Annotated in this window: 40 protein-coding genes, 1 other RNA gene and 2 pseudogenes (2 of these 43 running past the window's edge); 9 read left to right on the forward strand and 34 right to left on the reverse strand. The window is 51.8% G+C overall.

All coding sequences use genetic code 11. From position 1 onward, the window contains the following. From ACQ5DJ_RS00915 to ACQ5DJ_RS01010, 20 genes and pseudogenes are all read right to left on the reverse strand, one after another. Positions 1-2,116 carry the beginning of an SDR family NAD(P)-dependent oxidoreductase gene (locus tag ACQ5DJ_RS00915; protein WP_429840835.1) on the reverse strand. It extends 7,892 nt beyond the left edge of the window, so only the first 2,116 of its 10,008 coding nucleotides appear in the window; it begins with the start codon at positions 2,114-2,116; the stop codon falls past the left edge of the window. Continuing rightward, entirely contained in the window at positions 2,113-6,405 is a 4,293-nt protein-coding gene (locus ACQ5DJ_RS00920) for a beta-ketoacyl synthase N-terminal-like domain-containing protein (RefSeq protein WP_429840792.1), read from the reverse strand. Before ACQ5DJ_RS00920 ends, ACQ5DJ_RS00915 begins: the two co-directional genes overlap by 4 nt. A gap of 43 nt (positions 6,406-6,448) precedes the next feature. Further along, positions 6,449-16,252 (reverse strand): annotated as a pseudogene (locus ACQ5DJ_RS00925) (SDR family NAD(P)-dependent oxidoreductase); the annotation flags it as partial. A gap of 578 nt (positions 16,253-16,830) precedes the next feature. Further along, positions 16,831-22,656, reverse strand: coding sequence for an SDR family NAD(P)-dependent oxidoreductase (locus tag ACQ5DJ_RS00930; protein ID WP_429840793.1), 5,826 nt, complete (start codon positions 22,654-22,656; stop codon positions 16,831-16,833). A gap of 22 nt (positions 22,657-22,678) precedes the next feature. Further along, positions 22,679-23,425 (reverse strand): polyketide synthase, encoded by a 747-nt coding sequence (locus ACQ5DJ_RS00935; protein WP_429840794.1) that lies wholly within the window; start codon positions 23,423-23,425, stop codon positions 22,679-22,681. 6 nt (positions 23,426-23,431) lie between these two features. After that, positions 23,432-24,196: an enoyl-CoA hydratase/isomerase gene (locus tag ACQ5DJ_RS00940; protein ID WP_429840795.1), complete on the reverse strand. Its 765-nt coding sequence runs from the start codon at positions 24,194-24,196 to the stop codon at positions 23,432-23,434. Continuing rightward, the gene (locus ACQ5DJ_RS00945) at positions 24,196-25,446 is read right to left on the reverse strand and encodes a hydroxymethylglutaryl-CoA synthase family protein (protein WP_429840796.1); all 1,251 of its coding nucleotides are present in this window, start codon (positions 25,444-25,446) and stop codon (positions 24,196-24,198) included. The genes ACQ5DJ_RS00940 and ACQ5DJ_RS00945 overlap by 1 nt, the downstream gene beginning before the upstream one ends. Before the next feature lie 24 nt (positions 25,447-25,470). After that, positions 25,471-26,709, reverse strand: a complete 1,239-nt coding sequence (locus tag ACQ5DJ_RS00950; protein ID WP_429840797.1) for a beta-ketoacyl synthase N-terminal-like domain-containing protein — start codon at positions 26,707-26,709, stop codon at positions 25,471-25,473. Beyond that, positions 26,687-26,929 (reverse strand): acyl carrier protein, encoded by a 243-nt coding sequence (locus ACQ5DJ_RS00955; RefSeq protein ID WP_429840798.1) that lies wholly within the window; start codon positions 26,927-26,929, stop codon positions 26,687-26,689. The genes ACQ5DJ_RS00950 and ACQ5DJ_RS00955 overlap by 23 nt, the downstream gene beginning before the upstream one ends. After that, positions 26,926-40,251 carry an SDR family NAD(P)-dependent oxidoreductase gene (locus tag ACQ5DJ_RS00960; protein ID WP_429840799.1) on the reverse strand — a complete coding sequence of 4,442 codons (13,326 nt, stop codon included), beginning with the start codon at positions 40,249-40,251 and terminating at the stop codon, positions 26,926-26,928. Before ACQ5DJ_RS00960 ends, ACQ5DJ_RS00955 begins: the two co-directional genes overlap by 4 nt. Positions 40,252-40,269: 18 nt before the next feature. Next, positions 40,270-45,795, reverse strand: a complete 5,526-nt coding sequence (locus ACQ5DJ_RS00965) for an SDR family NAD(P)-dependent oxidoreductase (protein WP_429840800.1) — start codon at positions 45,793-45,795, stop codon at positions 40,270-40,272. Positions 45,796-45,819: 24 nt separating this feature from the next. Next, positions 45,820-61,557 (reverse strand): SDR family NAD(P)-dependent oxidoreductase, encoded by a 15,738-nt coding sequence (locus ACQ5DJ_RS00970; protein WP_429840801.1) that lies wholly within the window; start codon positions 61,555-61,557, stop codon positions 45,820-45,822. 8 nt (positions 61,558-61,565) lie between these two features. Further along, complete coding sequence (locus tag ACQ5DJ_RS00975; RefSeq protein ID WP_429840836.1) at positions 61,566-64,025, reverse strand: beta-ketoacyl synthase N-terminal-like domain-containing protein; 2,460 nt, start codon at positions 64,023-64,025, stop codon at positions 61,566-61,568. Between the two features lie 26 nt (positions 64,026-64,051). Beyond that, positions 64,052-69,487: pseudogene (locus ACQ5DJ_RS00980) on the reverse strand (SDR family oxidoreductase); the annotation flags it as partial. A 40-nt stretch (positions 69,488-69,527) separates the two neighbouring features. After that, positions 69,528-70,883 (reverse strand): beta-ketoacyl reductase, encoded by a 1,356-nt coding sequence (locus tag ACQ5DJ_RS00985; RefSeq protein ID WP_429840802.1) that lies wholly within the window; start codon positions 70,881-70,883, stop codon positions 69,528-69,530. After that, entirely contained in the window at positions 70,802-79,255 is an 8,454-nt protein-coding gene (locus ACQ5DJ_RS00990) for an SDR family NAD(P)-dependent oxidoreductase (protein ID WP_429840803.1), read from the reverse strand. The genes ACQ5DJ_RS00985 and ACQ5DJ_RS00990 overlap by 82 nt, the downstream gene beginning before the upstream one ends. A 49-nt stretch (positions 79,256-79,304) precedes the next feature. After that, positions 79,305-83,864: an SDR family NAD(P)-dependent oxidoreductase gene (locus ACQ5DJ_RS00995; RefSeq protein ID WP_429840804.1), complete on the reverse strand. Its 4,560-nt coding sequence runs from the start codon at positions 83,862-83,864 to the stop codon at positions 79,305-79,307. Positions 83,865-83,881: 17 nt separating this feature from the next. Next, positions 83,882-87,175: an ACP S-malonyltransferase gene (fabD, locus tag ACQ5DJ_RS01000; RefSeq protein ID WP_429840805.1), complete on the reverse strand. Its 3,294-nt coding sequence runs from the start codon at positions 87,173-87,175 to the stop codon at positions 83,882-83,884. A gap of 13 nt (positions 87,176-87,188) precedes the next feature. After that, a complete protein-coding gene (locus ACQ5DJ_RS01005; RefSeq protein ID WP_429840806.1) occupies positions 87,189-87,881 on the reverse strand; it encodes an MBL fold metallo-hydrolase in 693 nt (230 codons plus the stop codon). Between the two features lie 99 nt (positions 87,882-87,980). Continuing rightward, the gene (locus tag ACQ5DJ_RS01010) at positions 87,981-88,760 is read right to left on the reverse strand and encodes a 4'-phosphopantetheinyl transferase family protein (RefSeq protein WP_429840807.1); all 780 of its coding nucleotides are present in this window, start codon (positions 88,758-88,760) and stop codon (positions 87,981-87,983) included. Positions 88,761-89,036: 276 nt separating this feature from the next. Between ACQ5DJ_RS01010 and loaP the strand changes: the two genes are divergently transcribed. Next, the gene (gene loaP / locus ACQ5DJ_RS01015; protein ID WP_173616943.1) at positions 89,037-89,567 is read left to right on the forward strand and encodes an antiterminator LoaP; all 531 of its coding nucleotides are present in this window, start codon (positions 89,037-89,039) and stop codon (positions 89,565-89,567) included. Between the two features lie 302 nt (positions 89,568-89,869). Here loaP and ACQ5DJ_RS01020 read toward each other — a convergent pair whose 3' ends face one another. From ACQ5DJ_RS01020 to secG, 8 genes are all read right to left on the reverse strand, one after another. Then, the gene (locus ACQ5DJ_RS01020) at positions 89,870-91,666 is read right to left on the reverse strand and encodes an ATP-binding protein (protein WP_429840808.1); all 1,797 of its coding nucleotides are present in this window, start codon (positions 91,664-91,666) and stop codon (positions 89,870-89,872) included. Continuing rightward, complete coding sequence (locus ACQ5DJ_RS01025; protein WP_429840809.1) at positions 91,666-92,352, reverse strand: response regulator transcription factor; 687 nt, start codon at positions 92,350-92,352, stop codon at positions 91,666-91,668. The genes ACQ5DJ_RS01020 and ACQ5DJ_RS01025 overlap by 1 nt, the downstream gene beginning before the upstream one ends. 85 nt (positions 92,353-92,437) lie before the next feature. Next, positions 92,438-93,979, reverse strand: a complete 1,542-nt coding sequence (locus ACQ5DJ_RS01030) for a hypothetical protein (RefSeq protein ID WP_429840810.1) — start codon at positions 93,977-93,979, stop codon at positions 92,438-92,440. 24 nt (positions 93,980-94,003) lie between these two features. Beyond that, complete coding sequence (locus tag ACQ5DJ_RS01035; protein ID WP_429840811.1) at positions 94,004-95,941, reverse strand: ATP-binding cassette domain-containing protein; 1,938 nt, start codon at positions 95,939-95,941, stop codon at positions 94,004-94,006. Positions 95,942-96,511: 570 nt separating this feature from the next. Then, positions 96,512-96,867: a transfer-messenger RNA gene (ssrA, locus tag ACQ5DJ_RS01040) on the reverse strand. A gap of 158 nt (positions 96,868-97,025) precedes the next feature. Next, positions 97,026-97,499 carry an SsrA-binding protein SmpB gene (gene smpB / locus ACQ5DJ_RS01045; protein WP_429840812.1) on the reverse strand — a complete coding sequence of 158 codons (474 nt, stop codon included), beginning with the start codon at positions 97,497-97,499 and terminating at the stop codon, positions 97,026-97,028. Between the two features lie 148 nt (positions 97,500-97,647). Next, a complete protein-coding gene (rnr, locus tag ACQ5DJ_RS01050; protein ID WP_429840813.1) occupies positions 97,648-100,179 on the reverse strand; it encodes a ribonuclease R in 2,532 nt (843 codons plus the stop codon). A 142-nt stretch (positions 100,180-100,321) separates the two neighbouring features. Further along, the gene (gene secG, locus ACQ5DJ_RS01055; RefSeq protein WP_007728789.1) at positions 100,322-100,564 is read right to left on the reverse strand and encodes a preprotein translocase subunit SecG; all 243 of its coding nucleotides are present in this window, start codon (positions 100,562-100,564) and stop codon (positions 100,322-100,324) included. 280 nt (positions 100,565-100,844) lie between these two features. On the opposite strand from secG, the gene ACQ5DJ_RS01060 reads away from it, so the two are divergent. The 5 genes from ACQ5DJ_RS01060 to ACQ5DJ_RS01080 all read left to right on the forward strand — a co-directional run bounded on the left by ACQ5DJ_RS01060 (position 100,845) and on the right by ACQ5DJ_RS01080 (position 104,696). After that, positions 100,845-101,240: a YqzM family protein gene (locus ACQ5DJ_RS01060; RefSeq protein ID WP_007728788.1), complete on the forward strand. Its 396-nt coding sequence runs from the start codon at positions 100,845-100,847 to the stop codon at positions 101,238-101,240. An 80-nt stretch (positions 101,241-101,320) separates the two neighbouring features. Beyond that, positions 101,321-102,073 carry an ABC transporter ATP-binding protein gene (locus tag ACQ5DJ_RS01065; RefSeq protein WP_429840814.1) on the forward strand — a complete coding sequence of 251 codons (753 nt, stop codon included), beginning with the start codon at positions 101,321-101,323 and terminating at the stop codon, positions 102,071-102,073. Next, positions 102,070-102,834, forward strand: coding sequence for an ABC transporter permease (locus ACQ5DJ_RS01070; protein WP_429840815.1), 765 nt, complete (start codon positions 102,070-102,072; stop codon positions 102,832-102,834). The genes ACQ5DJ_RS01065 and ACQ5DJ_RS01070 overlap by 4 nt, the downstream gene beginning before the upstream one ends. Before the next feature lie 109 nt (positions 102,835-102,943). Continuing rightward, complete coding sequence (locus ACQ5DJ_RS01075) at positions 102,944-103,468, forward strand: RNA polymerase sigma factor (RefSeq protein WP_429840816.1); 525 nt, start codon at positions 102,944-102,946, stop codon at positions 103,466-103,468. Then, complete coding sequence (locus tag ACQ5DJ_RS01080; RefSeq protein ID WP_429840817.1) at positions 103,458-104,696, forward strand: YjgB family protein; 1,239 nt, start codon at positions 103,458-103,460, stop codon at positions 104,694-104,696. The genes ACQ5DJ_RS01075 and ACQ5DJ_RS01080 overlap by 11 nt, the downstream gene beginning before the upstream one ends. A gap of 41 nt (positions 104,697-104,737) precedes the next feature. Here the strand turns inward: ACQ5DJ_RS01080 and ACQ5DJ_RS01085 are convergent, their stop codons facing one another. Continuing rightward, on the reverse strand, positions 104,738-105,748 hold the full coding sequence (locus ACQ5DJ_RS01085) for an ABC transporter substrate-binding protein (RefSeq protein ID WP_429840818.1): 1,011 nt from the start codon (positions 105,746-105,748) through the stop codon (positions 104,738-104,740). A 183-nt stretch (positions 105,749-105,931) separates the two neighbouring features. Between ACQ5DJ_RS01085 and ACQ5DJ_RS01090 the strand changes: the two genes are divergently transcribed. The 3 genes from ACQ5DJ_RS01090 (at position 105,932) to ACQ5DJ_RS01100 (ending at position 109,371) form a co-directional block, all read left to right on the forward strand. After that, positions 105,932-106,939 (forward strand): FecCD family ABC transporter permease, encoded by a 1,008-nt coding sequence (locus tag ACQ5DJ_RS01090; protein ID WP_429840819.1) that lies wholly within the window; start codon positions 105,932-105,934, stop codon positions 106,937-106,939. Then, complete coding sequence (locus ACQ5DJ_RS01095; RefSeq protein WP_414853719.1) at positions 106,939-107,976, forward strand: FecCD family ABC transporter permease; 1,038 nt, start codon at positions 106,939-106,941, stop codon at positions 107,974-107,976. Before ACQ5DJ_RS01090 ends, ACQ5DJ_RS01095 begins: the two co-directional genes overlap by 1 nt. Positions 107,977-108,543: 567 nt before the next feature. Continuing rightward, entirely contained in the window at positions 108,544-109,371 is an 828-nt protein-coding gene (locus tag ACQ5DJ_RS01100; RefSeq protein WP_429840820.1) for an ABC transporter ATP-binding protein, read from the forward strand. Positions 109,372-109,563: 192 nt separating this feature from the next. On the opposite strand, the gene eno is transcribed toward ACQ5DJ_RS01100, so the two are convergent. The 5 genes from eno to gap form a co-directional block, all read right to left on the reverse strand. After that, positions 109,564-110,850, reverse strand: a complete 1,287-nt coding sequence (gene eno, locus ACQ5DJ_RS01105) for a phosphopyruvate hydratase (protein ID WP_409175952.1) — start codon at positions 110,848-110,850, stop codon at positions 109,564-109,566. An 85-nt stretch (positions 110,851-110,935) separates the two neighbouring features. Beyond that, positions 110,936-112,477 carry a 2,3-bisphosphoglycerate-independent phosphoglycerate mutase gene (gene gpmI, locus ACQ5DJ_RS01110; RefSeq protein WP_429840821.1) on the reverse strand — a complete coding sequence of 514 codons (1,542 nt, stop codon included), beginning with the start codon at positions 112,475-112,477 and terminating at the stop codon, positions 110,936-110,938. A gap of 12 nt (positions 112,478-112,489) precedes the next feature. Then, positions 112,490-113,248 carry a triose-phosphate isomerase gene (gene tpiA, locus ACQ5DJ_RS01115; RefSeq protein WP_429840822.1) on the reverse strand — a complete coding sequence of 253 codons (759 nt, stop codon included), beginning with the start codon at positions 113,246-113,248 and terminating at the stop codon, positions 112,490-112,492. 21 nt (positions 113,249-113,269) lie between these two features. Next, positions 113,270-114,454: a phosphoglycerate kinase gene (locus tag ACQ5DJ_RS01120; RefSeq protein WP_392429609.1), complete on the reverse strand. Its 1,185-nt coding sequence runs from the start codon at positions 114,452-114,454 to the stop codon at positions 113,270-113,272. A gap of 98 nt (positions 114,455-114,552) precedes the next feature. Next, positions 114,553-115,343, reverse strand: the 3' portion of a protein-coding gene (gap, locus tag ACQ5DJ_RS01125) for a type I glyceraldehyde-3-phosphate dehydrogenase (protein WP_007720484.1). It continues 214 nt past the right edge of the window; 791 of the gene's 1,005 nt are visible here — the last part of the coding sequence; its start codon lies off the right edge, out of view — the gene reads right to left on this strand; its stop codon occupies positions 114,553-114,555.

Here is a 115,343-nt window from a genome sequence, read left to right on the forward strand (position 1 = left end):
GCACGCCGGAAATGGAATCAAGCCCGTAGTCTGCAAAAGAGTCATCCATATCGAGCGATGACGCATCCAGCTTCAGCGTTTCCGCCAGCTGGGAGGCGATCAACGATTTGATTTCATCCTGGAGCATCTGCTCATTCAAGGCAAATATGCTGTCTTCTCTTTCACTTCTGGAATCCGCTTGTGCTGCATCATTCCGCTCTTTCGTCAATGTTGAAACGGATTGGGTTGCAGACTGCTGAGCGCTTATTCCTTTCCGTTGTTCCCCTCTAGACTGCCTGATGATTCCATCGCTTTGCGCCGCAACGATTTGCTGTCCCAGGTCGTGATGATCCCGGGCCAGGAAGCCGATCGCACCGAAGCCCTCCCTATCAAGCAGCTGCTGCCAGCTTTCGGGCGAGAGCGCCGGGCTGCCCGGGATCCGAATGCCGGGATCGTCATACAGCCACCAGCCTTCCAGCAGTCCGAACGTAAGATGGGTAAATAGGGCGCTGCTGCTAATTTCATTTAAAAGCAACCATCCTCCAGGCTTTAATGCCGCTTTGGCGTTGCGAACCGTCGTCCGCATGTTACGCGTAGCATGAAGGACGTTCGCGGCTATGACAAGATCATACTGACCGGCATCAACGCCTTGCTGCGCAAGAGCTTGCTCTACGTTGAACGTGCGGTACGTCAGGAAAGGATAGCTAGGGCCGTATTCCTTCTTCGCATGGAGCAGGAACATTTTGGATAGATCGGTATAGCAGTATTCCGCAATATGGGTCTTATAGAGAGCAAGCTTGGCAAGCACGCCTGCAGACGTACCGCCTGTGCCCGCACCGATTTCCAGAATACGAATTTGCGCCTGCGGATTTTCCTGGACACGCTGTCTGACAACATGCAGGGCTGCCTCGGCCACTACATCGTTGAAATAATCAGCTACCGGATTACTCTTGTAAATCCCCTCTACAAGTTCCATTGACGAGTTCGGAAAGAGCACGTCGGTCGCTGCGGTTTTCCCTGTAAGGACGGCCGGCAAGGACTTCAGCGTTGTTTCCACCAATACGATTTGCGCTCTTGTTTTCTCGTCCTCCCGCCATTTAGCAGTATGCTGCCTCCACTGCTCCCATACCGTCCCGTGATCGGTGCTTGCCGTGACCGCCGTAACCGATAGAAGATGACCGCTGCGGGACAGCAGCCCGAGCTCTACGAGAACAGTAACGCTCTGACTCAGCCATTCGGCATACAGTTCTTCGGCGATTCCTGCAACAGCCATTGCCTGTTTCAGATCGAACGTTCCAGAAGAGAATAACCCCGTTTGCCGAAGCTGCACGAACAACAGCCTGCCAAGAAGTCCGTTCATCTCATTCGTCTTCTCCGCGTTCTCACGCTTCAGCTGTCCGATATCGAGTCGCTCAGAAGCGGCCGGCAGGCTTCGGCCTGCTTCAGCTGACCGCTGCCCTGTAGCAAGAGCCGCAATTTCTTCTTTGGGATTCATGCTTTCGACGGGGATCGGCTTCGTCGTTTTCATGACGGCCAGCTGCAATTGCGGCTGGGCAAGCACTCTCTCGATCGCCTGCATCGCTTCCTCCGGCTCGATCAGCCCGATTCCAAGCTCCTGCAGCATCCGGTATTGTTCCGTATCCTCGACCTTGTCGCTTGACCAGAATCCCCAGTTCAGCACTTTAACACTGCAAGACCACTGCTGTGCCAGCAAGTGCGCGAGAGCATCCTTAAAGACACAACCGGCCGCATAATGAGCCTGCTGCGGATTCTTAATGAGGCTGATGAGCGATGAGAAGAAAAGTACGAAATCCAGCCGTTCCTCGCGAAATACCTGCGCCATCCTGACACTCACGTCAACTTTAGCGGAGAGCGCAGCTTGAAGAGCAACTTCATCCATTTCAGCCAAGCTGTACTCGTTTAATACCATTGCCGAATGGACGACGCCGTTTACTGAGCCAAAACGCTGCTTAATCTCGGCATAAGCCTGCGAGAGCGAATGGATGTCCGATGCGTCTGCACTCCAATACCGAATCTCGGGACCACGATCTGAAAGACTGTGAATTTTGGTTCGAATGGCGTCATTCATCGGGCTGCGGCCAATCCATACGATTTGCGCTTGATAGGTACGAATCATATACTCCGACCAAACGCTGCCGATCCCGCCGCGCCGCCGATGACGACATATACGCCTCCATTCTGGTACACCGGCGCCTTCGGAGCGGGAAGAACAGTTGGAATCAGCTGCATACGGTGCCACTCAAGCCCTCTGTATACCGCTGCCCCGCCTTTCCGGTCTGCAGGGATCCGGAACATCTCGGTCACCGGCCATGTCGAATCCGACTCCAAGTCGATGAGACGAATCATCCAGTTTGGATATTCTTTAGCAAGCGAGCCGATCAGTCCGTGAACGCCAGCCTGTGCCGGTTTTATGATGTCTTTCTTGTCTACCGCTTGGGCCTGGGTCGTGATGACCGTGAGGCCGACCGACCTTGAACCGTAGCCGGATTGCAACAGCGCTTGTATAAACCTGAAGCAGCTGAGCGTAGTCTGATTGTGAGCGGTAATCAGCGCATCATTCAAGCCACCGTCTATAGCAACAGGATCACGAACTGCCCATATAAAATGTCCGATATCCTCAAAGCCGGAAATCTTCCGCTTGATATCGGCCACGGATGCGTCTTCGTCATTACCCAAATTTACGGAACCCGGATATAGGGCTAGGATTTGCGCGAAACGTTCGTTGCAGAGACCAAATACAGCGATCCGTTCCGTTACGGCAGGGAAATAGTCGCCTTCCGACTCAACGGCGAACGTATCCCACACCGGAGTAAACTGCCGCAGCATATCCTGCGAACCGGCACCTGCGTCAGTTTCCACGATACGTTGGTTAGCGTCATTCTCCGCGTTCCGGTTCGAAGCCGGAATTACTCCCTGAAGCGAGATCGGACTTGCCGCTTCGGTTGTGCTTCTTGTTTGCTGTACAGCTGTTGGCAGGCTGTCCTGCGGTTTCGCCGCAACCGGCAGCCAGTATCGGTTTTTCGCAAAAGGATAGGCCGGAAGATGTATTTTACTCGGTTTATCGGCACGGTAAAGCCGTCCCCATTCGATATCGCTGCCCTGAGCCCAAGACTGTGCGATTTCAGCCATGTTTCCTTCTGTGAACCAACGGTCGTCAGCTTTCGCCACTTCCGCCAACACGCCGGACTTCTTCTTCAGCTGACCTCTCCAGCAATTGGCAATGGAAGGGTTACCATCCGCATATGCTTTCAATTTCTCGACAAGTTCCCGGATGCTGCTGACTAGAAAGACAACCCGCTCTTCCATTGCTTCGCGTCCGGTCTGAAGCGTATACGCAATGGACGACAAGCTCATCTCCTGAGATGCCCCGCCTTCCGCATGACGATTGCGATTCAGGATCAGATGTAGCGATTCGGCGGCATCAGAGATCGATCGAAGCTCGTACCAATCGATGCTGTCGCTCTCGATTTCATATTCTCGTTGCAGCTGATCCCGGATAGCAGACAGGTGAGCCGTCTCCATGCCGTATTCCGACCAGTCTTGATCGAAATCGATGTCTTGTTCTTCCACCTTCAGAACAGTTGAAACCATTCGCAGAATATTGGCTGCCAGTCCGCTCTGTGATTCCATTTCCTTAACGCTAGCCACGTATCCAGCCTCATCCGCAAGGAACCGCGCTAACCGATCCGCATACGCTTTCAAGCGATCTTCTTTTTTGGCCGATAACGGCACAATGACGGCAGACGGCTCGCCGCTCGCGGAAGAAGCCTGCTGCGGCACCCATTCCTCCATAATGACATGCGCATTTGAGCCGTAGGCGCCAAAGGAGCTGATTCCTGCCCTTCTCGGGTATACCGTTTCCTTTCCTGCTTCGATCAGCCGAGGCTGCTCCCATTGCTCTACCTGTCGCTGGATATAGAATGGCGATTGCTCAAAATCGATATATGGATTCGTTTCGCCGGAATGCAGCGACGGCACTAACGTTTTATGATGCATCTGCAGCGCAACCTTAATCAACCCGCAAACCCCGGCGGCGGACTCACCGTGACCGACGTTGGATTTGACCGAACCGATGGCGCAATATTGACGGTCATCCGTGTAGCGGGAATATGCTTTAACCAGTCCTTGGATTTCGATAGGATCGCCGAGCGACGTGCCTGTGCCGTGCGCTTCCATATAGCTGATCGTTCTCGGATGAATATTAGTCTTATTCAGGCAGTCTTCAATCAATTCAGCTTGTGCAACCGGACTGGGCACCGTAATGCCGCTAACCGTACCCACATGGTTGATTGAACTGCCCTTGATAACCGCATATATCTGATCGCCATCCTTGACGGCCGCACTGAGTGGTTTTAGTACGACCGCGCCAATCCCTTCCCCGGATGTAAACCCGTCGCCGTCTTTACCGAACGTACGGCAATAACCGTCGCTCGAATGCATGTTGGCCATGCCGAACGTTTTATATTTGCCAGGGTGAAGCGACAAGTTGACACCGCCCGCAATTGCAGCTTCACATTCTCCGCGTCGGATGCTCTCTACCGCCATGTGGACAGCTGTCAGCGATGCGGAGCACAGCGTATCGACTGCCAGACTAGGGCCATGGAAATTAAGCGAATAGGAAACCCGGTTCGCCACATACGAGTGGCTCAAAGAAAGCGGGAATAGCAAGCCTTGCGCCATAAGCTCCGACCCGAGTAGCGCATAATCCTTATGCATAATACCGGCGAACACGCCGACAAGGTTCCGTTTGTTCGGTCCTCTTGGCGTTACGAGGCTGGACGGACGGTATCCAGCATCTTCAATGGCTTCCCAGCAGGTTTCAAGAAAAATCCGCTCCTGCGGGTCTATGAATTCCGCTTCGCGAGGCGATATGCGAAAGAACGGCGCATCAAAGCAATCCGGGTCGTCAATGAAGCCGCCCCATCTGGAAACCCCTTTGCCCGAAGGAGACTTTAAGTCTTCAAACTGTTTCCAATCCCATCGTGAAGGGGGAATTTCGCTGATGCAATCTTTACCGTCCTTCAGATTTTGCCAAAACTCGCGGAGATCGCTTGCTCCTGGAAAACGGCCTGACATTCCGATGATTGCAATATCCTCTTCTTGCGATGTTGATGCCTCTGCGCTGCTGCTGGAATCCGCAGGTGTCATCCTGTTGTCCGGATGTTCATCAAGCTGCAATTGGGAGCCATTGATTCCATCGCCCGGTGCCGGTGCGAAGCTTTCATCCGCGAATACCGAAGCGTAGTGTTCGGCCAAGTAAACGGATAAATCTGCAATCGTCGTATATTCAAAAAGCAGCGTAGGCGGAAGCACTGCGCCTACCTTCGCTTCAATTCTCTTAACCATCTCCAGCAAGCCTGAGGAATCCAATCCCATCTCATAATAGCCCGCGTTCCAATCGAGATCCGCTTCAGTTATATCCAAGCGCTCAGCCAAGATGCCGGCCAGAAAAACGGCCGCCTGAACGGCGGGAGTGCTCTCCCCGCTGAGAGCATACCCCGTTTTGACTGGAGCTGGAGCCGGCGCCGGTTCTGTGACGGACGGTTCATCTCCACCTCTGGAGACGGCAGATGAACCGATCCCGGATGCCGCCCTCACCAGCTTCATCGTGTAGTTTTTCATTTCTGCTACTTTGCGGCCCTTGCTGTCGAATAGCTCCAGCGTCATGCTGAGCAATTCGTTCTTTCGTTGAACACTGGGAGCGAGAACCTGTGTATAGCAGCGCTCTTGAATGAGCTGCTCCGCACGAAAGGACTCAAAATATAAGGGCAGAAACAATTGCTGCTCTTCCCCGACATGCATTCGCAGCAATATCGAGGCACCTACACAACTAGCATCTAACAAGGTGGGATGAAACAGCACGTCTTCGGCGCTGTCGCGCGAATTGCGATCCAATGCAAGCTCGATGAGCACGCCTGTTGAGGTTTGGAAGGTATGCCCTTCCGCTTTCATCATGCCGGTATGGATGAGGCCCAGCGCACGAAACTGCGCATAGGCCTCATCCAGATTGACGGAAGCCTCCGCCTGATTCATGGCTTGCCCGAGATTGATCGTCTTATCAAACGAAACGGGTTGAATCTTCCGCATTTGGGCATCGGCATATCGTTTCGCCTCCGGGCTGACTGCTCCATCCCGCGATTCGCGGCCTTCTACAACGACGCTCCAGCATCCCGCTTCCTTCTCTTCCACAACAATATCGATCAGCACCTCGTAATCGTGACCCACCGTCAAGGGATGATAGATCGATACATGGCAAAGCTCCAGCTCTCTCCAATCGTACCCGTTATCCCGAAATGCTTGGTAGATCAGGTCTACATAAGCCGGACCGGGCAGCAGTTCCTGACCAAAGACTTTATGGTTGCTCAGGATCGGATGATCACTGCTTAATAAAAATTGTTCTTTCATGAAATAATCCCCCTTGAATACGCTACCCCTAAGCCCTATGGGGTTATTTGGGTTTAGTTCCGCCCCAGAATGATTTCGGACTGCTGACCTTCCGCTCTTCCGCTTTCATTTTCCATATATTCGTTCGGCTCTTAACCATCTGCGAATCAGACGATGATACGCTGACTGGTTTTCCGCACTCCTGCCATTCTTCCGGCCAAGGCAGCGGCTTCCGTATGGCATCGTCTGAGCGCTCTTCCTGCCAAGATTCTATAACCGCATGAACATTGGTGCCTCCGTCGCCAAAACAGTTTATCGCCGCTGTTCGAACCGATTCACTCCAGTTCTTCGTTTCTCGGTGAAAGAAAAACGGGGACGCTTCCAAATCAAAATGCTGCATCGGCAGCTCGCCCGATAAAAACGGTACAAACTGGTCATGATCGAGCATCAGCACAACCTTAATGAAGCTCGCAATCCCTTCTGCGCTTAGCGGGTGGCCGATATTGGGCTTGATGGAGCCCAAGGCGATAGCGGCAGTTCCACCGTTGCCATAAACCTGCTGAATCGTCTTGAGCTCCAACAGATCGGTTACTTCCGAGCCTGAGCCGTTCGTTTCGATATAAGAGACGTCAGACGGATTTCTGCCGCTCTTCTTTAAGGCAGCGAGCATGACGTCCTTCTGCGCCTGCATATTTGGAGCCGCCGGCCCCGCGGTTCTCCCATCGTTATTTACGGCGATTCCCTTGATAACGGCGTAGATGCGGTCTCCGTCAGCCAGCGCCTGCTTCACTGTTTTTAACAGGACAACGCCGGCGCCTTCACTGAGTACAACGCCATCAGCCCTGCCGTCAAAGACGTGAAATGTCGAGCTTTTGCTCAGAATGCCGCGCTGACCGAATAGTTTGTGCGAGAAGTCGCTGTTCAGCAGGCTGACCCCTCCCACCAATGCGGACACCGTATCCCCGCTCCGAAGGCTTTGAATGGCCATGCTCATCCCGGTCAAGGCAGAGGAACAGGCCGTATCGATCACCATGCTAGGACCCCTTAGGTCAAAGAAACGGGATATATTGGCAGCCAAGTAATTTTGGCCGACCGCGACGATCGGATTTCTCGTTTGAAGGAGCAGTTCCTCGCCCGGCCAATACTGGGTTCTGGCACCGATATAAACGCCAACGGCCTTTCCTTTTACGTCCGCACGGTTATACCCTGCGTGATGAAGCGCTTTCACACTTTCCTCCAAGATGAGTAGTGCCTGCGGGTCCATCGCTCTGGCATCCTCGTCTGGAATATGAAAAAACGACGGATCGGCATGGCGAAGCGCATCCAGCAGCCCTGCATAATAAAGCTGGTCGCTCCCCCATCGTTCCTTCGGAACCGGCCGTATCGCGCTTCGGCCTTCCGTGAGCAGCGACCAATAATGGGTCAAGTCCTTCGCTCCCGGAAATCGGCAGGACATCCCGACGACCGCTATACCCTCCTCGCCGATTCGTTCCTGCTGAATCGACTGACGGGAGATCTCCACTTCAGGCATGGAAGGAGCATCGCTAAAATCATGAATTGGCACTGACTGTTCATGCTCCTGGCACTCCTGGCCCCCCGACAGCAATTCCTGGGTCAGCGGCTCGCCGTATGAGGCCGTCAACCAATCTGCAAGCGACTGAATGGTCGTATGCTCGTAAAGCACCGATGGGTCGATATCCTTGCCTACGGTGCGGCTTATTGTCCGAATTAATTGCGCCAATATGATCGAGTCTGCACCATAATCTTGAATCGGTATGTGAAGCTCCAGCTTGGATCGCTCAAGCTTCAATTCCGCTGCAAATAAATCCAACAGCCATGAACGTACGGCTCCCGACAGCGATGCTTGTGACTCCAAGCGCACTTCCGATGGGCCGGAAGCGGGATTCCGCGTGGTGAGGCTGCTTTCAAGCCGTCGCATAAGCAGACGCTCCGGCTGCCACTTGTCAGGTTGAACGACAGCAGGCAAAACGACCGCTCCCGGCGGCTTTGCAATTATATGATCGAGCAATCTCAGCCCTTCCCGGTCGGTCAGGCTGTGCATACCGGTGGCAAGGAAGGCGCCGCTTTGCACCTCGCCCATGCCCGATTCTTTCCAGCTCGGCCACTGAATGCTGATAATGGGCCTTTGATTCGCATGAGCCTGCGCGAAATAATCCATAAACGAATTGGCCATCGCATAATCGCTTTGTCCCGCAGCCAGCGATGGAACAGCCGCCGATACGGACGAGAATAGAGCAAAAAAGGCAAGCGGCTCATCCTTGAAACATTCCCATACGGACATTAAACCTTCCACTTTCGGCTCCAATACCTGCCGTATAACAGAGGTTGGCTTGTGAACAAAAGCCGGATACTCCCGATCGCCGACGCCCGCGCAGTGGATCACGCCCCCTGCCGGTCCCCATTCATCTCGAATATCAAGAAGCGCCTGCTCTAGTGCACCGGTATCCGTTAGCGGGATGGCGAGCGTCCGCACGTCAGCCCCTATCTTCTCCAATTCCTTGACCAAACGGATCTTATTCGCCATTGGTGAAGTCTGGACAGCCTCGTATTCCCATGTTTCCCGGGGAGGCAGCGCTTCTCTTCCGAGCAGGACAAGCCTTTTCACGCCCATGGTTTCAACGTAATGGCGTGCACACAATGCACCTAGTCCCCGCGTTCCGCCGGTAATCCACAGCACATGCCCCTCCGGCCACGAAAACGGCTTGGCATTCTGTACCGTCTCTTGCTCCCGTAGGTCTGCGCGGTAACGCACGGATTTGCGGTAACAAATTTCCGGCCACTCGCTGTTACAATGCAGTTCAGCAATCAATTGTTCTACCCAGGCTTTACCATTATCCATAGCATCCAGATCGACATGTCTGGAATGAATATTGGCGTATTCGCTTTGCAGCATGCGGTATAGTCCGGCTCTGCAAGCTCCAGATAATCGCACAGTATCGCTGCGGAATCGCTCAAGACCTTTCGTTACGCCGATCACTTTGATCCCTTTGCTTCGTCTTACATCTATTAGCCGCTGGAGCCAAGGCAATCCTTCCAGGTTCCGATCCGCTTCGCTGCTGCAGCCTAAAAGGTCAATGCAAGCATCGAAATCCATCTCCTCGGCCTCTCCCGCTGTCATCTCATCGAGTTGGTGAGGATGAAGGACGACAGCGCTGGGAAGCCGGGATTTAAGCTCCATCGCAAGCTCACGGGTTCCATCCTCAGTAACAATAGCGACTTTACCTGGCGGTTCACCGTCGGCCGATGCCTTTTCTTCTATCCATTCTTTGCAGAGCAAACGTGTCGTATCGGGCTTAAGGGAGTCTGCGGAAGCACCGCTTGAGACCTCAAGCGGTTCTCCTGGCACCCAATAGTGGTCCCGAGAGAACGGATATACTGGCAAATGGATACGACTTTGCATCTCGTCCCCGAATAATAAATCCCCGTCCAGGCTATAGCCTTGGCAGTATAACTCAGCCAGCGCGATCAATGCTCCCCGGTATTCACTCGAAGCCTTGTCCATAGACTGGATTTTATGAAGCCATTCGACCCTTTCCTGCTCCTTCGCCTTGTCGGCTTTAAACATCCGTTCTACTTGTCCGAACAAAATGGGCGGGCTAGACCGCTTCTCAGCCGCAGCCAACCAGGCTTCTACCGCTTCCTCCTTGCTGGAGGCAACGATTACGCAGCGATAAGCAAACGGCTGTCTGCCTTCGAGAAGCGTAAGGGAAATTTGTGATAATTCCACCGATGCAGGCTGGCTCGCCATGTAATGGCGCATATCGTCTATTTTCCGCAAAAGCGCATCCTCGCTCTTTGCTGAAAGGGGAAGCATATAATACGCTTTTTGACCGGAATAGCTGCTGTGCCGCTTCTCGTTGTAGCTCTGAAGGACGAAATGGGCGTTCGTACCACTCATACCGAACGCACTTACGGCACCAGTTAACGGCGCGCCTGAACTGGAACGCCATGGCCTCGGCTCGCGGTTCACATAGAACGGGCTCCCTTCAAATCGTATATAATCGTTTTCCTTATCCATATGAAGACTTGCAGGTATCGTCTCATGACGGAACGCCTGGACGAGATTAACGAGGCTGACTAGGCCTGAAGCTGCGAAGCTATGACCAAAATTAGTTTTGGGAGAGGTTAACGCGCATGTACTTTCGTTCAACGCTGCCCCTTTAAACGCTTCCTGAAGCGCGTGGATTTCGACAGGATCCCCCAGCTTTGTACCCGTTCCATGCGTAACGATATACTCGACCTGCTCCGGATTCACGCCGGCCTGCTCGTACACCGAACGGATGAGGCGGGCCTGTGCTGCTGCATTCGGCGCCGTAATTCCGTTCGTTTTGCCATCATAATTGATGCCGCTGCCGCGGATGACAGCATAAATCGGATCGCCATCTTTCTCCGCCAAAGACAATCTTTTCATCACGACGGCCACGACCGCCTCGCCCGGTACCATACCGTTCGCCCGGTTGTCAAAGGCATAGCATTTGCCGTCCGGCGAGAGCATACCCGCTTCCCTCATCCCGTTCAAATACAACGGTGTCAGCATAAGGTTAACACCCGCGGCGATAGCCGTATCGCATTCGCGGTTGCGAAGGCTGACACATGCTTGATGGGCGGCGACCAGCCCGGAGGAACATGCGGTATTGATCGACATAACAGGTCCGCTCAGGTTAAGGAAGTACGAAAGGCGAGATGCCAGAATCGCATTGTTCGTGGATGTCACGCTGCCTGCCCCTTTAGCGATAAACTGGTAGTCGCCATCCTCAGCTCCGACAAATACGCCGATATTTCCTTCCCGCAGCTGCTTGCTCCCGTATCCTGCATCCTCCAGCGCTCGCATCGACTCCTGCAATAACAGCCGCTGCCTTGGGTCCATCAGCTCCGCCTCGCGCGGAGAGATTTCGAAGAAGGCAGGATCGAACTCGCTGACGCCCGGCACCCATCCGCACGTCCAGTTTTCATCGTTCATGAGATTGCTTCGTACTTCCGGCATCGGCTGAACCGCATCGCGGCCATCCCGCAGAATACGCCACATGTCTTCAACCGAGCGGGCCTCAGGAAACCGTCCGCTCATGCCGATAATCGCAATGGGCTCCGGAAATGGATGGCTTTGTGTTTCAACCGCAGCAGCGTGTTCTTCAATCGGTTTAGATGGCTCCGTATGAACGGATTCCAGAGCAGCCGCTTCCTGATGAAAATCCAGTCCATCATCAGGACGAAGCTCATATCTGTCCTTGTAAAACCCGATCAGGTCGTCACGATGTTCCCGCAAGTAAAAATGGATGAGCTTCTCCACGGTCGGATAGGAGAAGAAGACGGCTGGCGTAAGATCAATGCGGTAATGCTTGGTCAACGATGAAGCCAGCTCGGCAAAGCTGATAGAATTGAAGCCGAAATCGGAAAAATACTGTTCCTTGTCGATCCGGTCAATCGGGATCGCTACTATTCGACTGATGTGTGCCTTCAGGTCTTCCTCCAGCAGCTGCTCTACATTCGACTCAGCATGTTCTGCCCGCTTCGCGATTGATGTCAACGGCGCCGCCTTCACCGGCTTTACCGCTTCCTGTCCAGTTGCCGGCTCCAGACCTAGAGAGCGGCGGACGCTCTCCCGATTCCCAGCCATCACAAGATGATTGGGCTCGTCCTGTGTTAATAGCAGCTCAAGCAGCGCGATCCCCTGCTCGGCTTCCAAGGCACGCTGGCCGCTTGCTTGAAGATACATTTTCGTCATAACCGGATCCCCGACACTCATGCCGCCATCCTTCCACAGCGGCCACTGAATGGAAACAATCGACCCGCCATGTCGTCGATCTCCCATGCGAACACGGGAAGCCCGCTCCGCGTAGGCAGTCATGAACCGGTTACCGACAGCGTAATCGCACGATCCGAAATCGCCCAGTACAGCGGATATAGAAGAGAAGTAAGCGACAAAATCAAGCTCGCGTTCTTCTTGAAGCAGCTCATCAAGCAGGAGCGTACCGGTAATCTTCGGTTGTATGACTTCGTGAAATTGCTCCGTTTTCTTCTCTAGAATGCTACGGCCGCTTTCCGTACCGGCTGCATGGATAACGCCGTTTATGCTTCCCGATAAGGCAGCCCGAGCTTCAACAAGTCCTTGCTTCATGGCGGCATAGTCACACACGTCCGCTTCGATCGCGAATACGGTGGCGCCTGCCGCTTCAAGCTTTTTCATCATCGATCTTTTGCGAGCATCAATGGATGACCGACCCGTCAGGATAAGCTTGGCCTGATACGTTTTGGCCAAATGCTCCGCAACGACCATGCCGATTCCGCCGAAGCCGCCTGTAATGAGATAAATGCCGCCCCGGCGGAATTTGGTCGCTTTCGGCTGAAGCCGGGTTTCTCGCACGGAACAAACATGCCGTTCTCCCCCTGCATATAAAGAGCTTCGCACCTTGTCCTGTCCAAGCTCCATCCACAACGACTCCCAAAGATTGCGACCCGAACTGCGTTCCGCCTGAAAATCGTCCGTAAAGAGATGAACAGACATCCGCACATCCTTCATAAGCGGGCCGATCGAACGCTCAAAGCCGATCCAAGACTCCGCATGGCAGCGTTCGATATCCGTGGAGCACACCGCCGCGGCCAGCAGCCTGATTGATGTAAGGCCAGAGGCATACATCCCTTGGATGAGAGCGGTTAGTTCATCCGTCATTTGCGCTGAAGGCGCTGTCTCCAAAGGCCATAAAAACAGAATGGCTTCTACCGCCTCTGTCCGGTTGACGTCCGCCAGCACACGTTCGAATCCGGATGAATCCCACTTATCTATGGAATGCGGCCATGTATTCAACGCTTCGCCCTCGTAACGTGACACAAAAACCAGCTTCGTCTTCGGACTTAAGTGGTTAACGGCTTCCGTCAGCTCTAGTTGACGGTGTGAATCCGAAAGGAAGCAAACGACCGTCCGCGGCTGTTCGCGCAGCACTTCCTTCCATTCAGCCGGCTGCCACGTTTCTTGAAACGTCATCACTTCAAAAGGGACCTTAACCGCATCTGGTTCAGAAGCAGCGAGCCAATAGCGTTCCTTAGCAAACGGATAAGTCGGCAGGCTCACCCTGCGCGGAGGTTTGCCGCCGTAGAGCTTCTGCCAATCGATTTCAAGCCCTTTCGTCCAAAGATCAAGCAGCTTGCCGTACTTTCCCTTGGCAAACCAGGCATCAATCGCCGTCTGCATATCATCGTCCGCAGCCAGTGCTTGAAACGAATTTCTTCCCCGCTTAACCTGTCCACGATAAATGCCCGGGCCGGCGCCATACATCCTGTACTGTTCCAGCTTTTCCTTTAGCTCCGCAATTGACGCTGCGGTGAAGGCTAAACGTTCCTCCATCGCCTGACGGCCAATCTGAAGCGTAAACGCAATATTTGCAAGCTCCTCATTCCGCCATGTCCTTGCCCCGATGGCTTCGGCGAACTGGCGAACGTTCGCTTCCAGACGCTCCTCGTTCATCGCGGATAAAACGATGATTGAAGCGTGCTGTGCCAAGTCCGGACGGTCTTCGGCCTTCTCTATGAACTCTTGGACGACAAGATGGGCATTCGCTCCTCCAGCACCGAAGGAGGATAGGCCGGCGATACGAGGATACGTGATTGTTTCCCCGTTCAAGACGACGACGGGCTGTTTCCATTCCGTCAGCCGCTGCTGCACCGCAAAAGGCGTCCGCTCGAAGGCGATATTCGGGTTTACTTCGTCCGCGTGCAAAGTCGGCGCAAGCTGTCCATGCTTCATTTGCATTAGCACCTTGGTCAGTCCCGCTATGCCGGCCGCGCTCTCACAGTGGCCGATATTCGATTTAACAGATCCGATCGCACAATAGCCATGTTCTCCGGCCAGCGGCGAGAATGCTCGCGTCAGCCCCTCGACTTCAATCGGGTCACCGAGCTCCGTTCCAGTACCATGAGCTTCGATATAGCTGACGGCACCCGGATGTATGCCAGACCGCTTTAATGCGTCTTGGATCAGCTGCGCTTGAGCGGAAGCGCTGGGTACCGTATAGCCGTTCGTCCGGCCGCCGGCATTCAGCATGCTTCCTTTTATGATGCCGTAAATATGATCGCCGTCCGCAATCGCCGCATGCAACGGCTTGAGGACAACCGCGCCTACACCCTCTCCATCGACGAATCCGTCGGCTTGTGCACCGAAGGATTTGCATTGATCGCCGGCGGAGAGCATGTTCATCGAAGTTAGCCTCTTGTAGTGGACGGGATCTACGATCAAATTAACGCCGCCCGCAATCGCGCATTCGCTGGTACCGGAATAGATACTCTCAAGCGCAAGGTGGATCGCAGTGAGCGAGGAGGAGCATGCCGTATCGACAGCCAGGCTCGGCCCCTGGAAATTCATTAAATAAGATAGTCGGTTTGCAATGGACCAGAAATTCGCCCCAGTCGAATAATTGCCGTTCATCACCCCGACAAAAACACCAACCTTCCCGGAACGGCTTAGTCGTTCCGGGGTATAACCGGCATCCTCTATACTCGCATAAGCCGTTTCCAAAAAAATCCGCTCTTGCGGATCCATTCGTTCGGCTTCCTTGGGCGCAATCTGAAAGAATAGTGGGTCGAATTTGTCGATATCGTCCAGGAATCCGCCCCATTTGCTATAGACAGCGCCCTCCTTGCCCCGCTCTTCGTCGTAGTAGAGTCTCCAATCCCACCGGTCGGATGGGATTTCGGTAATGCAATTTGTTCCGTGTTTAAGGTTTTCCCAGAACTGTTCTACATTCCTTGCCCCCGGATAACGTCCGGACAAGCCGATGATCGCCACATCCTGTTTGCCTGCCGCTTCGCTCTCCGACATTTCGATAACCGCTTGCTGTTCGTTGATCGGCTCAACAGCTCCCGGTTCCATATGACGATCTGGCGCTAGATTGCTATCGGGCACTTCTTGCGTATCGAAATTTGAGCTGCCTACTGCTTGTCTCTCCATTCCCGTGAAGCGAAGCATCTCCTCCGGATGGGCTTGCAGCAAATAGTCGGCTAGCGCATTAATCGTTGAGTGCTCGAAAAATAGCGTACTGTTTATTTTGGCGAAATGAGGCCGGAGTGCTTCCGTAAGCTGCACGACTAGAATCGAATCGATTCCATATGTCTCTAGCGTCACGTATGTTTCCATGCGCTGGTATGGAATTTTCAGCGTTTCGCAGATGAGCGCCTTCAGTCGTTCTCTGCCCTTCTCGCGGAGCACCTCCTGGCTTTGTTCATCCTTTTTGGCGGGCAGCGTTGTTCGAGCAATCGGCTTCCCCTGGGGTTGTTCTTCTTCAGTGTTATCCGACGCATCCGCTTGACTTCGTATCCGGATTACACCGTCGCTTTCGGCTGCTATAATCTGCTGTCCAAGACCGTGAGAATGCTCAGCAGGGAAAAACACATCGAGGAAGCCCTCCTCCTCCAACAGCAAACGCCACGAATCGGGTGTCAAGCCCGGTGATCCCGGCATCCGAAGCTCTTGATCCTCATATAGCCACCAGCCTTCAAGCAGACCGAACGTCAGGTGGATGAACAGATTGCTGCTGCTCATTTCATTGAGGAGCAGCAGACCGCTGCGCTTCAGGACCGTCTTGACGCTTCGGATCGTTGTCTTCATATTTCGGGTTGCATGCAGCACATTGGTTGCAATCGCAAGATCGAATGCGCCTTCCTCAAAGCCCTGCACCGCCGCTGGCTTTTGAGCATCATATAGACGATAGGTCAAAAACGGGTAATGCGGTCCGTACTCGTGCTGGGCATGAAGCAAAAACGCTTGAGAAATATCCGTATAGCAGTATTCTGCAATATGTTCTTGCAGCGGTTTAAGTCCGGCAAGCACCCGTGCGCTTGTTCCGCCCGTTCCTGCGCCGATTTCCAAAATGCGCAAGCGGACGGTAGGATCTTCTTGAACCCGTTCCCTAATAAGCGCAAGCGTAAGATCCGATACGATCTTGTTGAAGTAATCCGCGATATGATTGTTTTTGTAGACACCCTCGACAAGCGTCATCGATCCGTTCGGGAATATAATATCCGTAGCGGCCGTATTTCCGCACAGCACCTGCGGAAGTGCTCGGAGTGTAGCGTCGACAAGGATCATTTGCGCGCCGGAATCCGGGTGATGCCTCCACTGATCCAAATGCCGATCCCATTGGGTCCAGACGGCTGTATGGTCTTCTTTCCGATTCGGATCGACGACGTATTCGCCGACACCCTCCGATATATAGTCATAGCGAAGCAAATAATCGATGCTAGTCTCCAACCATCTGTCGTACAGCCGAGATTGGCCCAGCAATCCGGCCAGCTCCTCCTTGGATTGCCGCTCCCGGTTAAAGAAGCCGGCAGCTTGCAGCTGCACCCAAAGAAGCTTGACCAGAAGCTCTTCTTCCAGGCGTTTCACATCCCGTATGCTCTCCTCCATACCGTTCACCTGACCGCTCCTTTCGTCCATTACGATACACCCAGCTTCCCTCTTATATCTGCGATCCTATCCGCCAGCTCCCTGAAGCTCCGGTGCCGGTTGACCAACTCCGGCGTTACATCTATTCCGAGCCGTTGATTGAGCATTTCCGTGAGTAAACTCATCTTGACCGGATCAAGGCCGTATTCCGCTAATTCCGCGTCGGGCTCTATGTCCTGTTCGTCGACCTTCAAGAATATTGCTGCCGCTTCCCTCACGAGAGACAGCACCTCTGCCCGCTGCTTCGCATCCGGGATGCTTCCCGTCTCTTCCTCTATAGGTCGTGCTGCAGATGAGAGGGCTTGAAAGGGAGCCGGAGCGAAGTCGCTTCTGATCCTGCTGATGACTGATCCGAAGCGTTCTGGTAGAACCGTTATATGCTGGGCTGCAGCGGTTTCCTCCATATGCAGCGGCTTGGTCGTTTTGACGAAGCACAGTTGATTCACCTTCCCGGCAAGCAGTCTTTCCACGATGTCCATGGCTTCGTCCGGCTCGATAGACCCCATTCCGATCCGGGCCATTTTCTCGCGGAGAGCCTCGGTTGAAACCGTCCCCACACTTCCCCAATACCCCCAATTGATCATCTTGACGGCACAAGACCATTCAGAGGCGAGCTTCGCCGCGAAAGCGTCGCTAAATGTACACCCGGCAGTGTAATTGCTCTGTCCAGGCGATTTCAGAAACGAATTAAAGGATGAAAAGAACAAAACAAAATCCAACTGCTCACGATCAAATACTTGAGCTGTTCTTACAGCTGTGCCGTTTTTGGCTGCATACCCCGCTTCAAACCGCTGCTCGTCCATTTTTGCCAAACTTTGATCGAGCAGGACGATCGTGGAGTGAACAATGCCATGAATACGCGTATACCGCGACTTTATCGTCTCGTAGGCCTGCTGGAGCGATGCCAAATTTGCCGCATCCGCCCGGATATAGGATGGCGCAGGTCCAAGATCCCCTAACCGTGCGATCTTAGCCCGAATAGTTTCATCCATCTCTCTGCGGCCAATCCAAACGATTTGTGCTTGATAGGTACGAATCATATACTCGGTCCATACCTCGCCAATGCCTCCGGCTCCCCCGATGACGACATAAACGCCACCGTGCCGGTAAGCGGTACGCTCCATCGGTAAGTCTTTGACAGGAACCAGCATCTGCTTGTACCAACCGCCATTTCGGTAGCCCCATGCATTTCCCTTGGCATCCCTTGGCAGCGATGGCACAACGTCCAACGGCAGTTCGTCCTTCAGGCCTATGTCTAACAGACGCACGCTCCAGCTCGGATATTCCTTCGCCATCGACCCGACCAAACCATGGACACCGGCATGTGCAAAGCCAGATGTTTCGCCTGTACGAATCGGCTGAGCCTCCACGGTGATGATGGACCAGTGCAAGGGCCTCGATCCGAAGCCGATTTCGAGCAGTGACTTTATGAGCCTAAAAAGCTGGAATACCCCATTCTTTTGTTCGCTGATAATACCTTCGTCCCGCACGGTTTGAATCGGATGAACCGGCGAAATCCATATAATATGCTTCAGATCGTTATAGTTGCTCAGCTTCTGAGCCATATCCTCAATCGAAGCTTCGTTTTCAAACGACAGCGGCTGAGCCGCGGGATACCTGTGGTTGATTTGGTTTATTTGCTCTGGCGTTCCGCCGATCACGATGTCGGCATCCGGAACATGCTGCAGGGCTGGCGTTTCGTTGAATGCGGTAGGTTCCCAGGTAGGAAGCAGCAGCAATCCATCAGGTAATCGGTGAGAACCATCAGACTCGGCTTGATGGGGGTTAAAGCTCCAGGTCCCTGATTTCCCTGCACTCTTGGTTGCCATTCCCCGCATCGCCGCACAAACATAGCCTTCCTCGTCACACAAATCGATATCGAAGACGCGCAGCGAATCTCCTGAAGTTCCTGCTTTCCTTATACGGGTGACCGCCCACATCACTGAAGGACAAGGACGGTAGACCGTAAGCTCCTGAATCGCAAATGGCACATAGGGCCCGTTTGCACAAGCGTCGATTTGGCGTCCATGACTGTGCAGGGCGAAGCCGATCGTGGACTGAGCGGCAGCGTCGAGCAATACCGGATTGCATCCAATCCACTGCGTCTCGTCACTCATGGCCGCCGGCAAATGAATCTTAGCGATCGCACAATCTTCGCCGATTTCAATCGTCTTTACTGCTCTATAACTTGGACCATATGCAATTCCCATATTTTCGAAAGCGCCGTAGCACGTTTCCGTATCCAGCTTTGCGACCGAGCATTGGGCGCGAATGGCCTGCACGTCCAGCTGTGGAGGGGCAGAAGCCGCATGAATAACAGCTGTCCCTTTGCTATAAATCGGACCTTCATCCGCATCAGCCTTCGAAGGTTCTGCCAGAATACAAAATGAAACCTGGTTGTCACCCTCCTGCGTTAAGGAAACATGAATGTGTCCGGCCGTTGTTTTCGCAATAAAAGGCCGCAGCCATACCACATTTTCCAGCGTAATGGCCTGTCCCTTATCCACGTAATCGGTCGCAAGCTCGACTGCAGCGCGGGCCATCTCAAGGTAGGCCATTCCCGGCATGATAGCCTGTCCGGAGACAACATGGTCTCGCAGCAGCGTGTCCTCATTTGTAAAAGAAGCGCTGAACCGGGTCTTCCCTAGCACCGACGTATTTCTGTGCACAAGCGGATGAAGACGCTCAGTCAAAATTTTCGTATGGAGCGCTTCCTGATCCGAAGCCTTTGCTTCAAGCCAGTACCGCTCCTTCGCAAACGGATAGGTCGGCATGTGGATGCGCTTCCCCCCGTTCACCAAAGGCAGCGCTTGTAAGCCCTGCACCCACTTCTTTGCTGCATCGGCAAGCTTTACCTCTTGAGAGGAACCGGTCTCATGCTCCGATAGCAGTTCTTCGCTTGATGCGATCGCATTCCTTATCTGCCGTCTGTTTACTTTCCCAGAGAATACAAAAGAAGAAGGCCTCCGCAGCAAATGGTCCTCCATTGCCTGCAGTAGGTCCTCCCTCGTGTTTGCCGTGAACGCCGCACGGACATCCATCTCTTCCCTCCCCGCTTGCAGCGTCAACGCCACATCTGACAAACAGATGTCTGTTTCCCGCAAAAGGAAGGCTTTAAGGGATGCGACAGCGTCGTCCAGTTGATCTTCGGTCTTGGCCGATACCGGAAATAATAGCGGTTGATCCATAGGTGGGGCCGAATGTCCGGGCGATTCCGGATTGTATTCCTCAATGACCATATAGGCGTTCGTTCCGCTAAACCCGAAGGAGCTGACGGAGGCCCGTCGAATACCGGATTCGATCTCCCACTTCTTCAAGGACGTGTTTACAAAGAAGGGGCTTCCATCAAGTCGGATATGCTCATTCAAGGAATCGAAATGAATGGTTGGCGGCAGCATACGGTGCTTCAGCGACTGTACAACCTTGATGACGCCCGATACGCCGGATGCCGCGAGCAAATGACCGATATTGCTCTTAATGGAACCGAGTGCACAGTAGCCCTTCTTGTCCGTATATGCGGCGAACGATGCCGTAAGAGCTTCGACCTCGATCGGATCGCCGAGCTTTGTTCCTGTACCATGTGCTTCGACAAGCGAAATGGTCTCCGGGTTAATGCCGAATTTATCAAAGACGGATTTCTCCAGCTCTTCTTGTGAAGCGGCGCTGGGCGCTGTAATTCCGTTGGTCTTCCCGTCCTGATTAATACCCCAGCCGCGTATGACGGCATAAATCGGGTCTTTGTCGCGGACCGCGTCGGACAGCCGCTTAAGCAGCAGCACGCCCGTACCTTCCCCCGGAACGAATCCGTTCGCCCTGTTATCGAACGTATAGCAGCGCCCATCCTTGGACAGCATCCCGGATTTGCTCGTCATAATATGCATAGCCGGTCCGCTCATGACATTAACGCCGCCGGCCAACGCCATGTCGCAATTGTCCAGGAGCAAGCTACTGCAAGCCTCTGAAATCGCGACAAGCGAGGAGGAGCAAGCGGTGTCGATCGCCATGCAGGGACCCTTCAAATTCAGCAGGTAGGAGATGCGTGCGCTTAAAATGGAAACCGAGGTCCCCATCAGATTTTGCGCATGGAGCTCTTCTCCACTCTCCATACGTCCGTAATCGCCGGTGCCACATCCGGCAAAGACCCCGCAGCGGCTGCCAGACAAGTCGGACGGACGCAGTCCGGCATTCTCGATGCATGCCCAGCTGTTCGCTAGGAATAGCCGCTGCTGCGGATCCATGTATTCCGCTTCCACGGGCGATATTTGGAAAAATAACGGATCAAATTTGTCCGCATCCTCCAAGACGCCCATCCATTTCGAATATGTTTTGCCCGGCTTCTTCGGATCGGGATCGTAGTATCGCTCGAGAGACCAGCGTTCTGCAGGAATCTCGGATACGCAATCTTCCCCTTTGCAAATGTTGTCCCATAATTCGTCAATATTAGCGCCCTTGGGGAATTGGCCTGACATCCCGATGATGGCAATGCCATCCAGATCGGGCGATTTCCGGCTTTTTTCCTTGGGCATGTCTTCCCGGGTACGGACGGCCGCTTGCGCACTGTGCAATCCAAAGGATTCCTGTCTCTGACTTTTCTGCCTTCGCATCCGCTCGATCAGCTCGTCAGTCCGGTCCATCATGTCCTCCGCCGTACGGCTTATGACGACTTTGCCGATATGCTGTCCGCGGCTGACATATTCAAGCGCCTCTTGAATTCGCTGAAAGGGGTAAACCCTGGATACAATGGGTACGATTTTCTCCGTTTGAAGCAGGTCAACCATCACATGGAGCAATTCCTTGTTAAATCCCTTTTGGGCACTTAACCGCCGTAAATCAATGCTATGAATCGTTTGGTTATGTACAAGTCCGGAAAGATCTAGATTTCCGCTCGTCTTCAGCGCATGCACGGCCAGCTCCAGGTAGCGGCCTGAAGGGGCCAAACAATTCAAGCCCTTCTGAATCGCGTCCCCGGCCAGCATATTAAGCACAACATCAACCCCGCGGCCATTGGTTAAGGAGGCGATTTCCTGATCAAAGGGCGAGGCGCTGTAATGGATCGCCGCAGCAACGCCAAGCCTATCAAGCAGGGCGAGCTTATCGGCTTTGCTGCTCGTGCCGTAAATCTTGCAGCCTTTCAAATTCGCCAGCTGCAGGGCGATAAGGCCGCAGCCGCCTGTCGCCGTCTGAATGAGCACCTGCTCGCCGGGCGCAAGCTTCCCTGTCTCGAAAGCATGATAGACTGTGGAGAAAACAACAGGCAGGCTGCACCCTTCTTCAAACGTTATATTGGCAGGCTTTCGGACGGCATTAGCAGCGGCAACGTTCACTTCGCTGGCATGACCGCCCAACTGCCTGCCTGTAAGAGCGATGACCTCATCGCCGATCCGGAACTCCTCTACGCCTTTGCCGATGCGTGTGACGATTCCGGCTACTTCAAACCCCGGCACGAATGGATAGTCGGGCATTGTCGGGTATAGCCCGTTTACGCACATGATATCCGGAAAATTAACCGCCGACGCCATAACTTGTATCGTCATTTCACCAAAGTCGGGCTCCGATACAGACCATGGCCGCAAAGAAACCTCGCTGATGTGATGAACGTTCGACACGACCAGGCCGGCAGAATCCGATTTCGCTGACTGCTGGCTATCGACTTTCAATCCCGCTTTCTCCGGTTCCGGACTGCGGGAATCAGCATGGTCTGCTGGAGACTGGATTTCCCTCCCGTCGGAAGCCTTCAGCGCCATGATTCGACGCTTGGCATCTTCAGAACTAACCTCTCCCGCTTTCAAAGCGCGAAGTATCTCTTGAATATTCACCCTCACACCCCCTGCCTGTTCGCTATTTACCAAATAAGGACAGAATCTTGTCCCGAACTTCTGTCTGATGGAAGGTTAGCTCATGCATCGCGACTTCTTTCGCAATATAATTCGGGAGCTCAGCTCGCACCGTCTCAACCAGATGGTCCTTCAAAGTAACCAACGAAAGGCGCGGCTTTTCTGCGAGCTGCCGCGCCAGATCCAGAGCATGGCTCATCACTTGATCTCGGGGAAGGACCGTGAAAGGCACGCCTCTCTTCTCCAGATCCGCCCCGCGGTAATTGCTACCGCTTAGTAGCATTTCATTGCCCAGGCTCAATCCCAGCTTTCGCGGCAAGATGTACGTTGCGCCCATTCCCGGTGTGAAGCCGTATTTCATGAAATTAGCCGTATAGACACTCTCACGGCTCATGACGACAAAATCGGCAAACAATCCGATCACAAACCCGCCTCCGATCGCATGGCCCTGCATAGCGGATATGACGGGAACCGGGCATTCCAACGCTAGGCTGTAAATGTTGCTGTCCGTAAATTTCAATTGCCCTTCGAAAATGGCAAGCAAAGCTTCTTGCGTCCCGCCGGAAGCAAAATAAGTATCATACCCGGTCAAAATAACGGCTTTATACCGCTCTGTTTCCTTTACAGTTAGGAAAGCATGCGCCAAACCCTTTACCAGGTCGTCGGAGAACGTGTTTTTGTATACGCGGTCCTGCATGGTGATCAGTGCGATACCCGGCTCGATTTCACGCAGCTCTACAACCGGTTGCATTACACATCAACCTTCCCATGGAAATTGGCCTTTATTGACAAAATTATAGATAGCTGCGAGCGTATCCGGGTCGGCAAACATGGTTTGATTCGCAGTTATTGCCAGTCCCCTGCCTTCCCGGATTAAGGGCTGCAGCTCAATCATATAGCGTTTGTACTTCGCAATCCCTGCCTTCGGCAGACGCTTCAATCGAAGCAGATGACGGCGCAGCAGCGACTCGCTTTCCGGCTCCCAGGCATCGATCAACCCCCAGCGGAGTGCGGTTTCCGCATCGAAGGCCTGTGTCATTAGCGTCATATAATGCGCGCGCTGCATGCCCGTTTTTTGAATAAGAAACGGCATCACACAAGCCGGATACAGGCCGAACAGCAGCTCGGACAGGCTGAATTGGGCCGTCCCGTCCGCCAGAACGATATCGCTTGCGGCGATAAAGCCAAGCCCCCCGGCATTTGCCTTACCCTTGACGTGAGAAAGAACGATGTACGGTCCGGTCCGCATTCTCATCCATAACGCATACAGAGGTTCAGGATTGCTTCGCATGGATCGGCCTTCTGCCATATGAGTGTGAATCTCCTGGAAATCTGCGCCCGTGCAGAATACATGAGGCAGACCTTCCAGCACGACAACCGTCACTTCTTCCTCGCATTGGTCCAGCACGCAGCCCAGTTCCTCGACAAGCTGGTCATTGATTGCGTTGTCCGCTTCGGGCCGGTGCAGTCTGATAAAGCATACGGTTCCCTGATATCGAACATGCAGCGTCTTAAACTCCATTACAGCCACCTGTAAATCCGATGGAAGTCCCGGATCTCTTCCAGGTAGAGCCGCTGCTCGCCCCGCACAGATGCGGGAATCCCTTGCAAGTCGAGCTTCGCATTACGAGTTCCAAACCGGATGCCGTGACCGCTTCTCAGCATCGCTTCATATTCGTCAAAGCCGAGCAGACGTCGCTCCTGCAGACGTTCGCTCAGCTTGAATTTACGCAGTGCCGCCTGACTTTGACTTGTGGCGACACCGCTGTAAAATTCCGAGCAGCAGCCGGAGCCGTACGAATAACAGCCGATCCGCTTGGGCGTATCAAATGTCCCATGCTCGATTAGGCCTGCCAGTGACAGGAAAACGGTGCCGCCCATGATATTGCCGACACGCTGGCAAAATCGAATGCCGGGAAGTACACGCTGATTAAAGTCCGCGTCAATCTCCGGCGCTTTGGCCTTCGCGATTCTTCGCATCATCGTGCGATGCGCGCCCTTCACCATACCGCCGAAGGGAGTATGAAACGCTAAATATTGAAACGTATCTTTATAGTCGGCTTCAGGCACCCGCGATTTGTAGGCCATAAAGGTTTGTTCGCAGCAATCCAAATACGTGGACAGCGACAAATCGGAATTGCCTGCTTCGCTGTCCGGCATCGGGCGGCACGTATCCATCACTTCATAACCGTAATAACCGCTCGCGCCCGTATCGATTTGGAAGACATACGGCGTATCGCTGACCAGAAGGGCAACAGCCCCGGCTCCCGCGCTTAGCTCTGCATAGGACCAGTCTTCAGTCAGCGAGCTCCCGCCCTCTGCCACGAAAAAACGGGATATGTCCGTAGCGATCACCAGCGCCTTGGCCCCCGGAGATGTGCCGGAGAGAATAAAATTGACCGCGGCATGCAGGCCTGCTGTTCCCGAATAGCAGGCCTGCTTGATTTCGTACATCCGGCAGCGGCGGTTTAAGCCGAGATAATGATGGATATACGTGCTCATCGATTTGCCGAAATCGATACCAGATTCCGTGCAGGTAATCACCAGTTCGATCCGGTTCCGCTCTTCTTCAGACAGCGAATCCACGATCGGCTTCGCGGCATTGACACCGAACGTAATTGGGTCCTCGTAAGGCAAGGCAACGGTTTTCTCGAGCATCATCAGATTCTCGAACCGGGCATTATCCAACTGACGCCTAGCTGCAAGTTCCGGGACATCCAGAAAAGCAGTGCCGCCAAAAACATTCATCGCTTCTATTCCAACTTGAGTCAAGGCCATTCTCCTTCTCCGTTCGATTTAAATCTTTTGCAGTGTGACCGCTGTATTCATGCCGCCAAAGCCCATGCTGAGGCATAAAGCACGAGAAATGGAGTGCGGGACGAACTGTTCCTTCACCCAATTGAACGACTCGTCAACCGGAAGCTCCAGATTACGTGTCGGATGAAGGCGGGAGTTGCGCATCTGAAGCAATACCGCAATAATTTCCACGGCTCCTGCCGCACTGAGGCCATGGCCTGTTATCGATTTGGTCGCATTGATGTAGGCATGCGACAATCCGCTGTCTTTAAGCGCGCGCAGCTCCGTTTCATCACCGACCGGGGAGCCCGTCCCATGCGGATTGACGTAGTCGATGTCGGCGGCTGCAATGCCGGCCCGGCGAAGAACTTCACGGATCACGCGCATTTCTCCCTCGTAGGACGGATTCGGATTTCGGTTGCCGTCCATCGCGATCGCCGTAGCGGTAATGGCCGCATAAGGACGAACCCCTCTCTTACCGGCACAAGATGCGCGCTCAATGACGACGGCAGCGCAGTTTTCCCCGTAGATGAAGCCGTCCCGACCGCGGTCGAATGGCCGGCAGGCCAGATCCGGTCTGTCGGCATATTGATCGGAGCCCATTGCGCCCAGGCTGTGAAAGGCCGCAAGCTCCATATAGGAAAGGTCGGCCAATCCCCCGATTGCGATGCAAGCATCGACTTCCCCGGAGTTAACAGCTTGAACGGCTTGAGCGATAATAGCCTGACCGCTTGCGGATGCGCCTCCCAATGTAAACGCAAATCCGCGAATCCCAAACTGCTCCGTGCAAAGTCCGCATAAATCACTGTCCATGTACGTCATCGCATAAGTGGGCCTCAGAAACGAAGGACGTTCCGAATACGTGGCATAGGCTTGGAGAGCCTCCCGCTGTTGTAAGTTGGAACCGCCGATAATGAGGCCAATACGCTCTGGCTCAACCTGATCCAGAACTGCATCCTCCCAAGCCTCATGCATCGTTGCCATCGCTGCCTGCCCGGAGAAGGAAGCCGTTCGCAATAGCCGTTTGGAAAGACGTTCCGGCATAACCAGCGATTCGATCTCCGCCCCCAGGAAAGAAGAGCTTCCTTTTTGGCGACCTGGACGGTTCAGCACAGAAAAGGCGTGCCGGCCGTCAAGGAGGGCAGCCGCGAAGGCCGCCTGTCCTTGACCAATGGCCGATGTGATGCCGATGCCTGAGATGACGATATCGTCCGGCCTACAGCTTGCCCAAGAACCCATCAGCCAGTTCCCCTATGCTTGACATTCCAATAAACTGCGATCTTTGATTCTGCAAAAGCGACAAATCCTCCATCACCATCGAAATTAGATCCGCGCGGTCGATGGAGTTCAATCCGAGATCTGACAGCCGGTCCTCCGGCCTCAGTTCCCGTCCCTCTAATTCGGGGACGATCTCATACAAATTTTTTATGATAAGCGCTGTTATTTCTTGTCTGTTCAATTCCGTTCCTCCTCAAGGATAAGACGACTGACGTAGTTGTTAGCCTCATGAATGTCCAGCCTACCGCTTTCTACTTGCTGTAAAATGTCATCCAGCAGAAGTGGAGAACGTACGCTTTCCTGTTCCGGGGAAGCGCCTTGACCCCGGCTCAGCTCGGAACTCAGGTACGCCGCGAACTGTCTGATCGTCGAATAGTCATATATTTTCGTCGCCGTGATGCTCGTGCCGTATTGCTTATTAACCGCCTTGATCCATTCGACGCCGACAATCGAATCAACCCCGATGTCCACGAATTTGATTTCAGGATCAATCTCGTCAGGCTGCATAAACATAGCCTCTGCCATGCTCTGGACCAATTGTTCTTCCAGTACCTCCAAGGAAACACCGTTGTTTGGAGGGGTTGTCCTTTCTTCGGCAGGGTCCTCATGTTTGGCCGCCGTAAGTGCCGCCGTTTGTTTCGGCAAGCTGCTTACGTGATCGTAATCGTGTTCTGCTTCTGCTTCCGCTTCGTTCCCAATCGGAGCGGCCTTCTCAGCGATTACGCCGTGCAAATAGGTGGCAAATTCGCTTAAAGTCGAGTAATCGTATATTTTGGTCGCCGTAATGGATACGTCATACTTCTTATTTACTGCTTTGATCCATTCCACGCCGATAATCGAGTCCACGCCGATTTCGACAAACTTTCTTTCTGGGTCCAATTCGGCCCGTTCCATAAACATCGAATCGGCCAAACTCTCGGCCAGCTGCTCTGTCAACACGTCGAGCGATATGCGCTGCTTCGATACCCCATCGATCTTCTTCAATTTAATCGGCGGGAGCCGGAACGAGTGTCCACTTCCGTGATCGATTTGATCGGGAATGTTCGATAGCGGCCTTAACGTAATTGTCTCCACCGCTTCCCGGTCCATCGTTCCAGCCTCATGAATATGGACTTTTGGAGCTGGAGCAGGTTCGCTTCCATATGTTCCTGCGGATTGCTGTCCATTGCCGCTAATGTTATACCAGCATTTTTCCTCAGCGAACGGATAGGAGGGCAGGCTAATGCGTCTCTGTGCCGTTTTGCCGTGGACAAGCCGCCAATCGAAATCAATGCCGCTTACCCATAAAGACAGAAGCGGCTCAAACTTCTCAGAAGCAAACCATCCCAGCCAGGTCGATTCATCCGGTGCTCCGGCCTGCAGCTCGGACAGTGCCGCGCCTGACTTCACCCTGCCGAGGTGCAGGTTCTCCATTCCGCCATTCTCGGCAATCGCCTGCAACCCGCGTTTCAGCTCCAGAACCGAAGAAACGGCCATAGCCGCTCGTTCCTCCATCGCCTCACGACCCACCTGAAGGGTATAAGCCGCATCAGACAAGTTATCATCCGTAATCTGCCGCATCGCTATTGCATCCAGATAGCGAGAAGCCAATCGTTTCAGTCCCTCTTTGTTCGGTGCGGACAAAACAATCGGAACGATCCTCCCGTCTCGATCGACTGAATGTACCGCTGCGGGCGGATTATATTCTTCCACGATTAAGTGAGCATTGGATCCTCCCGCGCCGAACGAAGAAATGCCCGCTATGCGCAGCATTTCCCGCTTTTCTTCGCCTGCATTGACGACGGGCCGCTTCCATTCCTCCAGCTTCTGCTGCACCCTAAACGGTGTATCCGGGAAGACGATATTCGGGTTCAGCTTCTCGGAATGAAGCGATGGCCCCAGCTCCCCGTATTTCAACTGCATCAGAACCTTCGTTAAGCTCGCAATTCCCGCTGCACTCTCGCAGTGACCAATGTTGGATTTTACGGAACCGATCGCACAAACGGATGTCGGAAGGGCACTCGTTTTCCATGCATCACTTAAACCTTTTATTTCGATGGGATCGCCAAGCGCCGTACCGGTCCCATGCGCTTCGATATAGCTGATCGCGCCCGGATCAATACCCGACTTCCGGATCGCCCGCTCGATCACACTTGCCTGCGCTTTCGGATTCGGAACCGAGTAGCCGTTCGTCTTACCGCCATGGTTGACGGCTGAGCCTTTAATGACGCCGTAGATGCGGTCTTTGTCGGCAATGGCCCGTGACAACGGCTTTAACAGAACGGCGCCGACGCCTTCGCCCGGCACGTAACCGTCGCCTCCCTCGCCGAAGCTCTCGCACCGGCCTTTGCTCGACGCGAATTTTCCTTGCGCAAGTGCCAAGTACTTATTCGGATGAATGGAAAGGTTTACACCCCCTGCTATAGCTGCATCGCATTCTCCATCCCGCAGACTTTGGCAAGCCAAATGTATCGCGGTGAGTGAAGATGAGCACATCGTATCGATAGCTAGGCTCGGTCCATGGAAATTGCAAAAATACGATACGCGGTTCGCAATCGACGAAGCGCTACCTGACAGCGCCATCGGCCGGCCCAGAACCGTTTCTTCCGCACCATAAAGCTGATATTCCTCGTACATGACACCGACGTAAACGCCTACATTACCGCCAAGACCAGACGAATCGAGCTCCTGCAGGTCATGCCTCGTGTATCCGGCATCCTGCAGCAGCTCGTACGTGCACTGTAGAAACAATCGCTCCTGAGGATCCATAAACGCCGCTTCTTTGCGCGAAATGTGAAAGAACAACGGATCGAAACGATCCACCCCTTCCAGGAAACCTCCCCATTTGGAATAGGTTTTCCCCTGTTTATCAGGCTCTGCATCAAAGATCGCCTCATGATTCCAACGGTCTGCCGGGATTTCGGTGATGCTGTCGACACCGTTCCGAATATTGTGCCAAAACGCCTCCACGTCTCTTGCTCCCGGATAGCGTCCGGCCACCCCGATAATCGCGATATCCTCCGGCCGCCATTCGGTTGTAGCTCCTACCGATTCAACATCGTTATTGCCGGCAGGAGGTTCTGCTTTCTCTACAGCATGGCTGTCATGACGCGAAAGCCCGACTCGTTCAGGGATGGACGCTGCCGATCCGAGCGAAGAACCGTCCTCTAAGCCCAAGACAGCAGGCAGACGGCCGAGGTGAGCACGCATCAAATAGCCGGCCAGCTCCCTGATCGTCATATATTCAAAGAATAGCGATTTGGACAACGTTCCGAATGATTGCTCCAGACTCGCTGTCAACTGCATGATGGTCACTGAATCGACACCATATTTCTCGAACGGCGTATCCTCATGCATCCGCTGAATGGGCAGCTTAATTACCGCCGATACAAGCGATTTTAAGTACGCGATGGTCCTCTGCTCCAGCTCATCCTGCGGAAAGGCAGGAATGCCATCGTCCTTTACAGGCTGCTGCACGACAGCTGCCGGCTGAGCTTGAGCCTGCGGCGGAGACTGGCTCCCGGCCGTCAAGGCAGCGCGCATGCGGGAAGGATCTCCCGCTATCGTCAGGACATGGGCCGCTGCAGATGCTGCTGCGGCATATAAAGCGTGCAACCCGCCAGTGGTTTCGAGAACAGACATCCCGGTCAGCCTGTTCATCATGGAGAGCGTTTCCTCATCGATCTGCATGCCGCCCTGCTCCCAGAGCGGCCAGGCGATCGAGCAGGTTTTGCCCTTGCGATGTCCTGAAGCCGTAAGATCGTTCCGATGTGCTGCGAACGCGTCCATAAACCCATTGGCGGCTGCATAGTCGGCTTGACCGAAATTGCCCAGTGTTCCGGCAAGAGAGGAATAAAGCAGCATAAAGTCGAGCTCCATATGCCTCGTTGAACGGTCCAAATGAATAAGACCGGCCACTTTAGCAGCGAATACCCGATCGATGTCCATTTCCGTTTTTTTCAAGATGAAGCTGTCCGCTCGAATGCCTGCGCAATGAATGATGCCGGACAAACCGCCATAGCGAGCTTCTATCTGTTCGATTGTTTCTTGGATGGCGGAAGCGTCGCTGATGTCCAAGCTGCGGTACTCTGCATGGGCTCCCACCGCTTTCAACTCGTCAAGATGCTTCTGTATTCCTTCATCATAAGCGGAGCGCCCCGTTAGGATCAGGTTCGCACCCCTAGTTCGCGCGGCGGCATCTCGCGCAGCGATCATCCCTAGCTTGCCGCAGCCGCCTGTGATCAGATATGTGCCGTTATGTTTCCAAGGTATCGGAACCCCGTTTTTGAGTCCCATTTCCACAAGCCTTTGAACATAACGATTACCGGCTTCATAACGAATGACATCGTCCTCCGGTTCAGACCCATTCTCGTCGATAAGCCCGGCAATGACAGGTCCCGCTGAGTCCTTATCCAGTAAAATCGTCTGCCCGACGACACCGGGATGTTCAAGAGCAGCCGTCTTCAGCATTCCGCTTAATCCAACCATGACACGCTGATTGTCGTTATACGGGAGCACCAATTGAATCAGCATCCTGCCTTCCGTACCTTGAAGTGCGGATTGAAGCTGTTTCAGCATCCGTTTGGCATAAGTCGTATAACACGACGCCAACGTCATACTTTCCAGGCCGTCGCCCAATAGATGAACCTCTGCCCCGCCCCCTTGTTGCATGAGTTGATCCGCAAGCGAGCTGTCCGATCCACCCAACAAGACGATACGCTTGGTATAAGTCACCGTGTTCTTGCCCGTATGGCAAGGCTTCCGTTCCCATATCGGCTGGAACAGAAGCGTTTCCTTAGGGGTCGCAACAGGTTGATCACGAACCTCTTCACGGTCAATCTGTCTGGACGTCAATCCTCTCATCCGTACACAAACGATTCCGCTGCTGTCGATAAGCTCGATATCCAGCTTGCGGATCGGGCTCTCCGGTAGAAGATCGTTGCTGAACCGGATCCATGCCCACATCTCTCCTGAACATGGGCCAAGAATGTCCAATTCCTCCAGCGCAAAAGGAACGATTGGGCTCACGGATTGTGGCTGCCCCTCCATTGCTTCCAGAACTTGACGGGGAAACAAGCCGATTGTTGCCTGGAAAACGGAATCAATCAAACTCGGATGAAGCACATAATCATGCGGCGTGCCAGCTGCTTCCGCCGGAACAAAAACGTTCGCCAATGCTTGAGCGTTGCCACTATAGATACTTCTGATCCCTCTGTTGCCGGGTCCATACAAAAGTCCGGCTGATTCAAATGCCCGATAGCACTGCTCGCCTGACAGCTTCGGCCCGCTGCATTGTGCTCTTATGACTTCAATATCCATAATCGAGCTCTCTTCGGGCTCCTGAAGCGATACCGTTGCCGTACAATACAAGGTCTCATTCTCGTCTTCGCCCTGATTGGTAAAGACCTCGCATGCCAATTCTTCGTCTTCCTTACGGAGCCGAATATGCACCTCGGAGGAGGAGTCGTTCATGACAAGCGGTTTTCTCCATACGATCTGATGAAGACGAATGCCTGCCGAACTTAACAGCTTGCCGGCTGCAGCCTCAGCGGCTGCGCGAATCATTTCGAGGTAAGCGGCGCCCGGCATGATCTTATTCCCATGAACAACATGATCGCTCAGGAAATGCTCCTTACCAGTAAACAGCGAACTGAAACGCAGCTGCGACACTTCCGAAGTATTCCGGTGCAGCAGCGGATGAAGAGGCTTCCCGCCCTCTTCTTCCCGAGCAAATATGCTGTCGATTTCCGGTATCCAGTATCTCTCCTCCGCAAACGGATACGTTGGCAGGCTCATCCGGCGTGGAACCGTATCTTCGTAAAGCAGACGCCAATCGATGTTCAGTCCTTTGACCCACAGACCGAGGATCTTCCCGAATTTCCCTTTTCTCATCCATGCCTTGAATGTCTCCGATAAATCCTCGTCTGTCCGCCACATTTGCATCAGTTCATTGGTCTGGATGTGACCGCGGAAAACGTTGTCCCTTTCTTCGCGATCCGCTAAATAAGCAAGCAGCTTATTCTCCAGCTCTTCGATCGAACCGACGAGCATCGCCAGCCGTTCCTCCATCGGTTCCCGGCCCACTTGGAGGGTGTAAGCCAGATTCTCCAGGTTTGTGTGATCACAGCCTTGATCGCGTATGAAGGACAAGAGACGCTGCGCAACCAGCTGTAGACGCTCTTCGTCGCGCGCTGAAAGTACAATGATAGCCGGATCGTGCCTATGGTAAGTCTGCTTTTCGCCTGTCACATGTTCTTCTGAAATATATTCTTCGATGACGAGATGCCCGTTGGAGCCTCCCGCGCCAAAGGAAGAGAGTCCGGCGATTCTCGGAAGTTCCCTTGCGATCCCGTCTATGGTCAGTGCAGGTCGGTTCCAGGCCTCCAGCGTCCGCTGTACCACAAAAGGTGATTGCTCGAAATCGATGTTCGGATTGAGCTCCTCCGCATGCAGAGAAGGCGCCAGTTGACCGTATTTCATCTGAAGCAATACCTTCGTCAAACCGGCAATGCCTGCTGCGCTTTCGCAATGGCCGATGTTCGATTTGGCCGAGCCGATCGCACAAAAGCGAACATCGGCTGTATGGGCGCGGAAGGATTGGCTCAAGCCCGCGATTTCAATCGGATCGCCAAGCGAGGTGCCCGTGCCGTGCGCTTCAATATAGCTAATGGTTCGCGGATCAATACCGGCATCCTTGATTGCCTCGCCAATGACATCGGCCTGCGCAGCCGGACTGGGTACCGAATAGCCGTTTGTTTTGCCACCGTGGTTGATGGCCGTTCCCTTGATAATGCCATAAATGTGATCGCCATCCGCAATAGCATCTTCGAGCGGTTTCAGCACAGCTGCACCTACCCCTTCGCCGGGTACGTAACCGTCGCCGTCTTTCCCGAAGCTTTCGCATCGTCCTTTGCTGGAAGCGAATTTGCCTTGGGAAAGGAAAATGTATTTATTCGGATGGACGGATACGTTGACGCCGCCGGCTACTGCAACACGGCTTTCCCCTTGCCGCAAGCTTTGACAAGCCAGATGAATGGCTGTCAGCGACGAGGAACACATCGTGTCCACCGCCATGCTTGGTCCTTTGAAATCGCAGAAGTAAGAGACCCGGTTTGCGACAGACGAGGGATTACCGGATAGTGCGATTGGCTTCCCTCGAGCAGTCAACTCCGCGCCATATAGCTGATATTCCTCGTTCATGACGCCAACGAATACGCCAACCCGCTTCGTCTTCCCTTGCCCCTCGGAAGCGAGCGTTTCCCGTGTATATCCAGCGTCTTCGATCGCTTCATAGACGCTTTGCAGAAACAATCTTTCCTGCGGGTCCATGATCTCGGCTTCACGCGGCGATATATGAAAGAACAACGGATCGAAGCGGTCGACGCCCTCCATAAATCCGCCCCACTTCGTATACACTTTGCCCGGCTTGCTCTTATCCGGGTCATAGTAGACGCTGTGATCCCAGCGGTCGGGCGGAATTTCGCTGATGCAGTCCTGACCGTCACGAAGCTTCTCCCAAAATTGTTCAACATTTTTAGCGCCCGGATAACGGCCGGCTATGCCGATGATCGCAATATCGTGTACACGACTTCCGTCCCGTGCTTCTGGCGGCCACTTGGACATCGGGCGTGCAGCTTTGCGGCCTGGTTTCTTTGGCTTCGGTAATACGGTAATAGGACTTATGGAATCTTCCGCCGCCATTTTAGCGCCAACTAGCTCGGCCAAACGGAACCGATGATGTTCGATGAAAAAAGCCGCCAGTCGACCGATGTTCGGGTATTCGAAAAACAATGTTTTCGACAGGGAGCCGAAGGCTGTTTCCAGCCGGCTGGTGATTTGCATCACCATGACGGAATCGAGGCCGTACGTTTCCATCGGAGCGTCCGGGTCCATCCGGCTGGCGGGCGTGCCGGCCACGGATGATATCAAATTCGTCAAGTACGCGACCGCTTTCTCCTGAAGCGCATCACTTTGATCCCAAGCCGACGGCTCTTTCATGCCGCTTTCGAAAGCCTGCGCCTTCCCTTCGTTCTGTGCCATCCGCATAAAGGCGCGTAACGTTTCTTTCTCACCGTCGATAACGGTGATTTGCGATTTTCCGGTAGCCAAAGCCATGTAAAACGCTTGAATGCCCGTGCTGCTTGCCATTGCCCGCATGCCGCTCTTCTGCTTCAACAGCTTCGCCGTCTCAGCATGAACCTGCATGCCGCCTTCTTGCCACAGCGGCCAACAAATCGACAATGTGCGGCCATGCCGTTGTCCGGCTCCCACTAACTCGTTACGGTAGGCAGCAAAACGATTCAGAAAAGCGTTGGCGGCCGCATAATCAGCCTGAGCGGGATTACCTATAACACCTGCTAAAGCCGAGAAAAGTAGGAAGAAATCCAACGGAATGTGGCGAGTCGCATCATCCAGATGGACCGTTCCGGATACTTTTGGCCGAAGGACCTGCTGAAGTTCAACAGCGGACTTCTTCTTCAAATACGCATCTTGAATAACACCGGCGCCGTGCAGGATCCCGTTCAATGTACCGTATTTGCGGCAAATCTCTTGGATCAGCGTTTCCACCGCCTCCAGGCTACCAACATCCGTTTGCCTGTATTCCACCGTCAGCCCTCGATTGGTTAATTGCTCTATTCGTTCACGTTTGTATTGGTCCAGCGCTGATCGTCCCGCTAGGATCACAGCAGCGCCATGGGTCCTTCGCGCAATTTCTTCCGCAAACAGCACGCCAAGCCCGCCTGTCCCCCCGGTTATGAGGTAAACGCCGCCATCCTTCCAAGGAACAACTGCAGACGACTCGGGAACCGTACGCATCTCGCGCCAGCGCAGAGTGCTCTGCTGCTCCCTATTCAATCGGATGTGCTGCCATTCTGGGTGCTTTGCGTACGCCGCTAGTAATTGGGCGAGGTGCTGCTCACTCGACAGAGCTTCAAGCTCGATCAGCTGACCGGCTATTCTCGGATCTTCCATGGCCGCTGTTTTGAGCATTCCCGACAACCCCGCAGCCAATTGCTGTTGATCGGTATGGCCGATAAGCAGCTGTATCATAGTGGAGCGGTTATCCTGCAGCACTTCCTGTACGATACTGAGCAGCTGTTCTGCATAAGCATGGTAACGCAGGTCGATCTTATCCTGATGTTCGGTCTGCAGGGCGATGCACCGGACGTCATCCTCCTGTCCTTCGATTTCTTCCAGAGCGAAGGCACAGTCTACAGTAGCGACGACAATTCGGCGCTCATATCGGTGCACAGTTTCGTTTGTACCTATAGAATCCTCCGTCGTTTCCCATATCGGCTCGAACAACAACACGCCCTCGTCCGAGTGTGCGTTTGCTTGTACCGGGCGGGCAGCATACCCTTTGATCCGTACGCATAAACGGCCCTGATCGTCAACCAAATCGATATCAATCTTTTTAATGCCGCCACGCATCCCCGAGTCGTGGCTGAATCGCAAATACGCCCACATCTCGGCATCCATGGCATGTACGATATCGAGCGTTTCAATAGCAAAAGGCAGAAGCGGGCTTAAACGAAGACTGCCATCCGATGGGCTTACGTTATTTTCTCCGATTACAAGACCAGCCATCGATTGGAGTGCGGCATCCAGCAGACCGGGATGCATCGTAAAAGGCTCCACGCTTCCTCGATCAGCAGGCATCGACAGCTTCGCCAGCGCAGCTTGTTCTCCAATATGAAGCTGCTCGATGCCCTTGTGGGTGATGCCGTAATGAAAGCCGATCTGTGCAAACGCCTCGTAGCATGCTTCCGACGAAACCGTATGGCGGCATGCCAATTGCGCCTCCCGCACATTCAGTCGCTCCTCCGGCGTGGCGACAATCCACCTTCCTGAACCTTGAAAATGAACAACCGCTTCTTCCCTGTCTTTATCCCCCGACAAGCTGTATACCTCGAACGTAATTTCCTCATTCTCTCCGGAAGCGAGCGCGATGTGAAGGACAACCGGTTCATCCCGTGCAATGAGGGGTTGTACCCATCCAACATGCTTCAACTGCAGGATTCGTCCGTCGTTAGCAGCCGATTCAGTAGCAAGCCGTACAGCTGCATGAGCCATTTCCAAGTAAGCGGAGCCGGGAAAAATCTGCTGGCCGTTTAGCACATGGTCCGTGAAGAAGGGCTCATCGCCCGTGAATACGGAGCTGTACCGCTGCTCCATAAGCGTCGACGTATTGCGGTGCACCAGCGGATGAAGAACCGACTCACTTACTCCGCTAAGTGGCACCCAAAATCTCTCGCGTGCAAAGGGATACACCGGCAATGAAATCCGTCTGTATTGACTGGCTGTAAACAGCTTGTCATACGCCAGTTCATAGCCTTGTTGATACAAGCGGGCAATCTTTTCTAACATCTCCGGTTTATCGAGCTTCGAATTACGCCATTCCATGATGCACGCCAGACCCTCGTTCTTCTTGATCGCATCCTCCTGCCGTTCCCAATCGTGCACGACCGAAGCAAAGAGGCCCGGCGCGCTTCCCTCAAGTAGCCAGCGGTTCAGCACAGCGACAAGGGCAGTCACATCCTCGATGATACAGGCCAGCCGATGCGGCAAATGCTTACGTCCAATCAGCAGCGTATAGCTCATATCCCCGATATCCGCTTCTGGATGCTTGCCGCAGTAAGCGATAAGCTGCTCCGCCTGCTGACGCAGTTGCGCGTCGGACTGCGCCGAGAGCACCAGTAGATGACTGCGCGTTGGCCTTGGCTGACGCTCTATCGTCGGCGCTTCCTGAAGGACCATGTGCACATTCGTCCCGCTGAAGCCGAATGAACTGATCGCCGCGAACCGGCTTTCACCCGGCTCAGCTGGCCATTCCTTGAGGTGGGTGTTGACGTAGAAGGGACTTCCTTCCATTCGGATATTCGCATTGCCCTTCTGATAATGAAGGGATGGCGGAAGCTTTTTATATTTCAATGACAACATCAGCTTAAACAACCCCGCGATGCCCGCTGCAGCGATCGTATGGCCGATCGTTGTCTTAATAGAGCCGATCGCACAGTATTCCGTTTTGGCTGTGTAATGTCTAAATGCACGCGTTAACGCCTCATGCTCGATGGGGTCGCCAAGCTTAGTACCGGTGCCGTGTGCTTCTACCAGTTGAATGCGCCCAGGATCGATGCCGAATTGTTCATACACTTCGCGCTCGAGTTCTTCCTGTGCAGTACCGCTCGGAGCCGTAATGCCGTTGGTCGTGCCGTCCTGGTTCATTCCCGATCCAGCAATGACACCGTAGATATGGTCTCCGTCGGCAACCGCATCGCTTAACCGTTTGAGAACAACCGCACCGACGCCCTCGCCCGGCACAAAACCGTCCGCCCGTTCATCAAACGTATAACAGCGCCCGGAAGCAGACAGCATGCCTGCCCGCTGTGCGCTGTCGTGGAAAGCCGGGGTAGACTGAATGAATACACCCCCGGCCAAGCTCATATCTGTCTCCCGCGCCCACAGTCCCTGACATGCAAGATGAACAGATACGAGTGAGCTGGAGCAGGCGGTATCGACTGCTATCGCCGGGCCTCTCAGGTTCAAATAATACGAAATTCGAGCAGCTACGATAGAACCGGCATTTCCCCACATCGCCTGCGCTGGGGGATTGTCGCCGATCAGATGCATATAATCGCCGATATTGTACCCGACATAAACGCCGCACCGGCGGCCTTCCATTGCCGATCCGGCATAGCCGGCGTCCTCCAGCGCTTTCCAGGACTCCTCTAGAAACAACCGCTGCTGAGGGTCCATGTAAACTGCTTCTGTTCCCGAAATATGAAAAAAGTACGGGTCGAACTGGTCATAATCGTCAAGTAAGCTGCCATAGCGAACGATATTGGAGTCCGACTGTTTCCATCGCGTGATTTCCCCGACCAAATCCGTTCCACTGGCCAAATGCTCCCATAATTCTTCCATGCTACGGGATTTGGCAAACCTTCCGCTTATGCCGATGATGGCAATCGGCTCCTTAGGAGCCGGGCCTTGGGCTCGTGCATCCGCTTTCTGGGACACAGGGGGCGATTCGACTTCGTTCGGCCTAACAGCCGCCTGCGGCGCTATGCGGTCCGCAGCTCCGAGGACCCGGGAAACGGCTTCGCCGTGCTCAGCCAGCAAATAGCCTGTAAACTGATTAATCGAGCTGTATGTAAACAGAACGGTCGTCGGCAGCTCCAGTCCAAGCTCCCCATTAACCAATTGGATTAAGTGAACGCCCGTAATGGAATCCAATCCGTAATCGGCAAAAGCATGGTTCGGAGCGATCTGATCAAGGTCAACCTTAAGCGCTGTCGAGATGTGCTTTCTAAGCATGTGCTTGACAGCTTGCACGTATCTGTCATTGTCCTGAGGAGTCCAATCCGCTTTCGGTTCCACTTTTCCGGTATCATCTACTGTTGTGGAGACAATCGTCTCCGTAGCGGTATCCGTATTCGACCCGGTTCGTTTTGCTGATGATGTGTCGGATTTTCGGACAACGCCATCGCTCTGGCAAGCGATAATCTGCTGTCCCAAGCTCCTAGCTGCCTGCGCCGGGAAATAAACCGACTGGAACCCCTCCTGCTCCAAAACTTTCGTCCATGTCTCCGAAGTTAAGGCGGGCGAACCCGGAATGCGCAGCCAGTCGTCCTCATAGAGCCACCAGCCATCCAGAAGACCGAATGTCAAGTGAGCGAAGAGTGTGTTGTGGCTCATCTCATTTAGCAGCAATAAACCATTTTTTTTCAGTGCAGATTTAACAGTGCGCAGCGTAAGCCGAATATTTTTTGTCGCATGCAACACGTTTGACGCGATGACCATATCGAACGTGCCGGACGAAATCCCCTGTTCCGCCAAGGGCTCTTCAACGTTCACGATCCGGCAGCTTAAATAGGGAACTGTCGGTCCGTATTGTTCTTGTGCATGGATAAGAAATGCTTTCGATAAGTCGCTATAAACGTACTCCTCCATCTGTTCCCGATAAGGCTCCAGCTTGCGGAAGACCATCTCGCTCGTACCGCCCGTTCCCGCTCCCAGCTCAAGAATGCGGATCCGTTGCCCTTGACCCAGACTTTTTGCATATGCAGCCGCTGTATTGGCCAACACCTCGTTAAAATAATCCGATACCGGATTATGTTTATAGATGCCTTCGACAAGCTTCATCGAGCCGTTTGGAAACAGAACGTCAGTGGCGGCGGTCCGGCCGGTCAATATCGCCGGAAGCGCTCGAAGCGCTGTTTCCAACAGGTTGACTTGGGCATGTAAATTAGGATTGTGCAGCCATTCCTTCTTGGCGGCCGCCCACTCTTCCCACACCTCTTTCAGATGAACAGGAGGGGCTGCTTTCGCAAGGTCCTGTCCTTGTGGCAGCCTGATATACCCCTGTTCGGTCAGCTGTGTCAGGCTCTCTTCAAGCCAGCTTCCGTAGCGCGAATGCACCTTGGCCTTCAGAGCGTCCAGGTCAAACGAATGCTGTGTAAACTGTCCGAGTTCCCACAGCTGCCCCCACAGCAATTTATAGGTTAACGCGTTTAATTGATCCAAGACGAACAGGCCCCTTTCTTATGACGTGATTTCCGATCGTCCGACAAAACGGGACACAGCTTGTGCCATCTGGTTCAACGTCGTCCAATCTGTGAAAGCCTGCATTTCTGCTTCCACCATGAAGCGTCTGTTAAGCTTGCTTAAAAGCTCGGCCAGCTGGACCGTATCCAATCCGTATTCCGCAAACTCAGCGTTCGGGTCGATTTCGTCGGGATGGACATCCAGCAAACGGGACGCTTCCCCGATCAAATCATGCAAAATCAGTTCGGCTTGACCGGACGGCCCAACCGGTTGGCCTCGTTCTATGTTCATACCAGCAATGAGATCAGGAAGTGCCGGTAGCTCCACCATTGACCTGTAATCGCCGCTGAAGCCCGGAGTGTCGAACATGATGTCTATTAGCCTCTCCGAAGCAAAGCCTGCTTCCAAGACACTCTTTGAGGCTTTAATAAATGCCATCTGCTCGATCGGACTTGCAAGCAGCGTCTCCAACGCCTCCATCGCATCGGAAGGCGTTATCGAACCGATTCCGTCAAGCGCCATCCTTGCCTGGTATTCGTCCGAAGCGACAATGCCCGCACTTCCCCAGTAGCCCCAATTCATTATCTTCACCGCACACGGCCAGTCACGGGCCAAACGGATCGCGAAGGCATCTTTAAACGTGCAGCCTGCTGCATAATTGCTTTGACCCGCCCTTCTGGCGAAGGACATCATGCCTGAGAAAAACAAAACAAAATCAAGCGGCTCTCTGCGGAATATTTGCGCGAGCCGTACACTGACGTCAATCTTGGCTCCAAGCCCTGCCCGGAAGTCGTCCTCCTGCATATTAGCCAGGCTTTGGTCGCGCAGGACGATAGCAGCATGAACGACACCATGAATGGCGCCGAAACGTGCTTTGATGACCTGATAAGCATGATCCAGCGCTTGGGCATCCGCTGCGTCCGCCTCTATATAGAATGGCTTTGGCCCCGTAGTGGACACCCGTTCGATTGACGCGCTGATCGACTCATCCTGCCTGCGGCGTCCAAGCCAGACTATCTGGGCCTGATAGCGGCGGATCATGTACGCCGTCCAGACTTCACCAATACCTCCGGCCCCGCCAATAACGACATAGACGCCGCCTTTCCGGTAACCGTTGTGCTGCATGCCGGAGGCGATATTCACGGGAGCTAGCCTTTGACACAGCCATTCCCGTCCCCTTAAGCACCACGTGTTTCCTTCCGTATCGGGAGGAAGCGTCAACAACGTTTCCATTGAAGTCTCCCAGCCGGGCTCCAAATCCAGTAAACGAATCTGCCAATTGGAATATTCTTTTGCAAGCGCACCTATCAGTCCATGCACACTCGCATGAACGGGATTTATCCTGTCTCCCGTGTATGCCCGCTGGGTTTGGAAGGTGAGGACATCGACACTCAGCCTTTTCCCGCCATATCCGGCGTGCATCAGCGCCTTGATCAAGCGGAATAGCGACAGGACACCAACCTTTTGCTTAGCAAGGAGTGAATCGTCATGAAGCAAAAATTCGGAAGGCGGCGCAAGCCAAAATAAATGATCGATGACGCCGAATCGTGCCAGCACCATAGCGATTTGCTCGATATCATCCTCTTCGTCCACGTTGACTGTAATGGCGTTCGGATAATGAACCAAGAGAGCATCCTGGCTTTCAGCCGTTCCTCCAATGATCACAACGCTTCGGCTGTTCGCTCCGGGGTACGCAGGCCTGGATTCGACAGGCACAGGCTCCCAAACAGGTGTAAGCAAAACATGTTCAAACGCTTCCGAATGGTTCTGTGGTTCGCGGATAAAGCGTTGCTTCTCAGCTGCCAAGTCTGGACTAGCTTCAGCTTCTTTCCGCTTGCCGCTGCCCGGCAGCCAGTACGTTTTGCGTTCAAAAGGATAACCCGGCAAACTCACTCGCCTAACTGGCTTGTTCTCATACATCCGGCTCCAGTCTACCTTCAGACCCTTCACCCATAATGCCCCAAGCCTGTCAACATTCCGGAGCTCGATCCACCGGTTTACACGGCTTGCAAGATCGTCATCCGCTCCGATCGAGGCCAACTGATCCTTATCCGATTTCGCATGGCCGCGGTATATCGATCCGTCATCCGACGTCTTATTCAAAAAACTTCGTAAGCGAAGGGATAACTCTTCCATCGAAGCCGCGGTAAAAGCAAGCCTTTCATCCATCGCCTCGCGGCCGATCTGAAGCGTATAAGCGATTTCCGCCAATTCCGAATCCACCAATGATCCGCTGTCCAAAGCCGAAAGCAGTCTCTCCGCCTGAATACACAGCCGCTGCTCGTTGGAGGCCGACAGCAGAATAAGCACATCTTCACTAGCGGATGTTTCTTTTCTGGCTTCACTCGCAGGCGGAATATACTCCTCGAGCACAATATGCGCATTGGCGCCGCCTGCGCCAAAGGAAGAAATGCCCGCAATTCTCGGATACTCTTCCTCTCTGCCGTTCAGGCGAACCACTGGTTTATTCCAATCCGCCAGCTCCTGCTGGACCATAAAAGGCGTGTTTTTCATCGGAATATTCGGGTTTAGCGTACACGCATGCAAGCTCGGTACGAGCTTCCGATGCTTCATTTGCAGCACGATTTTCGTTACGCCGGCCACACCTGCCGCCGCCTCAAGATGACCGATATTCGATTTGACCGAACCGATCGCGCAATATTGGTTATCCTGTGTATCTTGGCGGAACGCTTGCGTCAGCCCGGTAATTTCGATCGGATCGCCCAGCTTGGTGCCCGTACCGTGCGCTTCGATATAGCTTACGGTTCTGCTGTGAATGCCAGCTTTGTCGAGCGCTTGCCGGATCAGCTGTCCCTGGGCATTCGGATTTGGAACGGTGTAGCCATTTGTTTTGCCGCCATGATTCACGCTTGTGGCTCTAATCACGGCATGAATCCGGTCACCGTCGGCAATGGCTTGCGACAGCCGTTTCAGCAGTAAAACACCTACCCCTTCTCCCGGAACGAAGCCGCTGCCGCCGCTGCCGAAGCTTCTGCATTTACCGTCGGTGGACAGCATTCCATGAGCGCTAAGCTCGATATAATTAGACGGATGAAGATATAAGTTGACGCCTCCGGCGATTGCCAATTCGCATTCCCCGCGCAAAATATGCTCGCAAGCTTCATGAATCGCGGTTAACGAAGAGGAGCACATCGTATCGATCGGCATGCTCGGACCATTGAAGTTAAACAAGTACGAAACACGATTGGCCACGGAGCTAAAAGACGTAAAGGGAAGCATGCGCTCCCCCTGTTTTTTGAACTCAGGCCCGTATAGATTAAACCCTGTTTTCGTTATTCCGGCGAAAACGCCGACTCGGCCGCCGTACTGCGAAGCCAGATGCTCTCTCGTGCAGCCAGCATCCTCAAGCGCATGCCAGCAGCTTTCGAGAAAGAGCCGTTCCTGAGGGTCCATGCAGGACGCCTCCAGCGGCGATATTTTAAAGAAGAGCGGATCAAAGCTTGTCGCATGCTCCAGAAATCCGCCCCACTTGCTATAGCTTTTCCCCTCGGCGACCGCAATCTCCGAATTGGGCTCATAGAAACCTTCGACCGGCCAACGACCCCCGGGAATTTCGGTTATGCAGTCCATGCCTGCGGCAAGATTTCGCCAGAACGCGTCCAAATCTTCGGCCTGCGGATATCTGCCGCTCATCCCGATAATCGCGATCGGTTCTTTCTCTGCCGGCTGACCGCTCTTGCCGGCAATGCCGACCGATCTGCTGACCGTTTGATCACTTTCACCGATCGGTGACAAACGGGGCGTCACACCGGAGGACGTAGCTGCCGCCGCGCTATTTTTCTCCTGTGCATCTTTCTCTACCAGTCCAATCCAATTGAGACATTGATGCGGATACGTTGCGCTCAAATAATCGGCTACGCCTCTTAGTGTCCTGAATTCGTAAAACAACGTTTTGGAAAGCTCACCGAAGTCATTCGCGAGATTGCGGTTCAACTCGGTAATCATAATCGAATCGATGCCATACGTTTCCAACGGTTCATCCGGATCAATGCTGTCTGGATTGAGCCTCGTATAGCCCGAGAACAAATGAATCAGCCTTTTCAGGGTCCGCTTGTCCAAGTTTGGATCCAGCCTGACGCCTTCGACAAGATCGGCCGAAGAGCGACTTCGGTCATTTTCTACAAAACGGGTTAGCTTAGCACCAGCACCGTAGAGTACCATGGCCCGGCTTCCTCCGCTTGCAAGCGCAGCGTAGAATGCACGGATGCCGATCGTTCCCGGCATCGCCGCCATCCCGGTCTCACGTTCCAATGCTTCCTCGGCTCCGGATTCGAGCTGCATCCCGTTCGATCTCCAGAGCGGCCAGTTGATTGCGATCATTCCTGACCTGTTGCGGTCCGTCTGTTGTCTCCATGCGGTATAAGCATCCATAAAGCCATTCGCCGCCGCATAGTCTGCTTGGCCGGCATTGCCATATACACCTGCTACGGATGAGAAGACGGCAAACACGTCCAGCTTGATATCCTTGCTAGACCGGTCCAAATGAACGAGTCCCTTCACCTTTGGACCGAGCACCTCGATAACCTGATCTCTCGTTTTGCGGTACAAATATTCATCGCGGATGATACCTGCCGCATGTAGAATCCCATTCAAGCCGCCATATTGATTCCGAATTGCATCGATCAATGCAGCAACTTGACGTTCTTCGCTTAGATTAACCTGCCTATATTCAACCTTAGCGCCAAGAGCCGCCATCCGTTCGATTCGGCCGGATGCTTCGTCATTCAGCGTTGCCGATCTTCCGATTAGTATAAGAACAGGCAGGCTCACCTGCCTTGCGATTTCCTCAGCAAATAACAGGCCGAGTGCGCCCGCTCCGCCTGTTATTAAATAGATGCCGCGGTCTTTCCATGGCATTCGCACCTGCTCCTGCAGGACCGTCTCCTTCTTCCACGCGGAACGGTAGCAGCGACCGTGCCGGGATTGGACAGCACTTGTGCTGCCGCCCCCCCAAGCACCTGCCTCGAGCGCACCGGCAATATCTCTCTTATCATTTTCCGACCATTCGAGACATTCTACCGTGAGCTTCGGATTTTCTGCACGTGCGGTTAACAGTAAGCTGTATAATCCGACAAGCCATGGCGACTCCTCTTTATTTGCGATGAAAAGCTGCACAAGCGTTTCCCGGCCAGTGTGATTATGCAGAAGGCGCTGGAGGCGGTCGACGATTTGGAGTGTATAAGCCTCATACCGCTGCTCGATTGGCTGCTCTGAGAATTCGAGAACAAGCCATTCGGCTTTGCCTATCATGCATTCTAATTTATCTGCGCGGACCTCGATCGACTCGCCAAATATGATCAATCGGTCCTGATTGAGCCCAGGGGGGTCCGATGGAAGCTTTGCCGTTTCCTCTTCGGACGGCCGAAAAAGCAGCACGCCGTAATCATCATTTGCCTCGGATGGGGCGCTCTGCTTATACTTGTTCAACATTCGAAGGGCCTCCGGCTTGGACAGACGCCCCTCTTGGACTCCACTCAACACATCTTGCAAAAAATCTCTCATATTGACCTCCCGGTTAGAAGCCTGCTAAGACAAAGATGATAGGATTCGTTCCGCTTTCTGGACGGCGGTTTCCAACGTTATGGTTTCGTCGAGAAACTGATCTAGAAGATCACTGAAGCCGTCTTCATCCGTCTTCGCCTCTTTCCGTTGCTCCGCTTTCTTTACCCAATGGCTTTCTTTGGCAAAGGGGTATGTCGGCAATGGAATCCGCTGTTGCTCCCCTTCCAGGAACAGCTTGCGTAAATTCAGCGGATAACCGTGAACAAACAGCTCGGCACAAGCAAGCAGATGTTTTCGTGCCAGGCCGTCGACATTGTCTCGGTATGCCTGGATGCTTTGATTTCCTTCGTCGATTCGCCGCTCTTCTTCATCCCGCACCCCGGCAGGCTGCAGCTCTGCTTGGACAACGTCTTGCGCATGGCCGTTATCCAACCATTCGCCAAGCCGTTCGAGTAGCTCATGCCGGGAGCCAGCGACGCATGCAAACCGGTGCTTCAAGTGCTTACGTCCTGCCAGCAGCGTAAAGCTGACCGCGGCGCAATCCAACTGCGGGGAGTGTCTGTAGTGCGCAGCCAGCCTTTCAACCTGTTGGCGCAGTTGTACCGCGGTCCGTCCCGACAGCACGAACAAGTATGCGGATCTCGCCTCCCGTCTGCGAACCGGCTGAAGAGCTTCCTCAAGAACAAGATGCGCATTCGTTCCACTGAATCCGAATGAGCTGATGGCCGCCATTCGTTTCGTTCCCTCGCCAAGTGTCCAATCCCTAAGCTCCGTATTGACGTAAAAGGGACTATTTTCGAAAGCAATGCTTTTGTTGCCCTTTTCAAAATGGAGGGAAGGCGGCAGTTTTTTGTGACGCAATGACAGAATTACTTTCAAAAAGCCCGCAATGCCTGCGGCAGCAGCCGGATGGCCGAGATTCGATTTAATCGAACCGACCGCGCAATAGCGGTTATCGTCCGTGTAATGTCGGAACGCCCGAGTCAGCGCCTGAAACTCGATCGGATCTCCCAGCTTCGTTCCCGTTCCATGCGCCTCTACCAGCTGAATATGGCGCGGATTGATGCTGAAGGTATCATACACATGCCGCAGCAGGCGCTCCTGTGAATTCGCACTTGGTGCCGTAATGCCGTTTGTCGTGCCGTCCTGATTGATGCCGCTGCCGCGGATCACACCATAAATATGATCGCCGTCTGCAAGCGCATCCTTCAAACGTTTGAGGACAACCGCACCGGCGCCTTCTCCAGGCACGAAGCCGTCGGCCCTTTCGTCAAAAGCATGGCATCGGCCGGTGGGAGAAAGCATACTGGCACGATTGGAGACGGTATAAAATTCAGGCGTTGATTGGATGAATACGCCGCCCGCGAGCGCCATGTCCGTTTCCCTTGTCCACAGGCTTTGACAGGCAAGATGAATCGCAACCAGCGAACTGGAGCAGGCTGTATCCACCGTTACCGCAGGCCCCTGCAGGTTCAGGTAATAAGCGATCCGTGCAGGTATGACGGATCCTGCATTGCCCCAGAACGCCTGAGCCGGCGCTTCGTCTCCAAACAATCTCGCGTAATCGCTACCACAGCTTCCGACATAGACGCCGCATCGCTGCGTATGCTCTCCCGGTCCCGCATATCCAGCATCCTCCAGCGCTTTCCACGATTCCTCGAGAAAGATTCGCTGTTGAGGATCCATGTAATCGGCTTCCACGCCGGTGATGTTAAAGAAAAGCGGATCGAAGCAATCAATTGAGCTTAGAAAGCTTCCATGGCGGCAGCTTTTGACCCCTTCCGGATCCGAGCCGCTCCCACGGAGTTCCCAGCGTGTCACTTCTTCTACCAGATCGGTCCCTGCCTCAAGATGTGACCATAGCTCCTTCGCCGAATCCGAACGAGCAAAACGGCCGCTTATCCCGACAATGGCCACCGGTTCTAAAGGCGTTGGAGCCTGCGGCATGCTTGCATCCTCCATAGCAGAAGAACTGGCTTCGGGTTCAGACAGGTAATCGCCTCCGGGTATACGCACCACAATCTTGCCGATATTTTTCCGATTCTCCAACTGACGATAGGCTTCTTTAAAATCAGAGAGCGCGTAAACGCCGCCGATTGTCGGCCGTATGACCCCTTGCCTAATCAGAGCTGTCAACTCGTCCCAATAAGCTTGTATCGTAGCCGGTTGTTCGGCTGACAACGCTCTTAAGTCAACGGAATAGAACGCCCTGTTCTCGTTCAACAGCGACAAGTCGATGCTCCGCGCGGACTTCAGCGCGGTTAAGGCGAGCTCAATATACCGGCCTCCCGGCGCCAAACACCGGAATCCTTTCGACATCGCGTCCCCGGACAGTGTGTTCACAACGATCTGTACCCCTTGTCCGTCCGTAAGCCTCTTGAGCTCCTGCTCGAAATCGTCTTCCCTGTAATTGATGAGCTTCGGAACACCAATACCTGCAAGATAGTCCAATTTTTCCTTGGAGCCTGCGGTAGCGTATATTTCTGCGCCGTAATGGCGGGCTAGCTGTACGGCCATCAAGCCGATTCCTCCCGCCGCCGTCTGAACAAGCACCTTGTCGCCGGGTTTGACTGCCGCTTTGCGAAAAGCGTCCATCATCGTAAGGCCGACTGCCGGCAGCGAACAAGCTTCTTCAAAGGACAAAAAGTCAGGCTTTGGAAGAAGCGACTGCTCCGAGCACACGATGTAGGTCGATTGCGCGCCTATATTCCCGCCTCCGGTCACAACCACTGGATCACCACGCCGGACGGAGGTCACCGCTTTACCGGTATCGATGACAACACCACTTGCCTCAAAGCCGGGCGTAAAAGGAAAAGGCGGCATCACTGGATACAGACCTTTGGCGCAAAGCAGATCGCCGAAATTCAATGAAAAGGCACGTACCTCAACCAGCACATCATGCTCCGTCAGCGGCGGCACTGCCGACTGTTTCAATTGAAGGTCGTCGATACCGCCGGAGCGTTCAACAACTATATGATGACGTACCCGCGGATTCTGACTCTTTTCCGCCAGCTCGAAGGTAGTTGCATCTTCTGCGGCTCGATACCCGTCCTCCGATGCCCCAGGTGCCGGGGCCCGTTCTTCAGCCATGACCTGCGGCGGGGATTGGGCTGCGTTTTTATCTGGCTGCCGGTACTTGCTCAGCAGTTCTTGCCGATGCTCGCGAAGCAGCCAATCGGATAGCCGCTCGACGCTGTTATAGTCAAAAATGATCGTCGTCTGCAGCTGCGTCTCACAGCGCTCATTAATGATGTTAATGAGGTTGACCGCAATGATGGAATCGACGCCGTAATCCGAGAAGCTCCGATCGTCCTGAATTCGGCCTGCATCGATTTGCAGTGCATCCGCCACCGCTGTTCGAATAACGGTTTGGATAAACGAGCCGAGCGCCCGGTCCGAAACGTCACCAGCACCGTTAGTGCCTTTTGTGCCGCTTGTGGACGGGCTGATCGGGAGCGGCTCCTGCCCATGGAAATCCGACGGGACGCTCGCACAACCGCTTGGGTACTTCCGATACACGCCGTCGCTCTCCGCAGCAATGACAGCGGCGCCGAGAAAATGACCTTTCCGTGCCGGATAGAAGATGCTCCGGAAACCTTCCTCCGCCAAAAGCCGCTGCCACATTTCCGTAGTTAGCACCGGACTGCCGGGAATGCGTACTTCGGCATCCTCTTGCAGCCACCAGCCTTCTAATAACCCGAAAGTCACGTGCATGAACAGGCGGTTTGCATGGATCTCGTTGATCAGCAATAACCCGCCCGAACGCAGGGCTGCCTTTGCATGACGCAACGTACGTCTTATCCGTGCAGTGGCATGGAGCACATTCGTTGCTATGACAAGATCGAAGCTTCCTTCTTCAATCCCTTGCTCGGAAAGTGAACGTTCAATATCGACTATTTTGCAGGACAAGTAAGGAGCCTGCGCCCCATACGCCTGCTTTCCGTGAATCAGAAACGCCTTTGATAAATCCGTGTAAAGATAGTCGGCCATGTGGGATTGATACGGTTCTAGCCGCTTGAGTACAACGGCACTCGTCCCTCCCGTACCCGCTCCGATCTCCAGAATCCGTATCTTGGCCGACTTGTCCAGCGCCAAGCGTTCCTGCACATAAGCCGCCACCGTATCCGCAAGCGCTTCATTGAAAAAATCAGCCATCAGATTGTTTTTGTAAACAGACTCCACCAATCCGAAGGAACCGTTCGGGAAAATAACATCCGTTGCCGGTAATTCCCCGACCAAAATGCGCTGGAGGGCGTGCAGCGTTTTTTCTGCCAACTCGGCTTGTGTATTCATATTGCCGTTGCTCTTCCATTCGCTTCTCGTCTGGTACCATTGCCGCCACTCTCCATCCAGATCCAGAGGGCGTGTGTCCAATATGCGCACCGCGCCGTCCTCGCGCCGAACATAACCGGCCCGTTCGAAGGCGGCTATGGTTTCTTGATGCCATCTGTAGTAGGCCGGCAGCATCCCGGACGCACCGTCTTCAACACCGCTAAGCCAGCCGCTTTCTCTGTAGATCGCCCACATCAATCTGCAAATGGCAGCGTCCAGCAACGCCATGGGGTGCCCCATATCGGATTGTATACGGCCAAGCCGCGAGTCATCTGCTTCCTGCATACGGTTTTGAATTCCTGAAAGCAGTGAGCTGCGGTCAGCCTGCATGACTAGACGTTCATCATGCAGCAATCCTGCAAGCGGCACCGGCTTTGTCATCTTCAGCATCACTAGTTGGTCCAATGGTGCTACAAGTAGCAATTCCAACGCGGCCATTGCCTCATCCGGTTCAATGGAAGCTACGCCAAGCGAGGCCATTTTCTTCCGGTACTCCTCCGAGGCAACGACGCCTACGCTTCCCCAATAACCCCAATTCATCACCTTGACTGGGAAGGGCAGCTCCTTGCCAAGCTGGTGGGCATAAGCATCCTTGAAGGTGCAGCCGGAAGCATAATTACTTTGACCGGCCGGTTTGGTATACGAATTAATGGAAGAAAAGAACAGCATAAAATCAAGCTGCTCAGCCGCGAATACTTGCGCCATCCGAGCACTGATATCTACTTTCGCCGACAGCGCCGCGCGGAAGCGTGCTTCATCCATGTTTGCCAAGCTTTGATCCAGCAGGACGATAGCGGAATGGATGACGCCATTGATCGCGCCATAGCGTGACTTCACTTCGTCGACAGACCGCTGCAAAGACTGTTTGTCTTTGGCATCGGCCGAAATATACCACGGCTCTATCCCATAAGCCGCACTCAGTCGATCAATCTTAAGCTGAATGGTTTCATCCAGCGATTTTCGGCCAATCCAAACAACTCGTCCTCTGTATTGGCGGATCATATATTCGGTCCACGCCTCGCCGATCCCGCCTGCACCGCCGATGACGACATAAACGCCGCCTTGACGATAAAGGCTTTGTTTCGGTACGGCTGCGGCCACCGGAAGTATTCGTTGACGATACCACCGGTTATCACGACGGGCCCACACCTGGCCATCCGGGTCGGCAGGCAGACGGAACAATTGATCAAACGAAAGGCTGCCGCCTGCTTCCAAATCGACAACCCGTATCGCCCATAGCGGATATTCCTTGGCGATCGCGCCGGCCAATCCGTGTACGCTGGCAGCGGAAGAATGCTCGGCGTCATCGCGTTGGACCGAAACGGCTTGCTGGGTGATAAAGCTCAAGGCGATACGCTTGCTCCCATAGCCCAGCGCCAACAAGGCCTTTACGAGTCGAAACAGATGAAGGACGCCCTTTTCCTGTTCTTCGATGGGAGCATCCGAAGCGGCAGCTCCGACCGGTTCCCGTGCCGCAATCCACAACAGATGCTCGAAATCGCCGCACGCCTTTAACTTGTGAGCCATCTCCTCGATCGTATCTGAAGCCTTCAGGATGATGCTCGGCGTTACCGGCCACTCATGCTGATTTTCACGAACGGCCGCGCTTTCTTCTTCCGCAATGATTACGGTTCGGTTAGGCGGCTGGACGTCGTTTGTTTCTACTTCCGCCTCGTCCCAGACGTAAGTCAGCAAATCCGACATGGTCTGGTCAGACTTCCCGGAAGCATAATCCGTGTTCGACGACATCGCGTTATCTGTCGTGTTCCGATCCGTCAAACGGGACGAAAATCCCTTTATTGCCACGCATACGTTCCCTTGTTCATCACACAGATCGATATCAAGCCTATGAATGTGGCCGTCTGTAGCCTCGCCGCGTGTTGGCCGCAGCCAAGCCCACATAACCGTTGCGCAGCGGTCAAACAGTTCAAGCTCATCGATTGCAAACGGGAGCTTCATCTTGTTCTCTTCCGTCCTGTCCATAAAGACAACCGCCGCTTGCAGGGCGGAGTCCATCATGCTTGGGTGCATCGTGTAGCGATCCTTCGTGCTCTGGACGCTCGCGGGCAACAAGAGCTTGGCGAGTACGCCCTCTGGCCCTGTATAAACCTCGTCCAATCCTCTTTGCCCGGAACCGTATTGAATACCCATTCGTTCAAATGCCTCGTAGCAGCTCTGAACGGACCGCTTCTGCGTCAGCGAAGTTTTCAACTCTTCAAGCAACACCACAGGTCGTTCCCGCATCTCGAAAAATTCTCCTGCCCCTTGACAATGGAGAACACTCTCTTTCTCGATTTGGCTCGTAACCCGGTAGCTGACGTCTCCGTTTTGTTCCCGCTTCACCCCGATCCGAACGTCCAGAGGCTTGGCAGCCACAGTCATGGGCCGTGCCCAAACGACTCGTTTCAGACGAATCCCGAGACTGCTCTCCCGCTCGCCTCCCGCCATCATCCGAATCGCGGCTTGAGCCATCTCCAAATAAGCGACACCGGGCATAACCGGTTCGCCGTTCACGACGTGATCCCTGATGAAGAATTCCTCGCCTGTAAAGGTCGAGCTGTATTTCATATCCTGGAAATCCGATGTATTTCTTTGTACCAATGGGTGGAGTACGGCTTGCTTTGTCGCATCACTTTCCGTCTGCGCATCCGCATGCAGTTTGACTTCCGGCACCCAATACCTTTCATCGGCAAAAGGATAGGTAGGCAGCGGAATTTTGAAATTCCTTCCCTTCGCGAACAGCTCGTGATAATCAAGCTCATAACCTTGTACGTAAAGCTCGGCGATCGATGACAAACGCTCTATATAGTCTGCGGCTCCGTCCGCATGCTGCAGCTCGCGAATGCACTGGTTTCCATACCGTTTCAAAGCAAGCTGCTGCCGCGCTCCATTGGCGTCTAGCTCGGACTGGAATATCCGAGGCGTGGCCTCACTGCCAATCCACGAAGACAGCAAGGACGTTAATTCACGGGTATCACGTACGACAAACGCCAGTCTGTGATGGAAGTGTTTCCGCCCTGTAAGCAGCGTAAAGCTTATGCTGCCGCAATCAGCGCCAGCGTTGGCTAAACCGTAATCTAGGAGCTGTTCCGCTTGTCGTCGCAGCTGCTCCTGCGTACAAGCCGACAAGACGATCAGGAAGCCCTGCCGTTTGACGGACTTACGCTCGATTGCAGGGGCTTCTTCGACAACAAGATGCGCGTTCGTCCCACTGAACCCGAACGAGCTGACGGCTGCGCGGCGCCTGCTTCCTGCTTCGGCCTCCCAGCTCCTTAGCTCGGTATTGACATAAAACGGACTTTCTTGAAAATCAATGCCGGGGTTGCCGTTACTAAAATGCAAGGACGGCGGCAACTGCTTATATTTGAGCGCCAGCATTACCTTGAGCAAGCCGGCAATACCCGCAGCGGCTGCGGCATGGCCCATATTGGTCTTGACGGAGCCGATGGCGCAGTACTCCCGCCGCTCCGTATAATGGCGAAACGCATTCGTCAGAGCTTGATATTCGATCGGATCACCCAATCGCGTGCCGGTTCCGTGTGCTTCGACCAGCTGTATACTTTCTGGATCAATGTCGAATGAATCGTAAACATCCCGTTCGAGACGCTCCTGGGATAACGCGCTTGGAGCCGTAAGACCATTCGTCGTACCGTCCTGGTTTATGCCTGAGCCTATGATGACGCCATAGATGTAATCACCGTCGGCCTGGGCGTCACGGAGCCGCTTCAGAACGACAGTCCCCACGCCTTCACCGGGTACAAAGCCATCTGCCCGTTCATCGAAAGTGTAGCACCGTCCCGACGCGGACAGCATGCCCGCTTGATTGGCGCTCTCATAAAAGCTTGGTGTCGACTGAATGAAAACACCGCCGGCCAGCGCCAATTCCGTTTCCCCGGACCTTAAGCTCTGGCAGGCCATGTGGACAGCGACAAGCGAGCTGGAGCACGCGGTGTCGATGGTTACCGCCGGTCCGTGCAAGTTAAGATAATAGGCGATTCGTGCAGGAATGACTGAACCGGCATTGCCCCAAAAAGCAGGCGCTGGCGCCTGCTTGCCCAACAGTCGAGCATAGTCGCTTCCGCTACTGCCGACAAACACGCCGCATTTTCGCCCATCCATTCCCGCTCCGGCATAACCGGCATCTTCAAGCGCTTTCCACGCTTCCTCTAGAAATAAACGCTGTTGAGGATCCATATAGTTTGCTTCGTAACCCGAAATGTTAAAGAAAACCGGGTCGAAACGGTCGATTGCATCGACATAGCTGCCTTTCGAACAGAAACTATTTTTCCCTGCCTTGTATGGACTAAGATCCCAGCGGCTTGCCTCCTCGATCAAATCGGTCCCGTTTGCCAGATTGGCCCAAAATTCATCCAGCGTTTCCGACTTGGCAAACCTGCCGCTCATCCCGATCACGGCAATGGGCTCCGGCTCCTGGCCTTGTTCCCCGCTGTGCGGTGTTCTTGGCAGTTCCGCATTGTCCAACCGCTTGACGTAAGTCGCCGTTTCTTGATATCGATAAGGCTCTGTAACCGTAACGACGAGCTTTCCGATAGCAGTCCGATCCTCAATAGATCGGTAAGCATCCGCTACCCGCTCAAACGGGATAACCCCATCAATGACAGGGCTTATCGTTCCTGCTTCGACAAGCGCAAGCATCTCTTCGACATAACCGCGCAGCTCGGCCGGATTCTCGTTAGCAAGCTTTCTTGAATTGATGCTATAAAAGGTCTGATTCTCATCCAGCGCTGATAAATCGATCGTCTTCGCGGTTTTGAGTGCCGTCATCGCCAGCTCGATATAACGGCCTCCCGGCGCCAGACAGTTGATTCCTTTCTGAATGGCGTCCCCGGGAAGCGTATTGATAATGACATCGATTCCATTACCGCCGGTCAGCCTGTCGATCTCTTCCTCGAAATCGGTCTCCCTGTAATTGATCCTATAGTTCACACCGAGCGTTTCTAAAAATTCAAGCTTACGGTTGGACCCGGCTGTAACATATATTTCCGCACCATAATGACGCGCAAGCTGTACCGCGATAAGTCCTGTTCCGCTTGCCGCGGTATGGATGAGAATTTTCTCGCCTTTCTTGAGATCCGCTTTGCGGAAAGCGTTGATCATCGTCATGGCGGCTGCCGGAATGGTGCAAGCCTGCTCAAACGTGAGGTAATCCGGCTTCTTGAACAGCTGGTCTTCCCGACATGTGATCATGGTGGAATGTCCGCCGAAAGAAGCCCCGAGCGCCACAATCACTTCATCGCCCGTACGAACGGTCGAAACGTCGGCACCGGAGGCTACAACAACCCCGCTTGCCTCAAAGCCCGGTGTGAACGGGTATGCCGGCATGGTCGGGTATAGACCCTTCAAGCAGAGAAGATCGCCGAAATTCAGCGCAAAGGCACGGACGGCGATGCGAACCTCATCGGCTTTCATCTCTGGAACGCCGGATTGTGCAATCCGCAGCGAATCAATGCCTCCGGGCCGCTCGATCACGACATGGTGATACGTCGGCTTTTCCGCAGGAAGGGGAGCGCTCTGATGCTCACTGACTGCTGGCACCGGGGATCCTGCCGGTTGCGATCGAAAGCGATTGTTCAACGCCGGCATGCTAAGGCCGCTTTGGACGGGCTGCTTTGCCGATGCCTGTAGGGCTCGTGCGTCCTCTTCCTCTCTGCCGGCAGCCGGTTCGCTCCGCTTGAGAAGAACGGTTATTTGATCCGTATGCTCCTTGATCAAAAACGCACATAACCGCTTCACGTTATTGTAATCAAACAACACCGTTGTCTTGAGAATAAGGCCGAAGTGATGATTCAGGCTGTTCACGAGACTGACTGCCACGATGGAATCTACGCCGTATTCGGAGAAGCTTTTCTCATCCTGAATACGCTTCTCGTCCATTTTCAAGGCTTGCGCGACATATTCCCGTATCGTCTTCTTGACATAATCTTCAATCCACTGTTCTTCCATATGTTCACCGCTTCGGTCCGTATTGGTTAGGTCATGAAGCCGCTCGTGCCGCTCTCCGGCCGCAAGCCGCTTAGGTTGATCTAATATGCCGTCGCTCAACGCGGCGATAATATGCTGGTCCCACGAAAGGCGACCATCAGAAGGAATCATGATCCCGTGAAAGCCTGTCCGGGCAAGCAGGGACTCCCAGACTGGCACATGCAGGCCCGGACATCCCGGAATTCGAAGCTCTGGATCTTCATAACGCCACCAACCCTCCAGCAGACCGAATGTCACATGATTGAACACCGTGTTTCCGGTAAGCTCGTTTAACAGAAGCAGTCCGTTTGCGCGCAGTGCGGATTTGACATGATACAGCGTCTTTTTCATATCGCGGGTCGCATGAAGCACATTGGCCGCAATCACGATATCGAAGCTGCCCTTCGCAATTCCCTGCCCTTCCAACTCTTGTTCGACATCGAATAAATGGAAGGAAAGGTACGGATATTCTTTGCCATACTTCTGTTCCGCATGGAGCAAAAACGATTTGGATACATCCGTGTAGCTAAAATCGATGATATGCGCTTCATAAGGTTTCAGCCTCCGAAGCACCGCCTCGCTCGTTCCGCCGCTTCCGGCGCCAATTTCCAAAATCCGTATTTCCGCATTCGGATCAAGTGCAATCCGTTCACACACGTAATCCGCCGCGGTATCCGCGAGCAGGTCGTTATAAAAGTCGGCTACGCGGTTATTTTTGTAAATGCCCTCCACCAACGCCGTGGACGATCCCGGGAACATGACATCCGTCGGCCTAACGCCATCGGAGAGAATCTCGGAAAGCGCGCGCATCGTCGCCTCCACAAGGGAAGCTTGTGCAGAGACATCGTTATGGTCCAGCCATTTTTTCTTGTTCGCTTCCCATTCCGCCCAGGCTTGCCCGAGAGTTACCGGCCCTTGAGCCGGGGCGTAAACGCCGTTTGCCTCCGGCATTAAATAGCCGCTGCGGACCAGCATTGCGACGCTTTCTTGAAACCATTTCCGATAGGAGCTCTGCAATTCCGTCTCCGAGGGTATATAGCCTCCGAAGGCTGATAAAGAGGCCAGCCATCCTGTTTCGCAAAAATAAGCCCAAAGCATCCGGCACAATGTGCGGTTCATATCGTTCATTCGATCGATTGCTTCCGACACTTTGGCTTCGTCCTGCGCCGTCTCTTCATCGCCTTCCAAAATTCGCGATACTCTTCCGGATCCGCTAAGATACTCCGCTATTGTATTGATCGTCATCGTCTTAAACGCGGGCAATTCGGATGGTCGTATTTCAAGCTGACAAGCTTCGAACAGCTGATGAGCCCATTCATTCAGCTTGATCGGGTCCATACCGTATTCCTCCATCTCGGCATCCGGATCAATCTCGTCTTCCTTCACACCTAAAATGGAAGCCGCAGCTTTTATCAAAATCGGCCGCAGATGAACGGCCGTGCGGCTTTCAGCGGAACATGCCTGAAGCGCAAGTTCTCGTTTTGCGGTCAACGCCCGAGTTACAAGACCTGTCATCCGGATACAGACACGGCCTTGGTCATCACATAAGTCGATATCGAATGTGAGATCCCGGTCCTTACCATCGCCTTCCTCTGTGACGCTCCGGATATAAGCCCACATCGATGGCGTGCATCTGCGGAACACCTCAAGTGACGTCAACGCAAACGGCATCGCAAGCGGTGCTTGCTCGTATTCTACTGCAGCCAAACCAATGCAGGCCTGCAAGGCGCCATCCATCATGCTAGGGTGCAGCACAAAGTCATCCCTAGTTTCCGCAATCAATGAAGGCATCGACAACTGCGCAAGCAGCTGCCCGTCGCCGATATAAATCACGGATACCGAGCGATGCGAGGGACCGTAATGAATGCCCATCCCCTCGAACGCTTCGTAGCATTGCCCAGCCGATAACTGTCGTCGCGAGCATTGTTTCCGAATCTCATGGTAATCGAAAACGGGCGGCTCAGCCGCTTCTAAGACCAGCACGGTTCCTTGACTGTGCACGTTCTCCCCAGCTTGTTCCTCCGATGCCCCGGTATAAATCCGATAATCAATGGTCCCGTTGTCGCTTGGCTTCAAGGTGATATGGGCATGTACAGGTTCATCACCTGCAAGGATCGGCTGTGCCCATACCACCTGTTGTAATCGGACGGATACCTCCGGCAACGACTTGCCGATGGATAGGACAGCCGCTGCTCGGGCCATCTCCAAATAAGCGACTCCCGGAAGAATGCGCCTGCCTTCAACCTGGTGGTCCTCCAAATAAAATTCAGTTCCTTCAAACCGCGAGCTGAAGCGCTGTACGGTGAAATCCGACGTATTGCGGTGCAGCAGCGGATGAAGCGGATCAGCACCCGCTGCCGTTTGGGTGCTTCTCATATCCGGGATCCAGTATCTCTCCTTGGCGAACGAATACGTCGGGAGCGAGATCGGACGAGGCTTTAGCGCTTCGTATCGGCGATTCCAATCATAGACGCCGCCCTGAACCCATCGTTCGAGAACCTTCGATATTTCCTCGTGCTCGAGTATTTCGGGCCTGCTTCCCCTGCTGCCGGATCCAACACTTCCCTTGTACAACAGCGGAATTCCTTCGCGGCCATCCAAATAAGCGGTGATCTTATATTGAAGCTCCTCAACCGATTCAACGGCAACGGCCAACCGTTCTTCATGCTCATCCCTGCCGGTCTGCAACGTATAAGCAATCTGTGCCAATTCCGCTTCGCTATTTTCCGATTTGCTCATCCACTCGACGAACTGGCGAATCTGCTCACGCAGCCGTTCTTCATTTTTTGCCGACCATATCAGAGCATAAGGAGTTCCTATTACCAGAGCGGTCGATGCTTCTTCCACATATTCTTCGATGACGACATGGGCATAGGAGCCGGAAAAGCCGAAGGAGCTGACACCAGCCCGTCTCGGAAGTCCGACCCTTGTGTCCCAGTATTGATTCTCCCGATTAATGTAAAGCGCCGAGTCTTCTAGTTGGATGTAAGGGTTTATTTGATTAAGCTTCGGCATTGCCGGTATTTGACGATGCCTCATCTGTTGGATGACTTTGATGACGCCGGCGATTCCGGCAGCACCTTCCGTGTGGCCGATATTCGACTTCACAGAACCGACCGCGCAGAACTGCTTCTTGTCGGTGAAACGCTCAAACGCTTTCTTCAAGCTGCTTATTTCGATCGGGTCCCCGAGTGCCGTACCGGTGCCATGCGCTTCGATATAACCGATCGATTCCGGCTCAATCCGCGCGTCCTCCCAAGCTTTCGCAATGACATGTTCCTCGCCCTCGATACTTGGTGCCGTAAGTGACGGCGTATGTCCTCCATGCAGCGCCGCTGAACCTTTTATGACGGCGTAGATGCGATTGCCGTCTTTCTTCGCTTGCGACAGCGGTTTAAGCAGCATGCTGGCGATCGCCTCTCCTGGTACATACCCGTCGGCGGCTGCATCGAACGTATGGCAGCGGCCGGTGGGAGATAAAGCGCCGATACTACTGAAATACCGGTAGTGCCAGGACGACAACAGCAGATTGACGCCGCCGACAAAGGCCATCTTACACTCCCCATTTTGCAAGGAACGGCAAGCCGTATGTAAAGCGAACAAAGACGAAGAACACGCTGTATCGATCGCCATGCTCGGGCCTTTCAAATCAAAGATGAACGATACCCGATTGGCGACGACGGTCTGCGCATTGCCTGTCCCCATATGAGGATCGACGGGGAGATTCATTTCCGCGATTCGGTCCGCGTAATCATGAACACACACCCCGACAAATACTCCCGTGCTGCTTCCCCCTAACTGCTTCACAACGCCTGCATCCTCCGCGGTTGCGTAGACGCTTTGCAGCAGTAGTCGGATTTGCGGGTCCATCCATTCGGCTTCTCTTGGCGATATGTTAAAAAATTCCGCATCGAACTTATCGACGTCATCGATAAAGCTGCCCCATTTGCAATACGTCTTGTCTTTGGCTCGGCGGTCTTCGTCGAACCAAGGCCGGAAATCCCAATGGTCGGGCGGAATTTCTTTGATCAGATCCTTCCGGGATACGATATTTTCCCAAAACGTTTCGATATCGGACGATTCTGCAAATAATGCGTCCATCCCAATGATCGCGATATCTTCATGGTCGACTTCGTTTCCTGCGACCTGGTCGGCGGTCGACGAATGAGTCTTCGGCTTTGCTTCCGCAATCGGTGCAGATGTCGTTCCCAGCAGCTTCTGGAAGGCCTCCCTATGCCCCTTGCCAAAATAGGACGCAAGCTCCTCAATGCTTGGGTACTCGAAGAACAAGGTCGGATAGAGCTCTGAGCCGATTTCTCGTCCAATAACGCCGGTAAGTGCAATAAGTTGGGCGGAGTTTAGACCAAGCTCCATTAAATTCGCCGTAACGCTGCAAGACTTTAACCGGCCATCGGTGACCGTCTCCACCTGACGCACCAAATAGCCGATGATGCGCTCTTCCAGAGCCTCGATTCCGCCATTAGCAGAATCATTCGTTGCAATCTCTTCACGTGAGATTGCTGACAGACGGAGGCGCTTGATCGAACATTCCGTCAGCTGTGCCACCACTATGCCGGTGTCTTCAATCAGCTCTGCATCGAAAACGATCATTTCGTCCGATTCTTTCAAATGATGGATATGGATCCAGCATTGATGCAAACGTTCGGTTTTACGGAAGAGCACATCCTTGACCGCAAACGGCAAATAACCGTCCCAACCGGTCGCCTTATTCAAAAGGGGGACGACCGAGAGAAACGCACTGTTCAAAAGCAGAGGATGAATACTCGATTCGGATTCCTCGGAAGCCGATTCACCGGTCAGTTCAGCCCGGACAAGAATATAGTCCTGTCCTTTGTATACACGCTGAATGGTTTTGAAGCTTGGCCCTAATTCAACGGTTCGATTGATCTCATAGATCCGATCCAGCTGTTCGTACAGTTCGGCTGATGCCTGCAGCCCTGCCAGATCCAAAACCCGGTTGCTTGCCGGCCCTACAAGAAGCTCGCCTTTAGCGGTGAGCGGTCTGTCCTCGGAGGAGAGGTCCCCATACACTGTCTCAAAGCCCGCGGCTTCATAGCTGTCCTTCTCGAGCTTCATCTCGACGATCACCGGCTGCGCAGGATCGACTTTTATAGGGCTGATGAAGGAAAGATTCCGAATTCGACCGCAGCGTTCCCTCTCATAGAGGGCAAAATAAGCATCCATAGCCATTGAAGCATGAGCGACGCCTATGATAACGGGTTTGCCGCCGACTTTGTGGTCACGCAGAAGCGTCTCATCGTAATGATAGGTTCTCGTCCACCGGCGGTTGGCCGCTTCGAAAGCAGGCCGTTGCGGAACCTGACTCGCAAGCCGCTGGGCTTCCCGGACTTCCTGAAGCGCCTGCTCGACCTCCAGATTGCCGTTTTCTACCCGTTCAAGAAGACGTTCCAATTCTTCCTTTTTCATGTCCATCCTTACACCTCGATATCGAAAAAGTACTGCATAGCCTCGCTTTTGGACATTTCGCCTCGCGAAACTCTCTCCAAGATCACACGCAGCTGGGTTTCCCCGCTTCCGTAGACGGAGGCTTCGCCATTATCCGTTCCATAATCGAATGCGTAATGGGGAAGATTCACTGTTCCCGCTGCAGGTTGATGTCTTAGGCATTCCAAATCTACGGATCTTCCTTGAACCCATTGAAGGGCAATCCGGAACAGCTCCCCAGCATGGTCCTGCCGTTGTGTGTTTACCGCATGTACAGATTTGCCCAGCCTGCAATTTGGCGAGATGAACATATCCGGGTCACGCACTTCTTCCCCTGCTCTCAACGCTTCCAGCTTCAGTCGCAAATCATCAACAGAACGATAAATGATAGCCAAACGGTATTCCAAATCATGGTTAATCCGAATGAGCGACTCCGAAAGCGCTTCTGCCGGGAGATTGCGTTCCTTGCTTAACAGTCGTAGCATACGATCCGTATAGCTTCGTAAGCTATATTCGGTTTTGGCCGACCAAACGGCCAGATACTCTGACGGCGGGTCAATAGCCGCATCCGCCCCAGTTTCTTTCCAGATGCGCGGACCGATATACTCTTCAACTATAAGCACGGCATATGAACCGCCAGCACCGAACGAATTGATCATGCTCCTGCGTGGGAGCAGGTTCCCATTTGACGGGTCAACCTTCTGCTCCCAGGGCTCGAATTTCTCCTGCAAGTAAAAAGGCGTGCCTTCCAGTTTAAGATTCGGATTGCGCACGTCAGCATGAATCGATGGAACGAGCATGCGATATTTCAATTGCAGCAGCACTTTACTGAGCTGCGAGATGCCGGAAGCCGCTTCAAGATGCCCGATGTTGGATTTGACTGAGCCGATGGCACAATATTGCTGCTTGTCGGTAAATCGCGAGAAAGCGCTGCGTAAAGCCGCGACCTCGATGGAATCGCCCAGCGGAGAACCGTTAGCCGCGCACTCGACGTAGGTGATCGATTCGGGATCGACCCCCGAACGCTTGATTGCCGATTCCATGAGCTGTGCCTGCTGCTTCGGATCGGGGACGCTATATTTTTGCCGGCCGCCGCCGTGATTAACGCCACTGTACGTGATGACCCCGAGGATCTGGTCTCCGTCACGTTCAGCCAGCGAAAGCGGTTTGAGCAGCACTGCCCCGACACCTTCTCCGGGAACATAACCGTCACCGTCGCCGAACGATTTGCTCTTGCCGCCGGTCGCGAGAAAATTGACCTGCTCCAGCGCCTCGTATTTGGACACGTCAAGCGTCAGATTGACTCCGCCGGCAACAGCCATGGAACACCCGTTCTGTCTTAGGCTTTCGCAAGCGAGATGTATCGCAGTAAGCGAACTACTGCAGGCGGTATTGACCGTTAAGCTAGGACCTGTCAGGTTGAAAAAATGCGATGTCCGGTTTGCGATCTGCCAATCGGTCCGATTCGAATGAAGCGCCGCCTGTTCCAACGATGGCATCTGCCAGCCATATTGGCTGTACATCGTTCCGGCAAACACGCCGATACCGGCCTGCTCCCGGTTCTGCCAATGCTGTATCGCCGATTTGGAATAACCTGCGCTCTCGAACGTTTCCCAGACCGTCTCGAGGAAGAGCCGGGCTTCCGGGGGAAGATCCCGGGCTTCTTCGGCATCCATTTCGAATAACCGATGGTCGAAGCGATCGACCGCATCTAAAAACCCGCCGTAATACGGGGCCTTCTGTTCGGTTTCCTTGACCGACGCCCCCCGAAGCAACGTTTGGCACCATCGGTCAGCAGGCGCTTCCGTGATGCAGTTCTCTCCCGATCTGAGCCGCTCCCACAGCTCCTCCAATTGATTGGCTTTCGGGTATCTGCCCGCTGCCCCGATTATGGCGATACCCTCCTGCTTCAAGGCATTCGAATTCACATCATGCCGTTGCGTATCGACAAACGCTTCACGGACAGGGACCGGGCCAGAGGGCGGCGTTACGGAAATATGCGGGGCTGGAGGCTGCTCTATAACATCCGGCTGCCATGATTTTCGAATCTGTTCCGCATAATGCTCGGCCAAATAAGCAGCTGCCTCACGGACAGTGTTATGTTCAAAAAGGAGCGTTTTGGGCAACTCTCCGGTCAGCTTCTCCAGCTCGCGGATCAGATCTAGCTGCATGATGGAATCCATACCGTATTTATCGAATGCCGTATCGGAGTGAATATCGTCCGCAGATATCCCGATAATATCGGCCAACTGCTGTTTGACCCATACCGTTATTTCGTCCCGGAGCACCGCGCCATGATGATGAGCTTCAGGTTTCTTTGGACGGGCAGGACGGTTCACCAAACGGATGTAGGCCCTTAACCGTTCCGGATCGCCATGCATGAAAAGCAGTTGATTCCGGTCGGTGCCAAATGCCCGGTACAAAGCCTGCATACCGTTCATTGCCTTCATCGGAGCTATACCGATCCTGTCTCTTAGGTTCTGCTCCGTTTCGCGGGTAACTCGCATACCGCCATCCTGCCATAATGGCCAGTTAATGGAGAGCATTCTGCCTTTACGGCCGCCGGCGGATGATTGACCGTTTCGATATGCAGCGTAGGCATCCATAAAGCCGTTCGCCGCAGCGTAATCGGCTTGTCCGTAATTGCCGAGCACAGCCGCTGCAGCGGAGAATACAAGCACCCAGTCTACTTCCAGCTCCCGGGTTGCGTCATCCAAATGGACAACTCCCTTTACCTTCGCACCCATAACATCAGCAACCTGAGTCTTGGTTTTATGAACAAGAAGACTGTCTCTCAGCAAGCCTGCGGCATGAATGATTCCGTTCAGCCGACCGTACTTGGACCTGACGGCTTGGATGACGGCAACGGTCTGCTCCTTATCGGATACGTCCATCTGCATGTACACCGCTTGTGCGCCTAACCTTCCTAACGCGGCAAGCTTCTCGTGGATCGCTGCACCGGCCGGCGTTCTTCCGGCAAGCACAAGCGTCGGTGAGGCGACTTTCCCTGCGATCTCCTGGGCAAGTGCGTAGCCCAGCCCGCCGGCACCGCCTGTAATGAAATAAACGCCCTCATGCTTCCACGGAATGTCCGCCGCCGAAGGCATCTCCTCTCGTTCAACCCAATGCTGAACCTGTCGAACGCCCTTGCGATAACGAATCATAAAGTCTTCCGGGCAACTCTTGTTCTCGAGAAGCTTCCGAATTAAGTCCTCCGCTCGAACACTTTGTTCCAGCTCGATGTACTGCCCGATGAAACTGGAATACTCCAGACATGCCGTCCGAAGCAATCCGGTCAGACCCCGGAACAGCCAATCGCTTTCCGAGCTGAACGAAGCAATCTGGATCAGCGACTCCCCGTGAACGCCTTCCGAATGGATGGATTTGAGTTCTTCCAACATTTGAACGGCGTAGGTCTCGTAACGCTCCGTTATTTCCGCTGCACGGCCTGCGCTAAGCGTCACATATCGGGTCATGCGGCCAGCTTCCGATTGTACGAAGTTGACGATCGATTCATTCGGTTCGCATAGGAAGACGATATGCCGCGATGTCGTTTCGGAGTCGTCTTCACGGACGGCCTCCTTTTCTACCCATATCGTCTCCCACAAGAGTGTTTCATTTCCTTGTTCAGCTGCTACGTCTTCCAATTTGGGTTCCCGGAATGCTAGACCAATAAGCCGTGCAACAACGTTCCCTTGTTCATCGCACAAATCAATATCGGTCTGCCGGGTCCGTTCATCGAACGGCGCATTCGCGCTCCGTCTTATATGGGCCCACATGTCAGATGTACAGCTCTTATAAACACGAAGCTCCTTAAGTGCAAAAGGAATGACCGGTTTAATCCGGTCAAGAATGCGGCTTCTGTCCGCGAGGTCCGCCGTGGCTACGACACCCGCCGCTTGAAGCGCTGCATCCAGCATGCCGGGATGAAGCCCGTAATGACTGGCTGTTTCCCGGGCGCTGCCGGCAGCCGAAGCTTGGCCAGCGATTGTTCCTCGCCGATATATAGGCGTTCGATGCATTGGAAGGTCGGACCGTAATGCATGCCGATCTGCCTGAAAGCCGTATAACACTGCTGTGCATCCAGCATCTCTAAGCCGCACTTCTGCTGGATTGCGTCCAAGGTAACATTCTCCGTGCGAGAAAACGGTACGACCGCGGCTTTGCCTTGGTGGCAGCGTACCGCGTCGTCCTTGTCGGCAGCTGCTGTGGCGTATATCTTATAGTCAATGGTACCGTTATCTCCGGTTTCCATATGAATTTCAAGCTCCGTATGCGGACCGTCCACGCTATAGGGCCGGGTCCAGAACAAATCCTTCAGCCTGATTTCATAGTCTCCGTCGCTTGATCCAAATGCCATCCCGACAGCAGCTCGGGTCATCTCCAGAAAGGCTACACCCGGTAATAACGATCGTCCCATAATGACGTGATCCGCCAGAAAAAACTCGTGGCCGGTGAACGTGGAGCGAAAGCCTGTTCCTTCAACCGCCGGTATTTTACGGTGAAGCAGCGGATGTAGGTCGGCGCCCTCCGACTGTTTTGTCTGGACAGCTGGCCTTGCGGCGGATTCAGGCACCCAATAACGTTCCCGCGCAAACGGATAAACAGGAAGCGCCAGCCTGATGTAACGACCATCCGCGAATAAACGGTCGAATGACATCTCATAGCCTTGCGTATACAGCTCCAAAATCGACGCAATCCGTTCCAAATAGTTGATTCGCTCGGTTTCCCGCGCACACGCATCCATACAGGCATAGCCATAATGATCGCTCGGGAGCTCCTCTAGAGGCAGCTGTGCTCCGGGATCGGATTGAAACAGGTCTACGGCTTGCCCGTTCTCCAGCCATGCGGTCAACCGCTCTGCCAATTGTCCGGCGTTCTGCACGATGCAGGCGAGCCTGTGCGGAAAGTGCTTTCGGCCCAGAAGAAGCGTAAAGCTTACATGTCCAAGATCGACATCCGGTTCGCCTTTGACGTACGCCATCATTTGTTCCGCTTGCCTGCGCAGTTGTCCGGCTGTCCGCGCCGACAGTGCGATGAGGTAGACGGGCTTGTGCGTACGCGGCGGCTCCGTATCTGGAGCCTCCTCGATTACCATATGGGCGTTCGTTCCGCTAAATCCGAATGCGCTGATGGCCGCTCGGCGTTTCCCCCCTGCCTCAACCTCCCAATTCTTCAGCGATGTATTGATGTAAAATGGACTATCAGATGCCTCTATGTTTCCATTTATCGATTGAAAATGCAGTGAAGGAGGCAGCTTCTGATGCTTCATGGCCAGCAAAATTTTCAGCAAGCCCGCAATTCCTGCTGCCGCTGTCGTATGTCCGATATTCGTTTTGATCGAACCCAATGCGCAATATCCGTTTTTGCTCGTATGCTGACGGAATGCCCGGCTGAGCGCTTGGTACTCGATCGGATCGCCCAATCGGGTTCCGGTCCCATGCGCCTCGACCAATTGGATGTCCGCCGGGTTAAGACCGAATGAATCATACACCTGACGAAGCAGCATTTCCTGAGACCTCGCGCTTGGTGCCGTTATCCCATTTGTTGTCCCGTCTTGATTCGTGGCGCTACCGCGGATGACGCCATAGATGGAATCACCGTCTTTCAGTGCATCCTGCAGCCGTTTCAACACGACGACACCTACACCCTCGCCCGGAACGAATCCGTTGGCACGGTCGTCGAATGTATAGCATCGCCCATCTGCGGAGAGCATTCCAGCCCGGCTTGCGCTAATATAAAAGCCTGGCGTAGGCTGAAGAAACACCCCTCCGGCAATGGCGGCCTCGGTCTCCCGGGTCCACAAGCTCTGACAAGCCAAATGGATGGCCACAAGCGAGCTGGAGCACGCGGTATCTACCGTTACTGCAGGCCCCTGCAGATTGAGATAGTACGATAGACGTGCGGGAATAACGGACCCTGCGTTCCCCCACATCGCTTGTGCCGGAGGCCGGCCCTCAATCAGCTCGGCGTAATAATTCATATTAAATCCGGCATAAATCCCGCAAGCTCGTCCATCCATTCCCTTTCCTGCATAACCGGCATGCTCTAGCGCCTTCCAGGTCTCTTCCAGAAAAAGCCTTTGCTGCGGGTCCATATAGGCAGCTTCCGTCGGAGAGATGTTAAAAAATAACGGGTCAAAAAGATCGAAGCCTTCGATGAAGCTGCCGAAATTGCAGAAAGAATCGTTCTCTATATAAGAAGACAAGTCCCAACGTGTCACCTTCTCCACGAGGTCGTCGCCGTTTTCTAAGTGCTTCCACAATTCCTCGAGTGTATCCGATTTGGCAAATTTACCGCTCATGCCGATGATGGCGATGGGCTCTTTATAAAAGGCCTCTCTCAACTGGTCCGTATCATCGGAGGAAACGGTTTTCTTCTCTTGCTGCACGGGCGGCTTTCGATGACCTGCCTCCTTATCAGAGGACATGGAAGGTACGCTGCCATCTGTTTTTGTTTCTGTTTCTGCCCATTGAGCCGTAATATCCGGACCGAACGCACTCCACAAATAATCGGTCAATTTCCGGATCGAGCTGTAATCGAACAAAATCGTCGTGGGTAAGGCGGTCCCCAAGACGTTGTTGATCTGCTTAACGAATTGAACCCCGGTAATGGAATCCAAGCCGTAATCAGAGAACGATTCATCCGTATCGATGCGCTGTTTGTCGAGCTTTAGCGATACGGACAAGTTGTCCATTACTATACTCCGGATGCGGCGCTTAACTTGTCCTTCGTCCATTGCTTCATGTACAGAGACAGAGTCCTTCCCCGTCTTCTGCACCGTGATGGAAGCAGAACCTGCTGCTACCTCCATCCCTGCACCATCAGCTTCGCTGATTCGCGCTTGGCGAACGATACCGTCGCTTTGGGCAATAATGATCTGCTGCCCCAGCGCATGAGCTTCCTTAACGGGGAACAGCACGTGCTGAAAGCCTTCTTGACTCAGAACCCTTTTCCAGGTTTCCGGGTAAAGGCCTGGACAGCCCGGGATCCGAATCATATGATCCTCATAAAGCCACCACCCTTGCAGCAGCCCGAATGTCAGATGGGCAAACAGCGAATTGACGCTGATCTCATTGATGAGCAGCAGACCGTTTTTTTTCAGTAGCGTCTTGGCGTTTCTGAGGGTTGATCGAATATTCGCCGTCGCGTGAAGCACATTTGACGCAAGCACAAGATCGTAGACGCCTGTTTGAATTTGCTGCTCGGCACAAGGCTTCTCGACATGATAGAGCTGGCAGGACAAGTATGGCGCCTTCGATCCAAAGACGGCTTCAGCATGCTGAAGAAATCCCTGCGAAATGTCTGTATACTTATATTCCGCTATCCGGTCCTGATACGGCGTAAGCTTACGGATCACCATGGCGCTCGTCCCGCCTGTGCCCGCACCGATTTCCAGCAATCGGAACCGCGCATTCGGATTTTGTTTCAAACTTGCTTCGATATAGGCAACAACCGCATTAGCCATTCCCTCATTAAAGTAATCCGCAAGCTCATTGTCTTTATAAATACCTTCAACCAATTCCATGGAAGAGTTAGGAAAAAGGACATCTGTAGCTGGCAGCTTGCCTGTTAAGATGTCCGGGAGCCGATGAAGCACCGCATCAAGCAAGGTGACCCGCGCGCGCAAGCTCGAATCTTCCAGCCAGGCTTGTTTGCGGTTGTTCCACTCACTCCATGCGGCTTCCAGCCCGGTGCCTCGATCGTTAGCAAAATAAGCCGTATCCTTCATCCTCAGCCAGCCGTGTTCTGTCAGAACGGCCAGGGTGTGCTCAAACCAGCGTTCATATTTACCGTCTATTCCTGCTGCTGCCATTGATGCGGACGTAATAGAACCGGCTTCCGCAAATTCCCCCATGGTTCGAAGCTGCTGCCATAGCAGCCGGCATAGCAGTTCTTCCATTTCCTTCATACAGAAGCCTCCATCTCCGATTTTTTCCGAATCCGGTTGTTTATCCGATCTGCTCCGCAAGGAAGGCCTCCAACTTTCCAAGCGTTGCCTGTTGAAGGAGCGTATCGCTTGTCATAGCAAGCTTATAGTGATCGGAGATCCACCGGGAAAATTCAGCCAGCTTAACAGGGTCGAATCCATACTCATAGAATGGGATATCCGCTTCGATTTCTTCCGCTTGCACATTCAATATGCTCGCTGCCGCCCGTAGCAGGGAATTTCCAAGCCGGTTCGCAGACTCTCCCTCTCTAAGCAAGTCCAAAGCTTTAGCCTTCGATACCGCGGGCAAACGAAGATGATTGATGATATGCTCGAAAGACAGGCTGTCCTCTTCCGGATAAACCTCCAGCTCATCGACAATCGGCTGGCCAAACATTTCGTTACCTGCCGCCGTTTTCATCAGGGCAAGCTGATCGAAAGGTCCGGCAAGCAGCAATTCCAGCGCGTCCATCGCCTCGCCCGGTTCAATGGAAACAATGCCTGCTTGCGCCATTCTCCGGCGGTAATGCTCTGACGACACAGCGCCCGTGCTGCCCCAATAGCCCCAGTTCATGATCTTCACGGCACATGGCCACTCCGTCCCCAGTCGCTGCGCGAACGCATCCTTGAACGTGCAGCCTGCCGCATAATTGCTCTGCCCCTCCTGCGTCAGAAACGCGTTCATTGATGAGAAGAACAGGACAAAGTCCAGCTTTTCATGGCCGAATATTTGCGCCATTCGTACGCTCACCTCTGTCTTCGGGCGCAATCCCGCAGCGAACCGCTCCTCTTCCATATTCGCCAGGCTTTGATCCAGCAGTACGATAGCCGAGTGGACCAGTCCGTGGATGCGTCCGTATCGGTTTATTATTTCCTCATACGCCCGCTCCAGCGCCTTCCCGTCAGTCGCATCCGCTTGGATATAGCGTGGAGCCGGTCCAAGCTCCGCCAGCCGATCAATCTTGGCCTGTATGCTGGTATCCTTCCCCCGTCGCCCGATCCAAATGATGTTTGCCTGATAACGCCGAATCAAATATTCACTCCACACTTCTCCGATGCCGCCCGTACCGCCGATGACTACATAGACGCCACCCTTCTTGTATACGGTACCTGCAGTCTTGGTCATGCTCACCGGCATCAGTCTCTGCCGGTACCATTCCCCGGACCGGTACGCCCATCCATCGCCCCGCGCATCTGGCGGGAGTGCGAACAGTTCCTCGAGCGGCCAGCCGTTATCCGTCTCCATGTCCGCAAGACAAATGGACCAGTTCGGATATTCCTTGGCCATTGAGCCGATTATCCCATGGAGGCTTGCATGGGCAGGCTTAATCGCTTCGCCGCAGTAAACCTGGACGGTTCGAACGTGATGATGCTCCACCGTAACGGCTTCATGCCATATCCAAGGGCCAACAAGGCTTTTATGGTCCGAAACAGGAACAGTACCCCTTCACGCTGCGCCTCCAACATGGCCTCCGATTGCGCTGTTTCTATCGAATCCTCCGGAGCAATCCAGATCAAATGCCCGATCGGACCGGACAGCTCCAGCTTGCGTGTCAATTCCGCCGTACTCTCTCCCGCATGTAGCTGCACATCCGATGCATCCTCCACATGCCGCCTGATCTCCGCGACCCTTGCGGCCGTACCGCCAATAATAACTGTGCGGCCATACGACTTCCGATCAGCCGCGTTTCGGACTGTCGGTGGTGCAGGGTCCCACATCGGCACGAGCAATCCGTTATGTGCAGGCGGAGATCTAAATTCCTCAACGGAAATAGCCTTTGCCTTCTCATCAGGCTCAAGACCGGGCTCAGAAGTATGTCGTTCTAAAGAGCGGAACGCCCCTGATTCATCCGTAGACGATACCGACGGCAGCCAGTAACGCTCCTGTGCGAACGGATAGGTGGGCAGACTGACCTTCTCCGGCTTATCGCCTTCTTCATAGAGACTGCTCCAGTCGATATCCAGCCCTTTTACCCATAGATCCAGGAACTTCGCGTATTTACCTTTGGCCATCCAGGCCCCGACCGCTTTCATCATATCTTCGTCCGCCGCAATGAGCGCAACGGTTTCCCGGTTCTGTTTTACCGATCCTCTGTACAAATCCGGAATTCCTAGCTTCCCATCCACATATTGGATAAGCTTTGACCGTAGCTCCTCGATCGTTCCTACGACGATGGCCATACGCTCTTCCATCGCCTCCCGGCCTACCTGGAGTGTGTAAGACATGTTAACCAGGAAAGAATCGTCATTTTCAAGGTCTTTATTAACTGCCTGCAGCAGATGCCGAGCACGTTCTTTTAATTGGTCTTCACTTCTGGCGGAGAGCACGATTATGCATTCTCGCTGAGCTTTTGGCGCATGCACGGCACGCTTACGATCCGGAATATACTCAGCAACGATGAGATGAGCGTTCGCACCGCCGGCTCCGAATGAGGAAAGGCCAGCCATTCTCGGCTGCTCCTCGATTTTCCCGTCAATCGCCATCACCGGACGCTCCCACTCCCCTAGCTCCTGCTGAACCTGAAACGGCGTAGTAGCAAAATCGATAAATGGGTTGGGCGTGTCGGCATGCAGCGACGGTACCAGCTTCCGGTGCTTGAGCTGCAGCAGCACCTTGGTCAGGCCCGCTATGCCTGCGGCACTTTCGCAGTGACCGATATTCGATTTGACGGAACCGATCGCACAATATTGCTTGTCCTCGGTATAAGCTTCAAACGCTTTAGAAAGCCCGGCAATTTCAATCGGATCGCCAAGAGATGTGCCCGTACCATGGGCCTCTACATAGCTGATTGATCTCGCGTCTATACCCGACTCCTTCAACGCGCGCGCAATTGCAGAAGCCTGCGCATTCGGATTCGGAACATAATAACCGTTCGTTCTCCCGCCGTGATTAATAGATGTCCCCTTAATGACGCCATAAATCTGGTCACCGTCGGCGATGGCCTTCGCAAGCGGCTTCAACAGGACGGCTCCCACGCCTTCCCCGGGGACATAGCCGTCTCCGCCGTCTCCGAAGCTTTCGCACCGGCCTTTGGTGGACAGGAAATTGCCTTGGCCAAGCAACAGATATTTGTTCGGATGCAGCGAGACGTTAACGCCGCCCGCAATGGCTGCATCGCACTCTCCCCTTTGCAGGCTGTGGCATGCAAAATGGATGGCCGTCAGCGAGGACGAGCACATCGTATCAACAGCAACGCTCGGACCGTTAAAATCACAAACATACGATACCCGATTTGCAATCGACGCCGGACTTCCGTTCAGCGCGACCGGCTTACCGTTCATCGTCTCCTGAACTCCGTAAAGCTGGTACTCCTCGTACATGACACCTGCGAATACCCCTACACTGGAACCGGCACCGTCCCCTTTTCTTCCTGCAAGACTGTCCCGGGTGTAGCCAGCATCCTCGATTGTTTCATAGACACACTGCAAAAAAAGCCGCTCCTGTGGATCCATAAGCTCGGCTTCACGCGGCGAAATATTAAAAAACAACGGATCAAACTGATCGACGCCCTCCAGAAACCCGCCCCACTTGCCATTTGTTTTGCCGGTCGTTCCTTTGTCAGGGTGGAAATAAGGGGTATGATCCCAACGTTCCTTTGGAATTTCTGTCACGCAATCGACGCCACCTTGCAGCAGCTCCCAAAACTCATCCATATTTCGCGCACCTGGATATCTGCCGGCAATTCCGATTATCGCGATATCAAGGGGGGCGCTACCGGGAAGGCTGCGCTGCTTAGGGGCGGCATCCTCGCTTTTCTTCTCTGTTAAAAGTACCGTTTGCCGCGCAGCAGAATATTCTGGCATACGCGCATCTTCCTGCAGCACCTTTGGCTGAGGACGATCGCCGAATAATTGTGCACAACGTGATTCGTGCCGCTGTATGAAAAACTTCGCCAAGTCACGCAGATTTTGATATTCAAAAAACAGCGTTTTCGGCAAGGAGCCGAACAGACTCTCGAGCTGCCCCGTCAATTGCATGACGATAATGGAATCCAGCCCGAACGTCATCATGTGCGCATCCGCTTCCACCCGATGCAGAGGCAGCCGGATGACGGAGGAAACGATCTCCCTCACTTTTAGGAGGACACGTTCTTCCACTTCGGTCGAAAGGGTGTCCATTGCCGATTCGTACTGCTGTACGTCATCCGACGATACTTGGATTTCCCCTGTCAGGGCTTGCTCCAATCGATCAGCGCTTCCGGCCGCGACGATCACGTTCGGCGAACCGATTGACATCGCCTGATCGAAGGCCCGGATTCCGGCTTCGGTGGACATCGGAATCAATCCGATCGCCTTGGCGAGCTCACGCTCCGCATGTTCGCCTGCCCGCATGCCGCCTTCTTGCCATAATGGCCAGTTAATGGAACAAGTATGGCCTTTTCTATGGCCCTCCGCTGCAAGTCTGCTGCGGAAGGCAGCATACGCGTCCATAAACGCGTTCGCCGTGCTATAGTCCGCCTGTCCGGGATTGCCAAGCCAAGCAACCACAGATGAAAACATGACGAATACATCCAAAGGGATATGCTTCGTTACTTGATCCAGGTGGACGAGCCCCGAAACCTTAGGAGCCAATACCGTATTCCATTCTTCCTTGCTTTTACGAAATAAATAATTATCCGCATGCACGCCAGCGCTGTGAAGGACCCCGTTCAATCCGCCGTATTCCATCTCGATAGCGTGAACCAGCCGCTTTACCTCTTCCATCCGTGTCATATCGGCTTGCTTGTATACAATGTCGGCGTTTCCCGAAACTGAATTTTTGATCTCGTCCAGCTTATATGGATCGCACTGTGCTCGGCCGGTCAGAATGATCGTCGCTCCGCGTACGGCTCGGGCGATTTCCTTCGCAAAAATGATGCCCAAGCCACCTGCTCCACCCGTAATGAGATAAACGCCATCGTCCTTCCATAACCGGGAGTTCGTTCCCTCTCCAGGAGCCCGCCTCTTGAGTGTCATCACCATACGGCGGGAACCTTGATAGCCGATATGCGTATCCTCGGGGTGATCGAGATTATCGCGAAGCTTTTGCACGATCGCGAGCTCTGTATCGTCTTGCGATATTTCAATCAGTTGCCCTGCCATATGCGGGTTTTCCAGACGCATCGTTTTTAGCAGCCCGCGCAGTCCCGCTAGCAGCTCGTGTCCGCTACCAGGGGTATAAACGATCTGTATGACGCCTTTCCCTGTTACTTGGCGCAGTAAGCGCTGGGTCTCTTCTAAGATCCGCTGCGCGAAGCGGCTGAATCTCTGCTCCATGGCGACCTCTTCATCCGCCAGCGCCAAGCAACGGACGCCGGGAAAAGCGCTTTCCACCGATGCTTGCAGCATGGGAGCGGGCTCGCACAGGATCACCGTATGCTCGGTTACCGGCGAATTCGCAATTCCAGGCTGCGGAGCTTTGTCACTCCATTCCGGAACCATAAAGAGGACATCCTCTTGCCTGGTACCCGCCTCCATCACTCTGGCGCAATACCCCTTCATTCTCACGCAAATATTCCCCTGCTCGTCCAGCAGATCGATGTCAAGGCTTGGAAGCTGATTATGCCGACCGCTGCCGCTGCTGAAGCGGGCGAAAGCCCACATAACAGGCAGGCATTCATTTAGCAGCTCCATCTCCTGCAGCGCAAAAGGAAGCGGTGGAGAGGTACCTGGTTGGTAGCCGGCTTCCGTATCGAGTCCGAGCAGCAGGCATGATGCTGCCTGCAGTGCGCCGTCCAGCAAGCTCGGGTGTAGCGCAAAACTCTGCATAGACGCAGCTAAGGATTCGGGAAGCACCAGCTTCGCAAGCGCCTTGCCCTGTCCGGTGAGCAGAATATCCATGACCTGATGAGCAGGACCATAATTGACACCGATCCTATCAAATGTCTCGTAGCATTCCATCCGGCTGATCGAACGTGCAGCACATTCCTTCAGCAGGCGGTCGATCGGAATGCGCTGCTGCTCACCCGGCTCCTCCAGGCATACGGATCCCTCACTGCATAAGACGGTTTCGGCTTCTGCCGAACCGAATACCCGAAAAGCAATATCACCGTCGGTCGACGGTGTCAGCGTAATTTCGGCCGAAACGGCTGCAGCCCCTGCCGTGATGGGCTTAGCCCATATCACATTTTTTAGCCGGATCTTCTTCCCGCTGTATTCCTCATCGCTTACGGCCGATTGAATGGCCGCCCTTGCCATCTCTAAATATGCAGCTCCCGGCAGCACCCGCTGCCCGTGTACCACATGGTCTTCCAAGAAAAACTCTTTGCCGGTAAAGGTCGACTTAAACCGTTGTTCGGCAAACGTAGAGACATTCCGATGCAGCAACGGATGAAAAACCTCCGAGGATTGCAAAGCTTCCTGTGCTCCTGCACGCGGACTGCTCTCGCCCTCGTTTACCCAATATCGCTCATCGGCAAAGGGATAGGTTGGAAGAGACACTCTGTTATAACTGCACCCCTCGAACAATTGTTCATAGTTCAAGGAATAGCCTTGACTGTATAAGTCTGCCACGGCAGTCAGACTCTCGATAAACTTGGCATCTTGGTCTGTCGCTGCGCAAATGGCTATACATTCATTGCCATACTGTTTCAGAACCGGCTTCTCCCGTTGCTCTTTCGTAAGGGCATCAGATTCATAGATACCCGGACCTTCTCCAGTCATCAGCCAAGTTTCAAGCCGGAGAAGAAGCTCCTCCGTATCCTTGGCTAAGAAGGCGAGCCGGTCGGCAAAATGTCTCCGTCCGAGAAGAAGCGTTAAACTCATATCCCCGATGAATATACTGCCGTTCTCCCCCCTGCAAAACGCAGCGAGCCGTTCCGCTTGCCTGCGCAGCTGCTCACCTGTCCGGGCAGACAGTACAATCAAGTAGAGAGGGCGCTGCCGCTTTCCACATCCGATATGCGGCGGCGCCTCCTCAATGACCGCATGGGCGTTTGTGCCGCTGAAGCCAAACGAGCTGACAGCAGCGCGGCGCGGCGTGCCGGGCTCCGTCTCCCAAGCCCGAATGGACTTGTTGATGAAAAACGGACTACCTTCCAGGCGGATATTCGAATTGATGCGCTCTGCGTGCAGTGACGGCGGTAGCTGCTTATGCTTCAAAGCAAGCAATATTTTCATAACGCCGGCTACTCCGGCAGCGCCGACCGAATGGCCGATATTCGTTTTGATCGAACCAAGAGCGCAATAATGCTCCTTATCCGTATAATGACGGAACGCACGCGTTAAAGCCTGAAACTCGATTGGATCGCCCAATCTTGTTCCCGTTCCATGCGCCTCCATCATTTGGATCCCCTGCGGATCGAGCTGGAAGCGATCATACACTTGGCGCTCCAGTCGTTCCTGAGATTTGGCGCTTGGCGCTGTAATGCCGTTGGTCGTCCCGTCCTGATTAATTCCGGTGCCCCGGATGACACCATAAATATGGTCGCCGTCTGCCAATGCGTCCTTCAGCCGCTTCAGCATCACGACACCAACCCCTTCGCCGGGTACAAAGCCGTCCGCCCGTTCATCGAACGTATAGCAACGGCCGCTCGGCGAGAGCATGCCGGCTCGAATGGCGTTTTCATAAAATCGAGTCGTCGCTTGCACGAAAACACCGCCTGCCAATGCCATTTCGACCTCATTGGACATAAGCGCTTGGCAAGCCAAATGAATAGCCGTCAGCGAGCTGGAGCAGGCCGTGTCAATCGTAACCGCAGGTCCCTGCAGATTAAGGAAGTACGAGATACGGGATGGGATTACGGATAGGGCGTTCCCCCAAAACGATTGAGCCGGCGGATGATTGTCGAATAATTCATTGTAATCGCTTCCGCAGCATCCGACATAGACCCCGCATTGCCGGCTTGAGGCTGCCGATCCCGCGTAGCCCGCATCCTCAAGCGTCTTCCACGCTTCTTCGAGAAACAGCCTTTGCTGGGGATCCATATACGATGCTTCGAGTCCCGAAATATTGAAGAACATTGGATCAAACCGGTCGATCTGGTCCAAAAAGCTGCCGTCGCGGCAAGCATCCGAGCCGCTCCAGGCCAAGTGGGAAGAAAGATCCCAGCGGGTGATCGGGCCCACCAAATCATGGCCACTTGCGATATGCTGCCACAGCTCGTCTGTCGTTTCCGAGCCGGCAAACCGTCCGCTCATCCCAATAATCGCAATGCCCTCCGCCGTCATCGGGTCACGAGCAATCACCTTTTCTTGCTCCGCAGTGTCGATTACGACGCTGCTGGCTGCTGCATTAGCTGCTTCTACTATTGTTTCAAGCACATTTTCATGTATAAAAACGTCCCTATAAGCCGACTGGATATGTGCAGTCAATTCGTTCACGGAGGAGTAGTCGAACAGACTCGTTGTTTCCAGCTCCACCTTTAGCGCCTCGTTCAATATACGCACCAGATGAATACCAAGGATAGAGTCAACGCCATAATCGGCAAACGATTCATCGTCTTGGATCATATCGGCACTCACCTTCAACGATTCGGCCAGTTTCTCCCGAATAACCGCTCGAATCGTTTCCGATATCGCGTGCTGGTCGATGTCCTGAACGTTCGCCGCTTCTATCTTGGCAGGCGGCGCTGGGTAGCCATGCTGCGTTTCGATCCGATCCAAGCGTTCCGAAGACGAACCCCGGGATCTCGCAGTCTCTGCAACACCGGCAGAGGCCGGACGTTCAAGCTGCCGAACGATGCCGTCGCTCTCTGCAATGACAATTTGCTGCCCCCATTCATGTCTGCCTTCAGCAGGGAAAAATACGTGCCGAAAGCCCTCCTCCTCCAGCACCCGCTTCCATGTCTCGGGGTACAAGCCAGGACAGCCGGGTATTCGGAGCTCTGCATCCTCATACTTCCACCAGCCTTCCAGAAATCCGAAGGTAAGATGGGAGAACAGGAAGTTGTCATTTAATTCATTGAGAAGAAGCAGCCCATTCTTTTTAAGCGCGGCTTTGGCATTGCGCAGTGTTTGCCTGATCTGCTTTGTAGCATGAAGAACATTCGTCGCAATCACCAGGTCATAGGCTCCCGGCTCTATGCGCTGCTCCGCTAGGGGTTTCTCCAGATCGAATATTTGACAGGTCAAATACGGATTGTCAGGCCGGTATTCTTTCTCGGCGTGCATAAAAAAAGCACGGGACAGATCCGTGTAGCAGTACTCCTCGATATTCGCCTGGTGCGGTTTCAGCTTGCGAAAGACCATCGCGCTCGTTCCGCCCGTGCCGGCGCCGATCTCTAAAATCCGGATGCGTACCGATGCGTCCTGACGCTCTCGTTCTTGTACATAATCGACCAAGAAGTCTGCGATCACTTCATTGAAGTAATCCGCGGCCAGATTGTTCTTGTAAATCCCCTCCGTCAGCGCCATGGAGGCTTGAGGGAATATAACGTCGGTTGCAGGAATTTTGCCCGTAATGATCTCCGGCAGCGCCTTAAGCGAGGCTTCGACCAAGACGGCCTGCGATTTAAGATTCGGGTCGGCGAGCCACTCCATTTTTTGTCGGTCCCATTCAGCCCAGATGGTCTCGATATGGACAAGCGATGGATCGTAAACTTTGATATTGCCGCCGCTAACCTCGAGATAACCGTGCCGCTCAAGTGCGACGACACTTTCTTCCAGCCATCTATCGTATATCCCGCGCAAGCCGGCAGCTGCTTTTAGCGCATCCAGTGTCGTATTTCGTTCCCTAAACATGCCAATCGATTGCAGTTGACCCCAGAGCAACCGGCAAAGAAGCGGATCGTTCCACTTCATTTGCAGACTTCCAACCTTAAATCCCGACATTAGCAGGCCATCCTTTCTTTTATTATGCATCGCCTTCGGATATTAGGTATCAGCTCTTGTCAGCGCCGATTTCTATTGCCTCGCGCACACATGAACTGATCTGACGCAGCGATGCTTGAGCAGACAGCTCAGCCGGCTGCAAATCGATATGATATTGCTGGTTTACGGACACAAGCATTTCGTTAAGAACGACCGCATCGATCCCGTATTCCTCCAACCGAGTATCCACACAAATTTCACTGAAATCCACTTGAAGCCATTCAGCGGCTAAACTGGATAAATACGTGAGCACAGGATCGGCTGTCTCATCGGCCGATACCGAAGAAGCTGGGACAGGATACTCCTGCTCCGATGCACTGCGTCTCTTTCGCTCCGCTATCAGCCGTTGGATATTGGACGAGAGCTGTTCCGGATAGTTTGCAATCCATTCATCATGCTTCATATCAATTAGCGGATAAGGCTTTGTTGTTTTGATTAGCATCATTTGGTCAAACGGCCCGGCAAGGAGCGTCTCCAGTGCGTCCATCGCTTCTTCCGGCTCGATGGAGCCAACCCCTGCCTGTGCCATGCGCTTTCGGTAATGTTCCGAAGAAACGATGCCTGTGCCTCCCCAGTAGCCCCAGTTTATGACCTTCACTTTGCATGGCCATTCCATCGCCAGACACTGTGCGAATGCATCTTTGAAGGTGCACCCTGCCGCGTAATTGCTCTGACCTCCGGGTTTTGCAAAAGAGTTCATGGAAGAGAAGAACAGGACGAAATCCAATTGTTCCCTTCCGAATACCTGTACGATCCTTACGCTCACGTCCACCTTTGCCGTCAATCCCGCTGCGAACCGTTCCTCCGACATATTCGCCAAACTTTGATCCAAAAGCACAATTGCCGAGTGTATGACGCCATGGATCCGTCCGTAGCTGGATTTTATACTCTCGTACGCCAGTTCCAGCGCCTTCCCGTCCTTTGCGTCTGCTTGGATGTAGCACGGAGATGGCCCCAGTTTTGACAGCCGATCGATCTTCTCCTGAATACCGGCGTCAATCTCCCGTCGGCCAATCCAGACGATGTTCGCCTGATATCGGCGAATCATATATTCGCTCCATGCTTCTCCGATTCCGCCGGTTCCGCCGATTACCGCATAGACCCCTCCCTTCCGGTATACTGTACCTTCAGGTTTGGGGATCCGCGCCGGGATCATTTTCTGCCGGTACCACTTCCCGGACCGGTATGCCCATACGTCGCCTCGCTCATCGGGCGGCAATGCGATCAACTCCTCGATCGGCCAAGCATCTTCCCGCTCCAAATCGGCAAAGCTAACCGACCAGTTCGGATATTCCTTGGCCATCGAGCCGATAAGCCCATGCAGGCTTGCATGAGCCGGCCGAATCGTTTCCTTCCGGAATACCTGCACCGTTTGGAATGTGATGACACTCCACTTTAACGCCTTTGCGCCATATCCAAGCATAAGCAGCACTTTGATGATCCGAAACAGGAAAAGCACGCCTTCATGCTGCGCCGTAAGCATCGCATCCGATTCCGCTGACTCTATCGAATCGTCAGGCGCAATCCAAACAAAATGGCCGATCTCGCCGCACTGCTCCAGCTTTCGTGCCAATACTTCCTGGTCATCCTCCACCTGTAGCTGTACATCCTGCGCATTCGGAATAACCCGCCATATCTTGTCACGGCTCGCTGCCGAACCCCCGGCTATTACGGTTCGTATGTTCGGAGCATCCGTTTTACGTGCAGCCGGTGTGATCGGGTCCCATAGCGGCACCATTAATCCAGCATATGCTTTTGACGCCTCCGGTTTTGCAGAATCTGAGACGCCGCCGGCGAACCCGCCCTCCAACGGCCTTAGGACGAAGCCCTTGATGCTCACACAGACGCTACCGTCTTCATCGCATACATCAATACGGAGACGTTTAGCCGTTTTGCTGTCTCCCGCTTCTTCCTGGCTTACAATCGCCCAAGCAGCAGAAGCGCACGGACGTATAATTTCGAGCTCCCGCAGCGTAAAAGGCAGCAAGGGCTTGCCGCTTTCACCAATGGCCGTTTGTCCTGCATTTGAATAACCGTAAACCGCCGTCTGCAGAGCGGCGTCCATCAAGCTCGGATGAAGAACAAAGTGATTTCGCGTATCGGAAATGGATTCCGGCAGCAACAGCTTAGCGGCAATAAAGCCGTCCATTTGATACAGTTGCTCAATTCCTTGATGAGCCGGACCATAATGAAGCCCCATCCCCCTCATACGTTCATAACAGACGAGCGATGGGACAGGGGTTCGCCCAGAGTTTAAGAAATCTTGAATTTGCAGTTTACTGGAAGCCAGATCAGCCGAACGAAACGAGACATGACCTTCGCAATGAAGGACACGATCTTGCTCCGATTCACCAGATACGCTGTACACTTGAAAGCTGCAGCTATCGTCATTTTGAACCGAAAGCGACACATGAACCTCAACGGAGCTATCCGTCACAATAACAGGCTTCGACCACACCACCCGATTCAGCACGATACGCTTACGTTCGCCTAACCATTTCCTGCCGGCCTGTTCAGCCGCCTCGCGGACCATTTCCAAGTAAACGACACCCGGCAATACACGCTTCCCGGCGACGACATGATGAGCGAGAAAAAATTCCTCTCCTGTGAAAACCGAACTGTAGCGAACTCCGGCAAAGTCCGATGTGTTCCGATGCAGTACAGGATGAAGCTCACCTACACCTCCGTTGCCTGACGTCGGCGCAATGGCGGATTCCGGAGGATTGCCCGTAATCCAGTATCGTTCTTTGGTAAAAGCATAGGTAGGCAGTCGAAGTCTGTTCAGATCCATTCCTTCAAAGAGCGCCAACGCATCGAAGTCATAGCCCTTTACGTACAGCTCTGCCAAAGCTGCTATTTTCTCCCGATACTTTTGCGTATCATTCACACATTCGCGGAGCTCTCGGATCAGTAGGCCTGCCAGCTCTTGAAAAAGCGCAGTTTTGGTCTTATCTATTTTTGAAGCTTCCTGCTTCAAAAATCGCTGTGCTTCTTCCCGGTCGGACAACAGCTCCTTTAAACGACCTTTAAGCTCCTCCGCACTTTGAGCCACGATAGCGGTACGAATGCCAAAATGTTGCTTGCGCAGTAGCAAGGCAGCACTCAGGTCCGCGGCTTCGCACTCGCTTCCTTCGCGATCCAACCATGCGACTAACGTCTCTAACGATAGAAGAAGCGATTTTTCAGACTTTGCGGAAAAACAAAATAGATGGCACGGCAATTCATGCTGCGCCTTCTTGCTAGACGACCTCTGCGGCGCTTCCTCGATCAGCACATGCCCATTCGTCCCTCCGAAGCCGAACGAGCTTACGCCGGCTCTTCTCGGAAGCGTCTGTTGATTATGATCCAGAAGCGGCTCCCATTCCCGCTGCTGGTCCACCATATAGAAAGGAGTCCCGGTTAATTCAACCCGATGGTTCAACGTTTTGAAATTTTGTAATCCGGGGAGTGTTCGGTGCTTCATGGAAAGCAGCACTTTAATCACGCCCGCGATGCCTGCTGCGGATTCGGCATGCCCGATATTTGTTTTGGCTGAACCGATGCCGCAATAACGATGACTAAGCGGCTTATCCATCTCTGCTTCGAGTTTTTGAAACGCAAGCGTAAGGCCCTGAAACTCAATCGGATCGCCTTTAGGCGTTCCGGTGCCGTGCGCCTCCATATAATTCACCTGATCCGGAGTTAGACCCGCTTTGCGGAAAGCCTCCTCGATGACTTCAGCCTGCGCCTGTGGATTCGGATAAGTTAAGGTGTGTGTCTTACCGACATGATTCACAGCGCTTCCTTTAATGACGCCATAGATTAAATCGCCGTCTTTTTCCGCCAGTGCCAAGGGCTTAAGCAAAATAAGACCGGCGCCTTCACTGCGGACATAGCCATCCGCGTTATCATCAAACGTTTTACAGGAGCCCGTAGGTGACAGCATGCCTGTTCTGGAAAATGAAATATGGCGGGTCGGAGTCAGGATCAGACTGACACCACCCGCCAAAGCCATGCTGCATTCACCTGTCTGTAACGATTGGACCGCCAAATGAATCGCTTGCAGCGAACTTGAGCACGAGGTGTCCACTGAAAGGCTCGGCCCTCTCAGATTCATAAAATGGGATATTCGATTCGCGATAACAGCAGCTGCGGTTCCCGTCGAATAATGAGCTTCAATAAGGCTGGAGGGTCTCTCCTGCAGTTCCTTGTAATCCAAGTTGAACACGCCGATATAGACCCCTGTCTTACTGCCCGATAACGCGGATGGGACGACCCCAGCATCTTCAAGACACGACCACGAAAGCTCAAGCATCATCCGCTGCTGCGGGTCCATCACCTCCGCCTCTCTGGCCGATATACCGAAGAACGCGGCATCAAAAGCGTCTACATCGTCAATAAAGCCGCCCCATTTGCTGTTGGTCTTCGTATATTCAACTTTCGGATCTCCCCAATAGTCTCTCCAGTCCCACCGCTCCTTGGGAATTTCCCGGATGGATGAACGGCCCTCAATCAGATTGGACCAGTATTCATGATAATTCCGCGCCCCAGGTAGTCTGCAGGACATCCCGATGATTGCTATATCAACCATAACGTTCTCCTTCTCAGTCAATTGCCAACCAATTCGGAAATTCGGCGGTTCAACAGGGCTGCCGTTTCATTCAGCAGCATTTCTCCAATCTGATCGATATGACGGTTTCTCCAATGCTCCAGCTCCGTGCCCAGCACCCACTGGTTGAATGCTCCGAGCGCAGGACCGCAATGAATTTGGTAATCTACCTTATATTCCTTGCTGCCCGTCATCGCCAACCGCGTCGAATAAGAGAAATACCACTTGAATATAAGCGCCATTTTATACTTTGGATTACGCTCCGCCTTCTCGATTTCGGCAGGAGCTTTGTGTGATATGACTTCCTGATAGATTTCTTCAAAGGTGCGATGGAAATACTTATCCTGAAGACGCTCCCTTGTCGCCTCGTCTAATTCTTCCAAGGCGTTGAAATGCCGGTACAGATCATACAATTTATTCGCTCTTGCGGGGAAAAATAGGCCCTTCTTTAAAACCTGTATCTTCGCGCCGATTTCAAACATATCGCCCGCCGGCGCATAATCGGTATCCTGCACATTCGCCTGCTGCAGAAGGTCTTTAGCGGCATCACTAGTCGCAGCCTCCACCGTGCATTGGTTAATGGAACCGGTCACAAGGAAATCCGCACCTAACAATATCGCGGCAGCCGCAGCCTCAGGAGTTCCGATCCCTCCGGCAGCACCTACGGAAATCTCGCTCGTATAACCATGTTCGCGTACTATGTCGTCACGTAGCCTGATCAAGGTCGGGAGGAGCACATACGCGCTGCCTTGATCGGTATGTCCGCCCGAATCCGCTTCGACGCACAGATCGTCGGCAACCGGCACCATTTGTAGCAAGCGGCCTTCTTCCTGCGTAATTTTACCTTCTTGAACAAGTCTCTCTATGATCCGCTCCGGGGCCGGTCTTAGGAAGTTGGATGCGACCTCTGGTCTGGAAACCTTGGCGATAATTTTGTTTCGAATCTCCACCGTTCCGTCCGCTCTTCTTGTCAGTCCCTTCGCCCGATATTTAATTAGCGCGGGAGTCATCGTAATGAAGGAAGAAGCCTCTATTACAGTTATGCCGTACTTCAAGTAAAGATCGGCAACCGCTTCTTCGAGAGCCTGGTTATCCGGATGGTGAAGAAAATTCATTCCATAGGGCTCACCGCTGCGTAATTGGCGCTGAATGTCCCGAATCGCTTCCTCAATTTGCGTAATCCTTAGTCCCCCGGAGCCAAAGAAACAGAGCATTCCGGCCGTTCCAGCTTTCACAACCATTTCGGCTGAGGAAATCCCCTTGTACATGGCGCCCAAAACATAGGCATATTTCAGACCATACCGTTCCTTGAACGCCAGGCTGCCAAGCGAAGCTGCAGTGATCGTCTTCCGAGCGCTGGGCATGGAGACCGATTCCCTATCAACGAACGGCAGGTCGTTCATTTGTTCGTTTGTGCTCGGCTCCTCCGGTGTTTCTTCCTCTACGAATAACGGAGAGCTCGACTGCCTGATCTTCTCCGTCAGCTTTGTAAGCACGTCCTTCGGCCCAACCTCTTCGAACAGCTCTACCTCTTTTCCCATTAAATAGCGAATGGTGTCCGTCCAATTGACGGAGCTTGTGATTTGCTCAGTCAGGTTGCGTTTGATTTCGTTGAACGGATAGGGACGGGCAGACACGTTTGCGATGACAGGGATAACAGGCTCGTTGAAGATAAAGTTATTCAGAAATTGCTCGAATTCTTTCTTCGCTTCATTCATATACCGGGAATGGAACGCGCCACTGACATTAAGCGGAATGTACATCCCTGCCCCAGCCTGTTCAAAAATGCGCTGCGCCTCCATTATATGGTCTTTACGCCCCGACAAGACGGTTTGCACGGGCGAATTATAATTGGCCACGTCGATTTCCAAGTGTCCATTCCGGCGAATAATGTCTTCAACCTCTTGCGCTTGCATGCCGATTACTGCCGCCATTCCTCCGCCTGTAGCCAGGGCCATTAGCTCGCCCCGCTTCTTAACGAGACGCAGTCCGGTTTCGAAATCGAAAACCTCTGCCGCAAACAGGGCGTTATACTCGCCCAAGCTATGACCAGCTACAAAGTCGGGACGTCTGCCTGTTTCCTTTCTTTTCTTCATATACATCAGAGCATTGACCGTGTATAAAAGCGGTTGGGTAAAAGCGGTGTTTCCCAGCTGATGCTTCGGATCGTTCAGGCATAGCTCCTTTACCGAATAACCAAGAATGGCATCCGCCTTTGCAGTCAAATCCGGAAATTCATCAAAAAGTCCTTCCCCCATACCAACGTGCTGCGAGCCTTGTCCTGGAAAAAGATATGCGATCATGCTTTCGTCGTTCCCTCCCGTAATCGAGTCATTTGGTCGTGCGATCGTTCGCTTGAGCTCATTCATTTTCTCAAAATCAAAACCGTATACCGTCAGAAGCCCGGCGCTTTCAGAGCTTGACTCGTCCTTTAAGAGCCGTTTCGTGAAATTTGCGAGCACCCCTGAAGGGCTCAAATCCAAATAAACGGCCGGCTGTTCCCGCTCCATAGCAGTTACTGCTTCCCGAAACCTCATCGGCTGCCTGACCACATCCCAGAAATATTCGTGCCTCAAAGCTTCAACCAATTCTCCATACATGCCGGACACAAAAGGGATGGCCGGTTTCTGAAGCGATAAAGTACGAAGATGACTGATAAACGCGTTTTCGGCAGGTTCAATTTCCCTAGAATGGAACGCGTAGGAGACAGGAAGCCGAATGGAAGCAATACCTTTATCCCTCAAATGCGTATGAATGCCGTCCAAGCCCACATTACCGCCTGCGATCACGAAATGCCCATCGTAGTTAACTCCTGCCAGCTCGGTGTTGTTATATAAGAGCGGGTTCTCCCAAAAGGTGCGCGGATCATCCAATACGGCCAGCATCCCCCCGCTTTCACAACTCATCTCAAAGATTTGAGCCTGTTTGATGACAGCAATGAGGGCCAGCTCCGGGTCCATAATATTGGAGACAGCGGCCGCGACAAATTCCCCGAGACTGCTGCCCAATACATAATCAGGAAGGATCCCGTGATGAAGCATCTCTTGTGCCAAGGCGTACTGCACCATAAAAAGAGCTGGATGAGTAAAAAGCGTTCTATCGAAAGATTCTGCTTTCGAATGTCCAGGGTCATAGAGCAGCTGCATGATGGATCGGCCAACTAACGGTTTGGCAATTTGATCCAGACGGGTCATCCATTTTTCGAATACATCTCCCTCGGTCAGGAGCGTCTCACCCATGTGATAATATTGGGACCCTTGACCCGAGAACATAAACACGACTTTTTTCTCCATTGTCCCCTCCGTTTTACTTTCGTCTCCCTCTCGCATCCGAGCCATAGCCTTGAGCATGACGCATTCGGAACGAAATGAATTGCGCGCGATTCATAAGGTGAAAATAGATGTTGTTCTCCAATAAATACCAAAGCGGATATCCAGGCTCTTTCCCGTATGAATGTCCAGGATAGACTCTGGCGTAGATCGGCACGGTGTCTCGTATTTTTTGCAAGCTGTCGAACATATCATCCGGATTTCCGCCGGTTGTATCGCATCTGCCGCAGCCTTCGATAAATAGCGTATCTCCTGTTATCAAACAACCGGATAATAGATAACAGGCGCTTCCGGCCGTATGGCCCGGCGTAAGCATACAGGTAATCGTGGTGTTGCCCAGCGAAATGGTATCCAGATCGTTAAACGTATGTAAATTGGGCGCAGAAAACGCGTAATACCGCGCTTCCTTCGCTGACATGTACACATTGGGCGCATACCGTGCACTTAGCAATTCCACAAGATTGACGTGATCAAAATGGGAATGAGTTAACAAAATGGCATGCAGCTTCACGTCCAGACCCTCGATCACCGTCAAAATTCGATCGAGCTCCCAAGAAGGATCTACAAGAGCAGCCAGCTTTGTCGCTTTATCCACGATTAAATAATTGTAATTGGACAATTCATTGAGATAGCTAGTAGAAATGGTATGGATCTGATAGGAATCGCTCATTGCAGCTAACTCTCCCTTCAGGAGCAAAACCCAAAACAAAAAAGCCCCACTAAGTGGAGCTCATCCTTCGAAGCATCATTTTTTCTAGAAACACGGCTTTTATTTTATAGTTGTACTTCGTTTACGGCAGCCGCAATCGAATGCCAGAAAATGATTTTGCATTTCCAAGGGATCTAAATGCCACTCGCTTTTGCGAGGGGCTACGATTGACCAGACGTAGCCGCAAGTCAGGTATGTTTTGGCGCTGTACTGCGGAAAATGCGTGAACGTACTCACATAAAACCCGTCGTAAGCCTGAATCGTTTCGATCTCTAGTAATTCTAACGGGATAGTAAGTCCCGTACGAAGCACCTTTGACAGCGCCTCTTTGCTGGACCACAACAACGTTAATAAGAATTCTTTGCTGCTAATAACAGTTGCGCCGCTCTCCATCTCCGCCACTGTCATTTGACTGGCCATTGTTTCGTTTCTTGACGGATTGATGGCCTCCACATCGATTCCCATTGGGCTCCCTTCTGGGAAAACAATAGCAGCTCCCATGCATTGGCAATGAGAAATGCTAACCGCTAATTTATCCGGGCTGCCGGTATGAAGAACTGGCTGTCCGAAGACTCCCCGGCTAATGGTTATCTTTGTTAAATCAGACCGGCCCATCATTGTCGAAGCCGCTCGTTTGGCAGCTGTTCTGCCTAACAAATAATTTCTTTTCCCGACATCAAATGTCATTTTTTGACAATATTCCATTTCGTCGAGGCCGAATATAAACGGATCTATCCCAGGTTCCTTATCCTCGCCGATATGAACGAAGCTTAGCCCGGCGTTCATGGTTAGATCAGGCCTATTCAACACGATGCATTTCTCGAACGAACGCCACTGCAAAGATGACCACCACCCAAAAATGGACATGACGAGACATTTCGCGGCTATATAGCAGCAAAAAAAAGCGAATACAATATTCAGAATCCAATGCGAACCAACGTGCCGCAACAACGATTAGTTCTTGTCTTTTTGGACTATGTACAAAGATTGTTTAGTTAATTATAATATTAACAACTGTCTCTTATTGTACCACAATTTCAAAATAATGTCGAATTTTAAAGATTATGTCGAATAAAATATGATATTTTCAACTTACACCCCATGAGGAGGCAAGTGATGAATTGGTATGCCCTTTATGTAGAGACCGGATACGAAGAACGAGTAGCCAAATTTCTTTCGGATAAATTCTCTTCTCGCCAATTAAGGGCCGTTGTACCGAAAAGAAGGCTTCCTGAACGAAAACAGGGTCTTATTACCCACCCTTTAAAAATTATGTTTCCGGGTTATCTACTCATCCAAACGAATATGGACACGAAGACATACTACGACATTAAAGAAACCCCTAGAACTTTCAGACTCGTAAATAACAATAAGCAGATAAGACAACGATCAGATGGTTTACTGCAAGTGTCCGAAATCGAAGAAGCAGAAATCCGTCCGATTTTAAAAATGCTGGACACAGACGGGGTACTCGGATATTCAACCTTAATGATTACCGACTCCAAAATTACCGTCAAAAAAGGTCCCCTTGCCGGAAAAGAAGGAATAATAAAGAAAGTGGATCGGCGAAAGAAAAGAGCCAAAATTGTAATTGACTTCCTAGGAGACGAGAGAATGATTGACGTTGGAATTGAAATATTGGAATAAATATCAATTCAGCGCAGAAAGGCTACCGAATCAATTACCTGGCAGCCTCGTGTCATAACTTGATAAGTATCGAAATATAATAAAAACCCGACCTGAAGGTCGGGTTATTTCTTATATCAACTTTCTTACATAAAAAAGTGGGACCCGTTTTAATTCATTCATGTTTGATTCCTTATCAAATAACACCACCTATGAGTAGGTGATTAATCATTTGGGGTACTGCGTTTACCTACTAACAAGTCCTTAGTCATTGCCCGATACCCATACTTTCGTAGTTCCTCCTCTCCATGAGCGTTTCGATATTAAGGGTCAATGGAGTCCAAACTGACTGCGCTAAGGTCAAAATAAAATTCGACACCCATCTGTGTGTTATTAGCACCATAGCTACTATGGTGAAGGTCCAAAATATTCATGACCACAGTCAGGCCCAATCCTGTCCCGCCAAACTCTTTGTTCCTAGATTTTTCTATTCTGTAGAATGGATCCCAGATTCGTTCTATTTCTTCATCGGAGATGTGGGTGTTTTCATTTTCAATTTTAAACGTGTATTTGCTTATACTCTTATTGTTGATGATGTTAATGTTGATATGGCTGTTTTTTGGTGTATATTTTACGGCGTTCACAAATAAGTTGGTGATAACCTGCTCGATCCTTTTAATGTCCCCCCATACATAAGCTTCCTCATCAATTTCAAACAGAACCTTCAATTCTTTTTCATCAGCCATCGCTTTGAATTTGTCATAAACCTTCAAAAAGATGTGCCATAAGTCAAAAGTGCTCTCCGTAAGTTGATAGTTAGGCGACTCCAGTCTTGAAATATCAAGCATTTCTTGAATCATTTCTGTCATACTGTCGACTTCATCTAAAATAGCATCATAATATTTCAATTGATTTCCCTCATATACTCCGTTCTTGATGCCTTTGATATAACCGTTTATGACAGTTAAAGGTGTTTTTAACTCATGAGATACGTTAGCAACGAACTCTTTTTCTTTTTCCTTCAATTTCATCTGTATTTCATAATCTTTTGCCAGTTGTTCATTCGCATAAACTAAATCCGTAATTTTCTGTTCCAGATTAGTAGATATTTTGTTTAAAGCTTCGCCCATTTGACCTAATTCATCCTTGGACTTGACGATGTATTTTTCACTAAAATTCTGATTTGCGATCTGATTCGCTATGGCACTCATTTTAACCAGGGGCTTCGATAATGTCTTGGAAATAATAATAGCGATCATAATAACGATGATCATCGTAAACACAAATAAAATGATATAATACTGGTTCAAATTGCCGATAACCTCATCTACGGATTGGAGAGAAGTGACTGCCAGCACGATTAGATTTGTTCCTTCAAAATTTTCGGTTAACACCAAACAATTAATATCCGTCTGCGTGTCCCGGACCGTGTATATTTGATTAGGGATCGATTGCCCTTCTTCTCTGTTCATCATACCGAACATTTCTTTGAAGAGAACATTCTTTTGCGCAGTGAAGGATTTATTTTCCGCTGGTTTGGAGACCACTTTTCCTTCAATTACAATGGACTTAGGCTGCGCATTCACGATGTTCTGATCACTACTCGTGATTCCTTCGAAAAATATCGAGGATATCTGTGCTGGTTCTAGGATTCGAGTGCCGATGCGGATTTTATTTGGAAGAACTAATGATTCCTTATCATCCAAAAGAACTCCGTCAATGGAGATGCTGTCTTCTTCGTTGATTTTTTTATATTCGATGGACAGAAAGTCATCGACGATTTTGTACTCCCTATTATTTTTCGTCCTGACCACGAATTGCGAGTAATTATTATTTAATGGTGATCCATAGCGATGCTGCAAGTGACTATCGATTACTGAAATGATTGCATTGTTATTCTCCGACATTTGGGTAATATACTTATTGATCGAATCAGTCGACTCATGATTGTTAATTTTCGATTCGATTGTACGGACAAACTCTTTCATATTTTGCTTTTTCGTATATACATAGTACGGTTCGAAATATATCGATTGAAAAATGATTTGAATCATAAATATGGCGGCAAATAAGACGACATGAAACAAAAAGAGCTTATAGGCGATCCCTCTCTTCCGCATTACTCCACCTCGAATTTATACCCTAGACCAAATACGGTTTTGATCAGATAGGCTTTATGCTGCAGGTTTTTTCTGAGCTTTTTGACTTGCGCGTCAACCACTCTTGTGTTTCCGAAATAATCATAACCCCATACTTCATTCAGTATTTGATCTCTGGACAATACGATATGCTTGTTTTCCATCAAATACAGCAAAAGTTCAAATTGTTTCGGCTCCAATTCAATAGTCTTATTCTCGATCCATACATCCCGGGTAAGCTTGTTGATGGTAACTCCTTTTAACGTTAAGGTTTCCTTTTTTCCATCTTCTTCTTTATTTGCGGTATGGATTCTTTCGAGAAGAACTTTGGATTTAGCCACAAGAATCTCAGGATTGAACGGTTTAGTCACATAATCGTCCGCTTTAAATTCATAGCCCATCAACTGATCCTCGACTTCCGAGCGTGCTGTCAGCATGATGATGGGCACATCCGATTTTTTTCTAATTCTTCTACATACGGAGAATCCGTCTATTTCCGGTAGCATAATATCGAGAATGACCAAATCGACAGTTCCTTCTTCAAAGGCTTGTAGACCAGCCTTCCCATCCGTTGCGATAATGGTTCTGTATTCATTCATCGTAAAATAGTCAGCGATAATATTCGCAATTTTCTCTTCATCTTCTATAATTAAAATGGTTCGTTTCATCAATTGTCCCCTCGTTTAATAAAGCAGGCATCATCAAAGTAAAGTGACGTACGAATGAAGATGCCTGCTCCAATACATGGATTCGTTAATTCATCAATATTAGATATTCTCCGTCTTTTTCCTCATACTTAGCGTCAAAGATAAGAAGATCGTTCCTCTGGATCGTAAGCAGTTTGTCCTTACTGATTTCGATATCCTTTTTAGGAATAAATACAATCCTGTAACCCATCGGTGTATTGGGATCCATCTTCGTTGGATCATTCGTAGCTTCCATTGGTTCCTCTATGAACAAGGATTTCATCTTGTTGAGCTTAATCCGAGTTTCACCGAGTATTATTTCCATTGTTACTGTCTGTATTTCCGCTGGTTTCCCTTTAAATTTGTATTCAACCATCATATCCTCGTACGTGGCCGAAGAGTTTTTAATTGTAACAGGGATTTTGACCGCGGCATACTTGTCATCATGCTGTTTGGACGCGATATCATCTACGAATGATTTTAACTTATCATTATATGAGCTGTAATAATCATTGTTGGCCGTTTTTATATTTTCGTGGCCTTCTGCTTTTTTGCTGCCGAATTTGGATTTCAACAACCCTAAAGGAGAAGTTTTAAATATAGCTTTATTATCAAGCTCCAAATCCACGGCGGAAGCTATCGCCAAAGATCCAATGTCATAGAACTCTCTACCTTTGACCAAGAGCAACATTTCTTTATCAGTCGGGATAAAATTATTTACAATACTTTGTGCAGTCAGATCGTTCAACTCTTTTGCAGACACATTGGGATGGTTAAGGAGTTGATAGGCTTTTTCCTGTAAATACGTGGCCATTCCTTCAATGTTATCATAACCATCTTGCTGCTTATTCTTTTTGTTACTATTTAAATACAATTCATAAAAATATACCGCCTTTTGAATCTGATCGATCTTCTCATCTTTGGTCTTAGATTTAACAGCTTCCTTTAGGTACTGATACATTTCATTCCGGTAATATCTGCTGTTGATATCTTCCGGATAGGTTTCCGCTCTTGTGCCCAGACCTTCAACGGAGTTTCCTGACTGCAGCAGAATATGAATTCCCTCATGCACGATGAACTTAAACATATCTTCATATGCTTTATCACCTGCTCCAGAAATAATATCGGAAGCAAATTCAACGTTAAATACATAGGTAGGATGATCGTTGAATGTCGTGAGTTGAAACGGCGTGACCAACAATTGGACATCCTTTATGGAATCCGTACTGTACTCGATCACCTCGTCTTTGGACCCAATGTTGGATTTCTGGTTGTTGATGAGATAGGCTATTTTGTTCGAAGGATTCACTATTAAAATCTGCTTGTCCGTATTATTTAACGACGGCCATAGCTTGCTTGCTTCGTCTATCAAAACCTTTTTAATATCTTTTACTAGTTTGGGCATCATTTCTCTTATTTTTTTACTGTTTTCAATCGGGTTGCTTTCCATCTGATTCTCGGTCGGTTTCTGAGATTCTTCAACCTTCATACTCTCTCGCAGAGCCTGAGAAGTTGCAAGCTTATCCGTCGTTCCTGGATTATTTTTGCCGCATGCGGTGAGTACGGTTAAGATCGAAATGATGAGCAGCAAACGTGCTATTTTTATCATGGCTATCACCCTGTTCTTCCATTATTATTCCTGCTTAAGCAGTTGAATCGGATTTAGCTTCGCCGCCTGGTTCGCAGGGATCGTACCTGCCAATACATTAATCAAGATGCCAAAACCTATGGATATAAGCATCGTAAATACGTTTATACTCAATAACTCGAAATGAATCCTCGATACCATCGCCTGGTTCAATGCAATCTGCAAGACGACGCCAAGCACGATCCCGTTAATAGAAGCAATTCCTCCCAACAAAATTGCCTCCGAAAAGAAAATCCAGCGAACTTCTCTTTTCCTCCCACCAATCGCTTTGAACAAGCCGATTTCTTTTCTCCGTTCCAACACGCTGATATATAGAATGATTCCCACCATGATGGAAGAGATCAGCAAAATCAGGATGGAGACCCCCGTCATGGCCAGTTGTATATTTTTGAATGTTTGAGTTAACTCTTTCAATACGTTTTCAGGCGTTGTGATAGTGTAGCTTGGTTTAAACTGATCAACGACGGATTGGATCGAATTTTTATCATCCAAATACACTTCATAGCTGTTGGTCGTGATTTCCGAGTCTTTTCCGATAAATCTTGAACGTTTGACAACGGCGGTGTGGACATCATAGGGAATATATGAATATTCTTTACCGATAAATGATTGTTCCGTAATGGCCGAGATCTTCATCGTTTGCGTGTCCCAACGGGATGGATAGCTCGTAACTTCATCCATAGACAGAAATTTGATCGTGATCTCTCTGCCGATTAAGCCTTCCAGCTTTTCCCCATCCTTCAGTAGTTTTTGGGCTGTACTTTCCGACAAGGCAATACCATGATCTCCATCTTTCGGAAGTTGGCCGTATATCACATTCGGTGCAGCATATTCATTTCTGTTTTTTTCTTTGTGTAATGGCTTGACATCGAAGCTGATAATGTCCGGCTTTATCTCGATTCTCGCCGAAATATCGAATTCAGGCTGCACGAATTTGACATGCCTGTTTTTCTTGATTTGATAGTAATCGGAACTGTCCATATAACCTTGTTCCTTTTTGAAATCCAGCTTTTTACTGTCTATCACTTTATCAGATGAATACTGCATATAATTGTCGATCCCGCTTCCGAACGCCATGGCCAGAAAAAATCCGCATATCCCCATGGAAATGCCTATGGATACAAGGAAGTATCGCCACCTCTTTTCCTTGATCCGATGAAAAGATAGCCTAAATGCTGATTTCAGTTGAAACGAACGTTTCCGGGGTGGTTCGGTAGTTTTCGTCGTTTGAACGGAGTGTCCTTCGCTTTGTTGTATGTCCTCGATGATCTCTCCATCTTTAACTCGAACAATTCTTGAGGCTTGCTTAGCAACCGATTCATCGTGCGTGATGACAACGACTAAATGACCTTGTTCGGAAATTCGCTTCAACAAATCAATAATTTCTTGTGAAGTATGAGAATCCAAAGCACCTGTCGGTTCATCGGCCAATATAATGTTTGGCGATTTGACCAACGCTCTTGCAATGGCCACTCTTTGCTGTTGTCCTCCCGACAACTCGCCAGCCTTTTGGAGAATCGCTTGTTCCAGACCGACCTTTTGAATGGCTTGTACGCATTTTTGGTGTGCTTCATTTTTCTCATATGAGCTCATGGCCAAAGCTAACTCTACATTTTCCAACACAGTCAAGTGAGGCATTAGATGAAAATGTTGAAATACAAATCCGACTTGATCTTTGCGGTAATCGGAATACTTATCATCGTCAAACGTTGACATGGGGGTTTCGTTGATGTACACCTCTCCCGAATCAGGCTTATCCAGACCGCCAAGCGTGTTTAGAAGTGTGGATTTTCCCGAGCCCGAAGCTCCGACGATCGCAACGAATTCACCGTTATGTAACACTAAATCGACATTTTTCAATGCAGGGATTGGGGTTGATTTTTCCGGATAATAGGTTTTGCTGACATTTCTAATTTCTATCATAGGAACACTCCATCTCTTCTTGATGATGTCTTTAAAGTTACAACCCGCTTATGATGGACCCATGAATTTGTTGTGACTTTTTTGAGACTATTGGAAGTATGTACAAAGACATACCCGCTTGGCTCGAACACAGCAAAAAACCGCGTATGCAGAGCATTCGCAGCTTATGATACGGTTCTCCCAGATGGAACTGCACCTATCACAATGCTTCCAGAAACAAATACGCTAAAAAGAACTTACGTTTAAACGATAAAGGTCCAGAGCGATTGCATCAGCGATTCATGTTTTATTGTTTCCTTATCAATTTGGTTCGATCACCAAGTGTATTTTCAATGGTCTCTAATCCACAAATTAAAATAGGCTTTACTTTACCTGGTTGTCTCTCAGGAGAATTCCATTCCTCAGTCCGCTCACTTTCGAACGAAATCCCCCTATGTTCATAAAAACCAACCTCGAGCAACATAATTTGTTATGCACGATGAGACGTGGATATATCCAATTCCTTTTTTGACCCTGACCTGAATAAATAAAAAAACACCACTAATTCAGTGGTGTTCATTGTTATGTATTTGGTGGAGGCGGGGGGATTCGAACCCCCGTCCGAAAACAGCGATACATGAGCATCTCCGAGCGCAGTCACTCATTTAAATTTCGGTACCGGATTCGCGGAGTGACGCGCTGACCCGTTACCTAGCCTGATTGATCTTCTTCCTTCGGCTCCAGGCGGAAGCCTCCGGCGTATCCCACTAAAGTTGAGCGCTAGTCATGCCACATGGGCGATGGAATGGTAGCGCCTCACTGGTTATTAAGCAGCGAGAGAAAGTTGTTTGTTGCCAGTTAATGGCGTTCCGCGTTGTTGACGAGGTCCGCAGCCCCCCGGCTCGCTTCTCATGCTCTACCATCCCCGTCGAATCCAGAACGCCCCCAGGTAGGTGAGAAAAAGTCTAGGTGAAGAGCCATTTAATCCGCACCTAGACTATATTGTAACTAACAGTGTATTGGCTTGTTGTTGCTTATTAAATATAGCACAGGCGACAACCAAAACTCAACGTTGATTGCTGCCAAGCCTGCCAGTGCAATCCAATCAAACCTTTTGGCGTTCGCGCAGAGCACGCTCGATATCACGCGCAGACTCTTTTTTCTTGAGGTCTTCGCGCTTGTCGTAGTTCTTTTTCCCTTTGACAAGTGCGAGCTCGACCTTGGCCCAGCCGCCCTTCAAATAAATGCTGAGTGGGACCAGCGAGTACCCTCTTTCGCGAATCAGACCATTGAGCTTGAGGATTTCCAAGCGGCGCATCAGTAGCTTGCGAGTCCGCTCTGGCTCATGGTTAAAACGATTTCCCTGCTCGTACGGACTAATGTGCACATTGTACAGAAGCAATTCGCCATCCTGCACACGGGCGAAGCTGTCCTTGAGCTGGACACGCGCCGCACGCACGGACTTGATCTCCGTACCGGTCAGCTCAATGCCTGCCTCGTATACTTGCTCGATGTGGTAATCGTGGCGTGCTTTTCGGTTTTGGGCGATTGTCTTGGTTCCGGCCTTCTCTTTTGACATGGAGATCACCTCACTTGTACGTACTGCGTTTCGTACCAGTTAGTCTAGCAAATTTTGCCCATTGTGGCAAGTCATTTACCCGGTAAATAGCCATCCCCGAAAAGGGAAACGGATCGCTCCGAATACTTTTCGGGGTTTAAACAATTGTTTAACGGCGTTTCCGTTTTACCTGACTGGCTACATTTTTGCGATTCTTTTTCTTGGACTTGACGAGATCTTCCCAGAATCCCTTCTGGCGTTTCGCTGGGGTATCCCCTTCTCCTGTACCAATTGGCAGCACTTCTTCACCGCTCGATGCTTTGCCCGATCCAGTACGACGAGGAGGTTTGTTCCCTTCCGCTTTGCGGCGATCCTTATATTTCTGACGGATTTCCGCCGGATGCTTTTTGTCCTTTTGACGATCTGGTCGATCTGGTCGATCTGGTCGACCAGTACGATCTGGACGGCCTGCGCGTGAACGATCTTGTTGCTTGCCACGTGTCGGCTTACGATCCCCACCGCGACCATCTATTACGCGAGGCGTACGCTCACGACTACCGCGGAAGCCAGCCTTCGGCATTCCGACGATTTCGAAGTCGATGGTGCGTTCATCCACGTTGACATTCGCTACACGTACCTCGACGACATCCCCGATCCGGTACTGCTTGCCTGTGCGCTCACCGACCAGCGCAAACATTTTCTCATGGTAATGATAGTAGTCGTCCGTCAAAAAGCTGACGTGCACCAAACCTTCAATCGTGTTAGGAAGCTCGACGAAAATACCAAACGATGTGACGCTGGAGATGACGCCTTCGAATTCTTCTCCCACTCGCTCAAGCATGAACTCCGCTTTTTTCAGATCGTCTGTTTCACGCTCGGCATCGACAGCCAACCGTTCACGCTGTGACGCATGCTCTGCGATTACTGGCATTTGCTCTGCCCAATATCCCAGTCGTTTTTCTGATATTTGATTCCCCAACTCGATCCATTCGCGAATACGGCGGTGGACGATCAGGTCGGGATAACGGCGAATCGGCGAAGTAAAATGGGTATAAAACTCCGTAGACAAGCCATAATGCCCCAGACTTTCCGCGTCGTAGCGCGCTTGCTTCATCGAACGTAGCATGACGGTGCTGATAATAATTTCTTCTGGCGTTCCTTTTACCTCTTCCAGCAACTGCTGCAACGCACGTGGATGAACAGAATTGCCCTTCCCACGGATCGAGTAGCCAAAATTCGTGATGAACTCCATGAAGGCCATGAGCTTTTCAGCGTTCGGGTCTTCGTGAATCCGGTACATGAACGGCTGCTTCATCCAGTGGAAATGCTCCGCCACTGTTTCGTTGGCAGCCAGCATGAACTCCTCGATGATCTGCTCCGCAATCGATCTCGTACGGAAGCCGATTTCTGTAGGTGTCCCCTCATCATCGACATAAATTTTCGCTTCACGGAAGTCAAAGTCAATGGCACCGCGCTGCATACGTTTTCCACGCAACTTCAATGCCAAATTCTTCATTTCCTCGAACATCGGAACGAGCTGGCTGTACTTCTCGATCAGCGCTTCGTCCTTTTCGTCCAAAATACTTCGTACATCCGCATACGTCATGCGCTCATCTGTACGAATCACGCTCAAAAATATATCGTACTTAACGGTGTTCCCGCCTGCATCCATCTCCATATCACAAGAAATCGTCAAGCGATCCACCTGCGGATTGAGACTGCATATGCCGTTGGACAAACGATGTGGCAGCATCGGAATGACGCGGTCAACCAAGTAAACACTGGTACCGCGACGATAGGCCTCATTATCCAGCTGGGACTTATCGCGAACGTAATAGCTCACGTCAGCGATATGCACGCCGAGTCTTACGTTTCCATTTGGCAGCTTCTCAAGAGACACAGCATCATCCAAGTCCTTGGCATCTGCTCCATCAATGGTGACCATCATCCGATCACGCAAGTCACGACGACCCTTGATCTCTTCCTCAGATATCTCATCTGGTGCCGCCTCAGCCTCAGCTATTACGTCCTCTGGAAAAGCCTCAGGCAAGTTAAACTTGCGGATGATCGACAGAATATCGACGCCCGGATCGTTCTTATGTCCGAGAATCTCGACGACTTCACCCTCTGGATTCACACGCCCCTCTGGATAACGAACGATGTTCACGACTACCTTGTGACCATCTACTGCTCCATTGAAGGAGTCTTTCGGGATGAAAATATCTTTGCCGATTCGCTTTTCGTCGGGGATGACAAACGCGTAATGCCTCTCATCCTTAAATGTCCCTACAACCTGCTTGATTCCGCGCTCGACAATGCGGATGATCTGCCCTTCCAGACGATTGCCGTCCGCTTCTTTTTCCACGCGGACAAAAACCGTATCGCCATGGAGCGCTCCATTCATATCATTCGCATGTACATATACGTCATCCGAGTCAGGTGTCTCCGGGATCACAAATCCAAAGCCCTTCGGATGACTTTGCAGACGTCCTCGTACCAGATTCATTTTTTCAGGCACGCCATACCGATTCGCTCTGGTGCGGATCACCTCTCCGCTCGCTTCCATTGCATTCAGCGTTTTCACAAGCTCCTTGAACGTGGCAGAATCCTTAATTCCAAACGCTTCTTCCAGTTCCCTCACCGTCATTGGGTGGTATGCTTGCTCTCGCATAAACGCGAGTATTTTTTCTTGGTCTTCCATTCACAAACCTCCTTTTTCGCGTGGCATTCCCGCGTTTCTCCATGACCATCCTATTATGTAGTATTCACCGTTCCCGCATATCGCAATCGGAATAGAGAAAAAGACAGCAAGTTGCACTCGCTGTCTTTCGGCCGTTCGTCTATTACGCTCCTGATTTCAAGAAATACCCGAGCAAAATCGCAAAAATCATGAAGCCAACCGCAAATACAACGGTCAGTTTCCCTAAAAGTGCGTCAATCCCGCGGGCTTTTTGTTTGCCCATCAGTTGCTCTGCGCCGCCACCAATCGCTCCGGAAAGGCCGGCACTTTTTCCCGATTGCAGCAACACGACGATAATTAAGCCAATACTTGCGATCACAAGTAAAATTTTCGCAGCCAATGCCATTTTCATTCACCTCAAAACGTATTTCCAAGGCGGAAAAAACCAATACAACAACTTTATCACACTTGTCTGGTAACAGCAACCCGCTATCCCTTCCATTATAAGAGAAATTCTCTCAAATAATATTGACCGTTTTAAGGTAGACTAAGAGCAACGCGTTTTACGAAAAAATGGCAAATTGTGTACTTTCTTTGTCTTGTTTGGTAGTCTCCTTGATATTGTCAAACTTTTGCCGTAAAATTGCAATGAAACTTTATAATTTGCTTTGGGAGGTCTTTGTCAGATGGCTGGGTCCAACAAAAAAGACATGAATCAAAACGATGTAATTGATTCCGCGAAGGCCTTTTTCACTTCGTTTGGTATCTTGTTTCTAGTTTTTCTCATTGCACTCGTAGGATCAATCATTTTCCCACCAAAACATGGCGAAGAGGCAAATGGTGGCGGCGCACCAACTGCACAAATTGACGCTGCTGCTGTATTTAAACAAAATTGCGCTTCCTGTCATGGTCAAAATCTCGAAGGCATTGCAGGTCCAAACCTGACGAAAATTGGGGCGACGCTCAGCGCTGACGACATTGCTAAAATCATCAAAGATGGTAAGGGCGGCATGCCTCCTGGAATGCTGAAGAAACAACCAGAAATTCAAGCGGTTTCACAGTGGCTGTCGGAGAAAAAATAAGTACATAGATAGCCAGTAGGAAAGAAACACCGAAGACTCGTCCTCTTCGGTGTTTTCCGCGTTAATGGGGAGGCTTTTACATGACCATCAAGATCGAAGCTTTGGGGAAACAAATCCACTCTCCCACGAGTACATGGTTGTTCCGTGACGTAAACGCTAGCATTACAGAGCCTACGATTATTGGAGTTCTGGGAAAATCAGGACAAGGAAAAAGCACCTTGCTCCGTATTTTGGGTCGTCTTCTGCAACCTGATGCCGGTACGGTTTTCTTTGAGAAGAAAGAAATGTCACTATGGGACGCAAAAGCTTGGCGAATGAAAATCAGTTATGTGGCACAGCAGGCTGTTATGCTGCCAGGCAGCGTGGAAGACAATCTGCGGACAGTAAGTACCTTGCATCAACGTCCTTTTGATAAGAAGCTCGCCTCTGACTTGATGGAGCAGTTATATATGGAAGAGATCGATTGGTCAAAACCAGCCGCTCAACTGTCTGGCGGTGAAAAGCAACGGCTCGCTCTCGTTCGCAGCTTGTTGCTTCAGCCACCTGTCCTGCTGCTGGATGAGGTCACTGCTTCACTCGATATGAAAAGCAAGCAGGCTGCCGAGCGTCTCCTCGTCGATTTGCACCAGCAAACGGGCACGACCTTAATTTGGGTTACCCATGATTTAGAAGAAGCGCGAGTCGCTTGCAAGCGCATTTGGTTTATGGCCAACCACCAGCTCGCAGAAGACGCTGAATGTGAAGCGTTTTTCTACTCGCCCCAATCCGTCGAAGCTCGTGAATTTTTGCAAGATGGACATGTCCATGCTGCCCTAAGTGAGGTGCAGCGATGACGCATACTTTTACGTTTTCATACATGTGGCTACTCTTTGCCTATGCCTTTGTTTTTATTGCCCTCCTGCTCTCTGTTTGGCAGAAGCTCGGTTTGGAAAAAGACATATTAATTGGCACCATCCGCTCTACCGTTCAATTGCTCGCGATCGGCTACGTCCTACATTTTGTCTTTGCTGCCGATAGTGTCTGGTTTATTTTAGTGATCATTCTCATGATGATCTTGGTCGCTTCGTGGAACGCTGCCAGCAGAGCGAAGCATTTATCAGGGATCTTTTGGCGGATCTCCCTTTCCCTTGCGATAACAGAGATCATTACCATGGGACTGTTGGTTGTACTCGGGCTCATCTCTCCTACACCGCAGTACCTCATCCCGATGAGCGGCATGATTATTGGTAGCTCTATGATCGTCACGAGCCTATTTCTCACGCATATGAACAGAGAAGTAGAAACCTCTCGTGGGGAAATGGAGACACTGCTTTGTCTGGGAGCCACTACACGCCAAGCCGTGCATGTAGTGTTGAAGCGCGCTGTCAAAGCGAGCATGATTCCTACCTTTGACACGATGAAAACAATCGGACTCGTCCAATTGCCAGGGATGATGACCGGAATGATCGTCGCGGGTGCCAGTCCCATCGAGGCCGTGCGCTACCAAATCCTCATTATGCTCAGCTTCAGCTCCTCTGCGGCCATTTCAGCAGTTCTGATCAGCATGCTCAGCTATCAGCTATGGTTTACGCGGGACTCCATGCTCCACTCTTAAATACAAGCACACTGTCGGACACAGCTTTCCGGCAGTTTTTTTGTTTTTGTAATGAAATGCACCCTGAGTCGTCAAATTACAAGTAGAACGTACAAAAGGTGGTTCAGCTATGGACAAAAACGGTTTAATGGAGCAATGGTTCCTACGTTATGGCGATGATATTTACAAATTTCTTATTTACTACACAGGAACCCGTGATGTAGAAGACCTCGTTCAGGATGTCTTTTTAAAAGCGCTTCGGTCTCTGGATGCATTCGAAGGCAGATCGCAACCGAAAACATGGCTATTGACGATCGCGAGGAATACCGCCATCGATCATAAACGAAAGCAACGTCTTCGTAATTGGCTGCCAGATAAATGGCTGGCGAATGTAGAGACAGAAGAAAAAACACCGGAAGAAATTCTGCACGTACATGAGGAGCAGCAAGCACTTTACCATGCGATCCGTGAAGTAAAACCCGCTTTTCGCGAGGTGATCATTTTGCGTGGGGTCAAGGGACTGTCCTCCAAGGAGACGGCCGAAATACTTGGGTGGTCCGAAAACAAAGTAAACGTGACATTGCACCGTGCCATGAAAGCTATTAGGGAAATACTTGAGCGTGAGAAAAAGGAGATGATTGGCGATGCGATCTAATTCAGACCATGATTTACTAGGAAAATTGCAAGGGATGCCGGATATGAAAATGAGCGGAGAAAAAAAACAAGAGATCGTTTCTGCTATTCGCCAAACAAATGTAAGTAAATCTGGAAAGACTGCTTCATTTCGTGGTTTCTCTGCGCTTGGCAAGGGTTTAGCCCTCTGCTCCGTACTCGCTGCGACCGTCTGGCTGGGAGCCTCACTCCTTACAAACCAACAACAAAGCTCTTTACCAGACACCGTTGCGCCTGTTGCTCCTGGCTCTCCTACCGCTTCTCCGGGACCAAGTCCAAACAACAACGTAACGACAACGCCTATTCCGCAGTCAGAGGAGCTCTTGTCACAAATTCGCTCAAATGCGAAAGAAGGCAAAGTCATCTCCCTTCCTTTCGTTCTGGAAAAAACGGTAGATGAAGTAGAACAGGGCTGGGGAAAACCTGAGAAAACCTATACAGCAAATGGACTGACCTACTCCGCCTACCCGAAAAAAGAAGTCGTGTTTGGCTACAACAAAGGCATGCAGATCGTAGACATGCACAGGACAGATTCACGTTTGCAGAAAATCAGCATGTCTGCTGTCGAAAAAAGCTGGGGAAAGCCGGGGCGTATCAGCGAGTTTGGCAACCAAGCGATTTACACCTACGATGTCACAAACAGCTATCAGGTGAAATTCCACTTCCAAGGAACAAAAAGCACGAGCAAGGAAGACCTGGTTCTTGTTGAATACCAACTGTATTACCCGCAGGGAAACAAAAATCTCATGCTGTATGCGGACAATGCCGAGATGTTGCAAAGCGTGCGTGATCTCGCCCAGAAAGGCCAAATCTTTGGCAGTCAGTATCGTGTAGAAAAGGATGTGTTTGATGACGCAGAAAAACAGCTGGGCAAACCGGATGTCGTCTCCTACAACAATGGCATCACGTACAATACGTACAGGGATCTCAATCTAGTCTTCGCCTTTAACAAAGGAATGCAGATCGTTGATATTCGTTCCTACGACCCACGCCTGCAAGCAGTCACACTTGCCGAGGTGCGTGAAACACTTGGGGAGCCAACTAGCAAAATCACAACGGGCGGCCAAACCATCTACACCTACAAGGTAACCCCTGATTATGAATTGAAATTTATTTTCTCAGGTATCATGACGGATGATCCAAACACCCTCTACATCGATCACGTAAACATTTACTACCCGCGAGGAACATTCAACAATATGGCAGGATAACAACACAAAAAAGACGGGAGCATCAGTCCCGTCTTTTTTCATTATTTACCGATGATGTAGCCTTCCAGCTCATCCAGTACTTTATTGGCTGCGATTACGCCACCGGAAGTATTCCAGATGGTGTCATCCACTTTGAATGCTTTATTGTTTTTCACGACGTTCAGGTTTTTCCAGAGAGGATCGTTTGTCCACTCTTGTTCCAGCTTGGAAGCCTCGCCTTTACCTGTTTCGTACGTGAAGTAGAACATGATGTCGCCGTCCATTTCTGGAATGCGCTCTTTGGTTACTTCTGCTGCGAAATCGTCTTTGTCTTGGGAAGCTGGACGTGCCAGACCAAGGTCTTTGAAGATCGCGCCAGTGAAGGTGTTTTTGTAGTAGATACGAACTTTACCTGGCATGAAGCGTACAACGGATACTTTCGTGTTCAGCTTGTCGCCAGCTTTTGTTTTGAATTCTTCTACGCGCTTGTTCCAGTCAGCGAGGACTTTTTCACCCTCAGCCTTTTTGTTTACTGCTTCTGAGAACAAGGAGAAGTTTTCTTTCCAGTCGCCGCGTGGCTCATCAACGAATACGGTTGGAGCGATTGCAGTCAATTGTTGATAAATTTTTTCGTGACGGAATTTCATACCCAGAATCAGGTCAGGTTTCAGTGCAGCGATTGCTTCCAGGTTAGGTTGACCTTCTGTACCTACGGATTTTGTCCCCTCAAGGAAAGACTTGGTGAAATCGTAGAATTGAGTAGGATCAACGGTCGAACCTACAGCCCCTACTGGTTTCACACCGAGAGCCATCAGAGTTTCAGTACCTTGGTTGGTCAACATGACGATGCGTTCTGGTGTACCTTTAATGGTTGTTTCGCCCATCGCGTGTTTCACTGTGTAGCTTTGGCCGGAACCCTCCGAATTGCCTGTTGCTTGATCAGCAGGCTTTTGTTCTGCCGGCTTTTGCTCACTTGCTTGCGGAGTACCACAACCAGTAACAACCAGCAAGAGCGCCATTAAGACAGCAAAGAAAGCTTTACCGCCTGCGGTCCGATATGTACGAGAAAACATGATGAAAGGACCCCTTTCCCTTTTCTATAATGAGAATCCATATCAATGACAGAGTCTATCCTACTCCCCTGCTTGTCAAAAGTCAATGACAAAATGATAATGACTATCAACGTCATTGACACTTCCTTTATGTAGCTCTACACTTAACTATGAAACCATCTAAGAAATAAGGATGTAGCCATCATGAATTCTTTTTTAGCTAGCAACTTTCGTAAAATTCTGGGAGTGGTATTCGCTCTTTTCCTCCTGACTTACCTCAGTTATGCCAGCCTCATCTTTGGCGTCATTGACACGAGTTGGCAAACTGCGATTGATGCCTACACGAATTTCAACGGCTCCAATGAGCACATCGTCATTAAAGAAGTGCGAGTACCGCGTGTGCTCAATGCACTTACGGTCGGTTTCTGCCTCGGCTTGGCCGGAACTTTGCTCCAATCCTTGACGAGAAACCCTGTTGCAGACGTTGAACTGTTCGGTCTTAATGCAGGTGCTTCTCTTTTTGTTGTGTTCGCCGTTACTTTTGTCGGGATCAACTCCTTGACCCAGTTTACATGGATTTCCTTTTTAGGAGCCGCTGTAGCAGGTTTGATCGTCTACTTGCTCGGTTCATTCGGCAGAGATGGGCTTTCACCTGTGAAGCTGGTTCTAGCGGGTGCAGCTATCACTGCGTTGGCTTCCTCGATCCGACACGGCATGATGGTCCTGAATGAAAAGGCTACTGACGAGGTGCTTTTCTGGCTAGCAGGGTCAGTCGGAGGCAGAAAGCTGGAGTATTTAGCCACTGTCTTTCCTTATATGATCATCGCCTGGATCGCTGCTTTTGTCCTCGCACGTCCGATTCAAACGTTGTTGATGGGTGATGACGTAGCAAAAGGTCTCGGACAACGCACATTATTGGTCAAATTCAGTGTTGGAATCGTCATTGTTCTCTTATCCGGTTGCGCGGTTGCTGTTGCAGGACCTATTGGTTTTGTCGGATTGGTCACTCCGCATCTGGCTCGCTATCTCATCGGAATCGATACACGCTGGGTGCTTTTGTACAGCGGTCTGCTTGGTTCCATCCTACTACTGTTAGCAGACATCGGCGCTCGCTATATCGCAATGCCTGCTGAAGTTCCTATTGGAGTAATGACAGCCCTGATCGGGATTCCGTTCTTCATCTATGTCGCACGCAAGGGGCTGGATAAATAATGAAAGACTACCTGTCTCTTCGCATCGGCAAGCGCTTTTCATCGTTTCAGCTACATAAAAAGACGATCTGGTTTTCGCTACTCGCCTTGCTGATCGTCATCGCAGTGGCGGTTGTCAGTCTCGGAATGGGTGAAATGAAAATCGCCCCGCTCGATGTGGTAAAAGTTTTGTTGGGAATCGGTTCAGAAGAGAACGCTTTGATTGTGGAGCAATTTCGCCTACCTCGCATCGTCATTGCTATTCTGGTAGGAGCCGCACTCGCCGTTGCTGGTGCCATCATGCAGGGCCTCGTCCGCAATCCGTTGGCTTCGCCAGATATTCTTGGGGTATCGGGGGGAGCATCTGTTTTTGCAGTCGGTTTCTTGATCCTTTTTGAAACTGCGAGCATCAAGTGGCTTCCTCCCATCGCTTTTTTGGGGGCAACATTGACGACATTCCTGCTGTACGCCCTCTCTTGGAAAAAAGGAGTTACACCGCTTCGTCTTGTCATGATCGGTGTTGGAATCAAAATCGCAGCGGGCGCCATTGTGACCATGCTGATCATGTTCAGCCCGTTTTTGCTGCAAAATAAGGCATTGCTCTGGCTGACAGGAAGCATTTACGGCGTTGCCTGGAACGACGTATTCATGATTTTGCCGTGGGTCGTCGGACTAATTCTCGTAGCCGGCTTACTTGCTAGACGCGTGAACATTCAACAGCTCGGCGATGATCTGGCGACGAGTCTCGGCAGTTCCTTGCAATTGGATCGCTTCCTCCTGCTCATGATTTGCGCGGCTTTGACGGGAACAGCCGTCTCTGTTGGAGGAGATATCAGCTTTGTAGCTTTGCTGGCCCCACACATTGCCAAACAACTGATTGGTCCGTCCTTTGGCGGTGCCATGACACTCTCTGCTTTCTTAGGTGCCATTATCGTATTGCTTGCGGATTTGATTGCCCGCATGGCTTTTTCACCAATCGAAGTGCCTGTAGGGGTATTCACATCTGCCATCGGCGCTCCGTTTTTCATCTACTTGCTGTATAAAAACCGAAATCGCTAGGAAAATTTGTCCCGCTGTGGTGGTGGGGAGGAAACAGGAGAAAACGCTCAGCTTCTTGTCCCACCCGCTGGGGGATGGACTGCCCGACTCCATGCAAAAAGCGAAACCGCGTCCAAAGTAGCGGTTCAGGGATGTTATTCAGAGGTGGACGCTTAAGAGCGTGTTTCGCTTTTTGCATTCCGTCTCGGTCGGTGTACCAAAGATCTTCGCTTATTTCTCCTGTTTCCTCTACGAGCTTTCGTGCTAAACAGATTTTAAAAAGCCTTTAAAAGATTGAAGAATGTGCTCAGTAACGCCAGAGAAGAATATTTCCAGACGTAGCGACTTGTGGAGTCCTACCGAGCGGAGAAGGGATTAGCGGAAAAAAGAAACGCAACCCTGCCTATTCGACGTAGCGGCTACCACTTTTGCGTTTCCCCGCTAATCACTTCGGAGCGGGCAGTCCATGCTTCCCCGAGGGACGGAGCACTGAGCCTAGACTGGAAATATTCTTCTCCCCACCGCAGCCACATCCGGCCCTGAATATATTTTTTAACTTCCTATGCGTTTGAAAGGAGTCCACCCCATATGCAAGCTTTGGAAACCCAACGGCTTACGTTATCGTACGGAGAACGCAACATCATTGAAGCATTAGATTTAAACATCCCGCGTGGAAAAATCACCGTTTTCATTGGCAGTAATGGCAGTGGCAAATCGACATTGCTGCGCTCTCTGGCACGGTTACTCAAACCAAAGGAAGGCGCCATCCTGCTTGAAGGAGAATCGATCGCAAAACGCTCTACCAAAGAGGTAGCCAAACGTCTTGCCATCCTTCCTCAAGGCCCATCTGCACCAGAAGGATTGACGATTCTGCAATTGGTCAAACAAGGACGCTATCCTTATCAAAACTGGCTACAGCAATGGTCAGAAGAAGACGAGCAGATGGTCAACAAAGCATTGGCAGCTACTCAACTCACGGAAATGGCTAACCGTGCCGTCGACAGCCTTTCTGGCGGACAACGTCAACGCGCCTGGATTGCAATGACGCTCGCCCAAGGTACCGAAACGATTTTGCTGGATGAGCCTACGACTTATTTGGATATGTCTCATCAGATTGAGATTTTGGACCTGTTGTTTGAACTGAATCAAACGGAACAGCGCACCATCGTCATGGTACTCCACGATCTGAATCTCGCTTGCCGCTATGCCCATCATATCGTTGCCGTTCACAATCAGACCGTAGTAGCAGAAGGCGCTCCGAGCGAAGTACTGACGACCGACCTTGTCCGTACGGTTTTCGATATGGATTGCCAGATTACACAAGACCCACTGTACGGAACTCCTATGTGCATCCCGTACAGTAAAAGCCGCCTGGGCTTTGTGCAGGCCGAACCAAAAGCATTCGCCATGTCATAAGCGCCAAACAACAAAAAGACTGTCCATCGAGTAGTATGGGCAGTCTTTTTTCGTATGCAAAAACTTGAACGCGCAACGAATCGAGGCTTCCGGTGGCATGTTTCTTTGATCCTATAAAAAGAACAGCGGCAGTCCCGGACTTTTTTCGTCCAGGACTGCCGCGCCCTCTTTTTATCTATCAATCATGCAAGCTTACTTCTTCAGGTTGTAGAATGCAGAACGACCGCCAAAACGAGCTGTATCAGCGAGTTCGTCTTCAATACGCAGCAATTGGTTGTACTTCGCTACGCGGTCAGTGCGGGAAGGTGCACCTGTCTTGATTTGACCTGCATTTGTAGCCACTGCGATATCGGAAATCGTAGAGTCTTCGGTTTCACCGGAACGGTGGGAGATCACCGCAGTATAACCAGCCAGCTTCGCCATTTCGATTGCTTCGAAGGTTTCTGTCAGCGTACCGATTTGGTTTACTTTTACCAGAATGGAGTTACCTGTAGAGGTCTCGATTCCGCGAGCCAGACGCTCGGTGTTCGTTACGAACAAGTCATCACCTACCAGCTGAACTTTGCTGCCCAGCTTGTCAGTCAGTGCTTTCCAGCCATCCCAGTCGTCTTCAGACAGACCGTCTTCGATAGAGATGATTGGGTATTTATTTACCAGCTCTTCGTAGAACGCGATCATTTCTTCTGTTGTTTTCACAACGCCTTCGCCTTCGAAGTGGTATTTGCCGTCTTTGAACATTTCTGTAGCTGCAACGTCCAGCGCGAGGAACACGTCTTTGCCTGGCTCATAGCCTGCTGCCTTGATCGCATCCAAAATGGTTGTGATCGCTTCTTCATTGGATTTCAGGTTTGGAGCGAAGCCGCCCTCATCCCCTACTGCTGTGCTCAGGCCTTTTTCACCCAATACTTTTTTCAGGGAGTGGAAAATTTCCGCACCTGTCCGCAGCGCTTCCTTGAAGGAAGTAGCACCTACTGGCATGACCATGAATTCCTGAATGTCTACAGTGTTGTCTGCGTGCTTACCACCGTTCAGGATGTTCATCATCGGAACTGGCAACATTCTCGCGTTGAAGCCGCCGAGGTAATTGTAGAGAGGAACGCCGAGAGAATCTGCAGCTGCACGTGCTACTGCCATGGACACGCCGAGAATCGCGTTTGCGCCCAGCTTGGCTTTGTTTGGCGTGCCGTCGAGCTGAATCATCGCCATATCGATGCCGACTTGATCCAGGGCATCCATGCCGATCAGTTCAGGAGCAATGATTTCATTCACGTTCTCTACGGCCTTCAGTACGCCTTTACCCAAGTAACGGGATTTGTCACCGTCGCGAAGCTCAACTGCTTCATACGCACCTGTAGACGCTCCAGATGGAACATCTGCACGGCCCATCGAGCCATCTTCGAGGTACACTTCTACTTCCACAGTTGGATTACCGCGGGAGTCCATAATTTCGCGTGCATAAATGTCAGTAATCATTGCCATTTCTCGTCCATCTCCTTTTTTCATGTGCACTTACAATCTATTTCGATAAACGCCAAGCTACCCTTACAGTGTGTCCCAGTAAAGCCTATTTTGCAAGTAACGATTTGCCTGTCATTTCAACCGGTTGCGCTACCTCCAAAAGCTCCAAAAGCGTTGGTGACAAGTCGGCCAAAATACCGTCTTCGCGCAGAGCAACCCCGTCTTTGGTCACGATTACTGGCACCGGATACGTACTGTGTGAAGTAATCGGACGTCCCGCTTCATCCAGCATCAGATCAGCGTTGCCGTGGTCAGCTGTGATGACGGCTACGCCACCTTTTGCTACGATGGCATCGACTACTCGGCCCAAGCATGCATCGACCGTCTCGACTGCTTTGATCGTTGGCTCCATCATACCGGAATGCCCAACCATGTCGCAGTTGGCAAAGTTCAGGATGATCGCATCAAAATTTTCTGCCTCGATCTCAGCGACAACAGCGTCTGTCAGCTCTGGTGCACTCATCTCAGGCTGCAAGTCGTACGTTGCCACTTTTGGCGAAGGAATCAAGATACGCATCTCACCTGGAAACTCCTTTTCACGTCCGCCACTGAAGAAGAACGTCACATGCGGATATTTCTCCGTCTCGGCAATGCGCAACTGCTTCAAGCCTTGCTGGGAAAGCACCTCTCCCAACGTGTTATCCAGATTGGAAGGCTTGTAAGCGACATACCCGTCCACCGTCTCGGAAAAATGCGTCAGGCACACAAAATGCAGATCGCGTGGACGCTCATCTCCGCGGTCAAAGCCACGGAAATCTTCATTCGTAAAGGCTTGCGACATTTGAATCGCACGATCCGGGCGGAAATTATAAAAAATAATCGAATCGCCGCTTTGAACGGTCGTCACTGGTTTTCCTGCCTCATCGAGAATCACTGTCGGCATGACGAACTCATCCATAATGGACTTTTCGTAGGATTCTTTTACTGCTTGAACCGGATCACGATAAGCCGGAGCATCTGCGTACACCATGGCACGATATGCCTTCTCTACGCGCTCCCAGCGTTTGTCTCGATCCATCGCATAGTAGCGACCTTGTACGGTAGCAATCCGGCCAACGCCGATCTCTGCGATTTTGGCTTGCAGCTGTTCGATATAACCCACTGCACTGTCAGGCGATACATCGCGGCCATCGAGGAAGCCGTGAATGAACACATCTGCAAAGCCCTGCTTTTTCGCCAACTCGAGCATTGCAAACAGGTGGTTAATGTGACTGTGTACACCACCATCGGACAAAAGCCCGAACAGATGGAGCTGCTTGCCGTTTTGCTTCGCATGCTGGAAAGCAGCGATCAGTGTTTCGTTTTCAAAAAAAGCGCCTTCTTGAATCGACTTGGTAATGCGCGTCAAATCCTGATAAACGACACGCCCTGCCCCGATATTAAGATGGCCTACCTCGGAGTTCCCCATCTGTCCTTCAGGCAGTCCAACAGCCAGCCCACTTGCCTCTAGGGTCGCGTGAGGATATTGGTTCCAGTAGCGGTCGAAATTCGGCTTGCTCGCTTGTGCTACTGCGTTTCCATGCGTTTCGTTACGCAGAGCAAAACCATCCACTATTAAAAGGGCAACCGGTTTTGGTCTTTGTGCCATTGCTTTCTCCTCCTATCGCGACGTAGCTCCTGCCACAAGCTGCAAGTAACTGTCCGCTACGAGACTCGCTCCACCGACCAATGCTCCGTCGATATCCGGCTGTGCCATATAGCTTGCGATGTTTTCCGGCTTTACGCTTCCGCCGTATTGAATGCGCACTTTCTCGGCTGTCGCTTGTCCGAAGCGTTCACCGATTACGCTGCGAATAATCGCAATCGTTTCATTCGCATCCTCTGCCGTGGAAGACTTGCCTGTGCCAATCGCCCAAATCGGCTCGTATGCAATAACGGTATCTGCCACTTGTGCAGCGTCCACTCCAGCAAAGGCACCTTCTGTTTGCGTACGAACGACGTCAGCTGTCTCGCCCGCTTCCCGTTGCTCCAGACTCTCGCCTACGCACACAATCGGTACGAGACCTGCTGCTAACGCGGCTACAACCTTTTTGTTCACGGTCTCATCTGTTTCATTGAAATATTGACGGCGCTCGGAGTGACCAAGGATCACGTACTCCACACCGATTTCTTTCAGCATGGACGCGCTGATTTCACCTGTATAAGCACCTTGCTCTTCAAAATGCATGTTTTGCGCGCCGATGGCAATATCTGTTCCCGCCAGTTCTTCCTTAAGTACAGCCAACGCTGTAAATGGTGCGCAAATGACCTTTTGTACCCCGGAAGTATTGTTGCCTGCCTTGGCATCCTGCGCAAACGCTCTTGCCTCGGCCATCGTCTTGAACATCTTCCAGTTCCCCGCGATAATTGGTGTTCGCATGCAAACTCCCCCTCTTCGCTCTTATTGATTATCTGCCAACACAGCTACGCCTGGCAGTTCCTTGCCTTCCATGAATTCCAGAGAAGCTCCGCCGCCTGTAGAAATGTGTGTCATCTGCTCGGCTACGCCTGCTTTCTCCACAGCTGCTACGGAATCACCGCCACCGATAATGGTCGTACCGCTGCATGCTGCCATCGCCTTGGCTACACCAATCGTGCCGCCTGCAAAAGCATCCATTTCAAATACGCCCATCGGACCGTTCCACACCACTGTTTTGGATTCTACAATGACGCTGTTGTATTGCTCTACTGTTTTTGGCCCAATATCGAGTGCCATCCAGCCCTCTGGAATCGCATCAATTGCTACGACCTGCTTCTCAGCATCTGCCGCAAAACGGTCAGCTACCACTACATCAACTGGCATCAGCAATTGAACGCCACGCTCTTTTGCCTGATCCATCAACGTACGTGCGAGATCGAGCTTGTCGTCTTCACACAGAGAAGCACCAATGCCATAACCCTGTGCTTTAAGGAATGTATTCGCCATACCGCCGCCGATAATCAGATGATCGACTTTGGTCAACAAATTTTCAATGACAGCAATCTTATCTTTTACTTTTGCACCGCCGACAATTGCTGTAAACGGACGCTCCGGATTGGACAAGGCTCCGCCCATAAAGCGAATCTCCTTTTCCATCAACAAGCCCGCAACTGCTGGTATGTACTCAGCGATTCCCGCTGTAGAAGCATGTGCCCGGTGAGCTGTCCCGAATGCATCATTGACAAACAGATCAGCCAAGGCCGCAAAGCTTTTTGCCAGTTCTGGATCGTTCTTTTCTTCTCCCGCATGGAAGCGCACGTTTTCCAACAGGATGACGTCGCCAGACTCCATCCGTTCTACTGCCGCTTCTACGTCAGCACCATGGCAATCCTCCAGCTTACGCACGTCCTTACCCAAGAGCGAGGACAGATGTGCTGCGACAGGAGTAAGGCGCATCTCTTCCACTACTTGGCCTTTAGGACGACCAAAATGACTCGCCAGGATTACTTTGGCTCCTGCCTCCATCATGAAACGGATGGTTGGTACAGCAGCACGAATGCGTGTATCGTCGGTGATTACCCCGTCCTGCATCGGCACGTTAAAGTCGACGCGGCAGAATACGCGCTTGCCTGCCAGCTCAACATCGCGGATAGATTTCTTGTTCATGAACGATCCTCCCAAATCATTGGCTTTTTATTCGGAAAAAAGATATGGGAAAAGGGAGATTGCTCTCCCTTTTTTCCACAACAGTTCTATTTTACGTGTTAGAAGCCGCGCTGTGCAACATAATGACACAAGTCTACGACACGATTGGAGTAACCCCACTCGTTATCGTACCAGGAAACGACTTTCACCATGTTTCCTTCTAGTACCATTGTAGACAAAGCATCAATTGTGGAGGATGCAGGGTTTCCATTGTAATCAGACGATACGAGTGGCTCTTCGGAGTAACCCAGAATGCCTTTGAGTGGGCCTTCTGCCGCTTCTTTCAGAGCGTTGTTGATTTCTTCAACAGTTGCATCAGTCTTCAACTCAACTACCAAGTCCACTACAGATACGTTTGGAGTTGGTACGCGCATCGCGAAACCATTCAGCTTGCCTTTCAGCTCAGGCAGTACGAGTGCTACCGCTTTTGCCGCTCCTGTAGAGGTTGGAATGATGTTCTCCGCAGCTGCACGGGCACGGCGCAAATCTTTGTGCGGCAGGTCGAGAATTTGTTGGTCATTGGTGTAAGAGTGAACGGTTGTCATCAATCCGCGTACGATACCGAATTTTTCATTGAGAACCTTCGCGTATGGCGCCAAGCAGTTCGTTGTGCAGGATGCGTTGGAGATCACAGTGTGTTGCGCCGGATCGTACTTGTCTTCGTTTACACCGATTACGACTGTAATGTCTTCGTTTGTTGCTGGAGCGGAGATGATGACTTTTTTCGCGCCACCTTCCAAGTGCTTCGCTGCATCTTCGCGCTTCGTGAAGCGTCCAGTCGATTCCACTACGATTTCAACACCGTAATCTGCCCACTTGAGTTGAGCTGGGTCGCGCTCTGCCAACACCT

The sequence above is a fragment of the Brevibacillus sp. FIR094 genome (genome assembly GCF_050477165.1).
Taxonomy (GTDB): Bacteria; Bacillota; Bacilli; order Brevibacillales; family Brevibacillaceae; genus Brevibacillus.

What these genes read in the sequence shown, in the direction of transcription:
- ACQ5DJ_RS00920 (WP_429840792.1), bottom strand. Translation starts at nt 6,405, where the DNA reads ATGAAAGAACAATTTTTATTAAGCAGTGATCATCCGATCCTGAGCAAC.
- ACQ5DJ_RS00935 (WP_429840794.1), bottom strand. Translation starts at nt 23,425, where the DNA reads ATGCAACCGGTTGTAGAGCTGCGTGAAATCGAGCCGGGTATCGCACTG.
- ACQ5DJ_RS00940 (WP_429840795.1), bottom strand. Translation starts at nt 24,196, where the DNA reads ATGGAGTTTAAGACGCTGCATGTTCGATATCAGGGAACCGTATGCTTT.
- ACQ5DJ_RS00950 (WP_429840797.1), bottom strand. Translation starts at nt 26,709, where the DNA reads ATGGGTTCTTGGGCAAGCTGTAGGCCGGACGATATCGTCATCTCAGGC.
- ACQ5DJ_RS00965 (WP_429840800.1), bottom strand. Translation starts at nt 45,795, where the DNA reads ATGAGAGATTTTTTGCAAGATGTGTTGAGTGGAGTCCAAGAGGGGCGT.
- ACQ5DJ_RS00970 (WP_429840801.1), bottom strand. Translation starts at nt 61,557, where the DNA reads ATGAAAAAGGAAGAATTGGAACGTCTTCTTGAACGGGTAGAAAACGGC.
- ACQ5DJ_RS00975 (WP_429840836.1), bottom strand. Translation starts at nt 64,025, where the DNA reads ATGAAGGCAATGAACGGTATGCAGGCTTTGTACCGGGCATTTGGCACC.
- ACQ5DJ_RS00990 (WP_429840803.1), bottom strand. Translation starts at nt 79,255, where the DNA reads ATGTCGGGATTTAAGGTTGGAAGTCTGCAAATGAAGTGGAACGATCCG.
- ACQ5DJ_RS00995 (WP_429840804.1), bottom strand. Translation starts at nt 83,864, where the DNA reads ATGGTTGATATAGCAATCATCGGGATGTCCTGCAGACTACCTGGGGCG.
- fabD (WP_429840805.1), bottom strand. Translation starts at nt 87,175, where the DNA reads ATGGAGAAAAAAGTCGTGTTTATGTTCTCGGGTCAAGGGTCCCAATAT.
- ACQ5DJ_RS01005 (WP_429840806.1), bottom strand. Translation starts at nt 87,881, where the DNA reads ATGAGCGATTCCTATCAGATCCATACCATTTCTACTAGCTATCTCAAT.
- loaP (WP_173616943.1), top strand. Translation starts at nt 89,037, where the DNA reads ATGAATTGGTATGCCCTTTATGTAGAGACCGGATACGAAGAACGAGTA.
- ACQ5DJ_RS01020 (WP_429840808.1), bottom strand. Translation starts at nt 91,666, where the DNA reads ATGCGGAAGAGAGGGATCGCCTATAAGCTCTTTTTGTTTCATGTCGTC.
- ACQ5DJ_RS01025 (WP_429840809.1), bottom strand. Translation starts at nt 92,352, where the DNA reads ATGAAACGAACCATTTTAATTATAGAAGATGAAGAGAAAATTGCGAAT.
- ACQ5DJ_RS01030 (WP_429840810.1), bottom strand. Translation starts at nt 93,979, where the DNA reads ATGATAAAAATAGCACGTTTGCTGCTCATCATTTCGATCTTAACCGTA.
- ACQ5DJ_RS01035 (WP_429840811.1), bottom strand. Translation starts at nt 95,941, where the DNA reads ATGATAGAAATTAGAAATGTCAGCAAAACCTATTATCCGGAAAAATCA.
- smpB (WP_429840812.1), bottom strand. Translation starts at nt 97,499, where the DNA reads ATGTCAAAAGAGAAGGCCGGAACCAAGACAATCGCCCAAAACCGAAAA.
- rnr (WP_429840813.1), bottom strand. Translation starts at nt 100,179, where the DNA reads ATGGAAGACCAAGAAAAAATACTCGCGTTTATGCGAGAGCAAGCATAC.
- secG (WP_007728789.1), bottom strand. Translation starts at nt 100,564, where the DNA reads ATGGCATTGGCTGCGAAAATTTTACTTGTGATCGCAAGTATTGGCTTA.
- ACQ5DJ_RS01060 (WP_007728788.1), top strand. Translation starts at nt 100,845, where the DNA reads ATGGCTGGGTCCAACAAAAAAGACATGAATCAAAACGATGTAATTGAT.
- ACQ5DJ_RS01065 (WP_429840814.1), top strand. Translation starts at nt 101,321, where the DNA reads ATGACCATCAAGATCGAAGCTTTGGGGAAACAAATCCACTCTCCCACG.
- ACQ5DJ_RS01070 (WP_429840815.1), top strand. Translation starts at nt 102,070, where the DNA reads ATGACGCATACTTTTACGTTTTCATACATGTGGCTACTCTTTGCCTAT.
- ACQ5DJ_RS01075 (WP_429840816.1), top strand. Translation starts at nt 102,944, where the DNA reads ATGGACAAAAACGGTTTAATGGAGCAATGGTTCCTACGTTATGGCGAT.
- ACQ5DJ_RS01080 (WP_429840817.1), top strand. Translation starts at nt 103,458, where the DNA reads ATGCGATCTAATTCAGACCATGATTTACTAGGAAAATTGCAAGGGATG.
- ACQ5DJ_RS01085 (WP_429840818.1), bottom strand. Translation starts at nt 105,748, where the DNA reads ATGTTTTCTCGTACATATCGGACCGCAGGCGGTAAAGCTTTCTTTGCT.
- ACQ5DJ_RS01090 (WP_429840819.1), top strand. Translation starts at nt 105,932, where the DNA reads ATGAATTCTTTTTTAGCTAGCAACTTTCGTAAAATTCTGGGAGTGGTA.
- ACQ5DJ_RS01095 (WP_414853719.1), top strand. Translation starts at nt 106,939, where the DNA reads ATGAAAGACTACCTGTCTCTTCGCATCGGCAAGCGCTTTTCATCGTTT.
- ACQ5DJ_RS01100 (WP_429840820.1), top strand. Translation starts at nt 108,544, where the DNA reads ATGCAAGCTTTGGAAACCCAACGGCTTACGTTATCGTACGGAGAACGC.
- eno (WP_409175952.1), bottom strand. Translation starts at nt 110,850, where the DNA reads ATGGCAATGATTACTGACATTTATGCACGCGAAATTATGGACTCCCGC.
- gpmI (WP_429840821.1), bottom strand. Translation starts at nt 112,477, where the DNA reads ATGGCACAAAGACCAAAACCGGTTGCCCTTTTAATAGTGGATGGTTTT.
- tpiA (WP_429840822.1), bottom strand. Translation starts at nt 113,248, where the DNA reads ATGCGAACACCAATTATCGCGGGGAACTGGAAGATGTTCAAGACGATG.
- ACQ5DJ_RS01120 (WP_392429609.1), bottom strand. Translation starts at nt 114,454, where the DNA reads ATGAACAAGAAATCTATCCGCGATGTTGAGCTGGCAGGCAAGCGCGTA.